This window comes from Jeongeupia sp. HS-3, assembly GCF_015140455.1.
Taxonomy (GTDB): domain Bacteria; phylum Pseudomonadota; class Gammaproteobacteria; order Burkholderiales; family Chitinibacteraceae; genus Jeongeupia.
The window spans coordinates 1,703,955-1,817,766 of the sequence record NZ_AP024094.1; the positions used below are offsets into that span (position 1 = coordinate 1,703,955).

The window sequence follows — 113,812 nt, forward strand, 5'->3', positions numbered from 1 at the left end:
GGCCAGCGCGCCGGATCGATCAGTGTTTTCATGATCAGAACATCTTGGACAAGGTAGCGTCGCCGGCAGATCGGCGGCAATTCACCAAATTGGTGCAGCGGCAAGACTCTAGCACGAATCGATCGGCATTCAGAACGGCCGCCTCACTCCGCCAGCCAAGCGTCGATCAGCCTGGCAGCCTGCAACCAGGCGGCGTCGGCCATCAGCGCATGACCGCCGGGAACGAAGTGCGGCGTGACGCGCCAATGCTTGGCGGTGACATCGACATCGTGGCGCGAGATCAGCTGGTCGCCATCGCAGCCGATCACCAGGCAACGTCGTTCCGGCGCAGCCCGCCACATCCGCCACGGCCGCGGCAACATCAGCTCGGTGAGTGCTCGCGTCGACTCCGGCTGGGCCAGGGCGACAAACCGACGCACTTCAACGTCATCGGCGCCGCTTGAGAACAGCAGCTCGCGCAACATATGCAGCTCCGGCTCGTGCAGGCCAAGCGGCGCATGAGCCAGCTGAAACCGGCCCAGCCCGAGTAACAGCCGCGGCGAGGCCAGGCTCATATGCGCCAATGATCCTGCCAGGCCGTAAGGCGGCACACTGGCAAGCAGCGCCAGACCCGGCACCGAGACCTGCTCGGCCACCTCCTGCGCCAGCCAACCACCGAGCGAATGACCGATCAGGACCGGCGTTGCCGGCAGAACCGTCATCGCGTCGACGATATCGGCAACGTAGTCGTCCAGCCCGAAGTGATCCAAGCGGTCGCGCCCTCCCCGTTCAGCATGCCCGGGCAGGCTGAGTGCGTAGCAGTCATAGCCTTGCGCCGCAAACCAGGGCAGAAAATAGGTTTGCCAACACCAGGCGCCTACATAAGCGCCGTGAATGAACAGCAGAGGCGGCGCGGCACGCGGCGGCACCGATGGCGGGACGTGCAAAAAGCGAGTGGTCATGCCCGCATTCTGCCAGACGTCAGCGGGTGAAGCTCACCCCGAGACGCAAGCTCTGCGAGCTTTCGTCATAAGTACGCAGGCTTTCGCCATAACCATTCCAGTATTGGGCGTAGGCAAACAGATCCATGCCGGCAAAGGCGCGGAGCGGATAACTCCAGTTGAGTTCGATACCGCCCTTGCCGCCCTTGCCTAGCCGCGCGAGCGTCGAGAACACCAAGCCATCCGGACTACCGATGCGTAGCCGCCAATCGACATAACCGCGGTAGTCGGCGATATCGGGGTTGTCCGACAAGCTGCCCAGATAGGCATAAATCATCGGCTGGAACATCAGGCTCAAGCCCTGCGGATCACCAAACAGGAAGCTGGGACGAACAAACAGCTGGTTCACGCTGCGCGACGCATCGCCACCCTGTCCGTTCGATTCGTGCTTGTAGCCAAACGCAATGTCGGTGCGGTTGACGCCAGGCAGCTCAACGACATTGGCCTGCTCGTAATACAGCTCGGGCTTATAGCTGGTATCGAAGAAGGGGCTGGAGTCCTCGCCGATATCCCAGAGCGACGTCTGGGTATAGGCAAAACGCAGACCGGCCAACCAGGGTTGTTGGTGCACATAGTCGTTTTCGGGGTCGAAAAACTGATACTTGAAGCTGAACTGGAAGCGGGCATCGTCCAGATTGGTGTTGGCGACGAAATACATCGGTTCGTAGGCCGAAAAACGATCCGGCGAATAATCGGCCAAAGAGGTGGTCTGTCCCTATACGGAAGGACACTAACTTAAGGTGGATAATCGCCACCAAGGAGTGTTCATGACCCAAATCCGCCGTACCTTTCCCGAGTCCTTCAAGCGGGAAGCTGTTGAGCAAATCCTGGCTGGCACGCCGCTACGTCACGTGGCGCAGGCCTTCGGCATCACCGAAGGCCTGCTGGGCAAATGGAAACGCCAGTTTCTGCTCAAGGGCATGGATGCCTTTCCTGGTCATGGCAAGCAACTGGGCGAAGCAGCCGAACTCAAGCGTCTGCGCGATGATCTAGCACGCGTCACCATGGAGCGTGACGTCCTAAAAAAAGCGCTCGCCATCTTCTCGCAGCCCACGAAGTGAAGTACCGCGCCATTCAGGCGCTTGCTGAGCGTTATCCTGTTGCCGTCATGTGCCAGTTGTTCCGCGTCTCACGGAGCAGCTACTACGCTTGGCGCAACCGGCCGCCTTCGATGCGAGAGATGGCTAATCGCGTGCTGTTACGGGAAATCCGTCTGGTCCATGCCGAAGTCAACGGCATCTATGGGCATCGTCGGATACATGCGGAACTGGTCGCACAAGGCTTCGCCTGTGGCCGCCACCGTGTTGGCCGCCTGATGCGCCAAGGCGGGCTGAAGGTACGTTCCCGTAAACGGTGGCGACCTGTCCCGGTCAGCCAACACCTGCTTCCGGTGGCACCAAATCGGCTGGAACGGCAATTCGACGCATCCGGGATGAATCAACGCTGGGTGTCGGACATGACTTACATCCGTACTGACGAGGGCTGGCTGTATCTGGCTGTGGTGCTGGACTTGTATTCCCGCGCCGTGGTCGGCTGGGCAATGCACCATCGAATGCAGCAAGAACTGGTGCATGCTGCGTTGACGATGGCCGTTGCCAGACGGAAACCGGTGCGGGAGGTGCTACTGCATTCGGACCGAGGCAGCCAGTATTGTGCGTTTGATTACCAGATGTTGCTGAAACGGCACGGCATGGTGCCGAGCCATTCACGAGCGGGCAATTGCTGGGACAACGCTGCGATGGAAAGCTTCTTCCGGTCGTTGAAGGCGGAGCGGGTTTACTTGACCCGCTACCGGAGTCACGACGAGGCCCGCGCGGATATATTCGACTACATCCGATTTTACAATCATCGCCGCCGCCATTCGACGCTGGATTACCTGGCACCGGTCGAGTTTGAACGGCAGCATTCAGCGCTTAGCGCTTAATCCTCTGTCCTTCTGCATGGGGACAGACCAGATCTTGCACGTCAGCCCCCCGGGGCACACCAGTTGCCCCGGCGGTGTGAAGGTCTCCGTCACATCGGTACGGTTGACGAACAAGACCTCGACCTCGTCGCTTGCCAATTGCTGCGGCAGGAAAATCGTTTCGGCCGCGGTCGCCCCACCCGGGATGGTGGCGAATCCGGCCATCAGCAGCGCGACAAGCGTCGTTAATTTCATGCAGATTTTCCTGAAGTGGATGACCCCGCGGAGAGACAGCACAGCGCCCATTTTCGCGCGGCCGACCAGCTCACATCGGGTGCTTTTCGCTCAAGTATCGCCCAAGGATTGGCGCCAAAGCGAGCCAATCCTCAATCCGCACCGGCAAAAAAAAAAGCGGGCCGAAGCCCGCTTTGATCCACATCAGGCCCGCTTGCCCTTGCGCCGCTTTCCCCGAGCGTTGCTGAAGCGCTGCTTGACCGTATCTTCATACGATTCGCGGAAATTGAAATGGCTTTCCAGCCACATCACATTGATGATGCCAAAAGCCAGCGCGGCGGCGAGGCCGAGAATCCAGGCGAAATACCACATTGTTCGCGCTCCTTAGTAACTGGTATGCGTTTCGTTACGAATCTGGTCGATGGTCACTGTGCCGCGCATCACCCGATAAACCCAGGTGGTGTAGATCGAAATGATAGGCAGGAACAGCACAACAATGCCGAGCATGATCGCCAGCGTTTTCTCACTGGAAACCGAATCCCAGATCGTCAGGCTGGAGTTGGCATCGAGTGACGACGGCAGCACGAACGGAAACAGCGCCAGCCCTGCGGTCAAGATGATGCCGGCAATCGTCAAACCACTGGACAGAAAAGCCGGCCATTTCCAGCGCAAGCCCCCGAACAGCGCAGCCAGCAAAGCGCCGCCAACCCCGGCAAGCGGCGCCAACCATGCGATGGGCCAAGTATCAAAGTTCGCCAGCCAACGGCCCTCACTGACTTGCACCAGCTTCGACAGCGGCGTAATTACGCCATTAACGTCACCAATTTGCGCAATATGCATTCCCGCCAACTGTCTGACCCAGATACCTCCCAGTCCGAACAGTACGGCCGTGAGCAGACCGGCACCAATCACCGCCAAGCGCGCGCGTTTCTCCACATCGGCATCGGTACGCAAGAACAGAAAAGTAGCCCCATGCAGCACCAACATCGCCAGCGAGACAAGTCCGCAGAACAGCGAGAACGGGTTCAGCAGTGCAAAGAAGCCGGTGCCATAGCTGACACGCATCGAATCATCGAACTGGAATGACAAACCGACAAACAGATTACCGATCGCCACGCCGCAAAGAATCGCCGGCACTAGCCCGCCGATGAATAGCCCCCAGTCCCAAGTGCTACGCCAGCGTGGATCAGCGACCTTGCTACGGTAGTCGAACCCGACCGGGCGCAGAAACAGCGCAAACAGCAGTAGCATAAAGGCGATGTAGAACACCGAGAAAGCAGCGGCATACACCAGCGGCCAAGCTGCGAAAATCGCCCCGCCGGCGGTGATCAGCCAAGTCTGGTTGCCTTCCCAAGTCGGTCCGATCGCATTGATCGCCACCCGCCGTTCGTCGTCGCTCCTGCCGACAAAGGGCAGCAGCACCGCAGCACCCAAATCAAAACCACCGGTCAGGGCAAAGCCGAGCAGCAGCACGGCGATCAGCCCCCACCAGACCAGTTTCAGCGTTTCATAATCCATCATGATCTTTCCCTCAGGCCGGTTGCGGCTGGGTGTCGGTTTCGCCGTGATAACGGCCGGTATGCAGGCTAGCCGGCCCGAGGCGGATGTACTTGAGCATCAGAAACATCTCCACCACGAACAGCAGCGAATAAATCCCCAGCAATCCCGCCAGACTGAAGTACAACTGCCCCACATTCAGCGCCGAAGCGGAAAGACCGGTTGGCAGGATGCCCGAGATCGTCCATGGCTGGCGGCCATATTCGGCAACGAACCAGCCCGCCTCGATCGCAATCCACGGCAGCGGGATCGACCAGACCGCCAGTTTGAGCAGCCAGCGTTGTGGCGCAAGATTACGACGCGCCAAGAAGTAGAACGATGCGGCAAAGATGAACAGGAACCAGATCCCCAGGCCGACCATCACCCGGAATGACCAGTACAGCGGCGCGACCTGCGGAATCGTGTCATTGGCGGCGGACTTGATCTGCACCTCGGTCGCGTCGATCACGTTCGGTGTGTACTTCTTCAGCAAGAGGCCGAAGCCGAGATCCTTCTCGTGCTTGGCAAATTGCGCCTTGACGGCCTCGCTCTTGTCACCGGCCTTCATCTTGCTCAGCGCATCGTAGGCCAGCATGCCGCTGCGGATGCGCACTTCGTGCTCGAGCTTCAGATCCTTGATCCCGGTCACCTGCTTGTCGAGCGAACGCGTCGCGATCAGCCCGAGCGCATATGGAATCTTCACCTCGAAATGGTTACGCTCGGCTTCCTGGTCGGGGATCGCAAACAGTGTGAACGCCGCCGGTGCCGGCTGGGTTTCCCATTCGGCCTCGATCGCGGCGAGTTTCACCTTCTGTACTTCGCCGGTGGTATAGCCGGATTCATCCCCAAGCACCGCCACCGACAAGGTCGACGCCAGCCCGAAGCCGGCGGCGATCGCGAACGAGCGCAGCGCGAAACCGGTGTCGCGGGCCTTGAGCAAATACCACGCCGAAACGCCGAGCACGAACATCGACGCCGCCACGTAGCCTGCGGCAACCGTATGCACAAACTTCACCTGTGCCACCGGGTTGAAAAACACCTCGGTCAGGCTCGCCAGTTCCATGCGCATGGTCACGGGGTTGAACTCCGCGCCAACCGGATTTTGCATCCAGCCATTGGCGATCAGAATCCACAGCGCCGACAGATTGGAGCCGAGGGCGACGAGAAAGGTCACCAGCAGATGCTTGCCTTTTGAAAGCCTGTCCCAACCGAAGAAGAACAGACCGACAAAGGTCGATTCAAGGAAGAAAGCCATCAAGCCTTCGATCGCCAGCGGCACACCGAAGATGTCGCCGACGTAATGCGAGTAATAGGCCCAGTTGGTGCCGAACTGGAATTCGAGCGTGATCCCGGTGGTCACGCCCATGGCAAAGTTGATGCCGAACAGCTTGCCCCAGAACCGGGTCATGTCCTTGTAGACCTGTTGCCCGGTCATCACGTACACCGATTCGCAGATCACCAGAATCCACGATAGCCCCAGCGTGAGTGGCACAAACAGAAAGTGGAACATGGCAGTCAGGCCAAACTGCAGCCGTGACAGCTCCACCACATCAGCGACGGGTAACATCGGTATCTCCAGAAGAGGGTAAATTGGCGGGCATCGTGGTCGATCCACCCAGCAACTGCTGGTTGATCGCACGATCGGGAACGGTCATGTTTTTGGCCATCGGCTCGGCAAACCACAGCTTCCAGGCGCCATATAACAATAGGCACTTGATCAGCAGAATCACGGTGATTTCCAGCCACAGGGGTAAACCGGTGCGGCGTTTCATGGCGCCTCCTTGCCGCCACCCAGACGAAGGCGGTCAGCCATTTCCAGCAGCTTGGTCACTCTGGCTCCCAGCAGCATCAGCTTGCGCAAGGTATCGGGCGAAAGGCGCTGCACCTCGTCGAACCAGCCAGTGGTCATCTCGATCAGCGCGTGCATCTCGCGCATGCGCGCTTGGGCATGGCGCTCGGCATCGTCCTGCGCGGTTTCGAGCAAAGCACTACGCAATAACGATAAGGTAGGTTCAATTTCGCGGCGCCGCTTCTCTTCGGCCAAGGTTCTGAAAATCTCCCAGACATCCTTGGGCGTTTCAAAGTACTCGCGCCGATCTCCCGGCTGATGCAGCAGCCGCACCAGATGCCAAGCCTGCAGCTCCTTCAAGCCCATGCTGACGTTGGAACGCGAAAATCCCAGCTCTTCGCCGATTTCGTCGGCATTCAGTGGTTTGACCGAAAGAAACAGCAAGGCATAGATCTGCCCGACGGTGCGGTTCACCCCCCAGCGGCTACCCATCTCGCCAAAATGCAACACGAAACGCTCGGTGAGCGGCGACATCATTCCAGTGATTCCTGTATTTTCAGTATTTCCTGAAATTATAAAACAAATTTGATTTAAGACAAATTCAAAACTGCTCCAAGACGCCTGGTCAAATGAAAAAAGCCCCCCACACGGGAGGGCTTGCGTACAGCTTCGGCGAAGACTTATTTGCAGGTGCCGAGATTCTGCCACACGCCCCACTGACCGGACTTGGTCGGATCATCTCCGACCGTCCACCACTTGTTCTTGTAGTTGTGGCCGAGGTAGCTGACTGCGCTGCCCGGGTTTGCGTAGGTCGTACCAGCACTCCAGGCTGCAGCGCAGTTCGACGATGGGGTTGGCGTCGGAGCTGGGGTCGGCGCTGGCGTTGGAACCGGAGTCGGCGCTGGGGTTGGCGCTGGGGTAGGAGCCGGCGTCGGCGTCGGCGTCGGCGTCGGCGTCGGCGTCGGCGTCGGCGTCGGCACAGGAGTCGGCACTACTGCGCCGGCGACATCAATCGCATAGGTATACGACTTGCCGTCACGCGAGTAGATGCGGTTGGTCGTCGCGTTCGTCTCCGGCACCACAGCACCGCCGCTGTTAAGAATCCCGGCCACGATGTAACGCGACGCACTGTTGATCGCCTTCGCCAGATAGTACGGCCAGTTAGCCGCGCGGAACATTTCCGCACCAGTGACGCTGTCCCAGCTCATGACCGCGCTGATGGACTCAAGATCCCCGCCATTGGCATCAAACAGCCGCAATGTGACCTTGGTGTCCGAAGCAAGATCTTGCGAGGCGCGAATCTGCCCCAGTTCCTTGTAGTTGGATGCGACGGCCGAGAAACGCACGTCGGAGCACGAGTAGAAAGCTTCGGCGCTATCGGAACGCTGCCACGTGTTGTAGATGATATGCGCGCCGGTCTTGTTCTTGGGCAGCGGGCAAGTCAGGTGATAGCGCTTGGTGCTATCTGCAGCGGTGTTACCCAGTTCGCAGAACTTCTCCAGATCGCCCCACTTCAACGGTTGCGTCTGATCCCAGCCATCCTTGGTGACGTAGAACACCCAGTTCTTCGTCGTGTGCGGAGCCGGAGCGTTGTAGATGAACTCGAAGTTGCCGCTGGCATCCGGCGCGATCGGCGAACTGACCCAGTCGGTACGGGCCAGGTTCAGGCCCGCATAGTTCGATTTGCCGCCGCCGCACAATTGGCCATCCGGAACAAATGCCTGATGGTTGCCATTGGGCAATTGGTTCACGCCGTTCCAGTCATACAGCATCTGCGGCCCAGAAACGGCGACAGCCGCCTGGCATGCGGCCGATTGCGGTGCTTCAGGACCTTCCTTGAAGCAGTTCAGTACACGACTGACCGGTACTTCCATCGTGCCATGTGCAAGGGCCAGATTGGGTACCAGCGAAAAAAACGGCAAAAACAGCGCACTCCAGTACAGCTTCATCCTCGTCTCCTCCAGTCTTTGATCCGGCTTCGCCTGCGTTCCCTTCCTTGGAATCAAGGAAAACCGATCAGGCGAGCCAAGCTGATATTCTTTCAAAATCATTAACTTAGACTTTGAAAGCGAGACAATCTAGCACTGCAAGGGGAGGACATCCAAAGCCATACGGCACCGTCAAACGGCAGGATGTATGTTTTCATGGCACAAAAGCTGGCGGCAATCGGACTGCATCCCTCTTTTGCGCGCATAAAGCAAAACCCCCCTGCAGCATTCTGCAGGGGGGTTTTCTATGGGGAGTCTGGCGATGACCTACTTTCACACGGGAACCCGCACTATCATCGGCGCTGAGTCGTTTCACGGTCCTGTTCGGGATGGGAAGGCGTGGGACCAACTCGCTATGGTCGCCAGACGTAACTGGTGGAGTTACGACTGTATTAGTCATATCTCTGAATTCGATAGAAGAAGTAATGACTCGGGTTTGATATTTACGAGCCTGTCGCATCATACCCGAACCACGCGGTTCAGGTTATAGGATCAAGCCGCACGGGCAATTAGTATCGGTTAGCTTAACGCATTACTGCGCTTCCACACCCGACCTATCAACGTGGTGGTCTTCCACGACCCTTTAGAAGGCTCAAGGCCTTAGGGAAATCTCATCTCGAGGCTAGTTTCGCGCTTAGATGCTTTCAGCGCTTATCTATTCCGCATTTAGCTACCCGGCGATACCACTGGCGTGATAACCGGTACACCAGAGATGCGTCCACTCCGGTCCTCTCGTACTAGGAGCAGCCCCCCTCAAATTTCCAACGCCCACTGCAGATAGGGACCAAACTGTCTCACGACGTTTTGAACCCAGCTCACGTACCACTTTAAATGGCGAACAGCCATACCCTTGGGACCGGCTACAGCCCCAGGATGTGATGAGCCGACATCGAGGTGCCAAACTCCGCCGTCGATGTGAACTCTTGGGCGGAATCAGCCTGTTATCCCCGGAGTACCTTTTATCCGTTGAGCGATGGCCCTTCCATACAGAACCACCGGATCACTATGTCCTGCTTTCGCACCTGCTCGACGTGTCAGTCTCGCAGTCAAGCTACCTTGTGCCATTACACTATCAGTACGATGTCCGACCGTACCTAGGTAACCTTCGAGCTCCTCCGTTACACTTTGGGAGGAGACCGCCCCAGTCAAACTGCCTACCATGCACGGTCCCCGATCCGGATAACGGACCAAGGTTAGAACCTCAAAGGGGTCAGGGTGGTATTTCAAGGACGGCTCCACAGAAACTAGCGTCTCTGCTTCAAAGCCTCCCACCTATCCTACACAAACCACTTCAAAGTCCAATGCAAAGCTACAGTAAAGGTTCACGGGGTCTTTCCGTCTAGCAGCGGGGAGATTGCATCTTCACAAACACTTCAACTTCGCTGAGTCTCAGGAGGAGACAGTGTGGCCATCGTTACGCCATTCGTGCGGGTCGGAACTTACCCGACAAGGAATTTCGCTACCTTAGGACCGTTATAGTTACGGCCGCCGTTTACCGGGGCTTCGATCAAGAGCTTGCACCCCATCAATTAACCTTCCGGCACCGGGCAGGCGTCACACCCTATACGTCCACTTTCGTGTTAGCAGAGTGCTGTGTTTTTGATAAACAGTCGCAGCCACCTTTTCACTGCAACCTCTTCACGCTCCACGAGCAAGTCGCTTCACGCTACAGAGGCACACCTTCTCCCGAAGTTACGGTGTCAATTTGCCGAGTTCCTTCTCCTGAGTTCTCTCAAGCACCTTAGAATTCTCATCCTGCCCACCAGTGTCGGTTTGCGGTACGGTCAATTCTGAGCTGAAGCTTAGTGGCTTTTCCTGGAAGCATAGGATCAATCACTTCAGTGCCAATGGCACCTCGTCATCACGCCTCAGTGTTAACAGGGATCCGGATTTGCCTAAATCCCCCACCTACACGCTTAAACCACCTATTCCAACAGATGGCTGACCTACCTTTCTCCGTCCCCACATCGCACTCAGAATCGGTACAGGAATATTAACCTGTTGTCCATCGACTACGCTTTTCAGCCTCGCCTTAGGGGCCGACTCACCCTACGCCGATTAACGTTGCGTAGGAAACCTTGGGCTTTCGGTGAACGGGCTTTTCACCCGTTTTAACGCTACTCATGTCAGCATTCGCACTTCCGATACCTCCAGCAGCCTTCTCAAGCCACCTTCACAGGCTTACGGAACGCTCCCCTACCATATGTACTTACGTACATATCCGCGTCTTCGGTTATCAATTTGAGCCCCGTTACATCTTCCGCGCAGGACGACTCGACCAGTGAGCTATTACGCTTTCTTTAAATGATGGCTGCTTCTAAGCCAACATCCTGGCTGTCTATGCCTTCCCACCTCGTTTTCCACTTAATTGATCATTTGGGACCTTAGACGGCGGTCTGGGTTGTTTCCCTCTTGACACCGGACGTTAGCACCCGATGTCTGTCTCCCAAGCTCGCACTTAACGGTATTCAGAGTTTGCAATGGTTTGGTAAGTCGCGATGACCCCCTAGCCATAACAGTGCTTTACCCCCGTTAGTGATACTTGAGGCACTACCTAAATAGTTTTCGGGGAGAACCAGCTATTTCCAAGTTTGTTTAGCCTTTCACCCCTATCCACAGCTCATCCCCTAATTTTGCAACATTAGTGGGTTCGGACCTCCAGTGCGTGTTACCGCACCTTCATCCTGGCCATGGATAGATCACTTGGTTTCGGGTCTACGCCCAGCAACTAATCGCCCTATTCGGACTCGGTTTCCCTGCGCCTCCCCTATTCGGTTAAGCTTGCTACTGAACGTAAGTCGCTGACCCATTATACAAAAGGTACGCAGTCACGGAACAAGTCCGCTCCCACTGTTTGTATGCATCCGGTTTCAGGATCTATTTCACTCCCCTCCCGGGGTTCTTTTCGCCTTTCCCTCACGGTACTGGTTCACTATCGGTCGATTACGAGTATTTAGCCTTGGAGGATGGTCCCCCCATCTTCGGACAGGATTTCTCGTGTCCCGCCTTACTTGTCGTACGCTTAGTACCACGTTTATCTTTTCGCATACGGGGCTATCACCCACTATTGCCGGACTTTCCATTCCGTTCTGCTAAGACAATCGCTATCACGTACAGGCTCTTCCCATTTCGCTCGCCACTACTTTGGGAATCTCGGTTGATTTCTTTTCCTCCGGCTACTTAGATGTTTCAGTTCGCCGGGTTCGCTTCACATGACCTATGTATTCAGTCATGGATACACCAAAAGGTGTGGGTTCCCCCATTCGGATATCTGCGGATCAAAGCTCGTTTGCCAGCTCCCCGCAGCTTTTCGCAGGCTGCCGCGTCCTTCATCGCCTGTAATCGCCAAGGCATCCACCAGATGCACTTATTCGCTTGATCCTATAACCTCAAACGCGTAGTTCAAGATTACAGTTATGTTTGCGACTCGAATTCAAAGTTCTCGAATTCAAAACTCGATGCAATCAAACCCATTCATTACTGAATAAATCTGAGTCTTACTTCTTCTATCTTGTTAAAGAGCGATACAGAGAATAAATTCTCGTCCAACTGAAGCAGTCAGAACTAAAATTGCTACACCAACATCAGCAAACTTAGTTCTGAAAACTAAAATGGTGGAGGCAGACGGGATCGAACCGACGACCCTCTGCTTGCAAAGCAGATGCTCTCCCAACTGAGCTATGCCCCCATCGGATCAAACTGTCTTGTCATTCACTAAAAAAGCAAATGGTGGGTCAAGCTGGAATCGAACCAGCGACCCCCGCCTTATCAAGACGGTGCTCTAACCGACTGAGCTACTGACCCAGTTCTCCGTATCTCTAACCTACAGCCGATGAGTGTGAATGCTTAATGAGGCATTATCTTTAAAGGAGGTGATCCAGCCGCAGGTTCCCCTACGGCTACCTTGTTACGACTTCACCCCAGTCATGAATCCTACCGTGGTAACCGGCCTCCCGAGGGTTAGCCTAGCTACTTCTGGTAAAACCCACTCCCATGGTGTGACGGGCGGTGTGTACAAGGCCCGGGAACGTATTCACCGCGACATGCTGATCCGCGATTACTAGCGATTCCGACTTCACGCAGTCGAGTTGCAGACTGCGATCCGGACTACGATTGGTTTTCTGAGATTGGCTCCACCTCGCGGCTTCGCGACCCTCTGTACCAACCATTGTATGACGTGTGAAGCCCTGGTCATAAGGGCCATGAGGACTTGACGTCATCCCCACCTTCCTCCGGTTTGTCACCGGCAGTCCCATTAAAGTGCTCAACTGAATGGTAGCAACTAATGGCAAGGGTTGCGCTCGTTGCGGGACTTAACCCAACATCTCACGACACGAGCTGACGACAGCCATGCAGCACCTGTGTTCTAGCTCCTTACGGCACTCCCAAATCTCTTCGGGATTCTAGACATGTCAAGACCAGGTAAGGTTTTTCGCGTTGCATCGAATTAATCCACATCATCCACCGCTTGTGCGGGCCCCCGTCAATTCCTTTGAGTTTTAACCTTGCGGCCGTACTCCCCAGGCGGTCTACTTCCCGCGTTAGCTGCGTTACTAAGCTCCGAAAAGCCCAACAACTAGTAGACATCGTTTAGGGCGTGGACTACCAGGGTATCTAATCCTGTTTGCTCCCCACGCTTTCGTCCATGAGTGTCAGTATCAGCCCAGGGGGTTGCCTTCGCCATCGGTGTTCCTCCGCATATCTACGCATTTCACTGCTACACGCGGAATTCCACCCCCCTCTGCCGTACTCTAGCGAGCCAGTCATCAATGCAGTTCCCAGGTTGAGCCCGGGGCTTTCACATCGATCTTAACAAGCCACCTGCGGACGCTTTACGCCCAGTAATTCCGATTAACGCTTGGACCCTACGTATTACCGCGGCTGCTGGCACGTAGTTAGCCGGTCCTTATTCTTCAGGTACTGTCATCCCCGACCCGTATTAGGGGCCAGGATTTCCTCCCTGACAAAAGGGCTTTACAACCCGAAGGCCTTCTTCACCCACGCGGCATTGCTGGATCAGGCTTTCGCCCATTGTCCAAGATTCCCCACTGCTGCCTCCCGTAGGAGTCTGGGCCGTGTCTCAGTCCCAGTGTGGCGGGTCGTCCTCTCAGACCCGCTACTGATCGTTGCCTTGGTAGGCTTTTACCCTACCAACTAGCTAATCAGGCATCGGCCGCTCCAATAACGTGAGGTCTTGCGATCCCCCACTTTCCCCCTCAGGGCGTATGCGGTATTAGCTTGCCTTTCGGCAGGTTATCCCCCATTACTGGGCACGTTCCGATGTATTACTCACCCGTTCGCCACTAACTTGAGGAGCAAGCCCCTCAAATCCGTTCGACTTGCATGTGTAAAGCATGCCGCCAGCGTTCAATCTGAGCCAGGATCAAACTCTTTCGTTTAATCACTGAATAATTGCGCACTTGCGTTAACTCAAAAAAACTCACCCAACCACCGAAGCGGTCAGATTTACTTTCTATCATCTAAGTGCAAGTACTTGATGCACTCATCAAGCACTCACACTCATCGGCTGTAATTTGTTAAAGATCGCTTGCTTCTGAACACTTCGCTCGGTAAACTCGGCGAGTTTCGCTTCGTTTCTTTCGCTGCGTCATCAGCAGAGAACGCAACTTTAAGCACTTCCCCTTCCCCCGTCAACACCTCCTCGCAACAAATTCGCAACCAACCCGCTAAGCCACTGATCGGACAGCGAATTTTTACCACACCCAAATCCCACTCTTTCGCACTACCCGGCAAACCCCACCGCCAAAGCTGACAAAATAAGACCAATGGCATAAAAATCGTCAGCAACCGGCCGGATGGCGGGCGGTTTTTGGCGGCAGCGCCCCATCAGCGGCGCCAAAAAGCCAACGGGCGGCCCGAAGGCCGCCCGTTTTTGCGTCAACAAAGGTCTCACCAAGCAAATACGTAGTCGCTGAAGCGACGGATGGGCTCCGGTTCCAGCAGCACCGGCTTGGGGAGGTGGCCGAATTCGGAGAGCACGTCGTCGCGGATGGACTGGAAGATCGGTGATGCCCGGTCTCGCGGGTGTGGCAGGTCGACCGGCACGATGCGCTTGATCCGGCCGGGGCGCGGTTGCATCACCACCACCCGGTCTCCAAGAAACACCGCTTCTTCGACATCGTGGGTCACCAGGATCATGGTGATGCCTTCGGCCTGCCAGATCCGCTGCAGTTCGGCTTGCAGGTTGGCGCGGGTCAGCGCATCCAGCGCGCCGAAGGGTTCATCGAGCAGCAGGATCTCCGGCCGATTCACCAGACCGCGGGCAATCGCCACGCGCTGGCTCATTCCGCCGGAGAGCTGATAGGGATACGCCGTCTCGAAACCGTCCAGGCCGACGAGCTCCAGATGGTCGGCGATCGTTTCGCGCTTTTCGGCGGCGCTGAGCGGCGAGTTCTCCAGCGCGAGGCCGACGTTCTGCTCCACCGTCAGCCACGGAAACAGCCGGTGCTCCTGAAACACGATGCCGCGCTTGAGGCTGGTGCCGCGAATGCGGTCGCCGTCGAGCAGGATCTCGCCCTGATAATCGTCCTCCAGCCCGATCACGAGGCGCAGCAGTGTCGACTTGCCGCAACCGGAGCTGCCGACGATGCTGACAAATTCGCCCGGCGCAATGCTGAGCGAGACGTCATCCAGCACCGGCAAGGCTTCGCCTTTGACGGTGTACTGCTTCTTCAGGTGCTGCAGGCTGAGAGTGCCGAGTTGGAAAGTCATTCCATTTTCCCTTTCTATATATGTGGTCGCGCCGGCAGCGGTCATGCCGTGCGGTTGCGCCATGACAGCGCGCGGGCCTCGATGCGCACGGCAAGCTGGTTAAGCGCCGCGCCGATCAGGCCGATCACCACCAGGCCGAACAGCACCGAGCCCATGTTGAAGTGCTCGCGGCCGTCGATCATCGCGTTGCCCACGCCATAACCGGACTTGAGGAAGTACTCGGCGCCGATGGTCGCAAGCCAGGCGTAGATCAGCGCCAGATGCAGGCCGGTGAAGATCTGCGGACTCGCCGCCGGCAGGATCACCCGCCGCCACAACTGCCAGCAGCCGAAGCCGTACACCCGCGCGACTTCGGCGTAATCGCGGTTGACGGCGCGGATGCCTTCGAAGGTGTTGATCGTCACCGGGTAGAACGCCGCCAGCGCAATGAAGACCACCTTGGCCGGCTCGCCGACGCCAAACCACACCGAGATCAACGGAATCCAGGCGAACAGCGCGATCTGCTTGACCGCATTGAAGCTCGGGCCGATCAGCCGTTCGGCCAGCGGAGAGGTGCCGAGCAGCGTGCCCAGCCCGAAGCCGGCCAGCCCGCCGATGGCAAAACCGGCCAGATCGCGGCTGACGCTGGCGATGATGTCGAACACGAAGCCACCGTTGACGATCTGATGCACGCCCTCGCGCCACACCTGTACCGGCGGCGCCAGTATCTCGGTATTGCTGAGCAGGAACCGCGTCAGCACGTCCCACAACAGCAGCACCGCCAGCGGCAAGGCCCAGCCGCGCCAGTCCTTACCGGCGATCCACGCCCTCGCCCGTGCCGAGAGCGGCCGCCCCCTGGCCTCATCGCGGATGACCGGCCCATCGGTGGCCAGCACGCCGCTGTCGATGCCCTGGCTCAGTTCGTTGTCACTCATGCCCCTCTCCTTAAAACGCAGCACGGCGCCAGCGCAGCAACCACGCCTCCAGTGCCTGCAGCACCACATCGATCGCCAACCCGACGAGGCCGATCACCGCCATGCACGCCATCACCACATCGAGCTGGAACAGCTGTCTCCCCAGCACCATCTGGTAGCCGATGCCCTCGCTCGAGGCGAGCAGCTCGACCGTCACCAGCGAGAGCCAGGCATTGGTCAGGCCATAGCGGAAACCGTTGAACAGGCTCGGCAGGCTCGCCGGGAAAATCACCTTCAGCCACAGCTGGCGCGGGTTGAAGCGGTAAACGCGCGCGACCTCGAGATAGCTCTGCGAGATATTGCGTATGCCCTGCTGGGTATTGATGGTGATCGGCACCATCGCCGCCTTGACGATGACGATGACCTTCATTGCCTCGCCGATGCCGAACAGCATGATCAAGAGCGGAATCCAGCCGAGCACGTGGACTTCGGAAATCACCTTGAAGCTCGGATAAAGATAAGCCTCGACCGTGCTGGACACGCCCATCGCCACGCCCAGGGCGACGCCGATCAGCAGCGCGGCCGAGAAGCCCCAGGCGACGCGCGCCAAGCTGATGGCAAGGTTGTCCCACAGCTCGCCCGACGCCCACAGCTCGTTCAGCGTTTGCCAGACCAGCTCGGGAGCCGGCAGGATCTGCGATGCAATCCAGCCCCGGCTGGCGGCGGCGTGCCACAACGCCAGCACCGCCAGCGGCAGCAATGCCCCGACAGCCGCGCGCTGCAGCTTGTGTTTCAGAATGCCCAGCCCTCTTGCAACCGCGCCCGCTTCGGGCGCGAGTGCAAGGGGCGGGATGACGTCGTTTGCGGTGACGGACATCGACATGACCCCTTATCGATCCGCGCCTATTTGGCCGCGACCCGGGTTTTGCCGGCGACGTCGAACTCGGCCCAGTAGCCGTCGAGCTTCTGTTCCTTCAGCGCCTGCTTCAGGTACTTCGGCTCGATCCACGCATCGACGTCGATATCACCGCGGATCAGCTTCAGCTTCTTCGCCAGCACCAGCGAATCGCGGTAGTGGCTGTAGAAGTTTTCATCGAGCAGCGGCGAGAGCCGTTCCTTCAGCAACTGGCCTTCGTAATCGCGCTTGAACGCCGAGTACGGCACGCCCGATTTGGCCCATTGCTGGAACACCGCATCGCGGTTCTTCTCGTCGCTGGCCCACGCACTGGTCTTGACCACAACATTCACGACGCGCTGGACTACTTGCGGATACTGCTTCTCGAAATCCTCGGTCACGGCGAAGTGGCTGGTCAGCGCCACGTCGGGGCCGGTTTTCTGGATGATGCGGGCGATGCCTCTATCGATCAGCGGGAAGATGTCGGCGCCGAAAATCGCCGCATCGATGTCCCGCGTGGCGATGGCCGCCTGCGTTGAAGCCGTATCCATATTGATGGTGCGGAAATCACGCTCGGTCAGGCTCTGCTTGTCGAAGATCCGCGCCAGTTGCAACTGGCCGGCGGTGCCCTTGAAAACGGCCAGTTTCTTGCCTTTCAGATCCTGCAGCGATTGCACCGGCGAGCCCGATGGCACGGCGATGTAGCCGGAACCGTTGCGCGTCTGGCCGAGCAGGATTTTGGTCTTCAGCCCGCTGGCGCGGCCGACCAGCGACGCCATGTCGCCCTGAAACAGGAAATCGAGCAGCTTGTTGGCCAGCGCCTCGTTCGCCGCTGGGCCCGCGCCCTTGAAGAAATTCCATTCGACCTTGATGCCTTCCTTGCGGAACTCTTCTTCCAGCTCGCCGCGAACATTGACGATGCCGATGGGTGAGCCGCCGACGACCGGGCGATTGCCGGTACCGACCTGCGAGACGCCGATACGGATTACCTTGAGCGGTTCGGCCGCGATGACCTGGGTGCCGAGCGCCAGCGCGATCACGGCCAGCGTGGTGCGGAACAATCTTTTCATCGTGCGTACTCCTTGGGTCGAGGCCGGAACGCGATCCGGCCACAGAGGCTTAGAAACCGAACTGGAACTGGGCGAGGAAGTCGCTGTACGACTGGTTCCTGGCCTTGTCGTCGGTGTAATTGACGTTGAGCTGGAACTTGGTGGTCTGGGCGAAGAACACATTCAGGCCCAGCGTCGAGATCGTGCTTTCGTCACCCGGCCTGTCGACGTTGGGGTCGAAGCGGTCGTAGCGGAAGAAGGGCTGGTAGGACTTCGGCCACCAGTCGTCGTAGCGGCCCTGGGCGCGGAAGCCCTTCACGAACTGTTCACCGACGTTGTAGAAGAGCGTCGCGGTGTGCGAACCACTCTTCACCGCCGCCACTTTGGCGTTGGCGGCGGTGGTACCGGCGGCGACGTCATCGCGCCCCTGGATGTATTCGTAGGTGACGCCGAACGGCTCGTGGTTGTAGGTCAGGTCGACGCCGTAGCGCACCCGGTCGCCCTTGCCGACCAGGGTGCTGGTGCCCGGGACGAACAGATTGGCCTTGCCGCGATAGAACGAGCCGCCCACGGTGAGCTGACGCAGCCACGAGTTGTAATCGGACGGCACGGTGAACGCGAGCCGGCCGACCCAGTCCTTGGGGCTGTTGTTGTCCGAGGTGTTCGGGCCATTGCCGTTGACGAGGCCCAGCGCGTAACTCAGCAGCGGCGCGCGATAGTTGTAGCCGTAGTCCACGGTGGGATCGAGATCGCCACGGGCGATCAGGCCGATCTGCCGTTGTGCCAGCCCCAGCCGGGTGGTGAACTGGGCATTCAGGATGACCGGCTTCAGGTCTTCGGTCGCCGGTACTTCGAGCCCGAAGGGCAGCAGTTGCTGGCCGAACGCAAGCTCAAGCCGCGGGCTGGCCGGATCGATCGTCGGCAGCACCGAATAGCTCAGATAGGCATCGAGCAGGTTCAGGAAGCTGTTGTTGCTGGCGGTCTGCTGCGAGGCACCTGCCGAAAGCCGGTAGCCGAGGTTGCGGCCTTCGTCGTAATCCTTATATAGATTGCCGGAGAAGGCGAGGATGGCCGTCGGCACGTCGAAACTGGAGTTGCGGTCGTTGACGACACCGGCCGGCGTGCTCGAGGCGGCGCTGGTGTCTTGCGTCGAATAGGCGGCGCGGGCCTGGATCGTGCCGCTGATGTTGAGCGCACGCGCGCTGGTGGCCGTCGCGGTATCGCGGTCACGCTGCACCTGATACTTGAAGTTCTCCAGATCGGCCTGCACGCCCTGCACGTCTTCCCGCGTTGCCGGGGCACCGACCGCATCGGCCACGGCAGTTGCAGCCGGTGCCGCCGGTGAGGCGGCCTTCTGGTCGAGCTGCTGCTGCAAGGCATCGACCGCTTTCTTCAGCGCGGCGATCTGCTTTTGCAGTTCTTCGTTGCTCGGTGCGGCCGCATGGCCGACGCTGGCCAGCGCCAGCAAGCCGGCTCCCAGCCAGGCTTTGTGCTGTTGCATGAATCATCTCCCTTATAGATTGGCCTTCAAGGCCGGGACGACGTCGCTGCCGCAGGATCTGCGGCAGGCGGGTGTCCTCGTTGTTGGCGTATACGCCGCAGCGGCATTCCTCACCGCTTGCGAATTCTTATAAGCAGATTGCATGCCAACATGTTTTTATTAGATTCATCAGGAATAAAGCGGGCGGCCTGCGGGCGGAACAACGGCACGCGCAGCAGGATGCTGCGATTGCAGCGGCAGGGCGTCCGGACGGCACAGGGTTCGTTGCACTGCACCAAATCCAGCAGAGTGCTGGGCTTGCTGCTGCATTTGCAGCAGCCCCCGGCTCCCGGCCCTACCCGGCCGGTCACGAGGGCGCGGTTTTGCTGGATGACGGGGATTGGCACGCTTTCTGCTGCGGGTGGCTGACTGTCCCACCCGAACAAGGAAGCCCCATGAGCACCCCGCAACTCTCCCGCGCATTCCACGCCCGGCCCGACGCCACGGCCGGCCTGCATACGCCACAGGCCATCGAAGAAGTCCGCATCACGCCGACCGGCGCGGCGCTCGGTGCCGTGGTCGACGGGCTGGATGCCAATCGCCCGCTCAGCCCGGCGCTGGTGTTTGCACTGCAGTCGGCGCTGGACGATCACCACATCCTGATCTTCAAGCAGCAGCGGCTCGACGACGATGCCTTCCTGAGCTTCTCGACCTACTTCGGCAGCGTGTTCCGCCGGCCGCAGGATGTGCCGGTGCTGGGGTCGGAAGCGCAAGGCATTCCGCCCGATGTGGTGTTCGTTTCGAATGTCGAAACCGGCGGCTATCTCGGCAGCGGCGAACTCACGCCGCACGCCGATCACCAGTGGACGCCGCTACCGTCGGCCGGCTCGCTGCTGTATGCGCTGGAAGTCCCGGCGATCGGCGGTGATACCAGCTGGTACAACCTCAACGCCGCGTATGAAGCGCTCGACGACGCGACCAGGGCGCAGATCGACGGCTTGCAGCTGATTACCTACAACCCTTTCGTTCGCCAGATCGAGAACGCCCGGATCAAGGCCGAAGGCGGCGAGGCCGAATACCCGCCCTACCGCAGCCCGGCGCGCGAACCGCTCGGCGCCGCCTTTCCGCATCCGCTCGTGCGTACCCACCCGCGCTCGGGCAAGAAAATCCTGTTCCTGTCGACCCACACCGAAGTCGAGCTGCTGGGCATAGCCCCGGCCGAGGGCGAGGCGCTGATTGCCCGGCTGCGCGAGCACATCGTCCAGCCGCGCTTCCGTTACACCCACCGCTGGAGCGTCGGCGACATCGTCCATTGGGACAACCAGGCCACGCTGCACGCGCGCACCGCTTTTCCCGCCGCCGAGCGCCGCACGCTCAAGCGCGTCAGCCTCGCCGGCAGCCGCCCTTTCTGAAACGCATCACCGACACGTCAAGGAAGCCATCATGAGCCAGATCACCAGCCATCCCGTCGCCGGCCGCATCGGCGCTGAAATCCGTGGCGTGCAATTGTCGGGCGAGCTGTCCGCCGACGTCACCGCCGACATCAATGCCGCGCTGCTCAAGCACAAGGTCGTGTTCTTCCGCGCCCAGACGCTGGACGACGCCGGCCAGCAGGCCTTTGCCCAATTGCTGGGCGCCCCGGTCGCGCACCCGACGGTGCCGGCGGTCGACGGCACCGATTACGTGCTCGAACTCGACTCGGCCCACGGCGGCCGCGCCAACAGCTGGCACACCGACGTGACCTTCGTCGACGCCTATCCGAAGGCGTCTATCCTGCGCGCGATCAAGATCCCCGAGCACGGCGGCGATACCGTCTGGGCCAATACCCACACCGCCTACCTCGATCTGCCCAAGCCGCTGCGCGAACTCGCCGACAAACTGTGGGCGGTACACAGCAACGAGTACGACTACGCCAGCTATCGCCAGAACGTCAGCGCCGAACAGATCGAGCGCTACAAGAATGTCTTTACCTCGACGCTGTACGAAACCGAGCATCCGGTCGTGCATGTCCACCCGGAAACCGGCGAACGCAACCTGCTGCTCGGGCATTTCCTCAAGCGCCTCAAGGACGTTACCGCCGCCGACTCGCAACACCTGTACGCGGTGCTGCAAAGCCACGTGACCCGGCTCGAGAACACCGTGCGCTGGCGCTGGCAGGCCGGCGACGTGGCGATCTGGGACAACCGCGCCACCCAGCACTACGCGATCAATGACTACGGCGATGCGCACCGTGTGCTGCACCGGGTCACCGTCGCCGGCGTGCCGGCGGTGGGCATCGACGGCCAGCGCAGCCGCACCATCAGCAAGGCACCCAGGTTCGCCCCGGCGGCGAATACCGAAAGTGCCGCCGCCGACAGGGCTGCCTGACCGCTTGACGATGATGCCCCGGCACCGATCGCCGGCCGGGGCCGATCGCACGGGCGCCCGAACGGGTGCCCTTTTTCAAATGCACCGCGAGGTTTCGATGAGCCAACGCCAGCTTCACCTCAATGCCTTCCTGCTCACCAGCGGCCACCACGTTGCCGCATGGCGTCATCCCGATGCGCAGGCCGACGCCGGGCTCAATTTCGACCATTTCAAAGCGCTGGCGCAGACCGCCGAACGCGGCAAGTTCGACGGCGTGTTCTTCGCCGACGGCGTCGCCGTCTGGGACTACCCGACCGAGGTGATCGGCCGCTCGGGCCAGATCGGCCAGTTCGAGCCGCTGACGCTATTGGCGGCGCTGGCGACGGTGACCGAACGCATCGGCCTGATCGCGACCGCATCAACCACCTACAACGAGCCCTACCACCTGGCGCGCAAGTTCGCGTCGATCGACCACCTCTCGGGCGGCCGCGCCGGCTGGAATCTGGTCACATCGGCGACCGACGCCGAAGCGCGCAATTTCAACCGCGAAGCCCACCTCGACCACGGCGTCCGTTACGAGCGCGCGCGCGAGTTCCACGATGTGGTGACCGCGCTGTGGGACAGCTGGGGCGACGACAGCTTCATCCGCGACAAGCAAAGCGGCGTGTTCTTCGACGCCACCAGACTGCACGCACCGCACCACAAGGGCGAGCATTTCAGCGTGCGCGGGCCGCTGAATATTCCCCGGCCGGTGCAGGGCCATCCGGTCGTGGTACAGGCGGGCTCGTCCGAAGCCGGCCGCGAGCTGGCGGCACAGACGGCCGAGGTGATCTTCACCGCGCAGCAGACGCTCGACGACGCACAGGCGTTCTACGCCGACGTCAAGGCCCGCCTGCCCCGCTACGGCCGCAGCGCCGATGCGCTGAAGATCCTGCCCGGCCTCTCGCCGATCATCGGCCGCACCGAGGCCGAGGCTCAGGACAAGTTCGCCGAACTGCAGGCGCTGATCGATCCGCTGAGCGGCGTTGCGCTGCTGTCGGGCCAGCTCGGTTTCGACCTCTCTGGCTTCCCGCTCGACGGCCCGCTGCCCGACATCCCGGAAACCAACGGCGCCAAGAGCCGGCAGGCGCTGGTCGTCGCGCTGGCGCGCCGCGACGGGCTGACGATCCGCCAGCTGGCGCAGCGCGTTGCCAGCGCCCGTGGCCACTGGACGGTCGTCGGTACGCCAACGGCCGTCGCCGACCAGCTCGAACTGTGGTTCAGAGAAGGCGGTGCCGACGGTTTCAACGTGATGCCGCCGGTGCTGCCGACCGGGCTGACCGAGTTCGTCGATCTGGTCGTGCCCGAACTGCAGCGGCGCGGCCTGTTCCGCACCGAATACCGGGGCACGACGCTGCGCGAGCATCTGGGCCTGCCGCGGCCGGTCAACCGCCATGCCCGGCCGCAGGCGATTGCAGCCTGAGGCTTGCCCCCGTCCCGAAAACAACAAAGCCCCGACGCATCGGGGCTTTGTACTTTGGCGCAGCGATTACTGCTGCACGTGCGCCGGGTCCATATACATCAGTTCCCACAGGTGGCCATCAAGGTCTTCGAAACCGTGGCTGTACATGAAGCCGTAGTCCTTCGGTTCGCGCAGCGCCTTGCCGCCAGCTGCAAGCGCCTTGGCGACCAGCGCATCGACGTCGGCACGGCTCTCGCACGACAAGCAGGTCAGCGTTTCGGTATGCGTGCGCGCGTCACACAAGGCCTTGTCGGTAAAGCTCTGGAAGAACGGCTTGACCAGCAGCATCACGTAGATCGTATCGCTGATGACCATGCAGGCCGCATTCTCGTCGGTGAACTGCGCGTTGAAGCTGTAGCCGAGCGCGGCGAAGAAGGTTTTGGACCGCTCGAGGTCGTCGACCGCGAGATTGATGAACACTTGCTGAGCCATGGAAGCATCCTTTCGGTAGGAACGGGCGCCGTCGCGGCACCCCGTGCGTCTTTTTATCACAATGTCATGACGCACTCATTTCCCGATCTTGCCGAACGGATCAGGCTGGCTGCAATGCAAGTATCAATTCGAATGGACGGCCAGCAGACTGGCTGCGATCGGCAACGATTGCCCCGGTGCACCGCCCCTTCCGGATTCCGACCACCAGCGCGATGGCAGGGTCATGAAACTCGCCGGCCGCAGCAATCCGGCAACACCCCGCCCTGCCGGGGTTTCAGCGCGCCTGGGCGCCGATCCGGTCCAGCGACGCCGCCAGCGCGCAGGTCGAGCGGCGGCAGGCGACGAAGCGGACGTTCTCGGCCTGCGCGGCCGAGCGGAAATTGCGCATCACGTTGTGGCCGAGGAAATCGGTGAACAGGATGACGATGTCCATGCCCTTGATGCCGCTGGGGCGGCGCTGGTGCGAGGGGTTGCGGCCGGTAATGTGGTGGCCGATACGGATACCGTAGTCGGCGAGCACATCCGGGATGTTGCCGAGCGAGTCGGCGCCGACGATATAGGCCTGCAGTGCATCGGCTTTCGCGGCGGCCAGCGTAGTGTGAGCGGTCATGTTGTGATCCTTGCGCGGGCTGTACTGCCAGATTAGCCGGGCGCAAATAGAACAACAAAGAATATTGATTTGCGATGTTATTCCATTACGACAAAATCAAAGTCAGCATGTCAGCATCGACAAACCGCCGGGCAGGGACGGAAATACCGGGATGCAGGCGCTCGCGTTTGTCGACAACATGGCCGATCCGCTGCATGAACAGCACCCGCAGCAGGAACTCGATCAGCCCGGCCAGGCCGGGATCGAGCGCGCTACCGGTCAGCGTGTACATCTGTCAGCCGATGGCAACGGGTCAGCGCTTGGGCAGACCAGAAAGCCAGAAAGGGACGGTGATAGCCGTAGCGAAGCGGAATCAGCGGTCATGGACTGGCGAGATGGGCGGGGAACAGGCGGTGGGCTCTGCCTGACGCTCTGCCCCCGGCGACGTTGACGCGGTCGGCGGTGGAAAAAGCTCAGGCGGTGGCCACCGCAGCATGCGCGCCCTGCCACGGCGCCCCCGTATCGGATTCCCGCAACATGCCGTGCCGCTTCAACAGCGTGCGCAGCACATTGCGCGAGATCCCCAGGAGCGCGGCCGCACGCACCTGGTTGTAGCCGCTGTGGTGGTAGGCCTCGTTCAGGATCAGCTTTTCCAGCTCGTGAAACAGGCCGGGGTGGCGGCCGGCGAACAGTTGCCGCAGTTGCTGGCCCATCAGTTCAAGTGGCGTGCCGCCGCTGGCATCGTGCTGGCTGCTTGGCACCGGCGCCCCGGCGAGCTTCAGGTGCTCGGCGCGAATTTCGCTGCCGCTGGCAATCAGCAAGGCAAAGTGGACGACGTTTTCGAGCTCGCGAATATTGCCGGGCCAGCCGTAGGCCAGCAGCGCCTGCGCCGCATCGGTGGACAGCGCCGGCTGGGCCAGCTGCAAGCGCTGGCTATAGCGGCCGATGAAGTACTCGACCAGCGGCAGGATGTCGCCGCGACGTTCGCGCAGCGGCGGCAGCCGCAACTGGGCGATATTGAGCCGGTACAGCAGATCGAGGCGGAAATGCCCGGCGGCGACCGCATCGGCCAGGTCGACGTTGGTCGCCGCCAGCAGGCGCACGTCGACCGGAATCGGCTTGCGCGCGCCGACGCGCACTACTTCGCCCTCCTGCAACACGCGCAGCAACTTCACCTGCAGCGGCAGCGGCAAATCGCCGATTTCATCAAGAAACAGCGTGCCGTGGTGCGCCGCCTCGAACCAGCCTTCCCGCCGCGCCACCGCGCCGGTGAAGGCGCCGGCTTCGTGGCCGAACAGCTCGCTCTCGGCCAGCTGTTCGCTGATCGCCCCGCAGTTCACCGCCACGAACGGCCCCTTGCGGCCGCTGAGCTGATGGATATGCCGGGCGATCAGCTCCTTGCCGGTGCCGGTTTCGCCGATCACCAGTACGGGCATGCTGGAAGGCGCGATGCGCTCCAGCTGTAGCAGCAGATCGCGCGAAGTCCGGTCGGCAAACACCGCCGCCTTGGCGCGAATCGACAGTGGTTCGGCATCGCTGCCGCTAAACGATAACAGCGTCGGGTTTGCATCCATCTCGGTCTCCTTTTTGTCGGCCACCGGTCTTGCGACGCTGTGCCTTACGATATGTTGTAAGGCAATTTACCCCCGTTCACTTATTCCCACAAATAATTACAAATAGGATATTAATTTCCAACTGGAATATCAAATGCAAGTCGTCAGCATTCGCACATCCGTTAAAGGCGATTCACCTTCACCTGACCACGCGGCACCTGTAAACGGGTCGTCTGCAGCAACGGTGCCGCTGGCGCGCGATGACCGTCGAGCCGCGCGATCTTTTTGAACTCGGCCCGCAGCTCACCCGCACTCAAGGTCACCACCGCATAGCCCTGCGCATCGGTATCCGTATAGGCAATCCATGGATTGTTCACCGGCGCGACGCCGCTGGCCTGATCGGCGAAAGGGTTGAGCCGCTTGAGCACCTCGGTGGCCGGCACCGACGCCACCGGCAGCCCCATCACCGCGGCCAGTTGTTGGCGGATCAGCCCGGACAGCGTCGCCACCGCTGCCGATTTGCCGGCGAGCGCGGCCATGGTCGCCGCCAGCGTCGTCCCTAACGCACCGCCCACGGTATCGTCGAAGGTATTGATCGGCGTTTTGGCCAGGCCGCTCGTGGTCTGGAACGCCGTGGCGGACACCTTGCCTGCAACGATCGCGCCCTGCACCGCCGCCTGCACGGCGGCGGTATCGGAAAGATCGCTGACGCCGGCGGCGCCGGCGATCGCGGCCGACAGCATCTGGATCGCGAGCTGTTCGGCGCCGGCCTCGCTGGTGTAAACCAGCGGTGCGGCCGCCGCCAGCGCCGGATCCTGCGCGGCGGCATAAAAGTAGTGATAGAAGGAATCGCTGCTGATGCCGGCGGTGACCAGATCGACCATGCCCGGTGCGCCGGTAGCGTAATCGTCGTACACCACGCCGGCATAGAAGCTGTGGATGTCGCCGGTGATGGCCACCACATCGCTGATTTTCTGCTGCCGCAGGAAGCCGACCAGCACCTTGCGCTCGGCATTGAAGCCGTCCCATTGGTCGGCGTTCAGAACGAATTCCTTGCGCAGCGCCGCCGGTACGCCGGCGAGCTTGCTGGCATCAAGGCGCATGCGCAGCAGCGAGACCTCGTTGCCCCAGATTTTCCACGCCGCCTTGCTGCCGGCCAGCGTCGATTGCCACCATTCGCGCTGCGTCTTGCCGAGCACCGAGACCTGGGCCAGCGGGTCGCCGCTCGCAGTGCCGGCGGCGAATTTCTGCGCCTCGGCCGCGGCCAGTTGCGCCGTCGGCACCAGATAGCGGCTGCCGATGCTGCTGCCGACCGCCGCCTCGGGAATCAAATGATCGGCGCGGTACAGGCGCTCGTCAGTCATCACCAGATGCATCAGGCTGCCAAAGCGGAAATCGCGGTACAGCTTGATCGTCTGAAAGCCGCTCGCCGCCGCATCGAACGGTACATCGGCCGGCATGAACTCGAACCACGCCTGATTGGCGCCGCGCCGGCGCGCGGTCTGGTGGCTGTTGTCGCCACGGCCGCTGGCCTTGTCGTAGCTGCCGTTGTCGTAGGTGCTCGCATCGCCCCAGCAATCGTCGGAGAACTCGTGATCGTCCCAGATCGCGATCATCGCAAAGCGCGCATGTACCTGCTGCAGGCGCGGATCGCTACGGTACTGTTTGTACAGCGCGCGGTAATCGGCAAGGGTATTGGCGTAGCGGGCGCCCGAGTTGCCGGACTTGTACGGGCCATCCGGCAAGCTCAGCGGTGCATGCATCGCCTCGACCGCGCCGGCCTGAAACGCTTCGCCGACGGTTTCGTAAATGTAATCACCGAGGTGAACGACGAAATCGACGTCCTCGGCCGCGAGCAGATCAAAGCCGCCCCAGTGATTGATGCTCCAGTCCTGGCACGACAGAAAAGCAAATTTCAACGTACCCGGATCAAGGTGTTCGGCCGGCGCGGTCTTGAAGCGCCCGACCGCCGAGCGCGTCTCGCCGGAGACGAACTGATAATAATAGGTCGTGGCCGGATTCAGCCCGGTGAGCTTGTGGCGAACGCTGTGATCCCACGCGGCCTGGGCGCTGAGCGAAACGTCGGCAAGCACTTTGCCGCCAAGCACGGCGCTGCTGCCGATCAGCGCGCTCATATCATCGCTGGTGACGATCAGCCGCAGCGGCAAATCGCCTGCGGCCGGCACGCTGGCCACCGCGTCGGCGCCGAGCGGTACGGCGCGGGTCCAGAGCACGATGCTGTCGGCGCGCGGATCGCCCGAAGCGATGCCTTGTGGAAACTTCAGCGCCTGCGCCGGTGTGGGCTTGCCGTCGGGAGGAAGGACCGCAACGGTCGTGTCGGTCGCATCATCGCCGCCACAACCGGCCAATAGACCCGCGACGGTCGAGACGGTAAGAAATCCGCTGAGCTTGAGAAAACGCCGACGATCCATGAGCCACGACCTCCTTGAGAAGGCCGTCGATGCTAGTCGTCACAGATGACAGGAACAAAACGATTGTTTGACGATTTGCCGCCAGCTTGGGCGGCAATGTCTGCATGGGCCACGCCATGCTCAGGAAGAATAGAAGCCACGTCCCGCCCGCGGCGGGTGCCACTGAATGCGCTAACAACGCCCTAAGCCGGGTTTTTTTCTTCCCAGACTTCCTGCGGCGCGCTGGCGAATAGCTTGTCTTCATGCGCCCAGCGCAAGGCGCGCGTCTTCAGAAATGCATCTTTGCGCAACTGCCCTTTGGCCTGATCTTCAAAGGACTGCGCGCGCTCCTGGCGAATCGCGGCGCTGTGCAAGGTGCCCAGATACCAGCTGTTGGTCATGCCGTTCCCCACGGGGTACGAGGTAACTCAGCCTACACCGTTATCGACGACGAGTAATCCCGTTCGGGCGAACCATGGGCGGCAGACATACACCTTGCCGATCCGGCGCGCCATCCAGGCGACAACGGCCCCCTCCCCCGGACGGGGTTTCGTGCAGACCACACGTCAAGCCGATTGCGCTGCGAGTGTGGCCGCGCCGGTAGTCGTGCCTGGCGTGCGATTGATCCGCAGCACCAGCACCGCGCGCCCCCCCCCGGACGACGCCGTCGCCGCGCTGCGGCAGCTCGTCGCCGACCTGACCGATCGGGCCAGCAAACCGGGCTACCGCGGCTGCGCCTTTATCAACATCGCCGTCGAATATCCGGATCGTGACCATTTCGCCCGCAGCTTCGTCGCCGACAACAAGCGGCAACTGCTGCAGCGGCTGACCGCGCTGGCCACGCGTACCGGCGCCCGCGATCCGGTCGCGCTGGCCAAGGGGTTGACCTTGCTGATCGAAGGCGCCTATGCGGCCAGCCAGACCTATGCGCCGGATATCGGGCTGCTTGCGGCGCTACCGGCGACCACCGATATCCTGATCGGCGCCGCGCTAGCCGTGCGATAGTGTTCCAACCGTCCGGCCCGGTACCGGTTTCATTCAGTTGGTTCCGCTTTCTGCTCGTCTGCCGTCCAGGAGTGCCAATCGTCGCCCAGGATTTCCGCCGGATGCTGCGTGCGACCGGAACCGTTCCCGCAGCGCAAATCATCGGCAGAACAATATCGGTCACACCCCCAGCACACCCGCTCGGGGTGTGCCGGGTTGATGGGGAACTTCTTCGCCATTTACGTCTTCCTTATCCCGTTTGGTTGTACACCCGACAATACCGATGGAAACCATCGGTCAAGCGAGCTCGCACGCATCCAAGACGTTCCACATACGGTGCCCGCTCGGTGATCAGGCCTGCCCCGGCCGATAGCCCGTCCTCACCGAAGGCGCTCAAGAAGCGTTTCTTCCTGCCAGGATGCCCCTACCGGACGTAACAGATCGCTCATGGCAAGGACGCCAACGAGTTGCAAGCCATCTGCATCGGCCACGACCGGGACGCTGCTCACTTTCAAATCGATCATTCGTGCTGCTGCAGCCCGGGCGCTTTCGGTCGACAACACCCATTGGTGTTGCCCAGCCAGCAAATCGGCGACTTGCAGATTCTCGTCATGGCGATGGTCATTCAAAATCCCTGATTCGAGCATGCCTCGCAACCGGCCATTGGATACGACCGGCAACCGCCGGTGTTGCTGCGCATCAACCGTCGCACGGGCCTGCCTGATCGTCATGGCCGCATCGACACTGATGACACTCCGGCTCATCAGATCATCCACGTGCATACGCTCCAAAGGGTCGACGGCATACTCGCGATAGATATGCAGGCCACGACGAGCGATTTTCTCGGTCATGATCGAGCGGCGCAGCACCAGCGTGGTCACCCCCCAAGCCACAGCCACCGTCAGTAGCAGCGGCAACAGCGCATTCGTTGCATGGGTCAGGCCGATTGCAAACACGATGGCCGTCAACGGCGCCCCCAAGACGCTCCCCAGCACCGCGGCCATGCAAACCAGCGCCCACAAACCGGCCGAACCACCCGGCAACCATGGCGACAACACAACGCCCAATCCGGCACCAATCATCAGTAACGGCGCCAATACACCGCCGGACGTGCCGGAGCCCAGGGCCGCGACCCACATCACAGCCTTGACCGCCAATAGGCTCACAACTGCAGCTACGGCGAGCCGGTTGTTCAAAAGGTCACCAATGACGTCGTAGCCGATGCCGAAGGCCCGTGGCTCGAAGTAGCCGCCGATCCCGACCACAACGCCACCGATTGCCGGCCACCACATCCAGTGAACCGGGAGCTTTGCGAAAGCATCCTCGGTCCGGTACAGCGCCAATGTGACGATCACGGCCAACACACCGCTGCATATTCCCGCAACGATGCCGGAGACGAGCGCGGACGCGGTGACCGGTGCAACGGCCAGCGGAAACAGCGGCCCCGCCTCGAAGATGAATGGGCGCAGGAAGCCGGCAACGGCACATGCCATGGCCACAGGCAACAGACTGCGAGGGCGCAGCTCGAACAACAGCATTTCTACCGCAAGCAAAAGCGCGGCGACAGGCGTCCCGAAGATCGCGGTCATGCCCGCGCACGCACCGGAAACCAGCAAGGTCTTGCGTTCGGCAGCGCTCAGGTTCAGGTATTGCGCCAGCAACGAACCCAATGCGCCACCGGTCATGATAATCGGGCCCTCTGCACCAAAGGGACCTCCGCTGCCGATGACGATGCCGGATGACAGTGGTTTGAGTACAGCCACTCTTGCCGACATCCGGCTTTTGCCGAACAGAATGATTTCCATCGCTTCGGGAATGCCATGGCCACGGATCTTGTCGCTGCCGTATCGCGCCATCAATCCGACCAGCACGCCGCCAATCACCGGTAAAACGATCACCCAGGCTCCCAGCGTGTTCAGTGCAGGCGAGGACTCAGCAAACGACCAGTGCTGATAGAAAAACAGGTTGGTACACAAGCGGATGAGCTGGACCAGCAGCAGTGCAGCCAGTGTGGCAACCGCCCCCACCACCATTGCAACCGCAACCAGCCGCAACAGGCGACTGCGGTCCAGCGCATAGTCACTTTTGACGCCACTCATGCTTTCCCTCCCAAGGCCCGCTGAGCCAGCTCGTCGGCATCGTTGAAAGCGGTAATACGGGTCACGCGGAACGTGCTCTGCAACGAGAGCAGCTCGGCCTCATGCAACGCGGCGAGCTTCTCCAAAGCCCGTACCCCCGCCGGGAGCAGATGGACCTCGACTTGCCGCCGATCGTTTTGATTTCTGCGACGCTCGACCAAGGCAATTTCCTCGCAACGGGTCAGCAACGCGACGACACCGTGGTGCTGGGTTTGCAACCGTTCTGCCAGCTCACTCACCGTTGCCCAGTCTCGCCCGGGAAAGCCGCGGATGTGCAGCAGCAGCAAATACTGCAACGGGGTCAGCCCTTCCGCCTTCGCTGCCGTCTCGCTGAAGTGAAGAAATCGGCGCAACTGGTAGCGAAACTCAGATAGGGCTTCGTACTGGGGCTTGGTCAGTTTGCTTTCAGTCATGAGGGTTCCGGGGAAACAGGGTTGGCGCATTTATATCACATGATGATATAAATGCCGCGCTTGATCGATTCGAGGCCGCAAAGGCCCGCCATTTCCCCACGGAGTCCCAGCATGCACCCCCTTCTTCTCTGGCTACGCGCCTTTGTTCCACCGCCCAGCACGGTCAGCCGCAAGGAACAGTTACTCAGTGTATTCGGCGCCGGATTTGGCTTGCTGATCACCGAAATCATCAGCCGCAATGCCTTGGGAACGCTCAATCTGTGGTTTGTCGCCCCCATGGGAGCCTCGGCAGTGCTGCTGTTTGCCGTCCCTTCCAGCCCACTCGCGCAACCGTGGTCGATTCTGGGCGGCAACCTGGTTTCCGCGCTGATCGGTGTCGCTTGTTCGCGATGGATCGGTCATTCCGGCCTGGCAGCAGGCCTGGCGGGGGCGATCGCGATCGGCGCCATGATCCAGTTGCGCTGCCTGCATCCGCCATCCGGTGCGGTGGCTGCAACGGCCGTCATGGGCGGCGCCGCGGTTGACCGCTTGGGCTTCGCTTTTGCGGTCAGTCCGGTACTCGTCAACTCGGTCCTGTTGGTGATCTGCGCGCTGGTGTTCAACAACATCATCCAGCGACGCTATCCCCATCATTCACCCGCTCGCCCGAACCCTCACCTCACTCAGGACCCGCTGCCGACCGAGCGCACAGGCATCATTCGTGCCGATCTGGACGCAGTGATTGCCGAGCGCGGCGAGGTGGTCGACATCAGCCAGGATGATCTGGAAGAAATCGTGCAGGCTGCGGTGATGCGAGCCAGACAGCGTCATTTTGGCCCCTTGCTGTGTGGTGAAATCATGTCGCGCGACGTGATTACCGTGCTCCCGGAAGCAACACTGGCGGATGCCTGGCAGCGGCTCATCGAGCACAAACTGACCACGGCCCCAGTCGCGGACGAGGAAGGACGGTTGGTCGGCATATTGTCGATGATGGATTTTTTCGTCGATCCACTTATACCTGCACACCTCAGAACGCCGAACGCAGACTTGCAGGTATCAGACCTCATGATTCGCGATGTCCGCAGCACCACACCACAGACGCCCATCGAAACGCTCGTCACGCTCTCGAGCGATGACGGCTTTCACCATCTGCCGGTCGTTGCCAACGAAAAACTCGTCGGCATCATCACGCAGTCCGATCTACTGGCAGCAATGTACAAGCATCAGCTAGGCGACTGATCCGGGCCGGGATCGGATCTGTCACCTTGCATCGAGGGTCATCGCGTCCGATAGCCAGTATCTCGCGCCGGCCATCAAGCGGGCATCGGCCCCTGCCACCATGCCATTGCGCAACGCGATGGTCTGGTTCAGGTACTGGATGACCGCTTCGGCTTCGCTCTGGAAGTGTGGCTGGCGATGCCGGAAAGCCTGCGAAACGTCAGGCGTGTGACCCTCGTCTTTCGGCACTTGGTCGATGCCACGACGCACTTTTTGCAGGTCTAGTAAACACGCCACCACCCGCTATAGCGCCGGATTACATTTTTACCGTCAGGCTTGCCTCGAACACCGACACGGTAAAAACCACCGACCGTCATGACGCCTCCACATTGACCGTCAATACTACCGTCTTCCACCGATAGATACCGAAAGCCAGAAACACAAAACCCCGGGCAAAAGCCCGGGGTTTCTGGATTTTCAGCGTTCACCAACGACCGGTGAGGGACGCCTGAATCATTCCCATTCGATCGTTGCCGGCGGCTTGCCGCTCACGTCATAAACAACGCGGTTGATACCGCGGACTTCGTTGATGATGCGGTTCGATACCTTGCCGAGCAGCTCGTACGGCAGTTCGGCCCACTTGGCGGTCATGAAATCGCTGGTCTGCACCGCACGCAGCGCCACCACGTATTCATAGGTACGGCCGTCGCCCATCACGCCAACCGACTTCACCGGCAGGAACACGGCGAACGCCTGGCTGGTCTTGTCGTACCAGTCGAAGGCGCGAAGCTCGTCGATGAAGATCGCATCGGCGCGGCGCAGCAGGTCGCAGAACTCCTGCTTCACTTCGCCGAGCACGCGCACGCCGAGGCCCGGGCCCGGGAACGGGTGGCGGTAGACCATTTCGTGCGGCAGGCCGAGCGCGACGCCGAGTTCGCGCACTTCGTCCTTGAAGAGTTCGCGCAGCGGTTCGAGCAGTTGCAGCTTCAGCGTATCGGGCAGGCCGCCGACATTGTGGTGGCTCTTGATCGCATGTGCCTTGCCGGTCTTGGCGCCGGCCGATTCGATCACGTCCGGGTAGATCGTGCCTTGCGCCAGCCACTTGGCCGACGGCAGCTTGGCCGACTCGGCCTGGAACACTTCGACGAACTCGCGGCCGATGATCTTGCGCTTGGCTTCCGGGTCGGACACGCCGGCCAGATGGCCCATGAACTGCGCGGTCGCGTTGACGTGGATCACCTTGACGCCAAGGTGCTTGTTGAAGATGTTCATCACCTGCTCGCCCTCGTTCAGGCGCAGCAAGCCGTTGTCGACGAACACGCAGGTCAGCTGATCGCCGATCGCGCGATGGATCAGCGCCGCGGCGACCGACGAATCGACACCGCCCGAAAGGCCAAGGATGACTTCATCGCTGCCGACCTGTTCACGGATGCGCTCGACGGCCTGCTCGACGTAGTTCGGCATCGTCCAGCTCGGCTTGCAGCCGGCGATATCGAGCACGAAGCGGTTGAGCATGTCGCGGCCCTTGATGGTATGCGTCACCTCGGGGTGGAACTGCACGCCGTAGAAGCCCTTGTCTTCGTTCGCCATCGCCGCAATCGGGCACGACGGGGTTTCGGCGATCATCTTGAAGCCGTCCGGCAGCGCGGTAACCTTGTCACCGTGGCTCATCCACACTTCGAGGAAGCCTTCGCCGTTTTCGCCGACGCGGTCTTCAATGCCGTTGAGCAGCTTGCTGTGGTTACGGGCGCGGATTTCGGCGAAACCGAATTCACGCACATGGCCGGCATCGACCTGGCCACCAAGCGATTGCGCCATCCACTGCATGCCGTAACAGATGCCGAACACCGGAATGCCGAGTTCGAACAGCTTCGGGTCGGCCTGATAATCGCTCTCGTACACCGAGTTCGGGCCGCCGGACAGGATGATCCCCTTCGGGTTGAACTCGCGGATGAAGTCGATCGAGACGTCGAACGAGTGCAGTTCGCAGTACACATGGGCTTCACGCACGCGTCGCGCGATCAGCTGCGCAACTTGCGAGCCGAAGTCGAGAATAAGGATTTTGTCCAGGGCTTGATCCATTGCCGGTTCCAGATTTCAGGTGACAGGTAACCTGCTATTTTAACGCGATAAAGCACTTGCCGCGAGCCGCCTGGATAACCGGATCGCATCTCACCGCAAAACGCAGCAAACCGGCCGGTATCGGCGCAGCGTGCCGGGATTACATTTGCGGTGCATAATTCCCTTGTGCGATTTGTTTATCTCCATAAAGATTTTACCGTTATATAGCGCTTCGCTAAAATGGCGCTCTTGCGGCTAAAAGCCGATCTTTCAAGTACAGCGCACACCCACAAGGTTGCTTCGTGACCACCACGATCCAGTTCAAGAATATTCATAAGTCTTATCGCGTCGATAACCGCGATATACCCGCCCTGTCCGGCATCGACCTGACGATCAGTCCCGGCGAAATCTACGGCATGATCGGCCACTCCGGCGCCGGCAAATCGACGCTGGTGCGGCTGATCAACCTGCTCGAACGTCCCAGCAGCGGCGAGCTGCTGATCGACGGCGACGACATCACCCGTTTCGACGATGACACCCTGCGCGCGCTGCGCCGGCGCATCGGCATGATCTTCCAGCACTTCAACCTGCTGTCGAGCAAGACCGTCTTTGATAACGTCGCCTTCCCGCTGAGGCTGGCCGGCAAGAAAAACCGCGCCGAAACCGACGCCCGCGTCGCCGAGCTGCTGGCGCGCGTCGGCCTGTCCGAACACGCCAATAAATACCCGAGCCAGCTCTCTGGCGGCCAGAAACAGCGCGTCGGCATCGCCCGCGCACTGGCGACCGAACCAAAGATCCTGCTGTGCGACGAGGCCACCAGCGCGCTCGACCCGCAAACCACGCAATCGGTGCTGCGCCTCTTGGCCGAAATCAACCGCGAACTGGGGCTGACCATCGTCCTGATCACCCATGAGATGGACGTGATCCGCAGCATCTGCGATCGCGTTGCCGTGCTCGATGGCGGCAAGGTGGTCGAACACGGCCCGGTGGCCGATGTGTTCCTGCATCCCAAACACATCACCACCAAGCGCTTCGTGCAGGAATCCGAGCACGTCGACGACAACGAGCAGCGCGATGACTTCGCCCATGTTCCGGGCCGCATCATCCGGCTGACTTTCCGTGGCGAAGCCACCTACGAGCCGGTGCTGGGCAAGGTGGCACGCGACTGCGGTGTCGATTTCAGCATCCTCGCCGGCCGGATCGACCGGATCAAGGACACCCCGTACGGCCAGTTGACACTGGCATTGACCGGTGGCGACGTTGACGCGGCGCTGGCCCGATTTGAATCCGAAGGACTGACTGTCGAGGCGCTACGCTGATGCTGGAAACCCTCCTTTCCCCCCTTCTTCCAAACATCGACTGGATCGACCTGTGGCAAGCCTGCCATGACACCTTTTCGATGCTCGGCTGGTCGCTGCTGTTCACGCTGGTGCTCGGGCTGCCGCTCGGGGTGCTGCTGTTCCTGACCGGCAAACGCCAGCTGCTGGCGCAACCGGTGGTGTACGGCTTGTTGTCTTTCGTGGTGAACGTGCTGCGCTCGGTGCCTTTCGTGATTCTGCTGATCGTGATGATTCCGCTCACCACCCTGATCACCGGCACGTCGTTCGGCGTTGCCGGCGTCGTGCCGCCGCTGGTCGTCGGCGCGACGCCGTTCTTTGCCCGGCTGGTTGAAACCGCGCTGCGCGAAGTCGATCGCGGCATTATCGAGGCCACCCAGGCGATGGGCGCGACCACGCGACAAATCGTCCTCGGTGCACTGCTGCCCGAAGCCTTGCCCGGCATCATGGCCGCGGTGACGGTCACCGCGATCACGCTGGTGTCATATTCGGCGATGTCCGGTCTGGTCGGCGGCGGTGGTCTTGGTGATCTGGCGGTGCGTAATGGTTATCAGCGCTTTCAGACCGACGTGATGGTCGTTACCGTGCTGCTGTTGCTGGTGCTGGTCCAGGTCCTGCAGATGGCCGGCGATCGCCTCGTCACTCACTTTTCACGCAAATAACCCAGCCGTCCCACCCGGATGCGGCTGGTTCAACCGTCCCACAAGGAGAGTATTCCAATGAAAAAAATCCTCGCTCTGATCGCGGCCGCGCTCGCGTTCAATGCTGTTGCTGCTGAAAAGCTCACCGTCGGCGCCACCGCCGTGCCGCACGCGGAAATCCTCGAATTCGTGAAGCCGACGCTGGCCAAGCAAGGCGTCGAGCTCGATGTCAAGGTCTTCACCGACTACGTGCAACCGAACGTCCAGGTCGCCGAAAAGAAGCTAGATGCCAACTTCTTCCAGCACAAGCCTTATCTGGACGAGTTCAACAAGGGTAAGGGCACCAACCTCGTGACCGTGGTCGGCGTGCATATCGAGCCGTTCGGCATCTACTCGAGCAAGATCAAGAAGCTGGCCGACATCAAGGAAGGCGCCACCGTGGCCATCCCGAACGACGCCACCAACGGCGGCCGCGCGCTGCTGCTGCTGGAAAAAGCCGGCCTGATCAAGCTGAAGGATTCGGCCAACCTGTCGGCCACCCAGCGCGACATCGTGCAAAACCCGAAGAAGCTGAAGATTCGTGAACTCGAAGCCGCGATGCTGCCGCGCGTGCTGGGCCAGGTCGATATCGCCCTGATCAACACCAACTACGCGCTCGAAGCCAAGCTGAACCCGACCAAGGATGCGCTGGCGATCGAAGGCAGCCAGTCGCCGTACGTCAACATCATCGTGGCCCGTCCGGACAATAAGGACAGCGCCGCGCTGAAGAAGCTCTCGGCCGCGCTGACCAGCCCGGCAACCAAGAAGTTCATCCTCGACAAGTACAAGGGTGCCGTGGTGCCGGCGTTCTGATCGAGCACCTGCCCTCGCAAAACAAGCCCGGCGTCAGCCGGGCTTTTTGCTGCGTCGTAAATCGATGGCATCGGTTATGCTTACATCGGTGCCAGGCTCAGCCCTCGCGCTTTTTCCCTGACCGCTTACATCGCCCCGGAGACGCACGTTGCCCGTATCGAACGACAGCGCCCTAGCCCCCATGACCGATACGATCGAACTCGTCGCCTGCCACGAGTGTGACCAGTTGCAGCGCATCCATTACCCGCCGAAAAACCGCGTCGTGCGCTGCTGCCGCTGCAATGCCGAGCTCTACCGCTACCACCCCGATGCCATCAACCGCACGCTGGCGCTGGCGGTCGCTTCCTTGTTGCTGTTCATCGTCGCCAACGCCTTTCCCATCGTCGCCATCGACATGCAGGGCAATGTGCTCGCCACCAGCATGCTTGGCGCGATTGAGCATCTGTGGCAAACCCACGTTGCCCCGGTTTCAATCCTGGTCGCACTGACCACGCTGATCGTCCCCGGGGTGACGCTGCTGACGCTGATCTATCTGCTGACGCTGTTGCAACTGGGCCGCCGCCCGCCCGGTGCAGCCCAGTTGCTGCGGCTGCTGAATCTGTCTCGTCCGTGGGGAATGATCGAGGTCTATTTGCTGGGGATTCTGGTCTCGGTGGTCAAGCTGATGGCCTACGCCAGCGTTGTGCCCGGTGTTTCGCTGTGGGCGCTGGTGCTATTGATTCCGCTGATGGCGGCGATGCTCGGCTCTCTCCATTTCGACCTGATCTGGCGCCGCATGGCGCAATGCCGATGAGCACCGCCAGGCAATACCGGCTGGCGAGCTGCCACGACTGCGGTTTGCTGTCGAAGCTGCCAAGCGGTCACGGCCACTGCCCGCGCTGTGGTGCGGCGCTGCATTTTCGCAAGCCGAACAGCATGGCAAAAACCTGGGCCTATCTGATCGCCGCGATCATTCTCTATATCCCGGCCAATGTGCTGCCGATGATGATCACCGGCTCTATCGTCGGCGTACAGTCGGACACCATCCTCAGCGGTGTGGTCTATCTGTGGGTCAGCGGTGAATGGCCGCTGGCAGCGCTGGTGTTCTTTGCCAGCATCATGGTGCCGATGCTGAAAATGATCGCCATCCTGCTGCTGCTGATCACCTGCGGCCGCCGCTCAAACTGGCAACCGCAACAACGGACCAAGCTGTACCGGCTGGTTGAGTTCGTCGGCCGCTGGTCGATGCTCGACATCTACGTGGTAACCATCCTTGCCGCGCTGGTGCAGGTGCAATCACTGGCCTCGATCGCCGCCGGCCCGGCCGCGGTCGCCTTTGCTGCGGTGGTGGTGCTGACGATGCTGTCGGCGATGAGCTTCGATCCCCGCTTGATCTGGGATCCGCTCGACAAAGAACAAGAAGCCTCTGGAGAAACACATGACGCAAAGCACTGACACCGCCCCGCTCGGTCCCGATCCGCTCGATCGCCTACCCGAAGCCAAGGAAGACCCTCCGAAGAAGCGCACGCTGCAACTGGTGTGGATCATCCCCATCGTTGCCGCGCTGATCGGTGGCTGGCTCGCGGTCAAGGCCGTGCTCGACCGTGGCCCCGAAATCACCATCACCTTCCGCACCGCCGAGGGGATCGAGGCCGGCAAGACCAAGCTCAAATACAAGGACGTCGATATCGGCCTGGTCAAGAGCGTGGCGCTGTCACCGGACCGCAAGTATGTGATCGCCAAGGCCGAGCTGGCCAAGGACACCGGCAATATGCTGGTCAAGGACACACGCTTCTGGATTGTCAGTCCGCGTGTCGGCGTCGGCGGCATTTCCGGGCTGGATACGCTGCTGTCGGGTGCCTATATCGGCGTCGACATTGGCAAAAGCCAGGAGAAACAGCACAGCTTCACCGCGCTGGAAGTACCACCGATCATCACCTCCGGCTTGCCGGGCCGGCAGTTCGTTCTCAACACCAAGGAGATCGGTTCGCTCGACGTCGGTTCGCCGATTTATTACCGGCGCATCCTCGTCGGCCAGGTCATCGGCTACCAGCTCAACCCCAACGGCAAGGGCGTGACGATGAAAGCCTTCGTCAATGCACCGTACGAAAAATACGTGACGCCGAACACGCGCTTCTGGCAGGCGAGCGGCCTTGACGTCAGCCTCGACGCCAACGGTTTCCGCGTCCGCACCGAATCGCTCGCCAGCATTGTCGCCGGCGGCATCGCCTTCCAGGAACCGGATGACAGTAGCCAGCTGGCACCGGCGCCGGAGAATACCGCCTTCCGGCTGTTCTCCGACCGCGTACTGGCGATGAAGACGCCCGAAGCCGACGCCGAAGCCTTCCTGATGTACTTCCAGGAAAGCCTGAGAGGACTGTCGGTCGGCGCACCAATCGACTTCCGCGGCATCATCGTCGGCGAGGTCAAGTCGATCAATCTCGAATATGACCCCAAGGCCAAGAACCTGCGCTTCCCGGTCGAAGTGCTGATTTACCCGAGCCGGCTCAAGGCGCGCTACCGCAAGGGCGCCTCCGCCCCGATGGAGGCCGGCGACCCGAATCATCACAAGGTCATGAATGCCTTGATCGAGCATGGCTTCCGCGCGCAGATGCGCACCGGCAACCTGCTGACCGGGCAGCTGTACATTGCGCTCGACTTCTTCCCGAACGCGACCAAGACCAAGATGAACTGGAACGACAGCCCCGTCGTCATTCCGACCACGCCGGGCAGCTTTGGCGACATGCAGAACGCCGCCGCCAGCATCCTCAAGAAGGTCGACAACATTCCGTTCGAAGGCATCAGCCAGGATCTGCGCAAGGCCTTGCAGAACCTCGACGGCACCATCGATCGCGCCAACAAACTGGTCGAACGCCTGGACGGCGATGTGGCCACCGAAGCGGCCCGGACGCTGAGCCAGGCCAAGGCAACGCTGGCAACGGCGCAGCAGGTGATGGCCGACGGCTCGCCTTTGCAGCAGAACATGGGCAATACGCTCAAAGAGGTCAGCCGCGCGGCCGAATCACTGCGCAACCTCACCGATTATCTCGAACGCCATCCCGAGTCGCTGCTACGCGGCAAGCCGGAGGAGAAACCATGAAGCACCTTACCCGTACCCTCGTCACCGCCAGCTTGGCCGCGCTGATCGCCACCGGCTGCGCCAGCGCACCGAAAGACTATTTCTACAGCCTCGGCAGCTCGACGCTGGTGGAAGCGCCGGCAATCAGCGGCAGCGCCAGCGTGCCGATTGCGATCAGCGCGGTAACGATACCGGAAGCCGTTGATCGGCCGCAGTTGGTGGTACAGCAGAACGGCGAGCTGCGCATTGTGGAGCAACGGCGCTGGATCCAGCCGCTGCGCGGCGATCTCGCCGCTGCACTGGCCGAACAGTTGGCCCGGCAACTCGGCGCCCCGGTCGCGACCCCGTCGCAAGTCGCCGGCAGCGAAGCGACGTTCCGCCTTGCGGTCGACATCCAGCGTTTCGACTCCATCCTCGGCGGCAGCGCAACGATCGATGCGCTCTGGCGCGTCACCGACGTCAGCGGCAAGGTCATCAAGAATGGCCGCTTCAGCGCCAGCGAAGCAGCCAAGGACGCCAGCTACGATGCGCTGGTGGCCGCACACGGCCGGCTGGTTTCAAAGCTGTCGCAGCAGATCGCCGCGGAGCTCAAGCCTTTGCTGGCCTCGTCCCCGAAATAGCACTCAAGCATCATATCCAAATGAAAAACGGCGCCCATTGCGCCGTTTTTTGCAGATCCATTCGAACGTTGGCTACGGCCGATCAACCGCATAAGCGACCAGCGTTTCCAGCGATACCGCGTCCAGAATCGCCTCGTCGGTCGCGGCCAGCAAAATCGGCGGCGCGTGGCCGGCCAGCAGCGCCTCGATCCAGCGCCCGGCGCACAAACACCATTGATCGCCGGGCTTGAGGCCAGAAAACCCCCATTCGGGGCGCGGCGTGGTCAGGTCATTGCCATGCTCGCGCGAAAAGGCGAGAAAATCACCGGTGACACGGGTACACACCGTGTGCTGACCGGGATCATCGGCATGCTCGGCGCAACAGCCGTCGCGCAAAAAGCCCGTCAGCGGGTCGAGGCTGCACGGCACCAGCGGTTCGCCTAGTACATTGAATCGGCCATCAGCCATGGAGGCTTCCTTCGCTGACGATGGTCATGCCATCGTAGCCGACCGATACGCCATGCGGTATGCGGGCCGACAGGGCGTGATACTCAAGCTCGTGCGTCATATGGATCAACACCGTGCGGCGTGCGCCGATTTGCGCCGCAACGGCCAGCGCCTGATCGACGCTCAGGTGGGTCGGGTGCGGCTTGTTGCGCAGGCAATCGAGTAGCAGCACGTCCAGACCTGCCAGCAGCGGCAGGCTCTGCACCGGAATTTCGGACAGATCGGTCAGGTAGGCAACATCGCCGATCCGGAAGCCCAGCGTCGGCCATTTGCCGTGCAAGAGCGGAATCGGCGTCACGGTCACACCGTTGAACTCGAACGGTTCACGCTCGACCTCGGTCAACTCAAGCACCGGCTTATCCCAGTATTCGTTTGGCGCAAACAGCGTGTACGGGAAGCGCTCGCGGATGTGCGTCAGCATCAGCCGGTTGCCGAACACCGGCAGCGCCGCCTTCTGCAGCCAGCACCACGCGCGCAGGTCGTCGATGCCGTTGAGGTGATCGGCGTGCGGATGCGTGTACAGCACCGCGTCGACGCGCAGCAGGTTTTCGCGCAGCGCTTGCTGACGCAGATCGGGGCCGGTATCGATCAGGAAGGTCTGCCCGCCGGCGCGGATTACCGCCGAGGCCCGGGTACGCCGGTTGCGCGGGTCGCTTGATGCGCAGGTCGGGCAATCGCAACCCAGCGCCGGCGAGCCACCGCTGGAACCCACCCCGAGCAGCGTGACCTCAACGCCGGCAGTCATGCCGCAGCCTTGGCAAACAGCTTGAAGAAGTTGACCGTCGTCGCCTCGGCGACCTCGGCGACCGGAATGCCGCGCAGATCGGCGATATGCTCACCAACATGGCGCACCCACGCCGGCTGATTGGTCTTGCCGCGATAAGGCATAGGCGCCAGATACGGCGAATCGGTTTCGATCAGCATCCGTTCCAGCGGCACCAGCTTGGCGACTTCCTTGAGCTCCTCGGCCTTCTTGAAAGTGACGATGCCCGAGAAGGAGATATAAAACCCCAGCTCCATCGCCGCCTGTGCCACCTGCCAGCTTTCGGTAAAACAATGCATCACCCCGCCAACGGTGTCGGCGCCCTCTTCCTTGAGGATGCGGATGGTGTCTTCCGATGCCGAGCGCGTATGGATGATCAGCGGCAGCCCGGTCGCCTTGGCGGCGCGGATATGCACGCGAAAGCGTTCGCGCTGCCATTCCAGATCCCCTTCGAGCCGGTAGTAATCGAGGCCGGTTTCGCCGATGGCGATCACCTTCGGATGCCTGGCCAGCTCGACCAGCCCCTCGACGGTCGGCTCTTCAACGTCTTCGTAGTCCGGATGCACGCCGACCGAAGCAAACAAATTCGGCGCCGATTCGGCCATGGCGATCACGCTCGGCCATTCGGGCAGATTCACCGACACGCACAGCGCGTGACTGACGCGGTTTTCCGCCATCGCCGCCAGCAGCTCTTCGCGGCGTGCGGCCAGTTCGGGAAAATTGATATGGCAGTGCGAATCGACAAACATGGCTGTTGAACCTGAAATCTTGTTGAAACAGTCGCCGCAAAGGGCAGCAATAGCAAAGGGCTGCGTGTGCAGCCCTGAGTGTAAATCAGTTGCGATAGCGAATCGCGTCTACATCGTGTGCGTGGTCCGCGCGCTTTGCAGATAGCCGCCGAGCAGACCTTCGATCTTGGCCTTGGCCTGCGCCCCGGCCTCGTTGCCGGAAAAACGCACGCCAATGCCCTGCTGGTGGTTATTGTGCGCCCCCGCCGGCGTCAGCCAGATCACATGGCCCGATACCGCAATCTTGGCCGGATCGTCGAGCAAGGACAGCAGCATGAACACTTCATCGCTCAGCCGATAAGGCTTGCTGGTCGGGATAAAAATGCCACCGCCTTTCACAAAGGGCATGTACGACGCGTACAGCGCGGCCTTTTCCTTGATGTTCAGCGACAGCACGCCGGGGCGCGAGGTTTGCTGCTGGCGGAAATCTTCGGTCATCGTCGCTCTCCCGCACCCTTGAGCGCGGCCAGATAATCGTAAAGCAACGCCTCGATATTGAGACGCGCATTCAACGGGTGAGTCGCCAACCGGCGTGCCTCGATCAGCCGCTCGGCAAAACGCGGCAGTTGCGCGGCACGCGGGGCCAAACGTGCCAGCGCCTCACTCCGATCCGGATAATAACGAACTTTGCCGGCCATTGAGTACCCGACAAGGTCGTGTACCCATTTCTGCAACCAATCGACGATCAAGGTCATCTCGACCTTGGCACGATCGAACTCGGCGGCGATCGCCAGTACATCCAGGCTGCCCGGATTCGCCACGCCATCGAGCAGCTTGGTGCGCCACGGCAGCCACTCGGCCGAAGCATCATCGAGCGCGGCCAAGGGTGCACCGCCACTATGGGCCAGATGCAGCAACGGATTGACGACACCTTGCTCGCCGAGCCATTGCGCGGCCTGCTCCGGCACCGGCGTCGGCAGCGGAAACACCCGGCAGCGGCTGCGGATGGTCGGCAGCAGCCGGCGCCATTGGTGCGACACCAGGATGAAGCGCGCTCCCTGCGGCGGCTCCTCCAGCGTTTTCAAAAAGGCATTGGCCGCAGCGGTGTTCATCAGTTCGGCCGGATAAACCAGCGTCACGCGGGCGCCGCCACGATGCGCGCTCAGATTCACGAAGTCACCCAGCTCGCGAATATCGTCGACGGTAATCAGCGCCGATTTTTTCTTCGCCGGCTTGCCGTCCTCGCTCGGTTCCGGCTCCGGGTCTTGCGGCGCCAGCACCCGAAAATCGGGGTGATTGCCGGCGGCAAACCAGCGACAAGCGTCACAGACGCCGCACGGCGCGATCGCGCGATCCGGCGACTCACACAACCACGATGCGGCCAGCCGGTCGGCAAAGCGGCGTTTGCCGATGCCGGCCGCGCCGGTCAGCAGCAGCGCATGCGGCAACTGCGCGGCATTGCCCATCAGCTGCCGCCATGGCTCGCCTTGCCACGGATAAAGCGGATAACTCATGCCTCGCCTCGCAGCCAGCGCGGCACATCCAGCGCCAGGCCGGCCTGGATAGCGGCGATCGAGCGTGTCGCGTCGATCACCTTGATCCGGCCCGGATCGGCGGCGGCGCGTTCAAGATACGCTGCACGGACGCGGGCGTGAAAATCGAATGCTTCCTGTTCGAACCGATCGAGCCCGTCGCGTCCGGCCATGCGCGCCTGACCGACATCGGGCGGCACGTCGAACACCAGGGTCAGGGATGGCTGCAGCAGACCATCACCGCGCCGCTGTACCCAGTCTTCCAGCGCGGCAAACTTGGCACGATCCAGCCCACGACCACCGCCCTGATACGCCCAGGTCGCATCGGAGAAACGATCGCACACCACCCAGTCACCGCGCGCCAGCGCCGGTTCGATCACGCCGGCCAGATGCTCGCGCCGCGCGGCGAACATCAGCAGCGCCTCGGTTTCCAGATGCATGGCTTCGGACAGCAGCAGCGCGCGCAGCTTTTCGCCGAGCGGCGTGCCACCGGGTTCGCGCGTCAGCACCGGCGCGATGCCCTGCGAGCGCAGCCAGTCGGCCAGCCAGTTCAGTTGGGTGCTCTTGCCGGCGCCATCGACGCCCTCGACGCTGATGAATCGCGCCGGCAGTAATTTCAATTCAGACATGGCGCGATTGTCTCATACCCCCGGAGCCCACTCATAGCTACACGCCGTTAGGCTCAGAATCCCGCCGGACTGCTGAGAAAATTCAGCGCAGCGGTGCTGGCAAGGCGTGCGAAGCGCAGACAGTACAAGCGAGTACGGCAAGCGAGCACAACGCAGCCAGCAGGGTTTTATCAGCAGTCCGCTGGCTGGTCGCGGTACTTCTTCATCAGCCTCACATAGTGCGCGGCCGAGTAATTGAAGTGCGCCAGTTCATCGTCGGTCAGCGCCCGAACCTGCTTCACCGGCCGGCCCAGGTACAGATAGCCCGATTCGAGCACCTTGCCCTGCGGCACCAGCGAACCGGCGCCGATCATCACCCTGTCCTGCACCACCACGCGGTCGAGGACGATCGTGCCCATCCCCACCAGCACCTCGTTGCCGATGGTGCAGCCGTGCAGAATCACCGCATGGCCGATGGTGACGCGATCGCCGATGATCAGCGGCGCACCGTCCGGATCGTCCGGGCGCTTATGCGTCACGTGCAGCACGCTGCAATCCTGCACGTTCGAATCCTTGCCGATGTGGATATGGTTGACGTCACCACGCAGCACCGCGCCGGGCCAGATCGACGCGTCGGCGCCAAGCTGGACATCGCCGATCACCTGAGCGCCGGCATGCACCCATGCACCATCGCCAAGCTGCGGCGCGATACCGTCGAATTGTTCGATTGCCATTGCCTAATCCTTCTGTCGTGTCTTGAAAATGGCGCGCGCAAGGCGCATCTACGCTGATACAACGATTCTACCCGAGACCCAACGATGACCCAGACCAACCCGCTGCTCGACCTTGCCGGCCTGCCGCAGTACGACGCAATCCGCCCGGAACACGTGAATCCGGCACTCGATGTGCTGCTGGAAGCGGCGCGTCAGGCCGTCGCCGCAGCCGAGGCCGTCGAAACCCCGACATGGGACAACTTCGTTGCGCCAAGCGAGGACACGATGGAGCGCTTGGGCGGTGCCTGGGGCGCGGTCGCGCACCTGGAATCGGTGATGAATACCCCGGAATTGCGCGAGGTCTACAACGCCAATATCCCGCGAATTTCCAATTTCTATACCGAACTCGGCCAGAACGAGCAGCTGTACGCGCGCTGGAAACTGCTCGCCGCCAGCCCCGAGTTCGCCAGCTACGATGAAACCCGCCGCACCATCGTCGAACATGCGATTCGCGACTTCAAGCTGTCCGGCGCCGAACTGGCCGAGGCACAAAAAGCGCGCTTCATGGAGATCGAAGAACGGTCGTCCGAGCTGACGACCAAGTTCTCGCAGAACGTGCTCGATGCAACCGACGCGTTCGCGCTGTATATCGAGGACGAGGCCGAACTCGCCGGCCTGCCCGACGACTGGAAAGCCGCCGCGCGCGCCGGTGCCGAAGCCGATGGCAAGGCCGGCTGGAAAGCAACACTGAAAATCCCCAGCTATCTGCCGGTGATGCAGTTCGCCGAAAACCGCCCGTTGCGTGAAACGCTGTACCACGCCTATGTGACCCGCGCGTCCGAGTTCGGCCCGGTCGAGCGCGACAACACGCCGCTGATCAAGGAAATCCACGCGCTGCGCCAGGAAGGCGCGCAGATGCTCGGCTTTGCCAGCTTCAGCGAAGAATCGCTCGCCACCAAGATGGCCGAAACCCCGGAGCAGGTGCTCGGCTTCCTGCGCGATCTGGCCGCCCGCGCCAAACCGCATATGCAGTCCGACCGCGCCGAAATGGAAGCCTGGGCCAAGGCCAAGCTCGACTACGACACGCTCGAAGCGTGGGACGTCGGTTTTGTGTCCGAACGCATCCGCGAAGAAACCTATTCGTTCAGCGAGCAGGAGGTAAAGCAATACTTCACCGAACCCACCGTGCTCGACGGCCTGTTCCGGCTGGTCGAGCAACTCTACGGCCTGCAATTCGTTGCCGGCCAGGCGCCGGTGTGGCACCCGGACGTGCGTTTCTTCGATCTGAAGAACAAGGACGGTTCGCTCGTTGGCGGGCTGTATCTCGACCTGTACGCGCGCGACGGCAAGCAAGGCGGCGCGTGGATGAACGATGTGCGCGGTCGTCGCAAGCTGGCCGATGGCAGCGTGCAAACACCGGTGGCGCTGATCGTCTGCAATTTCGCCCAGGGCGTAGAAGGCAAGCCGGCGCTGCTGCCGCACGACGACGTGATCACGCTGTTCCATGAAACCGGCCACGCGCTGCATCACCTGCTGACCGAAGTCGACGAACTGTCGGTATCGGGCATTTCCGGTGTCGAGTGGGACGCGGTCGAGCTGCCGAGCCAGTTCATGGAAAACTTTGCCTGGGAATGGCAAGTACTGCCGCAGCTGACCCACCACGTCGAGACCGGTGCATCGCTGCCCAAACCGTTGTACGACAAGATGCTCGCCGCCAAGAACTTTCAGTCGGGCTCGGGCATGCAGCGCCAGCTGTACTTCTCGATTTTCGACATGGCGCTGCACGGCAACACCGGCGCGGTCGATCCGCAAACCGAGGCGCTGCAAATCCAGCAGGAACTCGGCATGCCGACGCCGCCGGACTACAACCGCTTCCCGCAGAGTTTCAGCCATATCTTCGCCGGTGGTTACGCGGCCGGTTATTACAGCTACAAATGGGCCGAAGTACTCAGCGCCGATGCCTACGCCGCGTTTGAAGACGCGGCCAAACAGAGCGGTAACGTCGTCGACGCCGAAGTCGGAGCCCGTTTCCGCCGCGAAGTGCTGGCACGTGGCGGCAGCCGACCGGCGCTGGACAGCTTCACCGCGTTCCGCGGCCGCAAGCCGGAGATTGATGCCTTGCTGAGGCATAACGGCCTCGATGCTTGAACTGCATCGCTCGTCGAACAAGAAAAAACCCGGCCTTCGCCGGGTTTTTTCTTGTTCGAAACAATCAACCAATCAAGAACACTTTTACATATGTAAGAAAAATCTGAAAATCTACGTCAAACCCATCATAAAAATGACCAGATTGACTAAAAAGCACCAGTATCAGCACACATTTGCGCATTTATTTACAAAAAAATTACACGCACTTATCATTGTTGGCTTATATGCAGCATCGCCTTCAACCATAAAAGCCTCGTGAATCCAGCCATGAACCGCCCCGCCCACAAACTGAAACTTGCTTCAATTCTTGCATCAATCCTGCTTGCTGCCTGCGGTGGTGGTGGCGGAGGTGGAGATTCCTCCCCGGCACCAGCACCAACGCCGACTCCTACTCCCGCACCGACACCGACCCCTGTTCCACCGGTCGTGAACGACAATGCATTTGAAGCAGACTGCATCGGTGCCAATTGCGGCACCAACAGCGTCATCTACTCGGGAACCGGTGTCGGCGCATGGCGTTACACCAACAGCACGTCGAACCCAGCCAACGTTGCGGTAGCCCTGGGCGGTGTCACGGGCAAAACCGTAACGCTGATCTATACCAACCAGACGCCGAATCCGGTCGCCATGCCGACCATCACGCTGTCTGCTTCGCAACAGCTTGCCTCGCTCAAGTCGGTCTCGACCGAGACGGACGAACGCATCAACCATATTCCCAAGCGGGTTCGCGAATTCAACAGCAACCGCCCCACGCTGCAACGTGCCGCCGGCGCGCTACGCGCGATCAAGGCGCCCAGTGCCGCTGTGGTCGGCGATGCCCGTTCCTGGGCCGTCGACAACGGTGTCAGCGACACCTTGGAAACCCGCAACGCTCTGCTGCAGAAAAAAGTCACCGCTGCCGACGGCCGCGTCGTCAACTTCTGGGTCGAGAGCGGTGAGTTCGGTATCGGCAAGCTGACCGCGGCGCAACTTGACGCGCTCGCCAGCCGTTTCGTTGACGGCAGTAACTCGGTGTACTCGATGGTCACCGGCCTTGCAGGTCAACCCTGGGGTGCACATCCGTACACCGATCTGATTCCGGCCAACCAGGAAATCGACATCGTTTTCGTCAACTTCGACCGCAACAACAAGCCTTACGGCTTGATGGGCTATTTCTGGTCGCTCAACAATTTCCTCAAGGACAACAACCACGCCGAGCTCAAGAACAGCAACCAGTCGCTGTCCTTCTACATGGATACCGAGACCGTGTACCTCGGTGGTGAAACCGGCATCAAGAACGAGATCAGCACGCTGGCGCACGAATTCGTGCACATGATCAACTTCTATCAGCGTGGCGTCGTGCTCAACACCGTCAATACCGACAATACCTTTGATACCAGTTGGGAAGAAATGAGCGCCATGATGATGGAAGACATCATCGGCACGCGCCTCGACGCCGTTTATCATCCGATCCGCGACGGGCGCTTCCCGGAATGGCTTGCTCAAGGTGCATACAACTGCAACCCGCTGAACTGGATCAACGATACAAAATCGCAATGCTTCAGCTACAACGTGACCGGCAGCTTCGGCGCCTACCTGCTGCGCCAGTACGGGGTCGGCTTCTACAAGCACTTCCTGCGCAATACCAGCTTCAATGCGGGCAGTCAGCCGGTCGCATTGCTCGACAGCTCCATCAAGCAGTTTGGCGGTCGCGGCTACGCCGAAGCACTGCGCCGCTGGGGCGCGAGCATTGCGCTACTGCCATCCGCCACGTCGCCCGCAGGCTTCGGCTATCCGCAACGCGTCGACAGCGGCTTCACGCTACCGGGACTCAACGGATCGAACTACGCCAGCGTCCGCAAGCTGCCGACCAGCGTCCCTGGCCTGCTCGAGGGCTATGCCCACTTCCCGATCGTGCGCAAACCGGCCGGCGCCAGCTATGTCGAAATGCTCACCGTGCCGGCCGGTACAACCCTGTCGGTGATCGTGAACTGAGCCGATAACAGACTGTCACAACGGCCATGGCACTCGCCATGGCCGTTGTACGTTGGAGAAAACCGATGCTTTTATCCCGATGGATTGTCCTGCCGATCCTGACCGTACTGCCGCTACTGGCATCCTGCGCCAGCCTTAATTACACCTTGGGCCAGCCCATTACCGCCGAGGGCACGCTCGTGCTCAAGGGCAACGAGCCTTTCGCGGTTCCGGTACTGGTGGGACAGTCCGAGCAATGGGAACTGACCGGGCTGAAGAAGCAGCAATATGTCCCGCTGCAGAACAAGGCCTTGCGCGTACGCGGTACGGTGGCCCGCTTACGCGGAGACGGACCGCTGCGCCCGCAGCTGCAGGTCACCGACATGACCGAACTGCCCTCAGGCAAATAACCCGCCGAGCATTACAAGCGCTGCCACCCGCCGCCGTCCAAGCCCTCTATCGGCCGGTAGCGGGTCTTGTACGCCATCTTGCCGCAGCGTTCGATCCAGTAGCCCAGGTACAGGTAAGGTAAGCCGAATTGGCGTGCCAGACTGATTTGCCATAGCACGTTGTAAACGCCGTAGCTGGCGCCAACCACATCGGGGTCGTAGAAGGTGTACACCGATGACATGCCGTCTTCGAGCTGGTCGATCAGGCTGACCATGCGCAACTGGCCTGCTTCGCGGAACTCAACCAGAAAGCTGGCAACATTGCTTTTGAGGATGAAGTTTTCGTACTGCTCGCGGCCATCCTGATCCATCCCGCCTCCAGCATGGCGTTGGGCCTGATAGCGCTGGTAGAGCAGAAAATGCGCGTCGGAATACTCCAGCCCCAACAGCCGCGCACGCATATTGCCGTGACGCTGCTGTGCCCGGCGCTGGCTGCGGTCCGCTTCGAATTCATTCACCGGAATCCGCACCGGCACACAGGCTTTGCAACGGTCGCAATGCGGCCGGTAAACAAACTGGCCGCTGCGCCGAAAACCGATCTGCACCAGTTGGCTATAGCTCTGCGCGTCGATCAGCTCGGAGGGCACGGCCACCTGCGAGCGGGCCAGTTGCTCGGGCAGATAGCTGCACGGGTACGGCGCGGTGGCGTAGAACTGCAATTGCAAGGACTGGATACGCGGGTTCATCTTGGTTCCCCCTGCGCCCGGTAGTACCACGGTCCGGGTAGCTCTGGTTGGGCTGTCAGCGATTTCAGCCTAACAATAAATTCATCGCGTGGAATTTCCCGGCCGCCGAAACGCGCCAGATGATCGGTACGCATCTGGCAATCGATCAGCCCGAAGCCCTGTTGCTGCAGCCAGCGTACCAGATGAACAAAAGCCATTTTCGACGCATCCGGCGCGCGGGCGAACATCGATTCACCGTAGAACATCCGGCCGATCGCCACACCGTAAAGTCCGCCGGCCAGCTCGCCATCGATCCAGCATTCGGCACTGTGCGCATAACCCTGATCGTGCAACTGACCGTAGCCGGCGCGCATTTCGTCGCTGATCCACGTGCCGTGCCCGCCGCCACGCGGTGCGGCGCAACCGGCCATCACCGCGGCAAAGGCGGTATCGAAACGGACCTCATAGTCACGATGGCGGATGACCTTGGCGAGCGAACGTCCGACGTACAGCTCCGCCGGCACCAGCACCATGCGCGGGCTGGGACTCCACCACAGGATGGGTTCGTCCGGCATATACCAAGGGAAAATGCCGGCGCGGTAGGCGGCAAGAAGCCGTTGCGGCGCAAGATCGCCGCCGGCCGCCAACAAACCGTTGGGTTCGGCCAGCGCATGCGCCAACGGCGGGAAGCGCAAACTGTGATCGAGCCAGGCGATCATCGCGCTAGATTCACTTCTTCTGCTGGCAATCCTGGCAGATGCCGTACAGATACATCTCGTGATCCTGGATTTCGAAGCCATGCTTGGTTGCAATCGCTTCCTGGCGGGCTTCGATTTCCGGATCGCAGAATTCTTCGACCTTGCCGCACTTCACGCACACCAGATGATCGTGATGACCGCCCTGATTAAGCTCGAACACGGCCTTACCGGTTTCAAAGTGATGGCGCTCCAGAATGCCGGCCTGCTCAAACTGAGTCAGTACCCGATAAACCGTCGCCAACCCGATGTCCGTGTGTTCAGCCATCAAGACCCGATAAACATCTTCGGCCGAAAGGTGGCGTTGTTCGCTGGTCTCGAACAAATTGAGGATTTTCAGGCGGGGGCCGGTGGCTTTAAGGCCCATGCCCTTGAGTTCGTTGGCTTTGCTCATTGGGTTCCGTATCCGGGCAAGGTGTGTCGGCGAGGCTGCGAGCCTTGCTGACTACCGGTATGATATAGCGTTTACTGCGTCGACTCCAACCGGATGCCGGCGCACCGATTTGTCCATTTCCACGGATTGCCGGCCCCATGCAACTTCGCTTGATCGCTCCCCTTGTTGCCGCCTTGCTGCTCAGCGGCTGCGGCGCAATGAACTGGCTGACCCCGTACAAACTCGATGTCCCGCAGGGCAATGAAGTTACCGCCGATCTGGTGGGCAAGCTCAAGCCCGGCATGACCCGGTCACAGGTTCGCTTCCTGCTCGGCACGCCGCTGCTGACGGACCCATTCCACGCCAACCGCTGGGACTACGTCTACAGCGATGCGCGCGGTGGCAGTCTGGAGCAGAAAAAAACCTTCGCGGTGTTTTTCGATGGCGACAGCCTGACGCGCTGGGCTGGCGAAACCTTGCCTGAAGCCGTTCGCGCCAACGATGCCAAGATGCTCGACACCCGCGCAGAGCCGCGCAATGCTGACATGCAAAGCACGGCCGTCCCTGGTTCGGCCGACAGCCCGACCCAGGAAGTCAAACCGCTGTTGAAGGACCGCTGATCATGACGATTCGAATCGCGATTGCCGGCGCCTCGGGGCGCATGGGCCGGATGCTGGTCGAAGCCACGCTGGCCGCGCCGGAGTGCGAACTGTATGCCGCGCTCGACCGCCCGGGTTCGGACACGCTCGGCCAGGATGCAACGGCCTATCTGGGCCAGCAAAGCGGCGTGCTGATCGGCGCCGACCTGAGCGCGCTTGAAGGCGCCGACGTGCTGATCGATTTCACCCGCCCGGAAGGCACGCTGGCGCACGTCGCCGCCTGCCGTGCCTACGGCGTGAACATGATCATCGGCACCACCGGTTTCGACGAGGCTGGTAGCGCGACGATTCATGCCGCAGCCAGCGACATCGCCATCGTCCACGCCTACAACATGAGCGTGGGCGTCAATCTATTGGTGAAGCTGCTCGAAGTGGCGGCCAAAACGCTGCAAACCGGTTATGACGTCGAAGTGCTGGAAATGCATCACCGCATGAAAGTCGATGCCCCGTCGGGCACGGCACTGATGCTGGGTGAGGCCGTTGCCACGGCCCAAGGTCGCACGCTCGGCGATGCGGCTGTTTACACCCGTGAAGGCATCACCGGTGAGCGTGAGCCAGGAACGATCGGCTTCGCAACGCTGCGCGGCGGCGATGTGATCGGCGATCACACGGTGATCTTTGCCGGCATGGGCGAACGCATCGAGATCAGCCACAAAGCCAGCAACCGCACCATCTATGCCCAAGGCAGCATCCGCGCGGCGCACTTCCTTGCCGGCAGAAAATCGGGCTTCTTCGATATGCAGGATGTGCTCGGTCTGCGTTGATCCGCAGCACGGCACGTCATCACAAAGGGCGCCAATGGCGCCCTTTGTTTTTGCCGCCGCCCTTAGCGCAAGCGCCGCGTCTCGCCAATGGCCCACAGCGAAAAACGCTCATCGGCCACGCCGGCGGCGGCACGCGCCAGCGGCACGGCATCGATCGGCTCGTCGATGGGTTCATCGGTCAGTGCGAATGTCCCCCAATGGATGCCCATGGCGGCCTTCGCCTCGACATCGTTGAACAATTGCAGCGCCTCGACCGGATCGACATGCTGGTTGTGCATGAACCAGCGTGGCGCATAGGCGCCGACCGGGATCATGGCGAAATCGATCGGCCCTGCCCGCCGGCCGATTTCCGCCAGCCGCGGCGAATAAGCGGTGTCGCCGGCAAACCAGAGGCGATAATCGGCGTGCTCAATGACAAAACCGCCCCACAGCGAGGTGTTTTCATCACCCCACAAGCGCCGTTTGCTCCAGTGCTGTGCCGGCACAAAAGTGATGTTCAGTGCCCCGATTTGCGTTTGATCCCACCAGTCCAGCTCAAGCGGTTCGGGTAGCCCGGCAGCGGCAAACCACGGCTTGAGGCCGAGTGGCGCCAAAAACCGTGGCGGCCCACCGGCTTGCTGCGCCAGTGCGTGCATCGAACCGGCATCAAGGTGATCGTAATGATTGTGCGACAGCAACACGATATCGATGCGCGGCAGCTCGGCCAGCGTCATCGGCAGCACGACGCGCCGCTTCGGCCCTGCCCATTGCACCGGTGATGCGCGCTGTGAAAACAGCGGATCGGTCAGCACATTCAGGCCGCCGATCTGGATCAGCAGGGTGACATGGCCGATCCAGGTCACGGCAATGGCATCGGCCTCGGCACGGGCATCCATTGGTGCGGGCGTTGCCACCGGGATGCGTTCGGGTCGATGTGCGATTTTTGGACCTCGCCACCGGTTCCACTGCCAGCGCAGTACATCGCCAAACCCGGGACGGGTTAAGCCATCCGGATTGCGAAAACCGGTGTCGGTATGGTGGCCGGGGCGTGCGGAAGATTCGGACAAAGCGGACTCCATGAGCAGGCAGACGAGCGTAGCGTACACATGGATGCGCGATTTACGGGCAAGAAAAAGGGCGCCGCATGGCGCCCTCCTGGAACGAGCCCAGCGGGACTGTAATCGATGGCATCCTTCCACTTCACGATCTACTTCATTCCACTTCGCCTCGATTCCCACCGTCAGGTTCCGGATCGAACCGAAATTCGATCAAGATCCGGCACTGCGTCTGCCGGTTGTACAGGGCGCTGACCTCATTCCGGCCATGCCCCAACCTGCATTTCTACCGTAGCACTATGCGTTGAGTCCTGCCACATAAGCCGACGACCAGGCCCACTGAAAATTGTAACCACCCAGCCAGCCGGTCACATCGACGACCTCGCCAATGAAAAACAGCCCCGGTACATCGCGCGCCATCATGGTTTTGGAGTTCAAGCCCTTGGTGTCCACGCCGCCCTTGGTGACCTCGGCCTTCTTGTAGCCCAGCGTCCCCGACGGCACCACCTGCCAGGCTGAGAGGCGCTCGGCGATCGCGCTCATTTCTTTGGGCAGATACTGCTTCAAGGGTTTGACCTCGCCAAACTGCCCGGCCAGCGCTTGTGCAAACCGGCGTGGCAGCCGTTCGGCCAGCACCGTCGACAGCAATGCATCGCGATTGGCGCTGGCCAGAAATTCGGCCGGATCTTCGTCGGGCAGCAGGTTGATTGTCACCGGCTCACCCGGTTGCCAGTAGGACGACACCTGCAGGATCGCCGGGCCGGATACGCCCTTGTGCGTCAGCAGGATGTCCTCGCGAAAACGCCCCTTGCCGGCGCTGACCTCGGTGGCCTCCAGCGCTACGCCGGCCAGCTCGCCCCACATGTCCTGCGGCTGGAAAGTGAGCGGTACCAGCGCCGCGGTGGTCGGCACGATATCAAGGTCGAACTGGCGCGCGATGTCGTAGCCGATACCGGTGGCGCCAATGGGCGGGATCGATAAGCCGCCGGTCGCCACCACCAGCGAGGCACAACACCAGGTTTCATCGCCGGCATCGACTTCAAAGCCATCATCAACGCGCCGTACCTCGCCGATCGGCGTTTGCATGCGCCAGAGCACCCCGGCGCGGTCGACTTCAAGCTTGAGCATCTCGATGATCGCGCCCGAGCCCTGATCGCAGAACAGCTGGCCGAGCGTTTTCTCGTGGTACGTCAGCCCGTGCGACTCGACCAGTTTGATGAAGTCGTGCTGGGTGTATTGCGCCAGCGCCGACTTCACGAAATGCGGGTTCTGCGACAGATAGCACTCGGGGCGGGTATTCATATTGGTGAAGTTGCATCGGCCACCACCGGATATGCGGATCTTTTCCGCCAGCTTGGTCGCATGGTCGATCAGCACCACGCTGCGCCCCATCGTGCCGGCCGTTGCCGCGCACATCATCCCTGCCGCGCCGGCGCCAAGCACCACCACGTCGATTGTCTTGCGTTCCAAATCACCTCTCCTTGCAAGCCGCGATTGTAGCGCTGCCGCGCGTATCGCGGTTTACACTGCCGACAAGAACAGCACACAGGAAAGCACCATGACCGAACTGATCCGTCGCTTCAGCCCAGAGGGACAAGTGAAGAGTGGTCGCGTCAAAAGCGGCCGCGATACCGTGGCCACGCCCGACGAGGTATTGGCCTTCTGGTTCGGCTGCCCGGACGATCCCGATTACCACCAGCCGCGCACGGCGTGGTTTCGCAAGGACGCGGTTTTCGATGCCGCGATTCGCCGCCGCTTTCTCGCCACCGTCGAGGCCGCGCTGGCCGGCCGCTGCAGCGATTGGGCGCTGGATACGCGCGGCGCGCTGGCGCTGGTGATCGTACTGGACCAGTTTCCCCGCAACCTGTTTCGCGGCAGCGCAGCCGCCTTCGCCGGCGACCCGCTCGCCCGCCAGACCGCCGACGCCGTGGTGAGCAAGGGCTGGCATCTTGCCTTGGCACCGGTCGAGCAACTCTTTGTCTACCTGCCATTCGAGCACGCCGAATCGCTGGCCGATCAGGAAAAAATGATCGCGCTGACCGAAAACTGGCAAGGCCACGACGTGCTCGGCGAATTCCACCGCTATGCGGTTCTGCACCACGATGTGATCGCCCGCTTCGGCCGCTTTCCGCACCGCAATGCCGTGCTCGGCCGCGAGAGCACGCCGGATGAGCTGGACTATCTGGCTCGGCCCGGCGCCGGCTTTTGAAAATGCAAGCGCCGATGCAGCTGGCTACTCCTTTCACTGAGGCCATACTCGGCAAAACCGTGAGCCACGTCTGGCGGGGACACCGTTCGGCATTGTTTCTGGAATTCGGCATGCTGACGCCGCGAACCAAACGCAATGGCGATCCTGGCAATGCCTGCGGCCAGATCAGTCTGATGATTGAATGGGGTTGGCGCATAGAACGCCCGCGCTCGATTCTGGGTGGTTGCTGGAGCGAAGAAAAACGCTGGCCGGGAATGTTCAAGCAACTACTGGGCAGCAAGGTAGACGGCGTCGAATTCATCGGCCGATTACCAGAAATCGTGGTTTTACTGAGCAACGGTCTGCGTGTCGTTTCATTCATGCCGGCCGAAGGCCAGCCACAATGGACGCTGCTTGCACACAGCCCCGCCCTCGGCGATCTATCGGTCAAACGGGGGCGCTTGTACCTCGATCCGCCACAGCCAGCCTTCCCGCACATCGGGGAAATCCGCTAGCCCACCACCCAGCCCAATGGCATTTTTGACTGCAAATCAAGGGACTGGTGCCGGTAGAATAAGCAAATCCTTCTGCCCGGAGTCCCCATGTATCAGGTTATTGCCTCCGACCTCGACGGTACGCTGCTCGACGGCGATCATAGCGCCTCGGCCTTCACCGCCCAGACGCTGCAAGCGCTGCAAGCGCGCGGCGTGCCGCTGGTCATCGCGACCGGCCGCCACTATTGCGACGTTCGTGGCATTCGCGCCGCACTGGGTATTCGTGCCCACCTGATCACCTCCAACGGTGCCCGGGTGCATGATCCGGACAACCGGCAGATGTACGCCAAGAATATCGCCCCGGCCATCGTGCGCGAAATGATGCAGCCCGAATTCAGTGACGGCGCTCAGGTCAACCTGTACCTCGATGAGGAATGGCTGGTCGGCGCAGAATGCGAATGGTTGCTGGCGATGCACTCCGACTCCGGCTTCGGCTATCGCGTGACCGATTTGCCCAATCACGATGGCGAAGGTGTTGGCAAGGTGCTGTATATCGCCGATCCGGCGCATCTGGCCAAAATCGAAGCCAAGCTGTACGAGCGCTTCGGCCACGGGCTGTACATCACCTACTCGCTGCCGAACTGCCTTGAGATCATGGCGCCGACCGTGTCCAAGGGCCATGCGCTGCAAGTGGTGCTCGACGAGCTGCAACTGCACATGAAGGATTGCGTGGCCTTTGGCGATGGGCTGAATGACCTGGAAATGCTCGGCACGGTGGGCCATGCCTTCCTGATGGGCAATGCCAACCCCAAGCTGGTCGCACTGCTGCCCGATGTCCCGCAGATCGGCCTCAACACCGATGCCAGCGTGGCGCTGAAGCTGCGCGAGCTGTTCCAGCTCGACCGATAAGCACCATTCGTCTTGCCCCAAACGCGCCCGTAGCCCCGCTGCCGGCGCGTTTTGTCATGCTTACAGGGGTGCATCGTTCGGAGCAGACCAATGTGGCGGACATTCTTGCTGGTGGCGACCCTGACCTTCACCGGGCCAGCGCTGGCAGCGGGCGGCGGCCCGCCGGTCAGACCCGCTTACAACGACGCCACACCGCGCGCCATTGCCAGCGCCCGGCAGTACATCGAGCGGCAAGAGTGGGATCAGGCGCTGCAGGTGCTCGAGACCGCACGCAGGCGCGATCCGGGCAACGCTGATCTATGGAACTGGACCGGCTATGCCGAACGCCAGCGCGGCAAGCTGCCGCAAGCGTTCTCGGCCTATGACGAGGCCTTGCGGCTCGACCCCGGACACCTCGGCGCCCGCGAGTATCTCGGCGAAGCCTGGCTGATGGATGGCCAGCCCGAGAAGGCCGAGGCGCTGCTGGCCGAGTTGAAAGCGCTCTGCGGCGCCTGCGACGAGGAACGCGATCTTGCCGCGGCCATTGATCGCTATCGCGGCCAGCAGCCCGAAAACCAGCCCGGCTACTAATCAGGCTGCCGTGCCGTTGGCTTCCGGACCTTCGACCACCGCTTCGAACGCGTGCACTTCCGGGTTGAACTGATACAGCGCACCCTGCTGGATGTCGAAATACCAGCCGATCAGCGCCAGCTCGCCGGCCTGGACGCGTTCGGCCACGAACGAGAAGGACATCAGGTTGTCGAGCGAGACGATGATCGCCGCCAGCTCGCAAGCGCGGATCTGCGCTTCCGGGCTCTTGTAGTCGAGCTCGGCCAGCACCTGCTGCTTGGCCGGATCGGCGATGCGCACCCAGCGGCCGATGAAGTCGGTTTCGCTCGGCTCGTCGTCGCCCGCCATCAGCGCGCCGATGCCGCCACAGGCCGAATGCCCCATGACGACGATCTGCCGCACCTTCAGGCTCTTGACCGCGTATTCGATCGCCGCCGACACACCGTGATACTGCCCGCCAGTCTCGAACGGCGGCACCAGGTTGGCGACGTTGCGCACGACAAACAGATCGCCCGGATCACAATCGGTGAGGATGGCCGGATCGACACGCGAATCGGAACAACCGATCAGCAGCGTTTTGGGCTTCTGCCGGCGCTTGAGGCTCTCGAAGAGCTTGGTATCTTCACCAAAGTACTTGTGCTGGAAGCGACGGAAGCCGCCGATGAACTTTTCGATGTCTTTCATACTCAGTAGATTCCTGATATGGCGTACGTCCCGATAAGGACGCCGCGCATTGTGCAAACATCCGGGTAGGGGATTCTACCTGTTGCGGGGCAAATTCACCTTTAGCGCAGTGTAAGCGCTCGACACAGCACAAAGCCAGCGGCTACATTGGCCGCAGCTACTTGCCCGTTTCATTCAATTTTACTGAATGATCAGTTGCATATTTTTCGATATCCCATACCTTGGCTTCGGCAATACTATTTGCCGCTGGTCAATATTTCTGAATAAGGATTTTCCATGTCCCGAGACCGCTACGATCCGCTGCAAATGTCACTGCACTGGCTGATGGCGCTGCTGATCTTCTCGGCCTTTGGCCTGATCTGGTATTTCAACAGCCTTGAACTCGGCCCGCAGACCTTCAAGCTCAAGTTCCAGGTGATCGCCTGGCACAAATGGGCCGGCATCACCGTGATGTTCCTGCTGATCCTGCGCCTGGCGTGGCGTCTCGGCCGTGGCGCACCGGCGCCGCTGCCCGGCCAGCCGGCATGGCAGCTCAAGGCCGCCGCCGGCATCCATCACCTCTTGTACCTGCTGATGTTCGCGCTGCCCTGTATCGGCTGGCTGATGAGCTCGGCCAAGGGCTATTCGGTGGTGCTGTTCAATGAATGGCCACTGCCCGACCTCGTGGGCAAGAACATCGGGCTCGGCGACACGCTGGCCGAAATTCACTATTACCTTGGTTACACCCTGCTGGCGCTGGTGGTGCTGCACATTGCCGGAGCGCTCAAACATCACCTGATCGACCGCGACACGACGCTGTCGCGCATGTTGCCCCGAGGCCGCTGACCGCGGCATCCCACAAGGAAAACACCCATGAACCGTTTTCGTACCACGCTGATCGCCGCCGCCCTTGCCTCCGCAGTGATCCTGCCGGCGCAGGCCGCGCAAACGCTCAACGCGGCCAAGAGCCAGGTCGGCTTCACCTTCAAGCAGATGAATACGCCGAGCGACGGCAGCTTCAAGCGCTTTGTCGCCAATGTCGATTTCGACCCGGCCAAGCCGGAGGCGACCAAGGCCGAATTTACCGTCGACCTGGCCAGCATCGATACCGGCAGCCCCGATGGCGACAGCGAAGCCAAGAAAAAGGCCTGGTTCAACACCGCCGCTACGCCGAAGGCGACGTTCACCGCCAAGAGCGTCAAGTCGCTCGGCAACGGCAAGTTCGAAGCACGCGGCCCGCTCACGATCAAGGGCGTCAGCCGCGACATCGTTTCGACCTTTACCGCCAAACAGAACGGCGCCGAGCTGCAGCTCGACGGCAGCTTCCCGCTCTTGCGGCTGCAGTACAAGCTCGGCGATGGCGACTGGGCCGATACCGGTGCCGTCGCCGACGAGGTGCTGGTCAAGTACCGCTTCGTCTTGAACGGCAAGGCCGGCAAATAGGCATGCAGTTGAACCAGATCGCTTTTGGCGTGACTGACTGGGACAGCGTTGAAGAGACGCTGCACCCGGGTGAAACCGGCGAGGCACGTTGGCGCACCCGCCAGTTTGGCGATGTGCGCGTGCGCCGGGTGACATACACACCGGGCTATCTGGCCGATCACTGGTGCAGCAAGGGCCATATCCTGCTGTGCCTCGCCGGCGAACTCGACACCGAACTCGCCGACGGCCGCCGCTATACGCTCACGCCCGGCATGAGCTATCAGGTGGCCGATAACGCCGAAGCGCATCGCTCGTCCACCCGAATCGGTGCCACCCTTTTCATCGTCGATTGACCACTGGAGAACTACACATGAAAAAACTGATCCTCGCCGCCACCGTCGCCACGCTCGCATCGGCCGCTTTTGCCGCGCCGGAAAACTACGCGATCGACCCGTCGCACACCGCCGCACACTTCGCGGTCAGCCACCTCGGCTTCTCGACCCAGTTCGGCAGCTTCGACAAGACCAGCGGCAATATCGTGCTGGATGCCGAGAAGAAGACCGGCAGCGTCGATATCAGCATCGATACCGCCAGCATCGATTCGGGCTGGGATGCACGCGACAAGCACCTGAAGGGTGAAGACTTCTTCAACGTCGAGAAGTACCCGACCGCGACGTTCAAATCCAAGAACCTCAAGTTCGACGGCGACAAGCTCGTTGCGGTCGATGGCGACTTCACCCTGCTCGGCGTGACCAAGCCGCTGACCTTAGCCGTGAGCGACTTCAAGTGCGGCCCCCACCCGATGATGAAGAAAGCATGGTGCGGTGCAGCGGCATCCGCGACGCTCAAGCGTAGCGATTTCGGCATGAAAGCTTACCTGCCGGGCGTAGGTGATGAAGTCAAACTGACGATCCAGGTTGAAGCCGGAAAGCAATAAAACCGCTTGTCTGCTCGCCAGCAAAAACCCGCGTTTACCGCGGGTTTTTGCTTGTTGGCCCCCCGCTTGCGCTGATGCTGATGCCTACACTGCAAGCTCAAGGGCCAGCGACACGTTTTCCCTACATCGCGAAAAACATGCGCGGACGAGCCCTGAACATGGGACTAGGAGGTCATCATGAGCAACGGCACGCACTCCCCCACCCTCGCCTGCATCGCACTGCTGACAGGCTTATGCTTACCGCCGGCCATCGCCGGTTACAGCGGCCCCGGTAGCGAAACGACCGATGTCGACAACGCAGCAGCGGCGCTGCAGGCGCCCGATAAAACCGCAGTCAATCTCGAGGGTTATATCCTGCGCAAACTGAAGGGCGAGCGTTACGAGTTCCGCGACAAGAGCGGCGCAATCGGCATCGATATCGACACCGAACATTGGCCGAAAGAGGCCATCAACGATCGCACCAAGGTACGCGTGATCGGCGATATCGACCGTGCGCTCAGTTGTACCGGCGTCGCGGTGCAATCGCTGGAAATACTGCCGGCCGACCCGGATGCCCCGGCCAAACCCGCGCCACAAAAAACCACCTCGGCCAAAAAGCCAGCGACCGTGAAACCGGTGCCCACCAAGCAAGCCAGGACAGGCAATTAATTGCCCGCCAGCCAGCGGCCGATCCGGTCGTCATTGGCCATCGCATCCAGCCACCACTTCAAGGCTCGGCCCGCGCCACTGGTTCGCCAGGCGGCGTAAAGCCGGGTCGGTGGCTTAACCTCTTCGACCGCGCGCCGCAGCAGCCGCCCATCGGCCAGATACGGCGCGGCCACGCAGTAGGGCAAGTAGCCGCAACCGAGCCCGGCCAGCTGCATCTCCAACTTGGAGGCCAGATCGGGCACGGTAATGGTTTCCTGCCCCGAAAGGATGCCGACGGTGCGCGGCATCAGGTGGCGCGAGCTGTCGGCAATCGCGCAGACCCGGTGTTGCTGGATTTGCACCGCCTTGAGCGGCTCGGGCAATGCGGCCAGCGGATGCTGCGGGGCAACGGCGAAAATGAATTCGCAATCCCCCAGATAGTGCGTCGCATAACCGCCGCCATGCGGCCCTTCGAGCGAAGCACCGATGGCGAGATCGGCGCGATTGTCGACCAGCGCCTCCCACATCCCTCCCAGCGTCTCGCGTGAAAAACGCAGCCGCGTGCCCGAACCGAGCGCATCGAAGGCGGCGATCCACGGATGCAGCAGCGATACCGGCATCAGCGCGTCGACGGCGATATTGAGCTCGGTCTCCCAGCCGGTGGCAACGCGCTTGACCCGGCATTCCAGATCACCCGCCGCCCTGAGCAAATGCCGGCCCTCTTCAAGCAGCGTCTCGCCGGCCGGGGTCAGCTTGGCGCGATGACCGCTGCGATCGAACAGCTGCACATCCAGTTCGTCCTCCAGCTTTTTGACCATATAGGTCACCGCCGACGGCACCCGGTGCACCGCTTCGGCGGCGGCGGCAAAGCTCCCCTTGCGGGCGATTGCATCGATGATTTCCAGCGATTCCAGATTCAGTCTGAGCACGGGCGAAATCCATTCATAATCTTGAACAAGATATCCATATCTTTTCGCTATCAACGCCAGCAGTCAAGCTTTAGCATGGCTTCATTGCTTCAATTACTTCGAAGGAGATCGCCATGATCACGCTACGCAAAGCCCATGAACGCGGCCATGCCAACCACGGCTGGCTGGATTCCTGGCACAGCTTTTCGTTTGCCGGTTATCACGACCCGGCCCACGTACACTTCGGTGCGCTGCGCGTGATCAATGACGACCGTATCGCACCGGGCATGGGTTTCGGCACCCATGCGCACCGGGATATGGAAATCATCAGCTACGTGCTCGACGGCGAACTGGCGCACAAGGACAGCATGGGCAACGGCTCGACCATCAAGCCCGGCAGCGTGCAGCGGATGAGCGCCGGCAGCGGCGTGCAACACTCGGAGTTCAACCCGTCCGCAGCCAGCGAAGCGCATTTTCTGCAGATCTGGATCATGCCGAACGCCACCGGCGTGGCACCGTCGTACGAAGAAACCTATTTCGGCGACGATGAAAAGCGTGGCCGTTTGCGGCTGATTGCCAGCGCCGACGGTGCCGACGGATCGGTGACGATCCATCAGGATCTGCGACTTTACGCCGGCCTGTTTGACGGCGATGAATCGGCGCATCAGCCCATTCCGGCGGGGCGCCAAGCCTATGTGCACATTGCGCGCGGCAGCATTGAGGTCAACGGATTTGCGCTGGAGGCCGGCGATGCGGCGATGTTCACGGATGAGGCGAAGATCACGTTCAAGCACGGCCAGCACGCCGAGGTGCTGGTGTTCGATCTGGCTTGATGAGCGCAGCCGGGCCCGGGACGTACCAGGGATAACCGTGTGCCGGCGAAGGCCTTCAGGACGTCGTCGCATGCGATGGCGCCACGCCGAATCAACGAGCGGGCGAATGAGCCCGCTCGCCCTCCGGGGCTATTTCGCGCCGGGCGCGAGCTGCGTCAGAATCGCATGTGCCGCTTCGATCCGGGCGGAAATCGGGAAATTCCGGTTCGCCAGCATCACGATGCCGATCTTCTCCTCGGGCACGAAGGCCACGTAGGCACCGAATCCATTCGTCGCGCCGGTCTTGTTGAACAGCGTCGCGCCGGACGGCTTGCGCGGCGGGGTCAGCTTCGTCGCGGCATTGGGCTTCATGCTCACGTCCGCCGAATTGCCGGCCAGCAGCCGCTGCACCGGGATCGGGTACGAATACTGCTCCCAACCCATGCCCTGCACCATGTCGCCGATCTTGAAGTAGCCCACATGACTGCCTTCGACGGCGCGCCGCATCGGCCCTTCGAGCTTGCCCGGATCAATGTTCACCTGTACGAAGCGGGCCATGTCGGCGGCCGTGGATTTGATGCCATAGGCTTCGGCGTCGAACATCCCGGGATTCACCCGTATGGGTTTATTCGCCTTGTCGTAGCCCCATGCGTAATCGGCCATCGCGCTTTGCGGCACGCGGACATGGCTGTGTTTCAGGCCGAGCGCGGGGAAAAGCTCGCCTTCCACGGCACCGGCAAAATCACGCTTCAGCGCGAGCGCGGTGAGATGCCCGAACAGGCCGATGCTGGGGTTGGAATACCGGCGTTGCACGCCGGGTTCGGCATCCGGCCGCCATTGCCGGAAATAATCGATCATCCGCGCGTCGTCCGACACATCGTCAGGAAACTGCAGCGGCAGGCCACCGGCGCTGTAGGTGCCCAGATCGAGCAGGCTGGCCTTGTCGATCGGATATCCCTTGAGTTCCGGCATATACCGGCCGGGATGGTCATCCAGCGACAGTTTCCCGGTTGCCTGTGCGTACAAGCCCAGCGTTGCCGTGAACGTCTTGCTGACCGAGCCGAGCTCGAACAGCGTATTTTCGCTGACCGGGGTACTGTTCTGCCGCGACGCAACGCCGTAGCTGAAGAAGCGGGGTCGGCCGTCGACGATGACCGCGACGGCCATGCCGGGTACGTCGTACGTCTTGATCACGGGGCGGATTGCCGCATCGACGATACCGCGGATTCTGGCGTCGTCGTCGGCCGCGCCGGCGATAGTGGGAAGGCAGATCGCGACAACGGGTGCGATCAGGCCGATGAGTCTGGGCAGGACGGTCAAACGATTTCCTTTTTCAGCGACGCTTCATTCGTCGACGCCCTGGCGTCGGCCGAAAGAGCGTGACCGATTTGCTTGCCGGGAACAATCCGACAATTCCCGGCGTGCCGCCGGACACCGTCAGAGCGACTTCACCACCCACTTGAGGCCATCGTCCTCCGGATGCTGCGTCACCTCAAAGCCCAGTGAGCGCATGAAGGAGAGCATGGTTTTGTTGCTGGTCAGCACTTCGCCCTCGACCATGGTCAAACGCATGCCGCGCGCCGCATCAAACAAGGCATTCATCAAGCGGTTGCCCAGCCCTTTGCCCTGCCAGGCATCGTCGATCACGATGGCGAACTCGCAGCTGTCGTAATCCGGGTTCACCACAAAGCGCGCCACCGCGACAATCGCCTCGCCACCGCCCGACTCCACCGCAGCCACCAGCGCCATTTCGCGGGCGTAATCGATCTGGGTAAAGCGCGCCAGCTGGATCTGCGGCAGCGATTTGAGCGTGCTCATATAGCGGTTGTAGCGTGTTTCTTCGGATAGATTGCCGACGAAGGCCATGACCAGCTCGGCATCCTCGGGGCGGATCGGCCGGATGGTCACCGGCATACCGGTCTTCAGTTGCGTCACCTGCACCAGTTGCGACGGATACGGGTGGATCGCCATATGGGCGTAACGGCGCGCATCCGGATCAACCGGTGCGACGATGATGCGCGCATCGACCGCCACGACGCCGTTTTCGTCGGCCACCAGCGGATTGATGTCCAGATGCTGAATCTGCGGCAATTCGCAGACCATCTCCGAAACCCGCAGCAACACCGCCTTCACGGCGTCGATATCCACGGCCGGCTGATTGCGGAAGGTGTCGAGCATCTTCTTCACCTTGGTGCGGCGAATCAGGTTTTCGGCCAGATATTCGTTCAGCGGCGGCAGCGCTACCGCCACGTCGTTGAACACCTCGACGGCGATGCCGCCGGCGCCAAAGGTGATCACCGGGCCGAAGGCACGGTCGTGCGCCACGCCGACCATCAGTTCGCGGGCGTTCTTCTTGCCGTGCATCGGCTGCACCGTCAGCCCCTTGAGCTGATCGCCGAGCCGGTCTCGCCCGCGCGCGAGCATCTTGTTTGCCTCGGACGCCACCTGCACCAGACTGTTCAGCCCCAGCGCCACGCCGTCGATATCGGTCTTGTGCAGCACGCCTTCGCCATCGATCTTCAGCACCACCGGCAGACCCATGCCCATCGCCGCGTTCACCGCCTCATCGGCGCTGGCGGCGCGCATGGTCAGCGTCACCGGGATATTGAACGCGCGCAGCACCGCCTTGGATTCGATTTCATCGAGCACGCTGCGGCCGCTGGCGATCACGCCATCAATAATCAAGCGCGCGGTTTCCAGATCCGGCGCTTCCCATTCGCCGATCGGCCCCGGCGTTTGTAGTAGTAATTGCTGGTTGTGTTGCCAGGCGGCGAGTGAATAAAAAACCTCGATCGCCTGCTCGGGCGAGTGGAAATAGGCGCAACCGCTCTTGGTCAGTAGCGTACGGCTGGCCTCGACCTTTTTGCCGCCGATCCACGCAAACAGAATCGGCTTGTCGTGCGCCTTGCGCAGCGCCACCAGCAGCTTGGCGGTTTCCATATGATCGGTGCCGGCTTGCGGGGTGAAGATCACCAGCACGCCGTCGACCTCCGGATCGTCGAGCATGATGCTCGTCGCCGCCTCGAAGCGCGCCGCCGGGGCGTTGCCGAGAATATCGACCGGATTATCGCGGCTGGTCTGGCCCGGAATGATCGCATCGAGCCGCGCCACGGTCTCGGGCGAGAGCTTGGGCAGCGGCACGTTCAGATCGCGAGCGCGATCGACCGCCATCAAGCCGGCGCCGATGCCATTGGTCAGGATCGCCAGCCGGCGGCCCTTGACCCGGTAGTTATTGGTCAGCACCCGCGCGGCGGTGAAAATCTGGTTGATCGAGCGCACCCGCAGCACGCCGGCGCGGCGCAGCGCATTGTCGAAAACATCGTCGCGGCCGATCAGCCGTTCGGAGTGGGTACGGCCCAGTTTGACCTCGTCGTCGTAGCGGCCGACCTTGAGCACCAGCACCGGCTTGGAGCGTGCCGCCGCGCGCAGCGCCGACATCAGCGTGCGTGCATCGTGGACGTCTTCGATATACAGCAGGATGCTCTTGGTCTTGTTGTCGGCAACCAGATAATCCAGCGTCTCGCCGACGTCGACATCGGCGGCAACGCCGAGCGAGACCACCGACGAAAAACCGATATCGTGCGATTCGGCCCAATCCAGAATCGCCGACGCCACCGACGACGACTGCGACACCAGCGCCATGCTGCCGGATTTGATCTTGCCCAGATAATTGGCTGCGGCGAACTTGCTGGCGCCGCGCGCCATGCCGAACACCGTCGGCCCGATCAGCCGGATACCGTACTGGCGCGCCCGCGCGAGGATGCGGTCGAGCAGCTTCTGGGTCTTGGCGTCGGTGCCGACAAAATCGCAGCTCATGATCACCACGGCCTTGATGCCGGCACGGCCGCATTCGTCGATCACATCGGCCAGCGTTTTGGCCGGCGTGGTGATCAGCGCCAGCTCGACCGGCGCGCCGATATCGCGCACATGCTTGAACGCGCTGGCGCCCTGCACCTTGGCGTGCCGCAGGTTGACCGGGTAAACCTTGCCCGAATAGCCCGATTCGAGCAGATTGGCAAACACCACGGCGCCGACCGAACCGGCGCGATCGGATGCGCCGATCACCGCCACCGAACGCGGATCGAACAAGGGAGTCAGGTAGTGCTTTTTCATGGCTGCCGCCTGTGGCCGTTTATGCCGTCATTCTAAATGCAGCATCGTGACACGGTGCTGTGGATGATCAAATCAGCTGCATTCTGCCATTGCTTTATCGCATCGGATGCGGCCGAAATCACCTACCGCTATAATTCGCCCGTTTCCCTAAAAACCCGACTTCAGGACGCAGCATGGACATCAGCAAGATCCCCGCCGGCAAGGACCTGCCGAACGACTTCAACGTCATCATCGAAATCCCGGCCAATGCCCCGCCGGTGAAGTATGAGTTCGACAAGGAAGCCGGCTGCATCATCGTTGACCGCTTCGTCGGCACCTCGATGTCGTACCCGATGAACTACGGTTTCGTGCCGCACACGCTGTCGCTGGATGGCGATCCGGTCGACGTGCTCGTGCACACCCCGTTCCCGCTGGCCCCCGGCATGGTCATCAAGTGCCGCGCCATCGGCGTGCTGGGCATGGAAGACGAAGCCGGTCAGGATGCCAAGGTCATCGCCGTGCCGGTCGAGAAAGTGTGTGCGATGTACGCGCACATCCAGAAACTGGAAGACCTGCCGGAACTGCTGCTCGCACAAGTGAAGCACTACTTCGAGCATTACAAGGATCTGGAGAAGGGCAAGTGGGTCAAGATCACCGGTTGGGGCGACAAGACTGCCGCCCAGGCCGAGATCGTCACCAGCTTCGAGCGCGCCCAGAAAGGCTGATTTCCCGCCTTCGCCAGAAAAGCCGGTCTGCTGACCGGCTTTTTTCATGTCCGTCATTCCCAGCACCTAGGTATGCCAAGTTGTTTATAGAAACAATAACAAGTGAACCAATTACATTTGTAACCAAACTCGCATCGGCATAAAGTCACCTCCGTTGAGTTCCACAACTTTTCACATAAAGAACCGCTGCTAGTTACACCGCCGGACGGTCAGGAACTTGTTACACACAGAGAAGGAGTCGATCGTGAGTAAGGGTATGTTCTGTCGCAATGCAATCTCGGCCATGCTGTTGATGGCTGGTCTATCCACCCCGGTCTGGGCGCAGGTCACCATCGGCGGTTCGATAGAAACCGACATCCTGCTGGAAGGCTCGAATGCCGCCGGCTTCAGTGATAACGTCCAGCTCGACGTCGAACCACGGATCTTCATCCAGGGCGACGACAAGCTCGACAACGGTTCGAGCGTGATCTGGAAGATCTGGACCGGCTCCGAGAACTACCGCACCGGCAAGGACAACGACGTCAATGGCGGCAACGGCCCGGCCAGCTGGGGCAATCGCGAAGCCTGGGGCGGCTGGAAAGGCAACTGGGGCCAGGTACGCTTCGGCAAGATCTATTCGCCGTCGTATATGGTGCTCGACTGGCCGTACGCGGCACAGGGCGGCTCGATGCACGTCGAGGAAGTCGGTCTGCTCGGCTTCAACGTCGAAAACTCGATCGTCTACGACTCGCCGGTAATCAACGGTTTCAACGTCTCGGCGATGTATTCGCTGCGTACGCAGCAGAACAACGTCGATGGCGGCGGCAATGAGTACTTTGCCGACATCACCGGTGGCTACAGCGGCCATAACGCGACGGTCAACGCCGGCTACCAGCAAGCCAAGCCACGACTGCAAAGCGGCGGCGTCAGCGATGATGTCGACAAGTTCGCTTTCGTCGCCGGCGGCTACACCTTCGCCAATACCGGCTGGACCATGCGTGCCGGCTACAAGTGGTGGAACTGCTCGGCGTCGGCCCAGGCCAACGGCGCAGCCGGTACCGATCAGGGCCTGGACGACAACGTCGGCGGCTGCAATTACTTCACCGGCCCGGAACAGCAGCAGGCGTGGGTCCAGGGCATGTACACCACCGGCAAGCACAGCTTCTCGGTCGGCTACAACTACTTCTGGGGCGCCAAGGACATCAACGGCAACAAGATCGACGACAGCGACAGCCAGACGCTGCTGGCGCGCTACACCTACGCGCTGTCGAAGAACACCTCGGCCTACCTCGACACCCGTTTCAGCACCAACGACGACAACGGCACCATCGGTGCGACCTACGGCACGTCGTACAAGCCGGGCACCGACTCCTACCGTATCCTCATCGGTACCTGGACCGGCTTCTGAGCAAGCCACACCCCGTCCGACAAAAAGCCCGCACCAGCGGGCTTTTTTTTCGCGCCGCAGTACGGCCAAGGCCATGGCTCATCACGCGTCCCACCGCTGCAACCCGAGCAGTCGTTGGCTTTCCAGCTTTTTGTCAGCAACGCTTACGCCCCCCCCCACTCAGCAACGCGGGGCAACGTATAGACTTGTAATTTCAAGTAATAAATTACATTATGCGAATGGGCTTGCCGCACCAGAGGCCCGGGTTTGTCGAAACTCATCCCCATTCGCCTCGGCTTCGCTGTGAATTCCAACGCAGGCAGTCCTTGAAGGCGGTGTTCAAACTAGAAAGGAGCTTTCATGCACAAGCGCATGTGCCGCCGCACACTATCCGCCCTGCTGCTCGCAGCCGGTCTCTCCTGCCCGGCCTGGGCGGAAGTCACCATCGGCGGGTCGATCGAAGCCGACATTCTGCTGGAAGGCTCGGAAGCCGACGGCTTCCGCGACAACGTTCAGCTCGACGTTGAACCGCGGCTGTTCTTCGCCGGTGAAGACAAACTCGACAACGGTTCGAGCGTGATCTGGAAGATCTGGACCGGTGCCGAGAACTACCGCAGCGACTCGGCCAAGAACAACGACAACAACAGCGGCAACGGTTCGCGCACCTGGGGCAACCGGGAAGCGTGGGGCGGCTGGAAGGGTGGCTGGGGCCAGGTTCGCCTCGGCAAGGTCTACTCGCCGTCGTACATGGTGCTCGACTGGCCGTACGCTGCGCAGGGCGGCTCGATGCATATCGAGGAAGTCGGCCTGCTCGGCTTCAACATCGACAACGCCATCGTCTACGACTCGCCGAACCTGAGCGGCTTCACCATCTCCGGCATGTACGCACTGCGCACGCAGGCAAACCAGGTCGACGGCAACGGCAACGAATACTTCGCCGACATCACCGCCGGCTACAGCGGCTACGGCGCGATGCTCAACGTCGGTTACCAGCAGGCCAAACCGCGCCTGAAAGATGGCCACGTCAGCGATGACCAGGACGAATTCGCCTTTATCGCCGGCGGCTACACCTTCGGCGACAGCGGTTTCACCCTGCGCGGCGGCTACAAGTGGTGGCAATGCACGGCGTCGGCCAACGCTGGTGCCGGCGAAGGCGGCGGCTTTGCCGACAACGTCGGCGGTTGCAACTACTTCACCGGCCCGGAACAGCAGCATGCTTGGGTGCAGGGCATCTATGCCTTCGGCAAGAACAGCTTCTCGCTCGGTTATAACTACTTCTTCGGCGCCAAGGACATCAACGGCAGCAAGATCGACGACAGCGACAGCCAGACGCTGCTCGGGCGCTATACCTACACGATGTCGAAGAATACCGCCGGCTACTTCGACGTGCGTTACGGCACCAACGATACCAACGGCAACATCGGTGCCACCTACGGCACATCGTACGGTGCGAAAGCCGGTACCGACTCGTACCGCTTGCTGCTCGGTACCTGGACCGGCTTCTAACCCGGTTTGGTTCTGCCCCGCCAAAAGCCCGCGCAATGCGGGCTTTTTTATTGCTCCAGCTCGGCCGGCGCCACGCCCCAGCATCGCCACAAAGCCCCTTTTGAGTGCAGATCAGGCCAAACCAGGACCGGTGCCGCACCAAATCGGCGCAACCATTCAGCGATACCAGCCAGCCGAAACGAAACAATCCGTTTGAAAACAGCCACCTGATTGCTTCGGCACGCTGCTTGCTTTCGGTGCACCGCACACAAGGCGCACCGATTCAAAGCGCCAACATCAGGGAGCATGCAGTGAACCAATTCCAAACCAGCACCGATGTGCTGTTCATCCTGCTCGGGGCGATCATGATCCTGGCGATGCATGCCGGCTTCGCCTTCCTTGAGCTCGGCACCGTCCGCAAGAAGAATCAGGTCAACGCGCTGGTGAAGATCCTCACCGACTTCGGCGTCTCGGCGATCGCGTATTTCTTCATCGGCTACGGCATCGCCTACGGCACGCACTTCTTCGGCCCGGTGACCGAGATCGCCAAGGACAGCGGCTACGAGCTGGTGCGCTTCTTCTTCCTCCTGACCTTCGCCGCCGCCATTCCGGCCATCGTCTCCGGCGGCATTGCCGAGCGCGCCAAGTTCCACCCGCAATCGGCCGCGACCTTCCTGCTGGTCGGCTTCATCTACCCCTTCTTTGAAGGGATGATGTGGAACAACAACTTCGGCGTGCAGGACTGGTTCAAGACCACCTTTGGTGCGCCGTTCCACGACTTCGCCGGCTCGGTGGTGGTGCATGCCGTCGGCGGCTGGATCGCCCTCGCCGCCGTACTGCTGCTCGGCGCGCGCCGTGGCCGCTACCACAAGGACGGTGGCGTCGCCGCACACCCGCCGTCGAGCATTCCCTTCCTCGCCCTCGGCGCGTGGATCCTCATCGTCGGCTGGTTCGGCTTCAACGTGATGAGCGCGCAGAAAATCGCCGGCATCTCCGGCCTCGTCGCGATGAACTCGCTGATGGCAATGGTCGGCGGCACGCTGACCGCAATGTGGGCCGGCAGGAACGACCCCGGCTTTATCCACAACGGCCCGCTCGCCGGCCTCGTCGCCGTCTGCGCCGGCTCGGACGTGATGCACCCGCTCGGCGCGCTGGTCGTCGGTGGCGTCGCCGGTGCCGGCTTCGTCTGGCTGTTCACCGTGGTGCAGAACCGCTGGAAGATCGACGACGTACTCGGCGTCTGGCCGCTGCACGGCATCTGCGGCGCCTGGGGCGGCATCGCCGCCGGCGTCTTCGGTCTGGAAGCGCTCGGCGGCGCCGGTGGCGTCAGCTTCTGGGCGCAAGTGGTCGGCACGCTGATGGGCGTGGTGATCGCCTTTGCCGGCGGGCTGATCGTTTACGGCGCACTGAAGAAGACCGTCGGCCTGCGTTTATCCGACGAGGAAGAATTCAACGGCGCCGATCTGTCGATCCACAAGATCAGTGCAAGCCCGGAGCGCGAATCGAGCTGGTAAACCCAAGGCCGGCGCCGACAAGTGCCGGCTTTTTCCTCGCTGCGCGCGATGCGACATGAAAACGCGAATCCAGCAGCGCACGCCGGGGCGGGCCTCCATGCCGATCATGCAAACGATAGCCGGGTAATCAGCGTGAGCAACGCAGCCTGCGACTCCTGCGTTTGCCCTGCACCAACCGGCGTTATCTACACCGCTGGCGGCAAAGACACTCTTGGTAGGATCGATGCCAACAGTAATAATGCAGTTTATTTCTAACTGCGTAAGCAACCATAAATGGGAGCTTCATCATCGCAGCGCACGCTGCCTGCGGCTCCCGCCGTTACCACGGGACGGAAAAACCCCTTTCACGCGTAAACGCATTTATGTCCTCATCCCCTTTCACCGTCATACGAATATTGCTTATTCCTGTTTTTTCCTTGGGCAGTGTCGTTGCATACGGCTACAGCTTGAATCTTCTCGGTGAAATATTCCCTCTCCCCAAGGAACACGCTCTCGTCTTCGGAACGCTACTCGCTCAGGGATTCATTGCAGCGGTAGTTGTTTCTATTCTGTTCTGTTATCCATTAGCATTTTTCTACCAGAAAACTGCTGCAGCCCTAGCACTGATCATATCGCTACCGACTCTTATATTGCGTTTACCCGAACTCATGGCGTTCGGCAGAAATCCCGCGGCAATAGCCATATCAGTATATGAAATTTTTTCATATCCAATTTTATTGATCGCAGGTGCTGCATTAGCACATCGGCACCTCAGCCTTCCGGAAATTGCGACAAAGCAGAAAACGCAGCAAACAACGCACCGCTTACCTTAGCCAGCGACCCGCATCCCACATACATGAAATCACCTTTCAAATTATCATGATTAGATACATCAAATATTCGGTTGTCATTCTCTTAACCTACCTTGGAGCATCTTGCTCCGTATCGAGGGGCATCAATAAATATGCTCAAGCGTGCACCGCAGAATACAATGCAGACTTGAGAAAAATGGACAATCCAACCGAAAATGCAGCATTAAAATTTGCAACTCACATACAGCAGTGCGTTGAAAAAAAGAAAGGCCCCATTGACAAGCGCCTCAGCTCCAGAATAACAATTGATGTAAAATAAGCGAAGCGAGAGCCATGAAAACATTTTTTTCATGGCTCTCGCTTTTGCTCTATCGGGATATTTCAGCAAAAAAACAGATCAGGCCGCAATGAATGCAACCTGTTGAAAGGCGTCTCATCAAGAGAACTGAAATATCCAAACATCAGGTAAAAATTTCTGCGTTTTCTTCATCAAGGAATACCTGAAGGAATATCCGCACAAGAAGGTGGCTGTTGCAGTATTGGCTGCGCGGCAACACCACCGGCGACAAACGCATCCGCGCCGGACTTCCCGCCGGCTGGCAGGCCGGCGACAAGACGAGTTCGGGCGATTACGGTACGACGAACGACATCGCCGTACTCTGGCCATCGGGCCGCGCACCCGTCGTTCTCGCCATTTACTTCACCCAGCCGGACGCCAAAGCGAAGTGGCCGGACGAGGTGATTGCGGCGGCGACGCGGATTGCGGTGGACTCGCTGCGCTGATGTCACCGGCACCGGCCGGCTAGTCGAGGATGGCTTCCGCCTCGATCTCGATCAGCCATTCTGGCAAAGACAGCCCGCTGACGATGATCCACGACGACGGCGGCGGATCGGCCGGAAACCGCTGGCGCAGTGCTTGCGCGATGACCTCCTGCTCGTCCCTCGCAGCTTCGCAGATATAGATCCGCAACATGACCACCTGCTCCAGCCCGGCGCCCGCCGCCGCCAGCACGCGCTCGATATTGTCGAGGGCCGCTTCGGTCTGCGCCTGCAATCCGGGCCCGACGGTCCGCTCGTTGGCGTCGACGCCAACCTGTCCGGACAGCAGCATCCGGCGTTGCCCGGTCACGATCGCGGCCTGGCTGAAGCCGTATTGCCGCGTATCGAATACGCTGTCGGGATTGAGGACGGTTTTGGGCATGATCGACTCCTGGTTTGCGTTTCGTCGCTGCGTGCGACGGATGATGGGGGCTTGTCCCCCGAGCATGACCGTGCAGCGACGTGCGAGTTCACCGAGCCGACCTCGCACCGCACTCATGTGCAGCCGGAAAAACCGGCCGCGCCGGCAACCTTTTACGTCGCGCCAATGTCCGATGCTGCTCGGGTGCCGCGGGCAGCCCGACCGATAGACCGACCACCGGGAAAACAAAATGCAGGACGAACGGATTGCCGCCTTGTTGCAGGACATCAGCCTCTCCAGCGACCGCCTTTACGCCATCGTGCACGCGGTTCGGCGCATGGTTCTCGCCACCGGGGACGACGTCACCGAGCAGGTCAAGTACGGCGGCATCCTGTTCGGCGCACCGCAGCCCTTCTGCGGCGTGTTTGCCTATGCCAGCCATGTGTCGATCGAGTTCAGCCATGGCGCATCGCTCCCGGACGAGTTCGGCCTGCTCGAAGGCAAGGGGAAGTTGCGCCGCCATCTGAAGCTCCACGGCGTCGACGACATCGGCACCAGACAGCTCGGGCATTACGTCTCGCTGGCCTACGCATCCGCCAAGCCCTAACGTCCCCGGCCGCCGCGTTCCCTCTGACGGAAAACCGCCCGGATGCCGGGTGGTGAGCGAGCACGTGAAAAGCGCCGCCGACGGCGCAATCGCGCGGGGCTATGATGCGGTTTTTCCCGACACGCCGGAGCCGCCATGCACGCCACCGAACTCATCGCCCACAACCGCGTGGCCTGGAACCGGCAGGCCCGGCAACAGTGCGAGTGGTCGCAGCCCGTCGGCAGCGACGTCATCACCGCCGCGCGTGCCGGCCGGTGGCAGCTCCACATCACGCCACGCCCGCTGCCCGGCGACTGGCTCGGCGATGTCAGCGGCCGGCGCATCCTTTGCCTTGCCGCGGCCGGGGGCCAGCAGGCACCGGTGTTGGCAGCCGCCGGCGCAGAGGTCACGGTGTTCGATCTGTCGGACGAACAACTGGAACGGGACCGTTTCGTCGCCGATCGCGGCGGGTTGCAGCTGACCACGGTACAGGGCGATATGCGCGATCTGTCGGCGTTTGCCGATGCCTCGTTCGACCTGATCGTCCACCCGATCTCCAACCTGTACGTGCCCGACGTCCGCCCGGTCTGGCGCGAATGCCGACGCGTGCTCGTGCCCGGCGGTGCGCTGCTCGCCAGCTTCTACAACCCGGTGGTGTTCGTCGGCGACCGCGATCCGGCGTGGCTCGAGCAGGGTGTGGTCAAGCCGCATTACACGCTGCCTTATTCCGATGTTGCCGACCTCGATGCCGAAGCGCTGGCACAGAAGCGCCAGAATGGCGAAGCGCTGGTGTTCGGCCACAGCCTGACCGATCTGATCGCCGGACAGACCGACGCCGGGCTGGCGATCACCGGTTTCTACGAGGATGCGCAACCAAACCCGCGTTTCCTGCTCGACCGCTATATGCCGACCTTTCTGGCGACGCGGGCCGTCCGGCCGGGATGAAAAAAGCCGCCGGCAGGGCCGGCGGCGTCAATCACGGGCTGGGGGGTAATCAGACCCGTTGCTTCACCATCTGCAGCAGCTCGGCCACGTCTTCGGGCCGGGTTTTGCCGCTTTCCTTGTCGATGATCGAGCTGTAGACGTGGGGCATGACCTTGGGCACGCCGGCGTCGAGACAGACCTGCAGAATCTCGCCGAAATTGGCCAGATCGATGCCGCCGGTGGGTTCGATCATCTCCAGCCCGTGGCGGGCGCAGCTTTTCGCCAGCGCTTCGAGTTCGGCCAGCGATTTGAGCCCACCCATCGGGAAGAACTTGGCCGCGTGCGCGCCGAGGTCACGGATCATCAGCACCGCGGTATCGGTGTCGACCAGCGCCGGAGCTTCGGCGCTACTGCCGGCGACACCGGTCGAGACGATCACCTTGCCCGGTGTGCCGGTCGGGCGGATCAGCGCGTTGATGCGGGTATTGCTCACGCAGCGCGCGGCCAGCGCCCCGGCGGTGAAGCCGGCGCCGGTGAAGGTCTGGTTCACATGGCCCGGTGCGGTGGTGGCGGCGATCATCGCGGCCTTGTAATACTGCGCCGGATCGCCGGCGCCAAGGCCGACCGACACGCAGACGCGCTCCTGCCATTGCCGTGCGGCGACGACGCCCTCTTCCACCGTATCGAAACGGGCCGACAGCAGGCCGATCGCGGCATGGCCTTCGGCTGCCAGATACGACGCCTCGGCGTTATCCAGATCGCGCGCCAGCACGTTGACCGCGACGCGATCCTTGTAGAAAGAAATCGTCTGCATCATGCGTTTTCCTTGTATTGGTCGGACAGGGCTTGCAGGCGCGCGATGATCACGTCGAGGTCATCGCCCTGCAGCGGCCGCGGGTCGATGCTGAACACACCGGCGTTGAGGTAATACTTGCGGGTGTAGATCGCCGGGCTGCCGCCGCGCAGTTGCGCCTCGATCGCCGCCGCATCGGCACCGAGTACGTCGGCGTGGACACGGATGCGGGCACGGAAAATCTCGCGGCCGGCTTCGTCCTGCTCGAGATCGGCCGAGAAGCCGTGCATCGCGCTGATTTTGGCGATCGCGGCTTCCAGCAGCGGAATATCGGCGCGGCCGTCGTGATGGCGCACCGCGTAACGGTCCAGCGCTTTCACCAGCCCCAGCATGCATTCCTTGCCGATCTTCATCGGCCGGCCGATGCCGTGGTACTGCGCCTTGCATGCGGTGATCAGCGCCTTGCGGCCGGTGATGAAGCCCGAGGTCGGCGCGTCGATCGCCTTGGCGCCGCTGTAGATCACCAGATCGGCGCCGGCGGCGACGTACTTCCGCAGGTCTTCCTCGGCGGCGGCGTCGATGATCAGCGGCAGCCCGTGTTCGTGAGCGATGAGGATCATCTCCGCCAGCGGCACCATGCCCTTCTGCACCGCGTGGTGCGACTTCACGTAGACGATTGCCGCAGTACGCTCGGTGATCGCCGATGCCACGTGAAAGGCTTCCGATTCGTTGGCCTGGCCGACCTCGACCGGCACGCCGCCGCCGAGGCGGATCATCGTCGTCACCGGCGCGCCGTAGTTGACGCTGTGGCCCTTGAGCAGGATCACCTCGTTGGCGAGGCCCGAGCTGTCGGGCAGACGCTCGACGAGGTTCGGATCACCGTTCGAGATCACCGCGGCGACCGAGATCGCGATCCCGGCCGACGCGCTCGAGGTGACGCAGCTGTCCTCGGCGCTGGTGTGCGTGGAGATCAGCTCGCCAACGCGGTCGATCAGTTTCTCGATCTCGACGTAGTTCGATGCGGCTTCGGCGACTTCGTCCATCACCTCGGCCTCGACGGCCGAGACACCGAGGATGGTCATCTTGCCGCAGGCATTGATCACCCGCTTCAGGCCGATGCGTTCATAGATATTCATCGTCTTTTCCTCAGAGGATGCCGGTGATCGAGCAGACCAGGCTGAACACGACGACCGACAGCAGGATCACCGTATAGCGCGGGCCTTTCTTGAGCATGTAGATGTAGATCGCGAACACCGCGGCCAGCGGCAGCAGCCCCGGCACGATCGAGTCGAGCACCTGCTGCACCACCACTTCCGAGCCCTGCAGGAAGCTGAACTTCAGCGGCGTGGTCAGCTTCACGTAGCTGGCGGCGAGCGCGCCCATCATGATCAGGCCGAGCACGTTGGCGCCGTAGATCAGTTCCTTGATCTTGCCGCCCTGCAATAGCGTGACGATCGACTCCTTACCGAGCTTGTAGCCCTTGTGGCACAGCGCAAAGCTGATGGCGATGGTGATGCCGGTGTACAGCACCAGCGGCGCAATCCCGCCCATCGCGCTGCCCTTGGCGGCGAACGGAATGAACAGCGCGATCAGCAGCGGCATCATCGCCGCCCAGATGATCGAATCGCCAACGCCGGCCAGCGCGCCCATCAGCCCGGTCTTGATGCCGATGATCGACGAGTCGGTGATCGGCTCGCCACGGGTCTTCTGCTCTTCCATCGCGATCGCCACGCCCTGGATGATCCCGCCCATCACGCCTTCGGTATTGAAGAAGTTCAGGTGGCGTTTCAGCGCTTCGGCCTGCTCTTCCTTGTTCGGGTAGAGCTTGGTCAGCACCGGCGTCATCGACGCGCAGAAGATCAGGCTTTGCAGACGCTCGTACGAGTTGGAAACCTCGGCGCCCATGTAGTAGATCAGCCAGGCTTTGCTGATGTCAGCCTTGGTGAGCAGGGGACCGTTCTGTACCTGGGCGATGTCTTTTTCGATAACGGTAGCGTTCATGATCATGCCTCCTCGTTTTTGCCAAAACCGCGGATCAGGAAGGCGATGCAGGTGCCGAAGATGGCAACGGCCATGATGTCGACCTTCAGGTAAAGCACGGCGAAGAAGCCGGCGACGAAGTAAGGAATCAGCGTTTTCTTGCCGATCACCATGATGGTGATCGCGAAGCCCAGCGCCGGCAGGATGCCGCCCATGATTTCAAACGAGTGGGTGAGCCAGTGCGGCATGAAGGCGAGGAAACGCTCGACCACCGACTGGCCGAAGTAGTTGGCGGCAAACACCACCGGGAAGCGGATCACCAGGCCCATCAGTGCCGGCCACAGGAAGGCGCAGCGCATGATGCCGCCGATATTGCAGGTCTCGGCGTGCTTGTCGGCCATGTGAACCCACGCCGCGTTGATGGTGCGGCGCAGCTGGTCGACGAAGACGCCGATCACGCCGAACGGAATCGCCAGTGCAATCGCCAGATTGGCGTCCATGCCGGTCTGCACCGCGATCGGCAGCGCGATACACGCGGCCAGCGCCGGATCGGACGGCACATTGCCGCCCGGCGTCGAGGTGACGCCCAGATACACCAGCTGGATACCGGCGCCGACGATCATCGCCGTCTGCATATTGCCGGTGATCAGGCCGACGAACACGGCGATCACGATAGGCTGCACCAGCATGCCGGAGAAGGTATAGCCCAGCCGCAGGCGGGCAAACCAGTAATACAAACCCATCAGGGTTGCGATCATCAAGGTGCTCATGTCGAGACTCCTCGTTCAGGTTCGGGGTTACAGGCGCTTGAGGATGTCGGCGAGCTTTTGCGGCTTGTCTTCCGGGATCGTCTGGAAGATCACATCGACACCACGGTCCTGCAGATCGCGCAGCGTGACCTCGTCGGCGTCGTCGAGCGTGATGTTCTGGAACACCACCTTGCGGCCCGGGCCGCCACCCAAGCCGCCGACCTGGATCTGCTCGACGTTGAAACCGTCGATCACCGCCTGACGCACCGACGCCAGATTCGGGAACAGCACCAGCACATTGCCGGCGCCGAGCTGGGTCTCGGTCCAGGTGCTGCAGAAACCGGCGACGCTGTAGCAATCGACCTTGATGTTGGGCGGCGCGGCCATCATGAAAATGCTCTTCATGAACGGATCGGCATCGAGCTCGTCGCTGACCACGGCAATGCGGTTGGCCTGCGACTGGCCGACCCACTTGGTGACGACCTGACCGTGGATCAGACGGCTATCGATGCGGCAAAGGACGATTTTGGCCATGTTGTTTCTCCCTGGATTGAATGAGTGACGGTTCAGCGTTGCTGCAGGCTTTTGACGATGTTCTTGAAACTGTTGCGGCCGACGTCGACCAGATCGTCGACCTGATCGGCCAGACGCCCTTCTTCGCGCATATCGAGCGCGGCGAGCATCAGCGTGGCGTTGAGGCCGGTGATCACGCCGATATCGAAATCGGCCGACAGCCGCGCGGCGACGTTGGAGGTCGAGCCGCCGGTGAAATCGGCGATGATCAGCGAGCCGGCCGGCATGCTGGCGACCTTGGCTTTCACCGTCTCGTAGAACTCGCCCATGGTGTCGACCGGCATCAGCGCGATATCGGACACGCCGTGGATTTCGCCGGCGACCATCTTCAGGCAGTCGATCAGATTGGCGCCCCAGCCACCGTGGGTCAGCGTGAGGATTTCGGAAACGGCTTGCGTCATGGGTTTTCTCCTTGTTCGTGAGGCTGGGCACCGGTGGCAACCGGGCGATGACCCCATAAGGGCAAGATGCGTGCCAGCAACTGTCACACCGGAAAAACAGAACGCAAAATACCTTTAAAAACAGCAAGATAAGCGCAGATTAATTTTTCATAACCGCACGCCGCCCCCAGCATCACGGCCCGCCATGCCATCTGGCATGACAGATGGCGAGAACGGATGAGGGGCGCGAGACGAAGGCGCAGCCGCGCACCCCACCTGCTAAACAAGGGGGGAAGACGGCCGGACGGAATTGGGAAAAAACGAGCAGAACCGCGGCTTGCCGGCTGGCGAGGCCGCGGTTGAGGTGCAGGTTTACTTGAAAAGCAGCTCGTAGATGTAGAAGTGCTCGGTATCCGAGAGGCGGATGTTGTAGGCGGTTTCGATCGGTGCGAACGCGGCCTTGATGACAGAAAACGCCGTGTCGTTGGCGATGGCGCCGGGCGGCAGCGTCATCTGTAACGGTTTACGCTCGATCACGATGCGTTCGACCATGCAGCAGCAGTGGATCATGAAGCGCAGTGTCACCTTGCGCGACGGCTTGATGTCCAGCGCCTGGCAGATCTGGTTAAAGACCGCCTCGATTTCCTGCAGCACCCGGTGCGGATTCAAGACCGAAATCTGGTTGATGATGCTTTCGATGGTGACGGTGGAAATGAACTTCATCGCCACCTTATCCAGCATCAACTCGCGCTCGTCCCGGCTCATGCCGACATCGAGCATGTCCATCACCAGCTCGGCGCCATGCTCGGAGAACAGCTCCTCCAGCGACAGGAAAGGCACGTCGGGCAGCTTGGGCAGGAAAGAGCCGATGATGCCGGCCAGCCGTTCGTTCTCGCCGATATGGCTGCTGAGCTTGTCGAGCTGCTCGATCTCGGCGTAATCGAGCGTCATCAGCCGGATGCGGTCGGTGAGCATGTCCTCGAACACATCCGCTATCATCTTGCGGATCTTCACCGACGTGCCCAGCCCGGTGACGCAGGACACCACGATCACCTTGACCTCGTCGGCGCCGGCCGGGTCGTACAGGTCGTAATCAAGCCCGCTCTGCGCGAGCAGCTCGCCCAGTACCTTGAGGTCGGTGGTTTCGTACGACAGATCCATCGCCACTTCGAGCAGGCCGATCATCGTCACATTGCGGATCAGCAGTGTTTCGATCTTGAACATCTTGCGCACGACGGCGCCGAAATGCACCAGCGAACCGAGGTCAACGGCGAGGATCAGCTTCTTGTACTGATAGCGCGCCACTTCCTTGATGAACAGCGCCAGCGTGTCGTGCACCGACTGCTCGAACGGCATGTTGATGGCGATCACCAGCTCGCGGCCGATCAGCTTGTTGACGTAATCGGCCATGCTGCTGGCGGTGCTGTCGCCGTGCGAGATCAAAATCATGCCGCAGTCCTGGTGCAGCCGGTGCGCGTGGCGCTGCGACTTCAGTTCGGCCAGCAGCAGGCACATGAAGATCATTTCGGCCGGCGGGCAGACGATCAAGAAGGTTTCCTCGATCTTCTTGCACACGAGCCTGGCGTTGTCGTACTCGGTCTTGGCCTCGTCCGGAATCAGGTTGGCCGAGTACAGCCCCGGAATCTTGCCCTTCTTCACGTACGACAGCAGCGTGATGAAGTGATTGCGCAAGTGGCCGGCGATGGTCTCGCTCATCTTGTAGCCGGTCAGCCCCTCGATGAACGCGATCAAAAGCTTGATGCGCTGCTCGATCTGCAGGCCGAACACGCCGGCCAGCGTCGGCAAGGCGTTCACCTCGGCGTGGTGGATCTTGTGATCGAACACCGTTTGCAGTTTTTTGCGCAGGATCAGGCTGATCTCGTTGGCCGGGATGTTGCTGCGCTGCAGCTGGGTGTATTCCTCGGCCAGATAGGCATAAAAAAGATCGGCATCCTTGCCCTCGACCGGCAGCAAGGCGGTGCGCTCGATTTTTTGCACCTCGTTCGGCGACAGCGACAGGAATTCGCTGCCGAGCAGTTCGTCGAGGATCAGCTTGGTGCGGATGTCGTAATGCGCCGCCTTGCGATCCAGATAGCCTTCGTCCACGCTCAGCTGCGGGCTGCGCGTGGCGAACTGGTTGGCATAGGCCTGGGCGCAGATGAACTGGATGTCGCTTTTCAGCTCGCCGATATTGCCCTCGTACTCGCGGCACAGCAGGTGGCCGAGCAGGGTTTTGCTCACCTTGATCGTCAGCCCGGTCTTGCGGCTTTCGGCCTGGAAAAAGCGCACGATCATTTCCAAGCGCTCGTCAAAACTGCGCTCGGCAAAGCTCGGCAGATCGATCACCACCTGGATGCGCCGCAAAAAGGTGCGCAACAGTGTCGACTTGATGTTTTCGGTGGTCGCGCAGATCAGCCGGATATTGCTGCTGATTTCCTTGTCGCTCGACCCGAGCCGCCGGTACACACCCTTGTCGAGGATGGAGAACAGCTTCTCCTGCCCTTCGAACGGCAAGCGGTGGACTTCATCCAGAAATAGAAAGCCGCCCTCGGCCTTGGCGACCAGCCCTTCCTTGGCGTTGGCGGCACCTGTGAACGCGCCCTGCTGGTGGCCGAACAGGTGCGAGGTCAGCAGCTCGGGGTTGTTGAAGTATTCGGAACAGTTGAAATACACGAACGGTGCCGCGCCCTCGCGGGCGAAATCGCTGAAACGGTGCATCAGCTCGGCAAAATAGGTTTTGCCGACGCCCGATGGCCCGGTCAGCATCACGTTCAGCCCGTTGGGCGGGTACAGCACCGCGGCCTTGCCCTTCTCGACCGCCTGTTTCAGGCTCTGGTCATAGCCGATCAGCGCCTGGAACGGGGCGTCACCGGCGGCCTCGTCGTCGTCGCGCTCAAGCAGTTCGGCCAGCTCGCGCACTTCGTTCAGCGCCGGGTCAAGCTCGGCGTTCAGCACGCTGGCGACGGTGGCGCGATGCAGGAACAGCACCGGCCGGCTCTTGATCTTGATGACCTTGCCTTCCAGACACAGCTCGTTCAGATCCTTGCTGACCGAATTGCGGGCCAGCCCCAGGTTGTAGCCGATGGTTTCGGCATCGATACCGCCGCCGGCCATCAGCGCCGACGCCTGCAATGGCCGCGTCAAGCGTTCCAGCTCCTGGTAGATCGTGTCCTTTCTGCGCACTGCCTTGCTCCCGCTTTTAACCGCTGCCCCATGATGCCAAACGCAAGATGCCGCTGTCCGGCCGGCGGCAAGACAGACTGATCCAGGGCAAGCCTTGGTAACACGCCACCACCCTTGACACCATTGGGGTTGACCCCGGCCGGGCCGGCGACGGCATCGCAAGAATGAAACATCCGCTTGCTACCTTGCCCGCCTTCACTGCCAGAAGAGGCAAGCATGCTGATGCTGCAAACCGTGTACGCCAAGACCACGCAGGGCCAGGCCGAAATCGATACCCGTCGACTCGGCCTCTCGGCGCGCGCGCGGCGCCTGCTGATCCTGATCGATGGCCAGCGCACCCTGGCCGATATCGCCACCGTGCTGGGACACGCCGATCTGGCGCCGCTACTGGCCGAACTGAAAACGCACCGGTGCATCGATGCGCCGGATCGCCCTGCCGTCGTGACCGACCCCATCGCCATCGCGCCGCCGGCGCCGGCCGAAACCCGCCAGCCCAGACCGCTCGACGCGGTCGATCCGATCCGCATCATCAAGGCCAAGGAACTGATGACCGAGAGCACGCACGAGTTTCTCGGCCTGATGGGGCGCGGGCTGATCAGCGAGATCGAGGCCGTCGCCGATGCGCCGGCACTGAAAAACGCCATTGCCCGCTGGAATATGGCGCTACGCGAATCGCGCAAGGCCGGCCCGTATGCCGACCAGTTCGTCGAGGCGGTGAAGGTGCTCACCGGCTTGTAAAACACACGCCCGAAGACCGGTACTGCGATAGCGGGCCGAGGATGTTTATACTGGCGGTCGACCGGGGGCCATCGAGCCCAAATAACAGGAGACCCGCCGGATGTTTGCCCGACTTCGCCCACTGATTGCCGCACTCTGTACCGCCACGCTGCTGGCGCCACTTCCGGCCCTTGCCGCCACGCCGGCCAAGAGCGAGTCTTTCCCGCGCGCGGTGCTATGGAAAATCGACAAACCGGGCGTGAAGCCGTCCTGGTTGTTCGGTACCGCCCACGTCAGCGATCCGGAGGTCACCCGCCTCTCGCCGCAGGTACAAAAAGCGTTCGACGACGCCGACACCGTCACCACCGAAGTGCGCATCGACTTCAACGGCATGATGGATTTCGCCAAGCGCGTGCTGATGCCCGAGGGCGAGCTGCTCGCCGACCAGATCGACGCCGAGCACTATCAGAAACTGCTGCCCGAGCTGGCCGCGCGCGATTACCCCGAAGTCGCCGCCAAGCGGATCAAGCCGTGGGCCGCCGCGATGCTGTTGATGGTGCCGAAGAAGAAAGCCGGTGACCTGCCGCTGGACCTGATGCTCGCCAAGATGGCGATCGAGGGCAGCAAGCAATACACCGGGCTGGAAACCATTACCGAACAGGCCGCCGTATTCGAGGCGATCCCGGCCGACAAGCAAAAAACCCTGCTGTACGCGCTGATCGACCAGCAAGCCGACGTCGATACCTATTCACGCAAACTGATCGCCATGTACGTGAAGCGTGACGTCGAAGGCATCGTGCGCTTTGCCAATCAGGACGAAGTGACGCTGCCGCCTGCCGATCAGGCGTTCTTCAATACCTGGAAACAAAAGACGCTGATCGACGAGCGCAACGAGCGCATGGTCGAGCGCATGGGGCCGCAGCTTGCCAAGGGCAGCAGCTTCATCGCCGTCGGCGCGCTGCACCTGCCGGGCAAAACCGGCCTCGTCGCGCAGCTCAAAAAACAGGGCTACACGCTGACCCCGATCGACGATCGCAAGCGCAAGTAGTAGCCTGAGTACGAAACGCAACAAGGAAAAGCCGGTGATCCCGGCTTTTTCCGTTCTGGAGATCACCGCAATGCAATACCGTACCCTGCCCGGCACCGACCTCAAGGTCTCGTCGATCTGCCTTGGCACCATGACCTTCGGCGAGCAGAACAGCGAGCCTGACGCGCACGCCCAGCTTGATGCGGCGACGGCCGCCGGGGTCAATTTCATTGACACCGCCGAGATGTATCCGGTACCCGGCCGCGGTGAAACTCAGGGTCGCACCGAGCAGTACATCGGCAGCTGGCTGGCGAAGCAGCCGCGCGACAAGGTCATCGTGGCGACCAAGGTCGCCGGACCGAATCGCGGCATGGACTGGATACGCGGTGGCCCGCAACTGAACGCGGCGCAGATCGTCGCCGCCTGCGATGCCTCGCTCGCCCGGCTCCAGACCGATTACATCGATCTGTATCAAGTGCACTGGCCGGCGCGTGCGGTGCCGATGTTCGGCGCCAGCCAGTACGACCCGGCCGAGGAAAAGCCCGATACGCCGGCGATCAGCGAGCAGCTCGAAGCGCTGTCGAAGCTCGTCACCGCCGGCAAGGTGCGCTATCTGGGCACATCGAACGAAACCGCCTGGGGCGTCGCCGAATGGGGCCATGCGGCCGATGCCAACGGCCTGCCGCGGATGAAGACCATCCAGAACGTCTACAACCTGATCAACCGCACGTTCGAGACCGGCCTGGTCGAAGCCTGCCACCGCGAACAGGTATCGCTGCTGGTGTACAGCCCGCTCGCCTTCGGCTTGCTGTCGGGCAAGTACATCGCCGGCGCTCCGGCCGATGGCCGGCTGAGCCGCTTCCCGCAATTCGGCTCGCGCTACCGCAAGCCCTTTGTCGACGAAGCCGTCGCCGCCTACGCCGCGCTGGCGCGCGAACACGGGCTGACGCCGACGCAACTGGCGCTGGCTTTCGTGCACAGCCGCTGGTTCGTCGCCAGCACCATCATCGGCGCAACCACGCTGGCCCAGCTTGGCGAGAACATCGGCAGTAGCGAAATCACCTTGTCGGCCGAACTCGAAGCCGGGATAGAGAAGCTATACCGTCAATACCACAGCCCCGCGCTGTAAACGCTCATTCGGCGGCTGCGCTTCGGGCGAAAACAAACTGTTTTGGCTCGCTCGCCGACCGAATCGTTTACGCCCAAGACCAGCGGAAAGGAATTCACCATGCGTACCCAAGCCGAAGCCATCCACGACTATATCGTCGCGATCCGCCGGGATATCCACCAGCACCCGGAACTGGGCTACCGGGAAACGCGCACGGCGCAACAGATCGTCGCGCAACTGGTGGCGCTGGGAATACCCAGCCGTGGCGGCGTGGCCGGCACCGGAGTGGTGGCCGAGCTGAAGAAGGGCGACGGCCCCATCATCATCATCCGTGCCGACATGGATGCGCTGCCGATCGATGAGGCCACCGGCCTGCCCTACGCCTCGCAATGCCCCGGCGTGATGCATGCCTGCGGCCACGACACCCATGTGGCGATGGGCCTCGGCGCGGCGCGGCTGCTGCTGGAGGCCGATTTCGCCGGCACCGTGCGCTTCGTGTTCCAGCCGGCCGAGGAAGGCTGCTACGACGATCCGGACGGGTATTCGGGTGGCCAGCGCATGGTGAAGGAAGGCGTGCATCTGGGCGCCAGCGCCGCGATCGCGCTGCATCAGGTGCCGGTCATGCCCACCGGCATGATCAGTATTCGCGACGGAGCGGTGATGGCGGCGAGCGACGAATTCGACATCGTCGTGCACGGCCGCGCCGCGCACGCCGGCGTCTCGCCGCAGGCCGGCATCGACGCCATCGTCATCGCCGCCGAACTGGTCGGCACGCTGCAAACCATCGTCGCCCGCAATATCAGCCCGACCGATTCGGCCGTGGTCAGCGTCGGCACCATCGCCGGCGGCGCCGCGACCAATATCGTCGCCGACTCGGTTCGCCTCACCGGCACCATCCGCACGCTCAGCGCCCAGACCCGATCGCACGTGCACGCGCGCATGGCCGACATCTGCGCGCATCTGGGTGCCATGCACGGCACCACGATCGACTGCAAAATCCTCAATGGCTACCCGGTGACGATGAACAACCCCGAGGTCGCCGCTATCGCCCGCCGCGCCGCGCAACACCTGCTCGGCGAGGACGCGCTGCTGGAGCTGCCGCCGCTGATGGGCGGCGAGGATTTCTCCTTCACCGCCGCCGCCGTGCCCTCATGCTTCGCGCTGCTCGGCACCATGGGCGCGGACAGCAACGGCCACTCGCTGCACAGCCCGAAAATGATCGTCGATGAAACCGCACTGCCGCTCGGTGCGGCGTATCTGGCACAAACGGCGCTGGATTTGCTGGCGCATTTTGGCAAGCCTGGTCGCCGATGAAATCAGGCACATGAGACCGAACGGCAGGTTTATCCCGGCTTCGCAGCTCCCCGGGAACGGTACGTTCTCACAGCTCACATCTCACTTTTGGAACGACTTGACCAATAATATAAAAAATTATTTCTGCACCACAGAGAGAAATTAATGAATACCATTTACTTAAAAGGCATCTATTGGAAAATGCACTCAGCATTACGATTGTAATTTTCCACGTTGACGTCTGTTTTGGAGCGAACTTAAGGTAGACGCGCCGTTCGGGCTAGGGGCGTTTGACTTGGCCGCATGCAATGCGCATATTGAAACATTCGTTGCGCGCCATGTTGCCCAGCTCTCCATCTCCGGCCGCGTTCATTGACACGTTTTCATCCTGAATCAGGAACCTCTCTATGTTCAAAAAGTCGAACTTGGCGATTTACGTTGCCGCAACGCTGAGCACAGCCTGTCTGCCGGTGCTGAGTGCAGCCGCAACGGACGTCAAGCAGCAGGGCACGGCGACCAATGTCGCCATCAACAAGTCCTTTGAACCGGTGCAGTACAGCACCAAGGGCAAGCCGAATGTCCTTGTCGTGGTCATGGATGATCTGGGCTATGGTCAGTTGAACTACGACAACAGCGCCTTCGACAAGACCGAATTCCTCAAGTCGCTGGAAATCCCCAAGCGTTACGAGGCCAATATCGACAAGGCGATCGACGCAGCAAAGCATTCAACGCCTTATCTGCGCACGCTGGCCGACAACGGTGTCATGTTGCAGCAGGGCTTTGTGGCGCATGGCGTCAGCGGCCCGTCGCGGGCAGCCATCATGACGTCGCGCGCGCCATCGCGCTATGGCATCTACAGCAACGATGATGCGGAAAAAGGCGTTAGTCTGGATGAGACCTTCCTGGCCAAATATTTTCAGGATTACGGTTACAGCACGGCGGCCATCGGCAAATGGCATGTCTCGGAAATCACCAATGTGCCCATCGCCAAAGACAAGCAAACGCGTGATTACCATGACAACTTCGTGACCTATGCCAATGAACCTTATCAACCGCAGAATCGCGGCTTTGGCTATTTCTTTGGTTATCACAACTCCGGCGCGGCCTATTACAATTCGCCGTCATTGTTCCAGAATCGGGAAAATGTCCAACCCAAGGGCTACCTGACCGAGCAATTGACCGATCAGGCGCTGAAGGTCATGAAGAACAGCAAGGCCGACGACAAGCCGTTCTTCGTCTACCTTGCCTATCCGGCGGTGCATATTCCACTGGAAAAAATGGCTCCGAAGAAATACCAGATTTTCCATACCGGCAATCAGGATGTGGATAATTACTACGCGACCATCAATGCCGTTGACCAGAATGTAAAACGCATCATGGATACGCTGAAAAAGAGTGGCCAAGCGGACAACACCATGGTGTTTTTCCTAGCCGACAACGGCGCCGTGATCGATTCGCCGCTACCGATGAATGGCCAGTTCAAAGGCAACAAGGGCACGACCTGGTCGGGCGGCGTGCATGTGCCGATGTTCGTATATTGGAAGGGCAAACTGCAAAGCGGCCTGAAATACAAGAATATGGTGTCGTCAATGGACATCATGCCGACGGCGCTGGCCGCAGCCGGCATTCCCCTGCCGACGACCAACAAGAAACTGGATGGTGTCAATCTGCTGCCTTATCTGAATGGAAAAACGCAGGGAACACCACACGAGTATCTGTATTGGGCACAACCCCGTGCTTTCCACTGGAATGCCAAAAACATTCCGTTCTGGACCAACTACGACAAGTTCGTATCGGGCCAATCGGACGAATACCCGCATAATCCATATCGCGAACAGGATTCGGCCTTCACCTGGACGGTACGTGACGCCCAATGGGCGCTGCATTACTACACCGGCAATCAATCCTACGAACTGTATCGTGCCGATGACGTGTCCGAGCAGCACAATGTCGCGGCGCAAAATCCGCAGGTGGTCACCCAGTTGAAACAGCAAATTCACGGCTGGATGGGCCAAGCGACCAAGCCGGCGACGGACAACAACCAGCCCAAGTACCAGCAACTGCTCGACGGTATGAAATAAGCCCTACCCATCAAACCCGCGGCACGGCCAGCGGAAACACTCACCGGCAAGGCTCCCAGGGTCTTGCCGGTCTTGCATCGGGAGCGATCATGCTGAGTTTCATGGCGAAGCCGACGAGCTTCAAGTGCAATATCCGCTGCGACTATTGCTTCTATCTACAAAAGGAAGCCTTCGTCGAGCCACCGCATGGCAATGGCCTGAACATGGCCGACGATGTGCTCGAAACCTTTGTCCGCAAGCAGGTCGACGCTGGCGGGCAGGATGTCTACTTCACTTGGCAGGGTGGCGAACCCACGCTGGCCGGCCTCGATTTCTATCGTCGCGCGGTCGCGCTGCAACAAGCCTGTGCCGGCGGCAAGCGTATTCACAATGCCTTCCAAACTAATGGCATCGCGCTGGATAACGAATGGGCGGCATTTTTCAAGGAGCATGATTTCCTGATCGGCCTGTCGCTGGATGGCGATGAAGAACTCCACGATGCCTACCGCGTCACCGCGACCGGGCGCGGCACCTTCGGGCAGGTCATGCGCGCGGTCGAACTGCTCAAGCACCACGGCGTCGAATTCAATACGCTCACGGTCGTGAATGACCGGAACGTCAAGCATCCGCTCAGGGTTTATCGTTTCCTCAAGCAAATTGGCAGCACTTATCTACAGTTCATTCCTGTCGTCGAAACCGGCGAGCTTGATGAGCAGCACCGGCCCGTGTGGTTTGCAAACAAGCAGGTCGAGCCAACACCGACCGATTTTTCGGTCGATGCGCTCGAATACGGTCGTTTCATGACGGCGATTTTCGACGAATGGGCACGTCACGATATCGGCACGGTTTTCGTGCAGATGTTCGAGTCACTGCTGGCGCGTTTCTGCGGCTTTGCACCAAGCATGTGCATTTTTCAGAAAAGCTGCGGTGGCGCAAATCTGGCGATCGAAGCCAATGGCGACGTCTACAGCTGCGATCACTTCGTCTACCCCGAACACCTGATCGGCAATATCAAGACGCACACGCTGACACAAATCGGCGCAGCCACCGCCCCGCTCTCGGCACGGAAAGACGCGCTCAACCGCCAGTGCAGTGCCTGTCCTTGGGTCGAGCTGTGCAATGGCGGCTGCCCCAAGCACCGCTTTGTCCGTAACGCCGATGGCGAGCGCCACAACTATTTCTGCGGTGCCTACGAGCACATCTTCAGCCACCTGACCCCCGCCCTCAACTTCATGGCCGAACTCAAGTCCCAAGGCGCGTCACCTGCACTGTTGGGCCAGTATTTCGACAGGATTTATCCCGCACAGAGCCAGACGCCAGGCATACCGTAAGCCCGCTTGCATCGCTGCCGCCCTTTGATCGGGCCGGACGATGCGCCCAGTACCTGACGGCAATACGGCGGGTATGACAACAAGGTTCAAGCCGATGCTGATGCTCAGCAAAGCGACGACTCCCAAGCTTGGAGCGCCTAGCTCGAAGGCGGTTACGCCATTCCGGCCATGGTCGCTGCATTGCGCGACTTGGTGATCAAGCCGCAAGCGAAACTGAGCGCCAACAATGAAAAACGCACTCTCTTTCATACACATCAGGCACAGCACAAGCTACATATCGCACGGCGCCGCGTCACCCGCGGCAGTTATACTTCCGCGCTGAACTCATAGACTGGAAAGCCCATATGTCCACGATTCCCGCCTGTCCCCAATGCAGCATGGAGAACACCTATCCGGATGGCGACAACTACGTTTGCGCCGATTGCGGCCATGAGTGGGCGGCCAGCGCTGCGGCGAGCGACGATGACGACGCGCGGGTGGTGAAGGACGCCAACGGCACGGTGCTGCAGGACGGCGACGCGGTGGTGCTGATCAAGGATCTGAAGGTGAAGGGTTCGTCGATCACGCTCAAGCAAGGCAGCAAGGTGAAGAGCATTCGCCTGGTTGGCGGCGATCACGAGGTCGATTGCAAGATGGATGCCGGCAACTTCATGCTGAAGGCCTGTTTCCTGAAAAAAGCCTGATTCCGCTGGTGAATGGACGTGGTTCCATTCACCGCAAGCATGAAAAAAGCACATCCGCGGATGTGCTTTTTGTTTGGGGAAACCGCTCAGAGCCTGAAACGCGCCACCGAGTCTTTCAGCTGCGCCGACAGCGCTTCCAGTTCCTGCACATTGCGATTGGCCGCGCCGACCGAATCGGCCGAGGCTTCGACCATATTGGCGATGCGCTCGACATTGCTGGCGACGCTGGCACTGGCCGTGCTCTGCTCGGCGGTTGCGTTGGCGACGTCGCGGATCTTCGCCAGTGTCGAGGCCGAACCGACGCTGATTTCGCGCAGCGCTTCGGCCGCCTCGCCCGCCAGCGCGACGCCACGCGCTACCCGCGGCTTCACCGCGTCCATGCTGTCGACCACCGAACCGGTATCGGCCTGGATTGCCTGCGTCATGGCGGCGATCTCGCCGGTGGCCTGGGTCGTGCGCTCGGCCAGCTTGCGCACCTCGTCGGCAACCACCGCAAAGCCGCGGCCCTGTTCGCCGGCGCGGGCGGCTTCGATGGCGGCGTTCAGCGCCAGCAGATTGGTCTGATCGGCGATGTCCTTGATCACGCCGGCGATACCGTCGATCGCGCGCGAGCGTTCGACCAGCCCGGCGATCAAGGCCGAGGCCTCGCCGATCTGTACCGAGACGCGCTGGATTTCGGCCGATGCGTTGTTCACCAGCGATTCGCCCTGCGCGGCCAGCTCGGTCGAGCGCGACGAGTTGCTTTCGGTTTCACGCGCGCTCTCCGAAATCTGGTCGACGCTGACCGACATCTGCTCGATCGCCGCCGCCGTCGCCGCGGTCGCGTCCGACGACTGCCGTGCGGACTGGTTGATCTGCGTCATCTGGCCCGAAAGGCTGGCGGCGGCATGACCGAGCGCGCCCGAACCGCGCTGGATGCCTTCGATCATCTGCCGCAGGCTGCCCTGCATCGTCGCCACCGCGCCAAGCAGGCTGTCCGGCGCGACCTTGCCGTCGATATGGCGGCTCAGATCACCGGCGGCAATCGCCTGCGCCACTTCGGTCGCGTAATCGGGCTCGCCACCAAGACGGCTGTAAATGCGCCGTGACATCATCACCGCCACCGCAATCACCACCGCCAGCACCACCAGGCCGATCAGCAGGAAGCTCAGCGCGTAGCGCCAGTAGGCGCGGTCGATGTCGTCGGTGAATACGCCAAAGCCGATGATCCAGTCCCAGCCCGGCACCTTGATCACGCCGTTGATCTTGGGCACTTCGATCTCGCTGCCGGGGCGCTTGGTCACGATGTCGGTGTAACCGAAATCGCTCTTGGCCAGCACATCCATATAGGCCTGATGCGTGCTGCGGCCATCGGGCAGTTTCGAGCCGAAATCGATCTTGCCGACCCGCTTCGGGTTCGGATGGGCCAGGATCCTGGCATCCATGGTGCGGACGAAGACATAGTCATCGCCCTTGACGAGGCCGGATGCCGCATCGATGGCGCGGGCCTGGGCTTCGTCGCGCGTCAGCTTGCCGCTTTGCTCCAGCGCCTGGTAGCGCTTCATCTGCCCGACCGCCAGGTCAAGAACGAGCCTGATCTCGCCACGGCGCTCCTGCAGCATGGTGGAACGGATGGTTTGCAAGGCATAGCCCGCGATGATGACCAGACCGATCACCGCACAAACGACGATCAGGCCCAATCGGGTGGAAAGCTTCATTGGATAACTCCGGCGCCTCCCTGACGAGGCTTGATGACGCGGCATGACCCGCTCGTGGCAGATCCCTTGTCGCTAAGTATTAGTAATTTGTAATTTTCTTACTTACAGAACGGATTATATCCAAGCTCGCACCGTGATGATGACATTGGTGTGCGCGGGCCATGGCCAGAAATCTCGCCGCTGTGACGGACAGGCGCTATAAAAACACGGCGTTCACGTCATCAACATAAGGAACAACCATGATCTATCGCGGCAGCTGTCATTGCGGGCGCATTGCGTTCGACGTCGAAGGCGAAATCGGTACGGTGATCGAATGCAACTGTTCGATCTGCCGGCGCCGCGGCCACCTGCTGTGGTTCGTGCCGCGCGCCAGCCTCAAGCTGGTGACGCCGGAAGCGGACCTGAGCACGTACACCTTCAACAAACACGTGATTCAGCACCATTTCTGTCCGACTTGCGGCTGCGGCCCGTTCGGGCGCGGCAGCGATCCGGCCGGCAACGAGATCGCGGCGGTGAATGTGCGCTGCCTTGAGGGCATCGAGCCCGCCAGCCTGCAGATCCAGCAGTACGACGGCCGCAGCAAATAGCCGGTTGCCGCCCGGAATGAAAAACGCCCCGCATTGCGGGGCGTTTTGCGTGGCTTGAACCACACTCAGCAGCTACCGAGATCCTCCCACGGTTTGGCGCTGCCGCTGTTGGTATCGGGGCGTTCGCCCTGTGTCCACCATTTGGCGCGGTAGTTGCGGCCGTTGTAGCCGACGGTTGCCCCGGCATCGTAGGCGGCGGCCGACCCCCATTCGGCGGCGCAGGTCGACGTCACGCTCATCATCATTGGTGCCGGTACGGCACGCAGGCTCGCCAGCGGCTGGCCCGAGGCGGCGACCGCCTTGATCTCGTCGACGCCCAGCGCACGCGTCCATACGGCAACGTCGTCGAAGGCGATGGCGAAACGCTCTGCCGGGGTGCGGCTGTAATAATCGCCGCGCGCGTCTTCGTTCAGCGCCCAGCGCCCGTAGCTCGGCACCACATTGCCGGTGACGTTGCTGAAACTGACGACGGTTTCGCGCACATCGGTCGCCGATTGGCTGGCGTAGCAGCGCATGGTCTTGGCCGCCTTGTCGACGCAGATCGCCACGTAGCACCAGATATCGAGCGGCATCGCCAGATAGCCGTCGGCACGGTTGGTGCCGTCGCCGACATTGAACTTGAAGCGGCCGTCGCCCGACGCACCGATCGAGAAGCCGGCGTTCTTGCCGGTCGCCCAGTCCTTGTTGGCAACGATGCTGGTCATCCTGGTGCCCATGTTTGAGGGCATCTTCACCCAGCAAGCGAAGGTGAACGCGTTACTGGCCGCGCTGACGTCGTAGGGCAGGAAAGCGGCGGCGGCCTGCAATGCATCGAGGCGGATGCCGTTGCCGTACTGCGCGGCCGGATACGTCACCGGGCCGGTGACGGTTGCGGTACTGCCGGCGACGTCGTCGCTGCCGTCGGCGTCAAAGCGGTGGTAATGCGCCAGCCCGCCCAGCAAGGCAGCGCCCCAAGCCGATGGCGCCGGCGTCGGCGCGGTCCGCAAGGTCTGGATCGGCTGGTTGGCCGAGGCGATCGCCTGGATGTCGCTCGCCACCAGCGCCCTGCCCCATACGGCCAGATCGTCGAACTCGATAAGGAAACGCTCGGCCGGATAGCGGCTGTAATAGGTGCCGCGGCCGTCTTCGTTCAGCGCCCAGCGGCCAAAGCTCGGGACGATATTGCCGCTGACATTGGCGTAGCTGAGCACGGCCTCGGCGACGCTGCCGGCGGCATTACTGGCATAGCAGCGCATCGTTCTGGTCGCGGTATCGACGGCGATCGCCACATAGACCCAACTGCCGGTGACCATGGCCAGATAGCCGTCGGCGCGGTTGGTGCCGTCGCCGATATTGAACTTGAAGCGGCCATCGCCCGAATGACCGATCGAGATGCCGGCGTTCTTGCCGCTCGCCCAGTCCTTGTTGGCGACGATGCTGGTCATGGTCGTGCCCATATTGGTCGGCATCCTGACCCAGAAGCCCAGGGTGAAATTGCCGCCGCTCATGTCGAACGGCAGAAAGGCCGCGGCGGCCTGCAGCGCGTCGAGCCTGATGCCGCCGCCGAATTTCCCAGCCGCCGGGTACGCCACCGGGCCGGTGCTGCTCAATGCGGCGCTGCCGGCCTCGTCGCTGCCGTTGCCTTCAAAGCGGTAGTAATGACTCATGCCGCTGAGCAAAGCAGCGGTGAAACCCGCCCCCGCCCCCGCGCCGGGCACTGGCGTGGGGGTCGGTGCGGGCGTCGGGCTCGGCGTCACCCCGGCGATGCCGAGCCGGCCCGGAAAGGTCATGCTCGTGCCGCCTTCGATATGGCCGCAATACTCGTAAACGAAGGTATTGCCGGTGTCGCCGGCGACCAGCAGCATGAAGTCGTACCAGTTGCTGCGCGTCGCCAGCGACAGCGTCACCGTGGCATTGGCGGCAATGACTTGCGGCGTGCGCTGGCCGACGAGGTAGTCGTCGATGTTGACGGTGATCGCCACGGCCGCGCGGTTCTGGATGCTCACACTCACCACGCCGCCGGCCGGATTCGGCACCACGCTCACCTGCGGATACGCGCCCCCCTGCAATGCGCTCGGCAGCAGGCTGCCGGCGAAACGACGGTAAAAGCTGTTGGGGCCGTGCACGGCAATATCGAAGCGCCCCGAGCTGACCGCGCTGGCATCGATGATCTGGGTCTGGCTGCCGGCGGCGGGCACGGTGACGAAGATGGGTGCAAAGGTCAGCGTGCCGTAGCCGTGGATATCGAACGCCGCGCCCTGCGTTCCGCCATTGGCGAACGACAGTGTCAGCTTCTTGCTCGCGGGATCGACGCTGGCGTTGAGATCGGGTTGCACCGCCACCGGCCGCAACGGCCGGGCGCCGCCACTTTCGACCCCCGGTGCCGACACCTCGCCATTGGGAACGGCCGCCGGCAGGCTGGCGCAGGCGAAGTTCGCATCGCTCGCCAGCGTCGCGGTATTCGGCAAGCTGGAGGGGAAGCCATAGCCGCTGGCGGCAAAGTCGAAGCCATCCATCAAATCGCCGCACACGCTGCGGCGCCACGCGCTGATGTTCGGCTCCTGCACGCCGGTAAAGCGCTCGAGGAAACGCAAGGTCGACGTGTGATCGCTGGCCTGACTATGTACCCAGCCGCCGACGCTCCATGGCGAGATCAGCCAGGTCGGGATGCGGTGGCCAAGGCCCAGCGGATAGCCGCTGTTCCATTCATTGGTCGTGCCGATCGGCGGTGTTGGCGGTACCACGTGGTCGAAGATGCCGCCATTTTCGTCATAGGTGTAAATGAATACCGTCTTGGCCCATACCGCCGGGTTGCTGGCAAGCGCATCGAGAAAGATCTTGGCGTAATCGCCGCCGACATTGGGGCTGTAGTGCGGATGCTCGGACAGCGCCGCCGGGGCGATGATCCAGCTCACCGCCGGCAAGGCATCGTTGGCGACATCCTGCGCGAAGGCGTTGCGTGCGCGGCGCACCATGCCCTTTTGATACAGCGGCGATGTCGTGGCGGCATTTTTGAAATTGCTGAACCACGCCAGCGCGTTGTCGTCGTAATTATCCTGCTCCTGATACATCTTCCACGAGATGCCGGCCGCTTCGAGCCGCTCGGCGTAGGTCGTCCAGGTAAAGGGTTTGCTCTCGTCGTTGTTCATCGACGCGCCATTGGCCCATTGTCCCTGGCCATTGGCGCCCGACATCAGGAACAGCCGGTTCGGATTGGTACTGGTATTGGCCGAACAGAAATAGTGATCGCAGGTGGTGAACGCATCGGACAGCGCATGGTGGAACGGGATATCGGCGCGGGTGTAATACGCCATGCCGTTATTGCCCTTGTTGGGAATCCATTTGTCCATCACGCCGGCATTGAACGCCTGCCTGCCGTCGGTCCAGCTATGGGCGACATCGACCATGCATTGACCATTGGTGGTGGCGCCATTGAGCCGGAACGGCCAGATCACCTTGCCGGCGGCGCTCTTCTGCGCAAACACGCTGCTGCCGTCGGGCAGGCGCAAGGGGTGCGGATCGTTGTAGCCGCGCACGCCGTTGAGCGTGCCGAGGTAATGGTCGAACGCACGGTTCTCCTGACTCAGGATCACCACATGCGCCACCGAGGCCAGGCTGCCGCCCGAAGGCGTGCCGGCGGCCAGGACTTTTTGCAGGCTGAGCGGCAAAGCGCTCAGCGCCGCACCGACCCCACCGTACTTGAGGAAATGCCGTCGATTCATCTCTCACTCCGTGTTGTTATGCCCCCTTCTGCGAGAGGGCATCGCACTGTGCACGGCGAATATGAATCGCAGCTTTCCGCTTGGTGAATTTGTCACGACATCTAGATGACATGACCAAAGCGGCACCACGGCCAAGGCTGACAGAACTACAATCGGAGCATCGCGGGCTTCCGCTCCGCCCGCGACCCCACGGAGTACTACATGCTGCAAACGATCACCGCCTTCCTCGGCAACATCCTGCTGGTTGTCGCCGCGCTGATGCCCATCCTCAATCCGCCGGGGCACGCGCCGATTTTTCTGTCGATGACCACCGCGTACAACGAGCAGGAAAAAGCCATCCTCGCCCGCCGCGTGGGCATCTACAGCTTCTTCCTGATTCTGGTGAGCATGTTCACCGGCAGCTATGTGCTGAATTTTTTCGAGGTTTCGCTGCCGATCATCCGCGTTGCCGGCGGCCTCTTGGTCGCCGCGGCCGGGTGGAAGCTGCTGTCGGACGAAGGCAAGAACAGCAACCGCAAGCTGGAAGAACAGGCGGTGGCGCTGGAGCACAGCGCCGAGGAGCTGCGCTCGCGCGCCTTCTATCCGCTGACCTTTCCGATCACCGTCGGCCCCGGCACGATCACCGTCGCCATCACGCTCGGCGCCGGCCTCAAGGGCCCGGGCCTGCTGCACCGGCTGGACATGCCGATCGCCAGCATCATCGCCACCGCGCTCGTCGCCTACTCGCTGTACTTCTGCTACCGCTACGCCGAACGCATCATGCGGCTGCTCGGCAGCACCGGCACCATCGTGTTCCTGCGGCTGTCGGCCTTCATCCTGTTCTGCCTCGGCGTGCAGATCGTCTGGGATGGCGCGAGTGCGCTGCTAGCGGATTTCGTTGCGCACTCGGCGCCGGCGTTGCTACACCGCTAAGGTCATAACGTCTGGCCAAACAAAAAGCCCACCAGATCGGTGGGCTTTTTTTGAGCTGCGTGGTCGCTTATTTAGCACGTAGGTTGGGCTGAATGAAATGAAGCCCAACATCGACATTCACCCCGCTCCCCCCTGCTCACCAAAACGCCCTTCCACATCCGATTCACCACCCCAATCTGCCGCCAACAACCCTGCGGCAACATAGCGATGCACGCTTGAGTAAGGCCAATCCACGGCTCGATGGGCATGACCATGTTTGACCGGGTTGATGTGAATGTAATCGACATGCGCCTGCAAATCCGCTTCATCCCGGATTTGATGTTCCCAATACCGCCGTTGCCAAACGCCCCGTTCTCGCTTGCGGCTTCGACTTTCGCGAACAAGCTCGACTCTGGGAAGCTGCCGGGAAAATCCGGCCTTGATCAGCGACCAACGCAGGGAATAATCAGCGTCACCAAGCGGCAAAGACCAGATGGCATGCAGATGGTCTGGCAACACCACCATGGCAACAATCTGAAATGGGTGTGTCACCTGCACTTTTCGCATAACTTGCCGTAAGCCATCAATATGGCGAATCAGCAAGTCTTGGCGGCGGTCAGCCAGATTGACCGTGAAGAAATAAGTGCCTCCTTCCAAACGAGCCCGTCGATAGCGCATGATTCGACACTCCGCAAGAGGATGGATTGAGCGTTGGGCTTCATTTCATTCAGCCCAACCTACGGGCTGATTAATTCAATGGGGCCAATCTCCCCGGCTAACGATGGAGGCCCGCGCGCGCGTCTTGTATCAGGGTCCGGGCTGAATAGGCCCAAGATGACCGTTTGTAGTGTTGCAGCCCTTCACCTTCTCGCGCATTCAAGCGGCGGTGCGGCCATTTGCCGAACGACAACGTCCTTTAGCAAGGGACGGGGGAGTCCTTGTAGTTTAAATTAACGGGCGGGCGGTAGCCCATCCTGGTTGAATGAAGTGTTAGGCTTCATGCCGAGCATTTAAATGGCTTTGGCAGAACAGCAAAGAAGGTCCCGCCATTTGACCTAACAGATTTTGATGTGGCTTAAGAAAATCAAGAAGCGATTGAGCCTTTTGCTGGTGATATTTAAAAATGAAGTATGGATCAACGTTGTTGCGGTAGAGGGCAAGAGCCTCACAGTAGAGGCACGTTAGTTTGTGTAACCGTATAACCGCAATTTCGAACGCTTTGGTATTGATGCAGCTTGGTTCAAGAATCCCCCAAACAACATCTCCGAATTCAATGGTCTCTTCAGATTTATTGTGCGTGGCGAGTTTACGCTGGAGCCAGTGTTCAACCTCCTCATCTGCCTTTGTCACGTGGGCAAGTAGATCGCGCTTTAACGTCTCGTCCTGAGCATCTGAAAGTTGCTGGCTCTGTAGGTGAATAGTATATACAAGCAAAAGAATGCTAATAAAGGAAAGCAGGACACCTGCTACCCCTCCGAAATATCCACCAAACTGGTTCCAATTTTCACCATTTGTCGAAAAAGGATGCCCATGTCCAACGTACATGTAATAGGCGCCACCTACTACGGACATTAGTAGAATTCCAATTGCCAAAGCGAAAAAAATTTTGAACATGATGCCTAACGTAGTGTATGCACCATGGTGCATAGCACGGTAAATAAAGAAATATGCGAGATATCCGATCACACCATCGGCATATTACGTACCTTCTAAAAGGTTACTATTTTTCTATCTGCGAGTGTACACGGCGGCCGCTCTCGCGGCGTACTGCGCCTATCGCCACAAACGCAAAAAAGCCCACCATCAAGGCGGGCTTTTTCGTTACAGCAAACGCGCTTACTTGCCGTCGAGCAGCTGTTCGATCTGCTGGCGCGGAATCGCGCCGGAGACGATACGGCCGCTGCCGAAAATCAGCGCCGGCGTGCCGGTAATGCCGAGCGATTCGCCCAGCGCCAGGTTCTTGGCGATCGGGTTCGGGCAATCGGCCTTGCCTTCGGGCAGCTTGCCGTCGTTCATGAAGTTGCTCCACGCCGCAGCCTTGTCGTCGGCACACCACATCAGCTTGGACTTGCGCTCGGCATCCGGGTGGATGTTGAGCGGGAACAGGAAGGTGTAGATGGTGACGTTGTCGACGCCCTTCAGGCTTTCCTGCTCCAGTCGTTTGCAGAACGGGCAATCCGGGTCGGAGAACACCGCCAGCTTGCGGGCGCCATTGCCCCGCACTTCCTTGATCGCCTGATCCATCGGCAGCTTGCTGAAATCGGTCTTCATCAGCTCGGCCATGCGGCGCTCGGTGACGCTTTCCTTCTTGGCCACGTCGACCATATCGCCGACGATGACGAAGTTGGCCTGCGCGTCGGTGTAAACGATCTGGCGATTGGCGATCACCACTTCGTACACGCCCTTGATCGGGCTGGCGTTCACCGCGGTGATGTCGCGGCCTTGCAGCGTCGAGGCCAGCTTCTGGCGAATCTGCTTTATATCGGTCTTGCTATCGGCCTGCGCCGAACAAGCGGTCAGCGCGACCATGCCGATGACGGCGAGGCTCTTGGTGATGCGGGTCAACTTCATGCGGTTTCCTTTGGCACTCACGCGTCCATCGCGTGGCGAATCAGTTGTTGTTTAATCCATGGTAGCGAATCGGTCAGGCCCAGCCCGGTGTTTCGCAGCGTCTTCAAAAGCGGATTGCGGTTGTTGAACAGCTTCTGCAGGCCGTCGCACGCGCCCTGCATGACATAAATCGCCTCGCGCCGCGCACGTTCGTAACGGCGCAAGGTCAGGTAATCACCCAGCTTGGTCGAATCCGCCGCAGCCAGCACCCGCGCCAGTTCGGCTACATCGCCAAAACCGAGGTTGACGCCCTGCCCCGCGAGCGGATGCACCGTATGCGCCGCATCGCCGACCAGCGCCACGCCGGCGCGAACCAGCTCGCGCACATGCGTCAGCCGCAACGGAAACGCCGCCGCCGGGGTGATGCAACGCAGCTCGCCGAGCGCACGGCCACCGGCCGCGGCGACCTTGGCGTCGAGTTCGGCCGTCGGCAGCGCCAGAAGTTCATCCTTGCGCGCCTCATCGCACGACCAGACGATCGAGATGCGCTTGCCGGCCAGCGGCAACCACGCGAGGATGCCATCGTCGAAAAACCACTGCCGCGCAACGCCATAATGCGGCAGCTCGGTTTCGAAATTGGCAACCACGCCCCACTGTCCGTAGGGCTTTGAACTGCTGTCGATGCCGGCACCATTGCGCAACCACGAATTGGCGCCGTCGGCGCCCACCGCCAGCCTTGCACGGATGCTGCGGCCATCGGCGAGCGTGACGGTAACACCGTCGTCGTCGTAGGCAAACGCGGCCGGTTCGGCCGGCGCCATTACGCTGACATTCGGTGCCGCCATCGCGGTTTGCCACAATGCGGCTTGCAGATTGCCGCTTTCCAGTATCGTCGTCAGTGCATCGAGGCCGGCGTCGAGCGCGTCGAAAGCAAGCGTGCTGCGGCCGTCGTCGCCGGTGATCTGCATCCGCGATACCGGCTGGATTCGCGCGGCGTCGAGCCGCTGCCACGCGCCGATGTCGCTCAGCAGTCGCTGGCTGGCGCGGCTGATCGCGTAAACGCGGTTGTCCCAACGCTCGCTGGGCGCCTGCGTCTGCGGCGTGCGGCCTTCCAGCAGCAGGATGGAATGCGTGCTTTTTGCCAGCGCGGCGGCCAGCGCGGTGCCGACAAGGCCACCGCCGATAATCAGTATGTCTGCGTCGTAGTGCATGGGGCAGAGTGTAGCAGGCCGGTTTGGCTGAATGAAACGCCAGCATCTACGCTGATGCGTGCCCACCTGCCTGATCCTCATCGCTTTTGTCGCCGGCGTCTGCCTCTTGCAGCGCCTGTCCACCCTGCCCGCCTTGTGGCCGGCGCTGCTTGTCATCGCCGTGGCATGCGCGCTGGCGATCGCCTTTGCGCGACTGCGCGTGCTGGCGTATGCGCTGATCGCCGCCGCGCTTGGCTTTGGCTACGCCGACTACCGCGCCCAGTTGCGGCTGGCCGAACGCCTGCCCGCCGCGCTGGAACAACAAACGATCGTCGCCGATGGCTATATCGCCGATCTACCGCAGCAAAGCCGCTTTGGCTGGCGCTTTAATTTCGTGGTGCAAGCCAGCGATACCGCCGGCTTGCCCCGCCGCGTGCAGGTCAACAGCTACGGCAAGACCTTGCAACCGCACGCGGGTGAACGCTGGCGATTAACGCTACGGCCCAAGCGTCCGCATGGCCTCGCCAATCCCGGTGGCTTCGATCTGGAGCGCTGGCTGCTGGGTGAAAATATCGGTGCGACCGCCAGCGTCAAATCGGCCGAACGGCAAGCCGGCCATGCCTGGCAAGCCAGCATCAACCGGCTGCGCGAAGCCTTGCGCAACCGGTTGCAGATGCAACTTGGCGATGCGCCATATCGCGGCGTCGTCATTGCGCTGGCCATTGGCGATCAGGGCGGCGTACCCAAGGATCAATGGCAGCGTTTCGCCACCACCGGCGTCACCCATTTGATCAGCGTGTCCGGCCTGCACATCACGCTCTGGGCAACGCTGCTCGGCGCGCTGGTCAACACCGGCTGGCGCCGTGTGCCGTGGCTGGTGGCACGGGTTCCGGCGCAGCGCGCGGCGCTCGTCGCCGGGGTACTGGCCGCGCTCGGTTACAGCCTGCTCTCGGGCCTGAGCGTGCCGACACAGCGCACGCTGCTGATGCTGCTGATCGCCGCCATCGGCCTATGGCGCGGCCACAGCAGCGCGCCGCTGTTCACCTGGCTGCTAGCGCTGGCCACGGTGGTACTGGTCGATCCGTTCGCGGTGCTGTCGGTCGGTTTCTGGCTGTCTTTTCTCACCGTCGGCGCGCTCTTGTTCGCCTGCGCCAACACGCTGGGCAAGGCCGCCCCTTGGCGCAGCTGGATAAGCGCGCAATGGGCCGCCACGCTGGCGAGCTTTCCGGTGCTGGCGCTGGTGTTTCAGCAACTGCCGGTGATCTCGCCGATCGCCAACGCGCTGGCGATTCCGCTGGTCAGCATGATCGTCACGCCCTTGGCGCTGGTCGGCCTGCTCGACCCGAGCGGCACGCTGCCGTGGCTGGCCGAGCGCGCGTTTGCGCTCACCGATCGCTATCTGCAACTGTGCGCACTGGCGCCGGTATTGAGCATGGCCGCACCGCCCACATGGGCATGGCTACCGGCGGCGCTGGGCGTGCTGCTGTGGCTGGCACCGCGCGGCCTGCCGGGGCGCTGGTACGCGCCGGTGCTGCTACTGCCGCTGATCGCAGCAGCGCCGCCGCCGCTCGCCGAGGGGCACTTTCGCGCCACGGTGATCGATATCGGTCAAGGTCTGGCGGTGCTGGTGCAAACCGGCTCACACACACTGCTGTACGACAGCGGCCCGCCCACGGCCAGCGACCGGGCGCTGTTACCGCTACTGCGCGCGCAGGGCATCACCAGACTCGACACCTTGATGATCTCGCACAACGATAACGACCACAGCGGCGGTGCCGAGGCGGTGTTGCGCGCACTGGCGGTCGGCGAACTGCATTCGACGCTCCCGGCCGGTCACCCTGCCCGTGCGCCGATCGGCAACACGCCGCATCGGGATTGCATCGCCGGCCAGTCGTGGCACTGGGACGGCGTGCGCTTCGATGTGCTCTGGCCCGCCGCCGGTGCGACGTTTCGCAACGACAACGCCGGGAGTTGCACGCTACGAATCAGCAGCGCCGACGGCCACGCGCTGCTGCTGGCCGGTGATCTCGGCCGCAACGAGGAAATCGACCTCGTCAGTCAGGGGCTGGCCGAAACCGCCATCGTCGTGGCGCCGCATCACGGCAGCCGTTCGTCATCGTCGCAAATGCTGATCGACGCGACGCGACCGCAATGGGTGGTGTTTTCCGCCGGTTATCTGAACCGTTTCCGCCATCCGCATCCAAGCATCGTCGATCGCTATGACAATGCCGAAGCGGGCATCCTGCGCACCGACAACGATGGCGCCGTCACCTTCGACGTCGGCAAGGACATCCAGGTTCGGCGCTGGCGCGAGCAATACCGGCCGTACTGGTCTGCCACCGCGGCACAGGCGCTGCCACTGCCTGTAACCGATGCGGACTGATACAGTCGCCGTACATTCCATCCGAGCCCGCCCATGCCGACCTTGACCGCGCTATACCGCTACCCGGTGAAATCGATCCACGGTGAGACCTTGACGCACAGCCGCATCGGCCCAAGCGGCCTGCCCGACGACCGCGCCTGGCTGGTCGCCGATCGCAACGGCCGCTTCATGACCGGGCGCGACTGGCCACAACTGGTCCGGGTGCGTGCCGATGTAGGCGACACCACGCTGACGCTGAGCGCCCCCGGCATGCCGGCGCTGAGCATTGCGCGCGCGGCATTTACCGAAGCGCATCCGGCCCAGGTATGGAAGGACGAGTTCGGCGCCTGGCACGGCCCTGTCGAGGCCGATCAATGGCTATCGGACTACCTCGGCTGTGACGCGCGGCTGCTCTACACCGGCGAAAGCCAGCGGCGGGTCAAGCAGCATCCGGATATTCCGCTGTCGTTCGCCGATGGCTACCCCTTGCTGCTGATCGGCGAGGGTTCGCGCCGGCAGCTATCCGACTGGGCCGGGCAGGATTTCGCCATGGCACGCTTTCGCCCCAATCTGGTCATCGACGGCGCTGAACCCTTCGCCGAGGATGGCTGGACGCGCATCCGCATCGGCGAGGTGATCCTGCGCATGGTCAAACCGTGCACGCGCTGCGTCTTCACCACCGTCGACCCCGACAGCGGTGAAAAATCCGCCGATCAGGAACCGCTGCGCACGCTGGCCAAAAAGCGCAAGGGCGAAGGCGGCGTGCTGTTCGGCCAGAATGTCATCGCCGAGAACAGCGGCCGGATCGAGACCGGCATGGCGGTGGAAATACTCGAATGACAAAGGCCGGCGATTGCCGGCCTTTTGCGAACGAGTGTGCATGAACACACGCCCCGTTCAGTCATCCTCGACGCGCAGCCGGGCAATCACCGAATTGCCGCAGCCCTGATACTCGACGCTATCGAACGACAGCATCCGCGCCATCGAAATGCCGCGCCCGTGCGGATCGAACGCGCGCTCCGGAGAAAACTCGAGGAAGGGCTGCCACTCGAAACCGTTGCCCTCATCGGTGATCGTGAACACCAGCGCATCCGGACGCTTTTCGAACGAAACATTGACGTTGCGGCGACGAAAGTCGGCGCTCGCCAGCCGGGCTTCGACCTCTTCCTGCCAGCGTCCCTGCTGCAACAAGCGGGTTTTATCGGCATAGCTGATGCCAAGGTTGCCGTGTTCGACGGCATTGACGAGCAACTCGGATAAACCGACGGCCACACGCTGTGGCTCCGGGCAGGCATTGGACAGCAGCAAGGTGAGCTGCCGCGCTTCATCCAGCGTACGGAAACGGAACTCGCCGCGCTCAAGCAGCCGGTAGGTCGAGGCCTGATCGGCCAGTTGCGATTCAAGCTGGCGTGTTTCGCGGTAAAACTTGACCGCCGCGGCGACGATGGCCAGCAGCATGTCGCGCTGGAATGGCTTGATCAGGTAGTAATAGGCCCCGGCGGCCAGGCCTTCGCGAACGTTCTCGGCGGCGCCGACGGCGGTCTGCATGATCACCGGAATATGGCTGCATTCCGATTGTTTCAGCCGGGCCAGCAAGGCCATGCCGTCCATGCGCGGCATCATTCGGTCGAGCAGGATGGTGTCGAAGTCGCGATCGTGGGTGAGCAGCGACCACGCGGCCTCGCCGTCCTCGGCGGTAACAACCTCGTAGCCGACGTCGGTCAGGTGTTCGCTGAGGATTTCCAGATTGAATGGCTCATCATCAACCACCAGGATGCGGGCGTCTTGCTGTGGCAATGTTCTCTCCCTATGCGCTAAGGGCCGTCAGCATACCCGTCAGACGCGGGCACTCGCCAGATCGGCGTACAACGAAGTGAATTCCAGCGCCAACTTGTGGCGCGCATCCAGAAAAGGCAGCGGCACCGCGCGCTCGTGCGACTCACGTACTTTCACCGAGCTCGACAATCGCGTCGGCAACAGCGGCAAACCCTGAGCCGCCAGTTCCTCGACCATGCGCACCGGCAGGCTGGCACGCGGCTGGTACTGGTTGACGACGATGCCCTCGATCGCCAGTTGGGCGTTGTGATCGGCGCGGATTTCGTCGACCCGGCTCATCAGCGACAGCAGCGCCTGGCGCGAGAATGCATCGCAATCGAACGGAATCAGGCAGCCATCGGCGGCGATCAGCGCCGAAAGCGTAAAGAAATTGAGCGCCGGCGGCGTATCGATCCACACTTCGTCGAAATCACCGGCCAACTCGGCCAGCGCTTCCTTGAGCTTGTAGATCTTGTGCCGCGATTCGAGCTTGCTTTCCAGCTCGGCGATGTCCGGATCGGACACCATCACCGACAAACCGGCAAACGGCGTCGGATGCACGAAGGCGCGGGTCGGTTTGGCATACAGGCTGAAATTGAGCACCTGGTCGAAAAATGCCGCCAGCGTCGGCGTCGTCGCATCGAGCGCATCACCAAGCAGGTAACGGCTGGCATTGCCCTGCGGGTCGAGATCGACGACGAGCACGCGCCGTCCGGCCTGTGCCGCCGCGGCGGCAAGGTTGACCGAGATGGTGGATTTGCCCACGCCACCCTTCTGGTTGAACACCACTCGACGAAGCATCGCTGAATCCTACCCATGGCGCCGATTGCGCTGCAGCCAAATATAGCACGCACGTTCGCGCGCGCACGTAAGAGGGAAAATCCGGCCAACTCCGGCAGTAACAATTACCGATTCAATAGTGGAAATAGTTACCAGCTTCGAACTCGCCGGGTTCGTAGACTGCACAGCGTGGTTCGGGACTCTCGAACCGGACGTGCAAAGACCCTTTCCCTCGAAGGAGAAAACCAAATGAAAATGAAGCATGCAGCTCTCGCCATCGCTCTGGCATTCGGCGCCGCAGGCCTTGCACAGGCAGAAGTAACGATTGGTGGTAAGGTCGACTTCGGTGTTCAAGCCCGTGATACCGGTGACAGCACCCAAGGCGCCGTGAAGTACCAAGGCGAAATCGATTTCAGCGGCCGTGACAAGCTCGACAACGGCATGAGCGTCATCTGGACCTTGAATCAGGAAATCAACAACATCAACGCCGGTTCGAGCTACACCGCGAACAGCCAGTGGGGCAACCGTGACGCATACGGTGGCCTGCAAGGCGATTTCGGTACCGTTCGTGTTGGTAAGTTCCGTACCGGCGTATACGCACTGACCGATGATCTGTACGGCGATACCGGTGCAGACTGGTTCTTCTCCGACTACGGTCGCGGCATGAACCAACGTGCTGACAACATCGTCGGCTACACCAGCCCGGTGTTCGGCGGCATGCAACTGACTGCCGACTACATCCTTGAAAACCAAAGCACTGGTGACACCAGCAGCTACGGTTACGACGTCGCTGGTACCTACACCAATGGCGGCCTGAAGGTTCTGGCCGGCTACCAAGCCCGTCAAGGCTTCGACGGCACCAAGGACATCACCGCTGGCGCTTCCTACGCAAAAGCAGACGGTTCGTACAACTACGGCGATGCACTGGGCGGCGGTTCGAACGATACCGACAGCCAGACCGGCTACGTTGGTGCGCAGTACAAGTTCAGTAACGGCTTCGGCATCACCGGTGGCTACAAGTACATGGAATTCACCCCGAATTCGGCTGGCGCTACCTACGGCGGCACCGCACTGAACGCGGGTGAAGACTACAACCAGAACATGTACAACCTGATGCTGTCGTACAACCAGGGTCGTAACGATGTTTACCTCGGCTACACCTACCTGGACGATCTGAAGGGTGGTAATGCTCAGTCCGATTCGGGCGCCCAAGCGTTCTCGGCACGTTACAACTACCACATGTCCAAGAACACCTTCGCTTACGCTGAATACCGCTACGTGAAGAACGACGCCAACTCGTCGTACAGCGCCGATGATGACCTGTACAACTACAGCGCCACCAGCGCGGGTCAAGACACCCAACGCGGTATCGTTGGTGTGCGTACCTACTTCTAATCGATCCTTCCGATCGTTTTAGAGTTAGCGTCAAAGAAACGGAGCCTTCGGGCTCCGTTTTTGCGTTTGGGCTCCGGCGGCGACGGATTAACCCTGCCTTGAAAAGGGACATCCTGCCCCCACGTTGTTCAGGTCCCCGGGCCAAGGCCCCGATCGAAACACGCAAGGAGCAATGCACCGATGAGCAAGGAAACACTTGGCTTTCAGGCCGAAGTCAAACAACTGCTGCAGTTGATGATTCATTCGCTGTACTCGAACAAGGAAATCTTCCTGCGCGAGCTGGTCTCGAATGCATCGGACGCCTGCGACAAACTGCGCTTTGAAGCGACGCAGCACGCCGAGCGTTACGAAGGTGATGGCGAGCTGGCCATTCGTGTTTCGTTCGACAAGGACGCACGCACCGTGACGATCGCCGACAATGGCATCGGCATGAACCGCGATGATGTTGTCGCCCATATCGGCACCATCGCCCGCTCGGGCACCAAGGAATTCTTCAGCCAGCTGACCGGTGACTCCGCCAAGGATTCGCACCTGATCGGCCAGTTCGGCGTCGGCTTCTATTCGGCCTTTATCGTTGCCGACAAGGTCACGCTGACGACACGCCGCGCCGGCGAAACCGTCGCCACGCGCTGGGAATCGATGGGCGACGGCGAATACACGCTGGAAGAAGTCAGCAAAGCCGGCCGCGGCACCGAGATCGTGCTGCACCTGAAGGAAGGCGAAGACGAGTTCCTCAACGACTGGCGCTTGCGCAGCATCATTACCCGCTACTCCGACCACATCAACCTGCCTATCCTTTGCCCTAAGCGCGCCGAATACGACGACGAGGGAAAAGAGTTGCCAGCGAGCGGCGAATGGGAGGCCGTCAACCAGGCCAACGCGCTGTGGACGCGCAACAAGAGCGAGATCTCCGACGAGCAGTACCAGGAGTTCTACAAGCACGTTTCGCACGATTACGAAGAGCCGCTGGCTTGGAGCCACGCGCGGATCGAAGGCCGGCAGGAATACACCGAGCTGCTGTACATCCCCAAACGCGCACCGTTCGACCTGTACGAGCGCGAGCGCCGCCACGGGGTGAAGCTGTACGTGAAGCGCGTGTTCATTCTCGAGGACACCGAAAAGCTGATGCCGCAATACCTGCGCTTCGTGCGCGGCGTGATCGATTCGGCCAGCCTGCCGCTGAACGTATCGCGTGAAATCCTCCAGCAAAGCCGTGACGTCGAGTCGATCAAGACCGGCTGCGTCAAGAAGGTGCTCGGCCTGCTGGAAGACCTGCGCGACAACCGCCCGGATGATTACACGCTGTTCTGGAACGAGTTCGGCAAGGTGTTGAAGGAAGGCGTCGGCGAAGATGCCGCCAACAAGGATAGACTCGGCGCGCTGGCCCGCTTTGCTTCGACCGCTAACGACAGCGACGTGCAGAACGTCAGCCTCGCCGACTATATCGGCCGGATGAAGGAAGGCCAGGACGCGATCTACTACATCACCGCCGACACCTTTGCCGCCGCGCAGCACAGCCCGCATCTGGAAGTGTTCAAGAAGAAAGGCATCGAGGTGCTGTTGCTGTCGGACCGCGTCGATGAATGGTTCACCTCCAGCCTGACCGAGTTCGAAGGCAAGAAACTGCAGTCGGTTGCCAAGGGCGAACTGAAGCTCGACGCCTTTGCCAACGAGGAAGAAAAGCAGCAGCAGGAAGCCGCCGAAACCGAGTTCAAGTCGGTGCTCGACAAGGTCAAGAGCACGCTAGCCGGGCAGATCAAGGACGTGCGCGTCACCACCCGGCTGACCGACAGCCCGGCCTGCCTCGTGGTCGACAACAACGACATGAGCGCCAATCTGGAACGGCTGCTGAAATCGGCCGGTCAGGATGTTGGCGGCGCCAAACCGATTCTCGAACTGAACCCGGCCCACCCGCTGGTACAAAAGCTCAAGACCGAGCTGGAAGGCGAGCGCTTCGGCGACTGGACCCACCTGCTCTACGATCAGGCGCTACTGGCCGAAGGCGGCCAGCTTGACGATCCGGCCGGTTTCGTGAAGCGGCTCAACGGCCTGATGCTGGCCATGCAGCACTAAGCATTGCGCCGGTGAGACAAAAGGCTGCCAACAGGCAGCCTTTTGTTTTGGGGAGAGTTTCCGGCTAAGCCGGCATCGATGTCACGACAGGACGTGCAGGACCTGTTGCCCCGAAAACGTGGTTTGAACCGGATCAAGAGATCAGATTTTCAGTGGTCCGCCCGGCAGACGCATATCGCTGCGGATGTCGCGCACGCCATCCACGCCCGACGCCACCGCCACCGCCAGCGCACCGGACGATGGCGTATCGACGGTGCCCTGCAGCGTCAGCACGCCCTTGTCGCTGACTGCGCGCAAGCCAAAGGACTTGAGCTGCTTGTTCTGCTGCAGCGCGGTGTTTGCCGCCTTGGCGATCTGTGCATCGGATTGGCTATTCTCGCTGGCACCGCTCGCAACTTGCGCATATAGGCCCAGCGAAAGCAGGCTGGCGATCAGGACGGTCTTGGTTCGGGTTTTCACGACAAATCCTTATTGAATACGGTTTGGGCAGGCAGATCACACCAGGCGGGCGCGAGCCTTTTCCTTGATCACGATGGCGCTGTGGACGTTCTTGACACCGCGCACCCCGGCGACGATCTGAATCGCCTTCGTCCGTTCCTCGGCGGTGCTCACCGTGCCGGACAATATGACGTGCCCTCGCTGCGAGCGGACTTTGACGTTAAAGGTCGATAGCGCCGGGTCGTCAAACAAGGCCACTTTCACCTGCGTGGTGAGGATGGCGTCGTCGACGAATGCCTCGCTGGAGCTGGACGTACCGAACCGCTCGGTCGCGCCGGTGCTGGCGGCGCGCTGATCCACTGCGAAAACGGTGGTCGTCGCGCCAAGAGCAAGCATGGCGGCAAGAATCAGCGGCTGGTGCATTGATGGTTTCTCTAGATGCCTTGTTGGTTTCTTTGGCCTGCATCCACAACAAAACCGGTGCAGGCACGCCATCCAATGCAAGCACCGTGCCAGACTATGAAAAAACCAATGCAATCAGTCTACTAGAAGAAATTTAGCCGCAAGGACCACTCAATCGCCGCGACTGGCGTCCTCATTTGTCGCCACCTGCCGACAAGCAAGGCGGGCAGAATAACAAGCCGTTGATTTATATGAATTTATCAGCGTCGCTAGTCGACGACATCGTCGTTATTGCTGCGAAACAGCGCCGGCGCCAGTGCATGTTTTTGCAGCAAGCGGTAGAACTCGGTGCGGTTGCGGTCGGCAAGCTTGGCGGCGTCGGCCACATTGCCGTCGGTCAGCTTCAACAGCCGGGTCAGATAATCGAGCTCGAAGCGGCGCTTGGCTTCGGCGTAGCTAAGCACTTCGGCCGACGGCTGCCGCAAGGCGCGCTGGACCAGTGCCAGCGGCACGATAGACGCGGTGCAGAGTGCGCACACCTGCTCAATCGCGTTGAAGAGCTGGCGCACATTGCCGGGCCAGGCCGCCGTCGACAGCGCCTCCAGCGCGTCGGGCGCGAAGCCGTTCAGCCGCTTGGCGT

The 113,812-nt window shown here is 61.3% G+C and carries 110 protein-coding genes, 2 tRNA genes, 3 rRNA genes and 1 pseudogene (2 of these 116 only partly in view); 50 read left to right on the forward strand and 66 right to left on the reverse strand.

What is annotated here, in order from left to right; all coding sequences use genetic code 11:
* From JLC71_RS08040 to JLC71_RS08050, 3 genes are all read right to left on the reverse strand, one after another.
* Window positions 1-32 carry the beginning of an HPP family protein gene (locus tag JLC71_RS08040; protein ID WP_200914862.1) on the reverse strand. 1,126 nt of this gene lie to the left of the window's left edge, so only the first 32 of its 1,158 coding nucleotides appear in the window; it begins with the start codon at window positions 30-32; its stop codon lies beyond the left edge, outside the window.
* 111 nt (window positions 33-143) lie between these two features.
* Window positions 144-941 carry an alpha/beta hydrolase gene (locus JLC71_RS08045; protein ID WP_200914863.1) on the reverse strand — a complete coding sequence of 266 codons (798 nt, stop codon included), beginning with the start codon at window positions 939-941 and terminating at the stop codon, window positions 144-146.
* Between the two features lie 19 nt (window positions 942-960).
* A complete protein-coding gene (locus JLC71_RS08050; RefSeq protein WP_200914864.1) occupies window positions 961-1,680 on the reverse strand; it encodes a phospholipase A in 720 nt (239 codons plus the stop codon).
* A 67-nt stretch (window positions 1,681-1,747) separates the two neighbouring features.
* On the opposite strand from JLC71_RS08050, the gene JLC71_RS08055 reads away from it, so the two are divergent.
* Both JLC71_RS08055 and JLC71_RS08060 read left to right on the forward strand, forming a co-directional pair.
* A complete protein-coding gene (locus JLC71_RS08055; RefSeq protein ID WP_200914865.1) occupies window positions 1,748-2,041 on the forward strand; it encodes a transposase in 294 nt (97 codons plus the stop codon).
* Window positions 2,038-2,904, forward strand: coding sequence for an IS3 family transposase (locus JLC71_RS08060; RefSeq protein WP_200914866.1), 867 nt, complete (start codon window positions 2,038-2,040; stop codon window positions 2,902-2,904). The genes JLC71_RS08055 and JLC71_RS08060 overlap by 4 nt, the downstream gene beginning before the upstream one ends.
* Here the strand turns inward: JLC71_RS08060 and JLC71_RS08065 are convergent.
* The 17 genes from JLC71_RS08065 to JLC71_RS08145 all read right to left on the reverse strand — a co-directional run bounded on the left by JLC71_RS08065 (window position 2,887) and on the right by JLC71_RS08145 (window position 19,500).
* Window positions 2,887-3,138 (reverse strand): hypothetical protein, encoded by a 252-nt coding sequence (locus JLC71_RS08065; RefSeq protein WP_200914867.1) that lies wholly within the window; start codon window positions 3,136-3,138, stop codon window positions 2,887-2,889. The genes JLC71_RS08060 and JLC71_RS08065 overlap by 18 nt on opposite strands.
* 183 nt (window positions 3,139-3,321) lie before the next feature.
* Window positions 3,322-3,489 carry a cytochrome bd-I oxidase subunit CydX gene (gene cydX / locus JLC71_RS16715; protein WP_200914868.1) on the reverse strand — a complete coding sequence of 56 codons (168 nt, stop codon included), beginning with the start codon at window positions 3,487-3,489 and terminating at the stop codon, window positions 3,322-3,324.
* A gap of 12 nt (window positions 3,490-3,501) precedes the next feature.
* A complete protein-coding gene (gene cydB / locus JLC71_RS08075) occupies window positions 3,502-4,638 on the reverse strand; it encodes a cytochrome d ubiquinol oxidase subunit II (RefSeq protein WP_200914869.1) in 1,137 nt (378 codons plus the stop codon).
* 10 nt (window positions 4,639-4,648) lie between these two features.
* On the reverse strand, window positions 4,649-6,220 hold the full coding sequence (locus JLC71_RS08080) for a cytochrome ubiquinol oxidase subunit I (protein ID WP_200914870.1): 1,572 nt from the start codon (window positions 6,218-6,220) through the stop codon (window positions 4,649-4,651).
* Complete coding sequence (gene cydP / locus JLC71_RS08085; protein ID WP_200914871.1) at window positions 6,204-6,425, reverse strand: cytochrome oxidase putative small subunit CydP; 222 nt, start codon at window positions 6,423-6,425, stop codon at window positions 6,204-6,206. The genes JLC71_RS08080 and cydP overlap by 17 nt, the downstream gene beginning before the upstream one ends.
* A complete protein-coding gene (locus JLC71_RS08090) occupies window positions 6,422-6,979 on the reverse strand; it encodes a GbsR/MarR family transcriptional regulator (RefSeq protein WP_200914872.1) in 558 nt (185 codons plus the stop codon). Before JLC71_RS08090 ends, cydP begins: the two co-directional genes overlap by 4 nt.
* Window positions 6,980-7,122: 143 nt before the next feature.
* The gene (locus JLC71_RS08095) at window positions 7,123-8,391 is read right to left on the reverse strand and encodes a lytic polysaccharide monooxygenase (protein ID WP_200914873.1); all 1,269 of its coding nucleotides are present in this window, start codon (window positions 8,389-8,391) and stop codon (window positions 7,123-7,125) included.
* Between the two features lie 293 nt (window positions 8,392-8,684).
* Window positions 8,685-8,797, reverse strand: a 5S ribosomal RNA gene (gene rrf, locus JLC71_RS08100).
* A gap of 121 nt (window positions 8,798-8,918) precedes the next feature.
* A 23S ribosomal RNA gene (locus JLC71_RS08105) occupies window positions 8,919-11,811 on the reverse strand.
* Window positions 11,812-12,042: 231 nt separating this feature from the next.
* Window positions 12,043-12,118, reverse strand: a tRNA-Ala gene (locus JLC71_RS08110).
* A gap of 39 nt (window positions 12,119-12,157) precedes the next feature.
* Window positions 12,158-12,234: transfer RNA gene (locus tag JLC71_RS08115), tRNA-Ile, on the reverse strand.
* A 61-nt stretch (window positions 12,235-12,295) separates the two neighbouring features.
* A 16S ribosomal RNA gene (locus JLC71_RS08120) occupies window positions 12,296-13,829 on the reverse strand.
* The 16S, 23S and 5S rRNA genes sit together here with 2 tRNA genes alongside, the layout of an rRNA operon.
* Window positions 13,830-14,340: 511 nt before the next feature.
* Window positions 14,341-15,162: an ABC transporter ATP-binding protein gene (locus JLC71_RS08125; protein ID WP_200914874.1), complete on the reverse strand. Its 822-nt coding sequence runs from the start codon at window positions 15,160-15,162 to the stop codon at window positions 14,341-14,343.
* Between the two features lie 41 nt (window positions 15,163-15,203).
* Window positions 15,204-16,076, reverse strand: coding sequence for an ABC transporter permease (locus JLC71_RS08130; RefSeq protein ID WP_200914875.1), 873 nt, complete (start codon window positions 16,074-16,076; stop codon window positions 15,204-15,206).
* 10 nt (window positions 16,077-16,086) lie between these two features.
* Entirely contained in the window at window positions 16,087-16,932 is an 846-nt protein-coding gene (locus JLC71_RS08135; RefSeq protein ID WP_200914876.1) for an ABC transporter permease, read from the reverse strand.
* Between the two features lie 26 nt (window positions 16,933-16,958).
* A complete protein-coding gene (locus JLC71_RS08140) occupies window positions 16,959-18,020 on the reverse strand; it encodes an ABC transporter substrate-binding protein (RefSeq protein ID WP_200914877.1) in 1,062 nt (353 codons plus the stop codon).
* A gap of 49 nt (window positions 18,021-18,069) precedes the next feature.
* Window positions 18,070-19,500, reverse strand: coding sequence for a porin family protein (locus tag JLC71_RS08145; protein ID WP_200914878.1), 1,431 nt, complete (start codon window positions 19,498-19,500; stop codon window positions 18,070-18,072).
* Window positions 19,501-19,934: 434 nt separating this feature from the next.
* On the opposite strand from JLC71_RS08145, the gene JLC71_RS08150 reads away from it, so the two are divergent.
* From JLC71_RS08150 to JLC71_RS08160, 3 genes are all read left to right on the forward strand, one after another.
* Entirely contained in the window at window positions 19,935-20,891 is a 957-nt protein-coding gene (locus JLC71_RS08150) for a TauD/TfdA dioxygenase family protein (protein ID WP_200914879.1), read from the forward strand.
* A gap of 31 nt (window positions 20,892-20,922) precedes the next feature.
* Window positions 20,923-21,846 (forward strand): TauD/TfdA dioxygenase family protein, encoded by a 924-nt coding sequence (locus tag JLC71_RS08155; protein ID WP_200914880.1) that lies wholly within the window; start codon window positions 20,923-20,925, stop codon window positions 21,844-21,846.
* Window positions 21,847-21,943: 97 nt separating this feature from the next.
* Complete coding sequence (locus JLC71_RS08160) at window positions 21,944-23,287, forward strand: LLM class flavin-dependent oxidoreductase (RefSeq protein WP_200914881.1); 1,344 nt, start codon at window positions 21,944-21,946, stop codon at window positions 23,285-23,287.
* A gap of 66 nt (window positions 23,288-23,353) precedes the next feature.
* On the opposite strand, the gene JLC71_RS08165 is transcribed toward JLC71_RS08160, so the two are convergent.
* The 6 genes from JLC71_RS08165 to JLC71_RS08190 form a co-directional block, all read right to left on the reverse strand.
* Window positions 23,354-23,758 carry a VOC family protein gene (locus tag JLC71_RS08165; RefSeq protein ID WP_200914882.1) on the reverse strand — a complete coding sequence of 135 codons (405 nt, stop codon included), beginning with the start codon at window positions 23,756-23,758 and terminating at the stop codon, window positions 23,354-23,356.
* 274 nt (window positions 23,759-24,032) lie between these two features.
* Window positions 24,033-24,368 carry a DUF2325 domain-containing protein gene (locus JLC71_RS08170; protein ID WP_308431165.1) on the reverse strand — a complete coding sequence of 112 codons (336 nt, stop codon included), beginning with the start codon at window positions 24,366-24,368 and terminating at the stop codon, window positions 24,033-24,035.
* A gap of 85 nt (window positions 24,369-24,453) precedes the next feature.
* Entirely contained in the window at window positions 24,454-24,639 is a 186-nt protein-coding gene (locus tag JLC71_RS08175) for a hypothetical protein (protein WP_200914883.1), read from the reverse strand.
* 181 nt (window positions 24,640-24,820) lie between these two features.
* The gene (locus JLC71_RS08180; protein ID WP_200914884.1) at window positions 24,821-25,921 is read right to left on the reverse strand and encodes a sigma-54 interaction domain-containing protein; all 1,101 of its coding nucleotides are present in this window, start codon (window positions 25,919-25,921) and stop codon (window positions 24,821-24,823) included.
* A gap of 161 nt (window positions 25,922-26,082) precedes the next feature.
* Entirely contained in the window at window positions 26,083-28,332 is a 2,250-nt protein-coding gene (locus JLC71_RS08185; RefSeq protein WP_200914885.1) for an alkaline phosphatase D family protein, read from the reverse strand.
* A gap of 182 nt (window positions 28,333-28,514) precedes the next feature.
* A complete protein-coding gene (locus JLC71_RS08190) occupies window positions 28,515-28,712 on the reverse strand; it encodes a hypothetical protein (protein ID WP_200914886.1) in 198 nt (65 codons plus the stop codon).
* A 151-nt stretch (window positions 28,713-28,863) separates the two neighbouring features.
* Here JLC71_RS08190 and JLC71_RS08195 point away from each other — a divergent pair, with 151 nt between their 5' ends.
* Window positions 28,864-29,316, forward strand: coding sequence for a hypothetical protein (locus JLC71_RS08195; protein ID WP_200914887.1), 453 nt, complete (start codon window positions 28,864-28,866; stop codon window positions 29,314-29,316).
* Window positions 29,317-29,345: 29 nt separating this feature from the next.
* Here JLC71_RS08195 and JLC71_RS08200 read toward each other — a convergent pair whose 3' ends face one another.
* From JLC71_RS08200 to JLC71_RS08210, 3 genes are all read right to left on the reverse strand, one after another.
* The gene (locus JLC71_RS08200; RefSeq protein ID WP_200914888.1) at window positions 29,346-29,534 is read right to left on the reverse strand and encodes a DUF3079 domain-containing protein; all 189 of its coding nucleotides are present in this window, start codon (window positions 29,532-29,534) and stop codon (window positions 29,346-29,348) included.
* A gap of 141 nt (window positions 29,535-29,675) precedes the next feature.
* Window positions 29,676-31,394, reverse strand: a complete 1,719-nt coding sequence (locus JLC71_RS08205; protein WP_200914889.1) for a chloride channel protein — start codon at window positions 31,392-31,394, stop codon at window positions 29,676-29,678.
* A complete protein-coding gene (locus JLC71_RS08210; RefSeq protein ID WP_200914890.1) occupies window positions 31,391-31,846 on the reverse strand; it encodes a MarR family transcriptional regulator in 456 nt (151 codons plus the stop codon). Before JLC71_RS08210 ends, JLC71_RS08205 begins: the two co-directional genes overlap by 4 nt.
* 111 nt (window positions 31,847-31,957) lie before the next feature.
* On the opposite strand from JLC71_RS08210, the gene JLC71_RS08215 reads away from it, so the two are divergent.
* The gene (locus JLC71_RS08215) at window positions 31,958-33,064 is read left to right on the forward strand and encodes an HPP family protein (RefSeq protein WP_200914891.1); all 1,107 of its coding nucleotides are present in this window, start codon (window positions 31,958-31,960) and stop codon (window positions 33,062-33,064) included.
* A 21-nt stretch (window positions 33,065-33,085) separates the two neighbouring features.
* On the opposite strand, the gene JLC71_RS08220 is transcribed toward JLC71_RS08215, so the two are convergent.
* Together JLC71_RS08220 and guaA are read right to left on the reverse strand one after the other, a co-directional pair.
* Window positions 33,086-33,340 (reverse strand): hypothetical protein, encoded by a 255-nt coding sequence (locus JLC71_RS08220; RefSeq protein ID WP_200914892.1) that lies wholly within the window; start codon window positions 33,338-33,340, stop codon window positions 33,086-33,088.
* 216 nt (window positions 33,341-33,556) lie between these two features.
* Window positions 33,557-35,125 (reverse strand): glutamine-hydrolyzing GMP synthase, encoded by a 1,569-nt coding sequence (gene guaA, locus JLC71_RS08225; protein WP_200914893.1) that lies wholly within the window; start codon window positions 35,123-35,125, stop codon window positions 33,557-33,559.
* A gap of 281 nt (window positions 35,126-35,406) precedes the next feature.
* Here guaA and JLC71_RS08230 point away from each other — a divergent pair, with 281 nt between their 5' ends.
* The 7 genes from JLC71_RS08230 (at window position 35,407) to JLC71_RS08260 (ending at window position 41,612) form a co-directional block, all read left to right on the forward strand.
* Entirely contained in the window at window positions 35,407-36,423 is a 1,017-nt protein-coding gene (locus tag JLC71_RS08230) for a methionine ABC transporter ATP-binding protein (RefSeq protein WP_200914894.1), read from the forward strand.
* Complete coding sequence (locus tag JLC71_RS08235; RefSeq protein WP_200914895.1) at window positions 36,423-37,103, forward strand: methionine ABC transporter permease; 681 nt, start codon at window positions 36,423-36,425, stop codon at window positions 37,101-37,103. The genes JLC71_RS08230 and JLC71_RS08235 overlap by 1 nt, the downstream gene beginning before the upstream one ends.
* A 57-nt stretch (window positions 37,104-37,160) precedes the next feature.
* Entirely contained in the window at window positions 37,161-37,934 is a 774-nt protein-coding gene (locus tag JLC71_RS08240; protein WP_200914896.1) for a MetQ/NlpA family ABC transporter substrate-binding protein, read from the forward strand.
* A 181-nt stretch (window positions 37,935-38,115) separates the two neighbouring features.
* Entirely contained in the window at window positions 38,116-38,727 is a 612-nt protein-coding gene (locus JLC71_RS08245; protein ID WP_200914897.1) for a paraquat-inducible protein A, read from the forward strand.
* Complete coding sequence (locus JLC71_RS08250; RefSeq protein ID WP_200914898.1) at window positions 38,724-39,368, forward strand: paraquat-inducible protein A; 645 nt, start codon at window positions 38,724-38,726, stop codon at window positions 39,366-39,368. Before JLC71_RS08245 ends, JLC71_RS08250 begins: the two co-directional genes overlap by 4 nt.
* On the forward strand, window positions 39,352-41,013 hold the full coding sequence (locus JLC71_RS08255) for a PqiB family protein (protein ID WP_200914899.1): 1,662 nt from the start codon (window positions 39,352-39,354) through the stop codon (window positions 41,011-41,013). Before JLC71_RS08250 ends, JLC71_RS08255 begins: the two co-directional genes overlap by 17 nt.
* Window positions 41,010-41,612 carry a PqiC family protein gene (locus JLC71_RS08260; RefSeq protein ID WP_200914900.1) on the forward strand — a complete coding sequence of 201 codons (603 nt, stop codon included), beginning with the start codon at window positions 41,010-41,012 and terminating at the stop codon, window positions 41,610-41,612. Before JLC71_RS08255 ends, JLC71_RS08260 begins: the two co-directional genes overlap by 4 nt.
* A gap of 72 nt (window positions 41,613-41,684) precedes the next feature.
* Here the strand turns inward: JLC71_RS08260 and JLC71_RS08265 are convergent, their stop codons facing one another.
* The 7 genes from JLC71_RS08265 to JLC71_RS08295 form a co-directional block, all read right to left on the reverse strand.
* Window positions 41,685-42,059 carry a DUF2237 family protein gene (locus JLC71_RS08265; RefSeq protein ID WP_200914901.1) on the reverse strand — a complete coding sequence of 125 codons (375 nt, stop codon included), beginning with the start codon at window positions 42,057-42,059 and terminating at the stop codon, window positions 41,685-41,687.
* Window positions 42,052-42,843, reverse strand: coding sequence for an MBL fold metallo-hydrolase (locus tag JLC71_RS08270; protein ID WP_200914902.1), 792 nt, complete (start codon window positions 42,841-42,843; stop codon window positions 42,052-42,054). Before JLC71_RS08270 ends, JLC71_RS08265 begins: the two co-directional genes overlap by 8 nt.
* Window positions 42,840-43,610 (reverse strand): TatD family hydrolase, encoded by a 771-nt coding sequence (locus JLC71_RS08275; RefSeq protein ID WP_200914903.1) that lies wholly within the window; start codon window positions 43,608-43,610, stop codon window positions 42,840-42,842. The genes JLC71_RS08270 and JLC71_RS08275 overlap by 4 nt, the downstream gene beginning before the upstream one ends.
* Window positions 43,611-43,718: 108 nt before the next feature.
* Complete coding sequence (locus tag JLC71_RS08280) at window positions 43,719-44,087, reverse strand: PilZ domain-containing protein (RefSeq protein ID WP_200914904.1); 369 nt, start codon at window positions 44,085-44,087, stop codon at window positions 43,719-43,721.
* Window positions 44,084-45,103, reverse strand: a complete 1,020-nt coding sequence (gene holB / locus JLC71_RS08285) for a DNA polymerase III subunit delta' (RefSeq protein WP_236250837.1) — start codon at window positions 45,101-45,103, stop codon at window positions 44,084-44,086. The genes JLC71_RS08280 and holB overlap by 4 nt, the downstream gene beginning before the upstream one ends.
* Entirely contained in the window at window positions 45,100-45,750 is a 651-nt protein-coding gene (gene tmk / locus JLC71_RS08290) for a dTMP kinase (protein ID WP_200914905.1), read from the reverse strand. Before tmk ends, holB begins: the two co-directional genes overlap by 4 nt.
* A 170-nt stretch (window positions 45,751-45,920) precedes the next feature.
* A complete protein-coding gene (locus tag JLC71_RS08295; protein WP_200914906.1) occupies window positions 45,921-46,463 on the reverse strand; it encodes a gamma carbonic anhydrase family protein in 543 nt (180 codons plus the stop codon).
* Between the two features lie 84 nt (window positions 46,464-46,547).
* Here JLC71_RS08295 and JLC71_RS08300 point away from each other — a divergent pair, with 84 nt between their 5' ends.
* The 3 genes from JLC71_RS08300 to JLC71_RS08310 all read left to right on the forward strand — a co-directional run bounded on the left by JLC71_RS08300 (window position 46,548) and on the right by JLC71_RS08310 (window position 50,953).
* Window positions 46,548-48,590 (forward strand): M3 family metallopeptidase, encoded by a 2,043-nt coding sequence (locus JLC71_RS08300; RefSeq protein WP_200914907.1) that lies wholly within the window; start codon window positions 46,548-46,550, stop codon window positions 48,588-48,590.
* 426 nt (window positions 48,591-49,016) lie between these two features.
* Window positions 49,017-50,564: a M30 family zinc metallopeptidase gene (locus JLC71_RS08305; RefSeq protein ID WP_200914908.1), complete on the forward strand. Its 1,548-nt coding sequence runs from the start codon at window positions 49,017-49,019 to the stop codon at window positions 50,562-50,564.
* A 65-nt stretch (window positions 50,565-50,629) separates the two neighbouring features.
* Entirely contained in the window at window positions 50,630-50,953 is a 324-nt protein-coding gene (locus JLC71_RS08310; RefSeq protein WP_200914909.1) for a hypothetical protein, read from the forward strand.
* 11 nt (window positions 50,954-50,964) lie between these two features.
* Here JLC71_RS08310 and JLC71_RS08315 read toward each other — a convergent pair whose 3' ends face one another.
* The 3 genes from JLC71_RS08315 to fur are packed head-to-tail and all read right to left on the reverse strand — an operon-like array spanning window position 50,965 to window position 52,806.
* Window positions 50,965-51,678: an arginyltransferase gene (locus JLC71_RS08315; protein ID WP_200914910.1), complete on the reverse strand. Its 714-nt coding sequence runs from the start codon at window positions 51,676-51,678 to the stop codon at window positions 50,965-50,967.
* Window positions 51,675-52,376, reverse strand: a complete 702-nt coding sequence (aat, locus tag JLC71_RS08320; protein WP_200914911.1) for a leucyl/phenylalanyl-tRNA--protein transferase — start codon at window positions 52,374-52,376, stop codon at window positions 51,675-51,677. Before aat ends, JLC71_RS08315 begins: the two co-directional genes overlap by 4 nt.
* A gap of 10 nt (window positions 52,377-52,386) precedes the next feature.
* Complete coding sequence (fur, locus tag JLC71_RS08325; RefSeq protein ID WP_200914912.1) at window positions 52,387-52,806, reverse strand: ferric iron uptake transcriptional regulator; 420 nt, start codon at window positions 52,804-52,806, stop codon at window positions 52,387-52,389.
* A 137-nt stretch (window positions 52,807-52,943) separates the two neighbouring features.
* Between fur and JLC71_RS08330 the strand changes: the two genes are divergently transcribed.
* Together JLC71_RS08330 and dapB are read left to right on the forward strand one after the other, a co-directional pair.
* Window positions 52,944-53,405, forward strand: a complete 462-nt coding sequence (locus JLC71_RS08330) for an outer membrane protein assembly factor BamE (RefSeq protein ID WP_200914913.1) — start codon at window positions 52,944-52,946, stop codon at window positions 53,403-53,405.
* Window positions 53,406-53,407: 2 nt separating this feature from the next.
* Window positions 53,408-54,208: a 4-hydroxy-tetrahydrodipicolinate reductase gene (gene dapB / locus JLC71_RS08335; protein ID WP_200914914.1), complete on the forward strand. Its 801-nt coding sequence runs from the start codon at window positions 53,408-53,410 to the stop codon at window positions 54,206-54,208.
* Between the two features lie 62 nt (window positions 54,209-54,270).
* Here the strand turns inward: dapB and JLC71_RS08340 are convergent, their stop codons facing one another.
* Together JLC71_RS08340 and JLC71_RS08345 are read right to left on the reverse strand one after the other, a co-directional pair.
* Window positions 54,271-55,254: an MBL fold metallo-hydrolase gene (locus JLC71_RS08340; RefSeq protein WP_200914915.1), complete on the reverse strand. Its 984-nt coding sequence runs from the start codon at window positions 55,252-55,254 to the stop codon at window positions 54,271-54,273.
* Window positions 55,255-55,539: 285 nt separating this feature from the next.
* Window positions 55,540-56,712 (reverse strand): BaiN/RdsA family NAD(P)/FAD-dependent oxidoreductase, encoded by a 1,173-nt coding sequence (locus tag JLC71_RS08345; protein ID WP_200914916.1) that lies wholly within the window; start codon window positions 56,710-56,712, stop codon window positions 55,540-55,542.
* 88 nt (window positions 56,713-56,800) lie between these two features.
* Here JLC71_RS08345 and JLC71_RS08350 point away from each other — a divergent pair, with 88 nt between their 5' ends.
* The 4 genes from JLC71_RS08350 to JLC71_RS08365 all read left to right on the forward strand — a co-directional run bounded on the left by JLC71_RS08350 (window position 56,801) and on the right by JLC71_RS08365 (window position 59,403).
* Window positions 56,801-57,451 carry a DUF924 family protein gene (locus JLC71_RS08350; RefSeq protein WP_236250838.1) on the forward strand — a complete coding sequence of 217 codons (651 nt, stop codon included), beginning with the start codon at window positions 56,801-56,803 and terminating at the stop codon, window positions 57,449-57,451.
* A gap of 2 nt (window positions 57,452-57,453) precedes the next feature.
* Window positions 57,454-57,945, forward strand: coding sequence for a hypothetical protein (locus tag JLC71_RS08355; RefSeq protein WP_200914917.1), 492 nt, complete (start codon window positions 57,454-57,456; stop codon window positions 57,943-57,945).
* Window positions 57,946-58,032: 87 nt separating this feature from the next.
* On the forward strand, window positions 58,033-58,833 hold the full coding sequence (locus JLC71_RS08360) for a Cof-type HAD-IIB family hydrolase (protein WP_200914918.1): 801 nt from the start codon (window positions 58,033-58,035) through the stop codon (window positions 58,831-58,833).
* A gap of 90 nt (window positions 58,834-58,923) precedes the next feature.
* Window positions 58,924-59,403, forward strand: a complete 480-nt coding sequence (locus tag JLC71_RS08365) for a tetratricopeptide repeat protein (protein ID WP_200914919.1) — start codon at window positions 58,924-58,926, stop codon at window positions 59,401-59,403.
* Here the strand turns inward: JLC71_RS08365 and JLC71_RS08370 are convergent, their stop codons facing one another.
* Window positions 59,404-60,066 (reverse strand): carbonic anhydrase, encoded by a 663-nt coding sequence (locus JLC71_RS08370; protein ID WP_200914920.1) that lies wholly within the window; start codon window positions 60,064-60,066, stop codon window positions 59,404-59,406.
* Between the two features lie 276 nt (window positions 60,067-60,342).
* Between JLC71_RS08370 and JLC71_RS08375 the strand changes: the two genes are divergently transcribed.
* The 5 genes from JLC71_RS08375 to JLC71_RS08395 all read left to right on the forward strand — a co-directional run bounded on the left by JLC71_RS08375 (window position 60,343) and on the right by JLC71_RS08395 (window position 63,052).
* On the forward strand, window positions 60,343-60,891 hold the full coding sequence (locus JLC71_RS08375; RefSeq protein ID WP_200914921.1) for a cytochrome b: 549 nt from the start codon (window positions 60,343-60,345) through the stop codon (window positions 60,889-60,891).
* A 27-nt stretch (window positions 60,892-60,918) separates the two neighbouring features.
* A complete protein-coding gene (locus JLC71_RS08380) occupies window positions 60,919-61,488 on the forward strand; it encodes a YceI family protein (protein WP_200914922.1) in 570 nt (189 codons plus the stop codon).
* 2 nt (window positions 61,489-61,490) lie between these two features.
* The gene (locus JLC71_RS08385) at window positions 61,491-61,820 is read left to right on the forward strand and encodes a DHCW motif cupin fold protein (RefSeq protein ID WP_200914923.1); all 330 of its coding nucleotides are present in this window, start codon (window positions 61,491-61,493) and stop codon (window positions 61,818-61,820) included.
* Window positions 61,821-61,837: 17 nt separating this feature from the next.
* A complete protein-coding gene (locus JLC71_RS08390; protein WP_200914924.1) occupies window positions 61,838-62,404 on the forward strand; it encodes a YceI family protein in 567 nt (188 codons plus the stop codon).
* Window positions 62,405-62,581: 177 nt separating this feature from the next.
* Entirely contained in the window at window positions 62,582-63,052 is a 471-nt protein-coding gene (locus tag JLC71_RS08395) for a YgiW/YdeI family stress tolerance OB fold protein (RefSeq protein ID WP_200914925.1), read from the forward strand.
* Here JLC71_RS08395 and JLC71_RS08400 read toward each other — a convergent pair.
* Window positions 63,049-63,960 (reverse strand): LysR family transcriptional regulator, encoded by a 912-nt coding sequence (locus JLC71_RS08400; RefSeq protein WP_200914926.1) that lies wholly within the window; start codon window positions 63,958-63,960, stop codon window positions 63,049-63,051. The genes JLC71_RS08395 and JLC71_RS08400 overlap by 4 nt on opposite strands.
* A gap of 113 nt (window positions 63,961-64,073) precedes the next feature.
* On the opposite strand from JLC71_RS08400, the gene JLC71_RS08405 reads away from it, so the two are divergent.
* Window positions 64,074-64,772, forward strand: a complete 699-nt coding sequence (locus JLC71_RS08405; protein WP_200914927.1) for a pirin family protein — start codon at window positions 64,074-64,076, stop codon at window positions 64,770-64,772.
* Between the two features lie 129 nt (window positions 64,773-64,901).
* On the opposite strand, the gene ampC is transcribed toward JLC71_RS08405, so the two are convergent.
* Window positions 64,902-66,062, reverse strand: a complete 1,161-nt coding sequence (gene ampC, locus JLC71_RS08410) for a class C beta-lactamase (RefSeq protein ID WP_374757627.1) — start codon at window positions 66,060-66,062, stop codon at window positions 64,902-64,904.
* A gap of 126 nt (window positions 66,063-66,188) precedes the next feature.
* Window positions 66,189-68,864 carry a bifunctional acetate--CoA ligase family protein/GNAT family N-acetyltransferase gene (locus JLC71_RS08415; protein ID WP_200914929.1) on the reverse strand — a complete coding sequence of 892 codons (2,676 nt, stop codon included), beginning with the start codon at window positions 68,862-68,864 and terminating at the stop codon, window positions 66,189-66,191.
* Window positions 68,865-69,037: 173 nt separating this feature from the next.
* On the opposite strand from JLC71_RS08415, the gene ppa reads away from it, so the two are divergent.
* The 6 genes and pseudogenes from ppa to JLC71_RS08445 form a co-directional block, all read left to right on the forward strand.
* Complete coding sequence (gene ppa, locus JLC71_RS08420) at window positions 69,038-69,568, forward strand: inorganic diphosphatase (protein WP_200914930.1); 531 nt, start codon at window positions 69,038-69,040, stop codon at window positions 69,566-69,568.
* Window positions 69,569-69,812: 244 nt separating this feature from the next.
* A complete protein-coding gene (locus JLC71_RS08425; RefSeq protein ID WP_200914931.1) occupies window positions 69,813-70,955 on the forward strand; it encodes a porin in 1,143 nt (380 codons plus the stop codon).
* A 339-nt stretch (window positions 70,956-71,294) separates the two neighbouring features.
* A complete protein-coding gene (locus tag JLC71_RS08430; RefSeq protein ID WP_200914932.1) occupies window positions 71,295-72,440 on the forward strand; it encodes a porin in 1,146 nt (381 codons plus the stop codon).
* Between the two features lie 290 nt (window positions 72,441-72,730).
* Window positions 72,731-73,933: an ammonium transporter gene (locus tag JLC71_RS08435; RefSeq protein WP_236250839.1), complete on the forward strand. Its 1,203-nt coding sequence runs from the start codon at window positions 72,731-72,733 to the stop codon at window positions 73,931-73,933.
* 446 nt (window positions 73,934-74,379) lie between these two features.
* On the forward strand, window positions 74,380-74,745 hold the full coding sequence (locus JLC71_RS08440; RefSeq protein ID WP_200914933.1) for a hypothetical protein: 366 nt from the start codon (window positions 74,380-74,382) through the stop codon (window positions 74,743-74,745).
* Between the two features lie 495 nt (window positions 74,746-75,240).
* Window positions 75,241-75,507: pseudogene (locus JLC71_RS08445) on the forward strand (serine hydrolase); the annotation flags it as partial.
* Between the two features lie 19 nt (window positions 75,508-75,526).
* Here the strand turns inward: JLC71_RS08445 and JLC71_RS08450 are convergent.
* A complete protein-coding gene (locus JLC71_RS08450; RefSeq protein ID WP_236250841.1) occupies window positions 75,527-75,925 on the reverse strand; it encodes a RidA family protein in 399 nt (132 codons plus the stop codon).
* Between the two features lie 229 nt (window positions 75,926-76,154).
* Here JLC71_RS08450 and JLC71_RS08455 point away from each other — a divergent pair, with 229 nt between their 5' ends.
* Complete coding sequence (locus tag JLC71_RS08455) at window positions 76,155-76,511, forward strand: DUF1801 domain-containing protein (protein WP_236250842.1); 357 nt, start codon at window positions 76,155-76,157, stop codon at window positions 76,509-76,511.
* 135 nt (window positions 76,512-76,646) lie between these two features.
* Window positions 76,647-77,435 (forward strand): class I SAM-dependent methyltransferase, encoded by a 789-nt coding sequence (locus tag JLC71_RS08460; protein WP_200914935.1) that lies wholly within the window; start codon window positions 76,647-76,649, stop codon window positions 77,433-77,435.
* Between the two features lie 49 nt (window positions 77,436-77,484).
* On the opposite strand, the gene dagF is transcribed toward JLC71_RS08460, so the two are convergent.
* From dagF to dagR, 7 genes are all read right to left on the reverse strand, one after another.
* A complete protein-coding gene (dagF, locus tag JLC71_RS08465) occupies window positions 77,485-78,231 on the reverse strand; it encodes a 2-dehydro-3-deoxy-phosphogluconate aldolase (protein ID WP_305066863.1) in 747 nt (248 codons plus the stop codon).
* On the reverse strand, window positions 78,228-79,343 hold the full coding sequence (dgaE, locus tag JLC71_RS08470; RefSeq protein ID WP_200914936.1) for a D-glucosaminate-6-phosphate ammonia lyase: 1,116 nt from the start codon (window positions 79,341-79,343) through the stop codon (window positions 78,228-78,230). The genes dagF and dgaE overlap by 4 nt, the downstream gene beginning before the upstream one ends.
* 10 nt (window positions 79,344-79,353) lie before the next feature.
* Complete coding sequence (locus JLC71_RS08475) at window positions 79,354-80,208, reverse strand: PTS system mannose/fructose/sorbose family transporter subunit IID (RefSeq protein WP_200914937.1); 855 nt, start codon at window positions 80,206-80,208, stop codon at window positions 79,354-79,356.
* Between the two features lie 2 nt (window positions 80,209-80,210).
* Window positions 80,211-80,957: a PTS mannose/fructose/sorbose/N-acetylgalactosamine transporter subunit IIC gene (locus JLC71_RS08480; RefSeq protein WP_200914938.1), complete on the reverse strand. Its 747-nt coding sequence runs from the start codon at window positions 80,955-80,957 to the stop codon at window positions 80,211-80,213.
* A 27-nt stretch (window positions 80,958-80,984) separates the two neighbouring features.
* Complete coding sequence (locus JLC71_RS08485; RefSeq protein WP_200914939.1) at window positions 80,985-81,470, reverse strand: PTS sugar transporter subunit IIB; 486 nt, start codon at window positions 81,468-81,470, stop codon at window positions 80,985-80,987.
* A 32-nt stretch (window positions 81,471-81,502) separates the two neighbouring features.
* Window positions 81,503-81,910 carry a PTS sugar transporter subunit IIA gene (locus tag JLC71_RS08490; protein WP_200914940.1) on the reverse strand — a complete coding sequence of 136 codons (408 nt, stop codon included), beginning with the start codon at window positions 81,908-81,910 and terminating at the stop codon, window positions 81,503-81,505.
* A gap of 351 nt (window positions 81,911-82,261) precedes the next feature.
* Entirely contained in the window at window positions 82,262-85,072 is a 2,811-nt protein-coding gene (dagR, locus tag JLC71_RS08495) for a transcriptional regulator DagR (protein WP_200914941.1), read from the reverse strand.
* 216 nt (window positions 85,073-85,288) lie between these two features.
* Between dagR and JLC71_RS08500 the strand changes: the two genes are divergently transcribed.
* From JLC71_RS08500 to JLC71_RS08530, 7 genes are all read left to right on the forward strand, one after another.
* Entirely contained in the window at window positions 85,289-85,810 is a 522-nt protein-coding gene (locus JLC71_RS08500; RefSeq protein WP_200914942.1) for a hypothetical protein, read from the forward strand.
* Between the two features lie 100 nt (window positions 85,811-85,910).
* Window positions 85,911-86,837, forward strand: a complete 927-nt coding sequence (locus JLC71_RS08505) for a TraB/GumN family protein (protein WP_200914943.1) — start codon at window positions 85,911-85,913, stop codon at window positions 86,835-86,837.
* Window positions 86,838-86,907: 70 nt separating this feature from the next.
* Window positions 86,908-87,945, forward strand: a complete 1,038-nt coding sequence (locus tag JLC71_RS08510; RefSeq protein WP_200914944.1) for an aldo/keto reductase — start codon at window positions 86,908-86,910, stop codon at window positions 87,943-87,945.
* Between the two features lie 99 nt (window positions 87,946-88,044).
* Window positions 88,045-89,238 (forward strand): M20 metallopeptidase family protein, encoded by a 1,194-nt coding sequence (locus JLC71_RS08515; protein WP_200914945.1) that lies wholly within the window; start codon window positions 88,045-88,047, stop codon window positions 89,236-89,238.
* A 386-nt stretch (window positions 89,239-89,624) separates the two neighbouring features.
* Complete coding sequence (locus JLC71_RS08520; RefSeq protein WP_200914946.1) at window positions 89,625-91,298, forward strand: sulfatase family protein; 1,674 nt, start codon at window positions 89,625-89,627, stop codon at window positions 91,296-91,298.
* Between the two features lie 89 nt (window positions 91,299-91,387).
* Window positions 91,388-92,608 carry an anaerobic sulfatase maturase gene (locus tag JLC71_RS08525; RefSeq protein ID WP_200914947.1) on the forward strand — a complete coding sequence of 407 codons (1,221 nt, stop codon included), beginning with the start codon at window positions 91,388-91,390 and terminating at the stop codon, window positions 92,606-92,608.
* 344 nt (window positions 92,609-92,952) lie between these two features.
* Complete coding sequence (locus JLC71_RS08530) at window positions 92,953-93,291, forward strand: zinc ribbon domain-containing protein YjdM (RefSeq protein ID WP_200914948.1); 339 nt, start codon at window positions 92,953-92,955, stop codon at window positions 93,289-93,291.
* A gap of 86 nt (window positions 93,292-93,377) precedes the next feature.
* Here JLC71_RS08530 and JLC71_RS08535 read toward each other — a convergent pair whose 3' ends face one another.
* Entirely contained in the window at window positions 93,378-94,988 is a 1,611-nt protein-coding gene (locus JLC71_RS08535) for a methyl-accepting chemotaxis protein (RefSeq protein ID WP_200914949.1), read from the reverse strand.
* Window positions 94,989-95,227: 239 nt separating this feature from the next.
* Here JLC71_RS08535 and JLC71_RS08540 point away from each other — a divergent pair, with 239 nt between their 5' ends.
* On the forward strand, window positions 95,228-95,575 hold the full coding sequence (locus tag JLC71_RS08540; protein ID WP_200914950.1) for a GFA family protein: 348 nt from the start codon (window positions 95,228-95,230) through the stop codon (window positions 95,573-95,575).
* 65 nt (window positions 95,576-95,640) lie between these two features.
* Here JLC71_RS08540 and JLC71_RS08545 read toward each other — a convergent pair whose 3' ends face one another.
* Window positions 95,641-99,276 carry a phosphocholine-specific phospholipase C gene (locus JLC71_RS08545; protein WP_200914952.1) on the reverse strand — a complete coding sequence of 1,212 codons (3,636 nt, stop codon included), beginning with the start codon at window positions 99,274-99,276 and terminating at the stop codon, window positions 95,641-95,643.
* Between the two features lie 201 nt (window positions 99,277-99,477).
* On the opposite strand from JLC71_RS08545, the gene JLC71_RS08550 reads away from it, so the two are divergent.
* Complete coding sequence (locus JLC71_RS08550) at window positions 99,478-100,188, forward strand: MarC family protein (protein WP_200914958.1); 711 nt, start codon at window positions 99,478-99,480, stop codon at window positions 100,186-100,188.
* A 117-nt stretch (window positions 100,189-100,305) separates the two neighbouring features.
* On the opposite strand, the gene JLC71_RS08555 is transcribed toward JLC71_RS08550, so the two are convergent.
* From JLC71_RS08555 to JLC71_RS08570, 4 genes are all read right to left on the reverse strand, one after another.
* Entirely contained in the window at window positions 100,306-100,848 is a 543-nt protein-coding gene (locus JLC71_RS08555; RefSeq protein ID WP_200918311.1) for an REP-associated tyrosine transposase, read from the reverse strand.
* A gap of 309 nt (window positions 100,849-101,157) precedes the next feature.
* Window positions 101,158-101,739, reverse strand: coding sequence for a hypothetical protein (locus JLC71_RS08560; protein WP_200914960.1), 582 nt, complete (start codon window positions 101,737-101,739; stop codon window positions 101,158-101,160).
* A gap of 264 nt (window positions 101,740-102,003) precedes the next feature.
* Window positions 102,004-102,738 carry a DsbC family protein gene (locus tag JLC71_RS08565; RefSeq protein WP_200914961.1) on the reverse strand — a complete coding sequence of 245 codons (735 nt, stop codon included), beginning with the start codon at window positions 102,736-102,738 and terminating at the stop codon, window positions 102,004-102,006.
* 17 nt (window positions 102,739-102,755) lie between these two features.
* The gene (locus JLC71_RS08570; protein WP_200914964.1) at window positions 102,756-103,928 is read right to left on the reverse strand and encodes a UbiH/UbiF family hydroxylase; all 1,173 of its coding nucleotides are present in this window, start codon (window positions 103,926-103,928) and stop codon (window positions 102,756-102,758) included.
* Window positions 103,929-103,986: 58 nt separating this feature from the next.
* Between JLC71_RS08570 and JLC71_RS08575 the strand changes: the two genes are divergently transcribed.
* Together JLC71_RS08575 and JLC71_RS08580 are read left to right on the forward strand one after the other, a co-directional pair.
* Window positions 103,987-106,290 (forward strand): DNA internalization-related competence protein ComEC/Rec2, encoded by a 2,304-nt coding sequence (locus tag JLC71_RS08575; protein WP_200914966.1) that lies wholly within the window; start codon window positions 103,987-103,989, stop codon window positions 106,288-106,290.
* A 33-nt stretch (window positions 106,291-106,323) separates the two neighbouring features.
* Window positions 106,324-107,109, forward strand: coding sequence for an MOSC domain-containing protein (locus JLC71_RS08580; protein ID WP_200914967.1), 786 nt, complete (start codon window positions 106,324-106,326; stop codon window positions 107,107-107,109).
* 57 nt (window positions 107,110-107,166) lie between these two features.
* On the opposite strand, the gene JLC71_RS08585 is transcribed toward JLC71_RS08580, so the two are convergent.
* Both JLC71_RS08585 and JLC71_RS08590 read right to left on the reverse strand, forming a co-directional pair.
* Window positions 107,167-108,066, reverse strand: a complete 900-nt coding sequence (locus JLC71_RS08585; RefSeq protein WP_200914968.1) for a response regulator — start codon at window positions 108,064-108,066, stop codon at window positions 107,167-107,169.
* Between the two features lie 39 nt (window positions 108,067-108,105).
* Window positions 108,106-108,885, reverse strand: a complete 780-nt coding sequence (locus JLC71_RS08590) for a ParA family protein (protein WP_200914969.1) — start codon at window positions 108,883-108,885, stop codon at window positions 108,106-108,108.
* A 228-nt stretch (window positions 108,886-109,113) separates the two neighbouring features.
* Between JLC71_RS08590 and JLC71_RS08595 the strand changes: the two genes are divergently transcribed.
* Together JLC71_RS08595 and htpG are read left to right on the forward strand one after the other, a co-directional pair.
* Window positions 109,114-110,259, forward strand: a complete 1,146-nt coding sequence (locus JLC71_RS08595; protein WP_200914970.1) for a porin — start codon at window positions 109,114-109,116, stop codon at window positions 110,257-110,259.
* Between the two features lie 180 nt (window positions 110,260-110,439).
* Entirely contained in the window at window positions 110,440-112,332 is a 1,893-nt protein-coding gene (htpG, locus tag JLC71_RS08600; RefSeq protein WP_200914975.1) for a molecular chaperone HtpG, read from the forward strand.
* Between the two features lie 141 nt (window positions 112,333-112,473).
* On the opposite strand, the gene JLC71_RS08605 is transcribed toward htpG, so the two are convergent.
* The 3 genes from JLC71_RS08605 to JLC71_RS08615 form a co-directional block, all read right to left on the reverse strand.
* Window positions 112,474-112,791 carry a BON domain-containing protein gene (locus tag JLC71_RS08605; protein ID WP_200914977.1) on the reverse strand — a complete coding sequence of 106 codons (318 nt, stop codon included), beginning with the start codon at window positions 112,789-112,791 and terminating at the stop codon, window positions 112,474-112,476.
* Between the two features lie 36 nt (window positions 112,792-112,827).
* Complete coding sequence (locus JLC71_RS08610; protein ID WP_200914978.1) at window positions 112,828-113,193, reverse strand: BON domain-containing protein; 366 nt, start codon at window positions 113,191-113,193, stop codon at window positions 112,828-112,830.
* Window positions 113,194-113,441: 248 nt separating this feature from the next.
* Window positions 113,442-113,812, reverse strand: the end of a protein-coding gene (locus tag JLC71_RS08615) for a sigma 54-interacting transcriptional regulator (protein ID WP_200914981.1). Its footprint extends 988 nt past the window's final position; the window shows 371 of its 1,359 coding nt (coding positions 989-1,359); its start codon lies off the right edge, out of view; it ends in the stop codon at window positions 113,442-113,444.

Coding starts and splice junctions, on each gene's coding strand:
- JLC71_RS08045 (WP_200914863.1), bottom strand. CDS start 941: ATGACCACTCGCTTTTTGCACGTCCCGCCATCGGTGCCGCCGCGTGCC.
- JLC71_RS08055 (WP_200914865.1), top strand. CDS start 1,748: ATGACCCAAATCCGCCGTACCTTTCCCGAGTCCTTCAAGCGGGAAGCT.
- JLC71_RS08065 (WP_200914867.1), bottom strand. CDS start 3,138: ATGAAATTAACGACGCTTGTCGCGCTGCTGATGGCCGGATTCGCCACC.
- cydX (WP_200914868.1), bottom strand. CDS start 3,489: ATGTGGTATTTCGCCTGGATTCTCGGCCTCGCCGCCGCGCTGGCTTTT.
- cydB (WP_200914869.1), bottom strand. CDS start 4,638: ATGATGGATTATGAAACGCTGAAACTGGTCTGGTGGGGGCTGATCGCC.
- JLC71_RS08080 (WP_200914870.1), bottom strand. CDS start 6,220: ATGTTACCCGTCGCTGATGTGGTGGAGCTGTCACGGCTGCAGTTTGGC.
- cydP (WP_200914871.1), bottom strand. CDS start 6,425: ATGAAACGCCGCACCGGTTTACCCCTGTGGCTGGAAATCACCGTGATT.
- JLC71_RS08090 (WP_200914872.1), bottom strand. CDS start 6,979: ATGATGTCGCCGCTCACCGAGCGTTTCGTGTTGCATTTTGGCGAGATG.
- JLC71_RS08095 (WP_200914873.1), bottom strand. CDS start 8,391: ATGAAGCTGTACTGGAGTGCGCTGTTTTTGCCGTTTTTTTCGCTGGTA.
- JLC71_RS08125 (WP_200914874.1), bottom strand. CDS start 15,162: ATGACTTTCCAACTCGGCACTCTCAGCCTGCAGCACCTGAAGAAGCAG.
- JLC71_RS08130 (WP_200914875.1), bottom strand. CDS start 16,076: ATGAGTGACAACGAACTGAGCCAGGGCATCGACAGCGGCGTGCTGGCC.
- JLC71_RS08135 (WP_200914876.1), bottom strand. CDS start 16,932: ATGTCCGTCACCGCAAACGACGTCATCCCGCCCCTTGCACTCGCGCCC.
- JLC71_RS08140 (WP_200914877.1), bottom strand. CDS start 18,020: ATGAAAAGATTGTTCCGCACCACGCTGGCCGTGATCGCGCTGGCGCTC.
- JLC71_RS08145 (WP_200914878.1), bottom strand. CDS start 19,500: ATGCAACAGCACAAAGCCTGGCTGGGAGCCGGCTTGCTGGCGCTGGCC.
- JLC71_RS08150 (WP_200914879.1), top strand. CDS start 19,935: ATGAGCACCCCGCAACTCTCCCGCGCATTCCACGCCCGGCCCGACGCC.
- JLC71_RS08155 (WP_200914880.1), top strand. CDS start 20,923: ATGAGCCAGATCACCAGCCATCCCGTCGCCGGCCGCATCGGCGCTGAA.
- JLC71_RS08160 (WP_200914881.1), top strand. CDS start 21,944: ATGAGCCAACGCCAGCTTCACCTCAATGCCTTCCTGCTCACCAGCGGC.
- JLC71_RS08165 (WP_200914882.1), bottom strand. CDS start 23,758: ATGGCTCAGCAAGTGTTCATCAATCTCGCGGTCGACGACCTCGAGCGG.
- JLC71_RS08170 (WP_308431165.1), bottom strand. CDS start 24,368: ATGACCGCTCACACTACGCTGGCCGCCGCGAAAGCCGATGCACTGCAG.
- JLC71_RS08175 (WP_200914883.1), bottom strand. CDS start 24,639: ATGTACACGCTGACCGGTAGCGCGCTCGATCCCGGCCTGGCCGGGCTG.
- JLC71_RS08180 (WP_200914884.1), bottom strand. CDS start 25,921: ATGGATGCAAACCCGACGCTGTTATCGTTTAGCGGCAGCGATGCCGAA.
- JLC71_RS08185 (WP_200914885.1), bottom strand. CDS start 28,332: ATGGATCGTCGGCGTTTTCTCAAGCTCAGCGGATTTCTTACCGTCTCG.
- JLC71_RS08190 (WP_200914886.1), bottom strand. CDS start 28,712: ATGACCAACAGCTGGTATCTGGGCACCTTGCACAGCGCCGCGATTCGC.
- JLC71_RS08200 (WP_200914888.1), bottom strand. CDS start 29,534: ATGGCGAAGAAGTTCCCCATCAACCCGGCACACCCCGAGCGGGTGTGC.
- JLC71_RS08205 (WP_200914889.1), bottom strand. CDS start 31,394: ATGAGTGGCGTCAAAAGTGACTATGCGCTGGACCGCAGTCGCCTGTTG.
- JLC71_RS08210 (WP_200914890.1), bottom strand. CDS start 31,846: ATGACTGAAAGCAAACTGACCAAGCCCCAGTACGAAGCCCTATCTGAG.
- JLC71_RS08215 (WP_200914891.1), top strand. CDS start 31,958: ATGCACCCCCTTCTTCTCTGGCTACGCGCCTTTGTTCCACCGCCCAGC.
- guaA (WP_200914893.1), bottom strand. CDS start 35,125: ATGGATCAAGCCCTGGACAAAATCCTTATTCTCGACTTCGGCTCGCAA.
- JLC71_RS08235 (WP_200914895.1), top strand. CDS start 36,423: ATGCTGGAAACCCTCCTTTCCCCCCTTCTTCCAAACATCGACTGGATC.
- JLC71_RS08240 (WP_200914896.1), top strand. CDS start 37,161: ATGAAAAAAATCCTCGCTCTGATCGCGGCCGCGCTCGCGTTCAATGCT.
- JLC71_RS08245 (WP_200914897.1), top strand. CDS start 38,116: ATGACCGATACGATCGAACTCGTCGCCTGCCACGAGTGTGACCAGTTG.
- JLC71_RS08250 (WP_200914898.1), top strand. CDS start 38,724: ATGAGCACCGCCAGGCAATACCGGCTGGCGAGCTGCCACGACTGCGGT.
- JLC71_RS08255 (WP_200914899.1), top strand. CDS start 39,352: ATGACGCAAAGCACTGACACCGCCCCGCTCGGTCCCGATCCGCTCGAT.
- JLC71_RS08260 (WP_200914900.1), top strand. CDS start 41,010: ATGAAGCACCTTACCCGTACCCTCGTCACCGCCAGCTTGGCCGCGCTG.
- JLC71_RS08265 (WP_200914901.1), bottom strand. CDS start 42,059: ATGGCTGATGGCCGATTCAATGTACTAGGCGAACCGCTGGTGCCGTGC.
- JLC71_RS08270 (WP_200914902.1), bottom strand. CDS start 42,843: ATGACTGCCGGCGTTGAGGTCACGCTGCTCGGGGTGGGTTCCAGCGGT.
- JLC71_RS08275 (WP_200914903.1), bottom strand. CDS start 43,610: ATGTTTGTCGATTCGCACTGCCATATCAATTTTCCCGAACTGGCCGCA.
- JLC71_RS08280 (WP_200914904.1), bottom strand. CDS start 44,087: ATGACCGAAGATTTCCGCCAGCAGCAAACCTCGCGCCCCGGCGTGCTG.
- holB (WP_236250837.1), bottom strand. CDS start 45,103: ATGAGTTATCCGCTTTATCCGTGGCAAGGCGAGCCATGGCGGCAGCTG.
- tmk (WP_200914905.1), bottom strand. CDS start 45,750: ATGTCTGAATTGAAATTACTGCCGGCGCGATTCATCAGCGTCGAGGGC.
- JLC71_RS08295 (WP_200914906.1), bottom strand. CDS start 46,463: ATGGCAATCGAACAATTCGACGGTATCGCGCCGCAGCTTGGCGATGGT.
- JLC71_RS08300 (WP_200914907.1), top strand. CDS start 46,548: ATGACCCAGACCAACCCGCTGCTCGACCTTGCCGGCCTGCCGCAGTAC.
- JLC71_RS08310 (WP_200914909.1), top strand. CDS start 50,630: ATGCTTTTATCCCGATGGATTGTCCTGCCGATCCTGACCGTACTGCCG.
- JLC71_RS08315 (WP_200914910.1), bottom strand. CDS start 51,678: ATGAACCCGCGTATCCAGTCCTTGCAATTGCAGTTCTACGCCACCGCG.
- aat (WP_200914911.1), bottom strand. CDS start 52,376: ATGATCGCCTGGCTCGATCACAGTTTGCGCTTCCCGCCGTTGGCGCAT.
- fur (WP_200914912.1), bottom strand. CDS start 52,806: ATGAGCAAAGCCAACGAACTCAAGGGCATGGGCCTTAAAGCCACCGGC.
- JLC71_RS08330 (WP_200914913.1), top strand. CDS start 52,944: ATGCAACTTCGCTTGATCGCTCCCCTTGTTGCCGCCTTGCTGCTCAGC.
- dapB (WP_200914914.1), top strand. CDS start 53,408: ATGACGATTCGAATCGCGATTGCCGGCGCCTCGGGGCGCATGGGCCGG.
- JLC71_RS08350 (WP_236250838.1), top strand. CDS start 56,801: ATGACCGAACTGATCCGTCGCTTCAGCCCAGAGGGACAAGTGAAGAGT.
- JLC71_RS08355 (WP_200914917.1), top strand. CDS start 57,454: ATGCAAGCGCCGATGCAGCTGGCTACTCCTTTCACTGAGGCCATACTC.
- JLC71_RS08360 (WP_200914918.1), top strand. CDS start 58,033: ATGTATCAGGTTATTGCCTCCGACCTCGACGGTACGCTGCTCGACGGC.
- JLC71_RS08365 (WP_200914919.1), top strand. CDS start 58,924: ATGTGGCGGACATTCTTGCTGGTGGCGACCCTGACCTTCACCGGGCCA.
- JLC71_RS08370 (WP_200914920.1), bottom strand. CDS start 60,066: ATGAAAGACATCGAAAAGTTCATCGGCGGCTTCCGTCGCTTCCAGCAC.
- JLC71_RS08375 (WP_200914921.1), top strand. CDS start 60,343: ATGTCCCGAGACCGCTACGATCCGCTGCAAATGTCACTGCACTGGCTG.
- JLC71_RS08380 (WP_200914922.1), top strand. CDS start 60,919: ATGAACCGTTTTCGTACCACGCTGATCGCCGCCGCCCTTGCCTCCGCA.
- JLC71_RS08385 (WP_200914923.1), top strand. CDS start 61,491: ATGCAGTTGAACCAGATCGCTTTTGGCGTGACTGACTGGGACAGCGTT.
- JLC71_RS08390 (WP_200914924.1), top strand. CDS start 61,838: ATGAAAAAACTGATCCTCGCCGCCACCGTCGCCACGCTCGCATCGGCC.
- JLC71_RS08395 (WP_200914925.1), top strand. CDS start 62,582: ATGAGCAACGGCACGCACTCCCCCACCCTCGCCTGCATCGCACTGCTG.
- JLC71_RS08405 (WP_200914927.1), top strand. CDS start 64,074: ATGATCACGCTACGCAAAGCCCATGAACGCGGCCATGCCAACCACGGC.
- JLC71_RS08415 (WP_200914929.1), bottom strand. CDS start 68,864: ATGAAAAAGCACTACCTGACTCCCTTGTTCGATCCGCGTTCGGTGGCG.
- ppa (WP_200914930.1), top strand. CDS start 69,038: ATGGACATCAGCAAGATCCCCGCCGGCAAGGACCTGCCGAACGACTTC.
- JLC71_RS08430 (WP_200914932.1), top strand. CDS start 71,295: ATGCACAAGCGCATGTGCCGCCGCACACTATCCGCCCTGCTGCTCGCA.
- JLC71_RS08450 (WP_236250841.1), bottom strand. CDS start 75,925: ATGCCCAAAACCGTCCTCAATCCCGACAGCGTATTCGATACGCGGCAA.
- JLC71_RS08455 (WP_236250842.1), top strand. CDS start 76,155: ATGCAGGACGAACGGATTGCCGCCTTGTTGCAGGACATCAGCCTCTCC.
- JLC71_RS08460 (WP_200914935.1), top strand. CDS start 76,647: ATGCACGCCACCGAACTCATCGCCCACAACCGCGTGGCCTGGAACCGG.
- dagF (WP_305066863.1), bottom strand. CDS start 78,231: ATGATGCAGACGATTTCTTTCTACAAGGATCGCGTCGCGGTCAACGTG.
- dgaE (WP_200914936.1), bottom strand. CDS start 79,343: ATGAATATCTATGAACGCATCGGCCTGAAGCGGGTGATCAATGCCTGC.
- JLC71_RS08475 (WP_200914937.1), bottom strand. CDS start 80,208: ATGAACGCTACCGTTATCGAAAAAGACATCGCCCAGGTACAGAACGGT.
- JLC71_RS08480 (WP_200914938.1), bottom strand. CDS start 80,957: ATGAGCACCTTGATGATCGCAACCCTGATGGGTTTGTATTACTGGTTT.
- JLC71_RS08485 (WP_200914939.1), bottom strand. CDS start 81,470: ATGGCCAAAATCGTCCTTTGCCGCATCGATAGCCGTCTGATCCACGGT.
- JLC71_RS08490 (WP_200914940.1), bottom strand. CDS start 81,910: ATGACGCAAGCCGTTTCCGAAATCCTCACGCTGACCCACGGTGGCTGG.
- JLC71_RS08500 (WP_200914942.1), top strand. CDS start 85,289: ATGCTGATGCTGCAAACCGTGTACGCCAAGACCACGCAGGGCCAGGCC.
- JLC71_RS08505 (WP_200914943.1), top strand. CDS start 85,911: ATGTTTGCCCGACTTCGCCCACTGATTGCCGCACTCTGTACCGCCACG.
- JLC71_RS08510 (WP_200914944.1), top strand. CDS start 86,908: ATGCAATACCGTACCCTGCCCGGCACCGACCTCAAGGTCTCGTCGATC.
- JLC71_RS08515 (WP_200914945.1), top strand. CDS start 88,045: ATGCGTACCCAAGCCGAAGCCATCCACGACTATATCGTCGCGATCCGC.
- JLC71_RS08520 (WP_200914946.1), top strand. CDS start 89,625: ATGTTCAAAAAGTCGAACTTGGCGATTTACGTTGCCGCAACGCTGAGC.
- JLC71_RS08525 (WP_200914947.1), top strand. CDS start 91,388: ATGCTGAGTTTCATGGCGAAGCCGACGAGCTTCAAGTGCAATATCCGC.
- JLC71_RS08530 (WP_200914948.1), top strand. CDS start 92,953: ATGTCCACGATTCCCGCCTGTCCCCAATGCAGCATGGAGAACACCTAT.
- JLC71_RS08535 (WP_200914949.1), bottom strand. CDS start 94,988: ATGAAGCTTTCCACCCGATTGGGCCTGATCGTCGTTTGTGCGGTGATC.
- JLC71_RS08540 (WP_200914950.1), top strand. CDS start 95,228: ATGATCTATCGCGGCAGCTGTCATTGCGGGCGCATTGCGTTCGACGTC.
- JLC71_RS08545 (WP_200914952.1), bottom strand. CDS start 99,276: ATGAATCGACGGCATTTCCTCAAGTACGGTGGGGTCGGTGCGGCGCTG.
- JLC71_RS08550 (WP_200914958.1), top strand. CDS start 99,478: ATGCTGCAAACGATCACCGCCTTCCTCGGCAACATCCTGCTGGTTGTC.
- JLC71_RS08560 (WP_200914960.1), bottom strand. CDS start 101,739: ATGTCCGTAGTAGGTGGCGCCTATTACATGTACGTTGGACATGGGCAT.
- JLC71_RS08565 (WP_200914961.1), bottom strand. CDS start 102,738: ATGAAGTTGACCCGCATCACCAAGAGCCTCGCCGTCATCGGCATGGTC.
- JLC71_RS08570 (WP_200914964.1), bottom strand. CDS start 103,928: ATGCACTACGACGCAGACATACTGATTATCGGCGGTGGCCTTGTCGGC.
- JLC71_RS08580 (WP_200914967.1), top strand. CDS start 106,324: ATGCCGACCTTGACCGCGCTATACCGCTACCCGGTGAAATCGATCCAC.
- JLC71_RS08590 (WP_200914969.1), bottom strand. CDS start 108,885: ATGCTTCGTCGAGTGGTGTTCAACCAGAAGGGTGGCGTGGGCAAATCC.
- JLC71_RS08595 (WP_200914970.1), top strand. CDS start 109,114: ATGAAAATGAAGCATGCAGCTCTCGCCATCGCTCTGGCATTCGGCGCC.
- htpG (WP_200914975.1), top strand. CDS start 110,440: ATGAGCAAGGAAACACTTGGCTTTCAGGCCGAAGTCAAACAACTGCTG.
- JLC71_RS08610 (WP_200914978.1), bottom strand. CDS start 113,193: ATGCACCAGCCGCTGATTCTTGCCGCCATGCTTGCTCTTGGCGCGACG.